Source organism: Streptomyces sp. NPDC021212, from assembly GCF_044332925.1.
GTDB lineage: Bacteria > Actinomycetota > Actinomycetes > Streptomycetales > Streptomycetaceae > Streptomyces.
The window spans coordinates 1-89,459 of sequence record NZ_JBIRPZ010000024.1; the positions used below are offsets into that span (position 1 = coordinate 1).

At 71.2% G+C, this 89,459-nt stretch carries 88 protein-coding genes, 1 rRNA gene and 2 pseudogenes; 55 read left to right on the forward strand and 36 right to left on the reverse strand.

Annotated elements, in window-relative coordinates; genetic code table 11:
* The first annotated feature begins 374 nt into the window (after positions 1–374).
* Positions 375–1,394 (forward strand): tryptophan--tRNA ligase, encoded by a 1,020-nt coding sequence (gene trpS / locus ACH4SI_RS40060; protein WP_398305270.1) that lies wholly within the window; start codon positions 375–377, stop codon positions 1,392–1,394.
* A 56-nt stretch (positions 1,395–1,450) separates the two neighbouring features.
* Here the strand turns inward: trpS and proC are convergent, their stop codons facing one another.
* Positions 1,451–2,260: a pyrroline-5-carboxylate reductase gene (gene proC, locus ACH4SI_RS40065; RefSeq protein WP_398305273.1), complete on the reverse strand. Its 810-nt coding sequence runs from the start codon at positions 2,258–2,260 to the stop codon at positions 1,451–1,453.
* Positions 2,261–2,601: 341 nt separating this feature from the next.
* On the opposite strand from proC, the gene ACH4SI_RS40070 reads away from it, so the two are divergent.
* Both ACH4SI_RS40070 and ACH4SI_RS40075 read left to right on the forward strand, forming a co-directional pair.
* A complete protein-coding gene (locus tag ACH4SI_RS40070; protein ID WP_398305276.1) occupies positions 2,602–2,946 on the forward strand; it encodes a hypothetical protein in 345 nt (114 codons plus the stop codon).
* A 201-nt stretch (positions 2,947–3,147) separates the two neighbouring features.
* Positions 3,148–4,686, forward strand: a complete 1,539-nt coding sequence (locus ACH4SI_RS40075) for a SulP family inorganic anion transporter (RefSeq protein ID WP_398305279.1) — start codon at positions 3,148–3,150, stop codon at positions 4,684–4,686.
* 94 nt (positions 4,687–4,780) lie between these two features.
* On the opposite strand, the gene ACH4SI_RS40080 is transcribed toward ACH4SI_RS40075, so the two are convergent.
* Positions 4,781–5,071: an SH3 domain-containing protein gene (locus tag ACH4SI_RS40080; RefSeq protein ID WP_398305282.1), complete on the reverse strand. Its 291-nt coding sequence runs from the start codon at positions 5,069–5,071 to the stop codon at positions 4,781–4,783.
* Positions 5,072–5,222: 151 nt separating this feature from the next.
* Here ACH4SI_RS40080 and ACH4SI_RS40085 point away from each other — a divergent pair, with 151 nt between their 5' ends.
* Positions 5,223–7,448, forward strand: coding sequence for a PQQ-binding-like beta-propeller repeat protein (locus tag ACH4SI_RS40085; RefSeq protein WP_398305285.1), 2,226 nt, complete (start codon positions 5,223–5,225; stop codon positions 7,446–7,448).
* 285 nt (positions 7,449–7,733) lie between these two features.
* On the opposite strand, the gene ilvD is transcribed toward ACH4SI_RS40085, so the two are convergent.
* The 4 genes from ilvD to ACH4SI_RS40105 all read right to left on the reverse strand — a co-directional run bounded on the left by ilvD (position 7,734) and on the right by ACH4SI_RS40105 (position 12,227).
* Positions 7,734–9,584 (reverse strand): dihydroxy-acid dehydratase, encoded by a 1,851-nt coding sequence (gene ilvD, locus ACH4SI_RS40090; protein WP_398305288.1) that lies wholly within the window; start codon positions 9,582–9,584, stop codon positions 7,734–7,736.
* A 143-nt stretch (positions 9,585–9,727) separates the two neighbouring features.
* Entirely contained in the window at positions 9,728–10,378 is a 651-nt protein-coding gene (locus ACH4SI_RS40095) for a TetR family transcriptional regulator (protein ID WP_398305290.1), read from the reverse strand.
* Positions 10,375–11,220 (reverse strand): sugar phosphate isomerase/epimerase family protein, encoded by an 846-nt coding sequence (locus tag ACH4SI_RS40100; RefSeq protein ID WP_398305293.1) that lies wholly within the window; start codon positions 11,218–11,220, stop codon positions 10,375–10,377. The genes ACH4SI_RS40095 and ACH4SI_RS40100 overlap by 4 nt, the downstream gene beginning before the upstream one ends.
* A 77-nt stretch (positions 11,221–11,297) precedes the next feature.
* Positions 11,298–12,227, reverse strand: a complete 930-nt coding sequence (locus ACH4SI_RS40105) for a Ppx/GppA family phosphatase (RefSeq protein ID WP_398305296.1) — start codon at positions 12,225–12,227, stop codon at positions 11,298–11,300.
* Between the two features lie 119 nt (positions 12,228–12,346).
* On the opposite strand from ACH4SI_RS40105, the gene ACH4SI_RS40110 reads away from it, so the two are divergent.
* Complete coding sequence (locus ACH4SI_RS40110; RefSeq protein ID WP_398305299.1) at positions 12,347–13,207, forward strand: hypothetical protein; 861 nt, start codon at positions 12,347–12,349, stop codon at positions 13,205–13,207.
* 544 nt (positions 13,208–13,751) lie between these two features.
* Here the strand turns inward: ACH4SI_RS40110 and ACH4SI_RS40115 are convergent.
* Positions 13,752–15,425 carry a sigma-70 family RNA polymerase sigma factor gene (locus tag ACH4SI_RS40115; RefSeq protein WP_398305302.1) on the reverse strand — a complete coding sequence of 558 codons (1,674 nt, stop codon included), beginning with the start codon at positions 15,423–15,425 and terminating at the stop codon, positions 13,752–13,754.
* 182 nt (positions 15,426–15,607) lie between these two features.
* Between ACH4SI_RS40115 and radA the strand changes: the two genes are divergently transcribed.
* Both radA and disA read left to right on the forward strand, forming a co-directional pair.
* Positions 15,608–17,029 (forward strand): DNA repair protein RadA, encoded by a 1,422-nt coding sequence (radA, locus tag ACH4SI_RS40120; RefSeq protein WP_398305305.1) that lies wholly within the window; start codon positions 15,608–15,610, stop codon positions 17,027–17,029.
* A 260-nt stretch (positions 17,030–17,289) separates the two neighbouring features.
* A complete protein-coding gene (disA, locus tag ACH4SI_RS40125; RefSeq protein ID WP_398305308.1) occupies positions 17,290–18,348 on the forward strand; it encodes a DNA integrity scanning diadenylate cyclase DisA in 1,059 nt (352 codons plus the stop codon).
* Between the two features lie 109 nt (positions 18,349–18,457).
* Here the strand turns inward: disA and ACH4SI_RS40130 are convergent, their stop codons facing one another.
* The gene (locus ACH4SI_RS40130; RefSeq protein WP_398305311.1) at positions 18,458–19,333 is read right to left on the reverse strand and encodes a hypothetical protein; all 876 of its coding nucleotides are present in this window, start codon (positions 19,331–19,333) and stop codon (positions 18,458–18,460) included.
* A gap of 239 nt (positions 19,334–19,572) precedes the next feature.
* On the opposite strand from ACH4SI_RS40130, the gene ACH4SI_RS40135 reads away from it, so the two are divergent.
* The 5 genes from ACH4SI_RS40135 to cseC all read left to right on the forward strand — a co-directional run bounded on the left by ACH4SI_RS40135 (position 19,573) and on the right by cseC (position 24,103).
* A complete protein-coding gene (locus ACH4SI_RS40135; RefSeq protein WP_398305314.1) occupies positions 19,573–20,493 on the forward strand; it encodes an A/G-specific adenine glycosylase in 921 nt (306 codons plus the stop codon).
* Between the two features lie 239 nt (positions 20,494–20,732).
* Positions 20,733–21,350: a SigE family RNA polymerase sigma factor gene (locus tag ACH4SI_RS40140; RefSeq protein ID WP_398305317.1), complete on the forward strand. Its 618-nt coding sequence runs from the start codon at positions 20,733–20,735 to the stop codon at positions 21,348–21,350.
* Between the two features lie 26 nt (positions 21,351–21,376).
* Positions 21,377–22,075, forward strand: coding sequence for a hypothetical protein (locus tag ACH4SI_RS40145; protein ID WP_398305320.1), 699 nt, complete (start codon positions 21,377–21,379; stop codon positions 22,073–22,075).
* 9 nt (positions 22,076–22,084) lie between these two features.
* Positions 22,085–22,795 (forward strand): two-component system response regulator CseB, encoded by a 711-nt coding sequence (gene cseB / locus ACH4SI_RS40150; protein WP_398305323.1) that lies wholly within the window; start codon positions 22,085–22,087, stop codon positions 22,793–22,795.
* A 9-nt stretch (positions 22,796–22,804) separates the two neighbouring features.
* Positions 22,805–24,103, forward strand: coding sequence for a two-component system sensor histidine kinase CseC (gene cseC, locus ACH4SI_RS40155; protein WP_398305325.1), 1,299 nt, complete (start codon positions 22,805–22,807; stop codon positions 24,101–24,103).
* A 2-nt stretch (positions 24,104–24,105) separates the two neighbouring features.
* Here cseC and ACH4SI_RS40160 read toward each other — a convergent pair.
* The 3 genes and pseudogenes from ACH4SI_RS40160 to ACH4SI_RS40170 all read right to left on the reverse strand — a co-directional run.
* Positions 24,106–24,210 (reverse strand): annotated as a pseudogene (locus ACH4SI_RS40160) (VOC family protein); the annotation flags it as partial.
* A pseudogene (locus ACH4SI_RS40165) lies at positions 24,209–24,343 on the reverse strand (helix-turn-helix domain-containing protein); the annotation flags it as partial. The pseudogenes ACH4SI_RS40165 and ACH4SI_RS40160, both read right to left, overlap by 2 nt.
* An 80-nt stretch (positions 24,344–24,423) precedes the next feature.
* The gene (locus ACH4SI_RS40170; RefSeq protein ID WP_398305328.1) at positions 24,424–26,052 is read right to left on the reverse strand and encodes an MDR family MFS transporter; all 1,629 of its coding nucleotides are present in this window, start codon (positions 26,050–26,052) and stop codon (positions 24,424–24,426) included.
* A 164-nt stretch (positions 26,053–26,216) separates the two neighbouring features.
* Here ACH4SI_RS40170 and ACH4SI_RS40175 point away from each other — a divergent pair, with 164 nt between their 5' ends.
* A complete protein-coding gene (locus ACH4SI_RS40175) occupies positions 26,217–26,804 on the forward strand; it encodes a TetR/AcrR family transcriptional regulator (protein WP_398305331.1) in 588 nt (195 codons plus the stop codon).
* A gap of 46 nt (positions 26,805–26,850) precedes the next feature.
* Here ACH4SI_RS40175 and ACH4SI_RS40180 read toward each other — a convergent pair whose 3' ends face one another.
* A complete protein-coding gene (locus ACH4SI_RS40180; protein ID WP_398305334.1) occupies positions 26,851–27,450 on the reverse strand; it encodes a M23 family metallopeptidase in 600 nt (199 codons plus the stop codon).
* Positions 27,451–27,778: 328 nt separating this feature from the next.
* On the opposite strand from ACH4SI_RS40180, the gene ACH4SI_RS40185 reads away from it, so the two are divergent.
* Entirely contained in the window at positions 27,779–30,811 is a 3,033-nt protein-coding gene (locus ACH4SI_RS40185; RefSeq protein WP_398305337.1) for an NACHT domain-containing protein, read from the forward strand.
* A 33-nt stretch (positions 30,812–30,844) separates the two neighbouring features.
* Here ACH4SI_RS40185 and ACH4SI_RS40190 read toward each other — a convergent pair whose 3' ends face one another.
* Complete coding sequence (locus ACH4SI_RS40190) at positions 30,845–31,423, reverse strand: TetR/AcrR family transcriptional regulator (RefSeq protein ID WP_398305340.1); 579 nt, start codon at positions 31,421–31,423, stop codon at positions 30,845–30,847.
* Between the two features lie 92 nt (positions 31,424–31,515).
* Here ACH4SI_RS40190 and ACH4SI_RS40195 point away from each other — a divergent pair, with 92 nt between their 5' ends.
* The 5 genes from ACH4SI_RS40195 (at position 31,516) to ACH4SI_RS40215 (ending at position 34,601) form a co-directional block, all read left to right on the forward strand.
* Complete coding sequence (locus tag ACH4SI_RS40195) at positions 31,516–31,962, forward strand: anthrone oxygenase family protein (RefSeq protein ID WP_398305343.1); 447 nt, start codon at positions 31,516–31,518, stop codon at positions 31,960–31,962.
* Between the two features lie 89 nt (positions 31,963–32,051).
* Positions 32,052–32,477: a DUF4267 domain-containing protein gene (locus ACH4SI_RS40200; RefSeq protein ID WP_398305346.1), complete on the forward strand. Its 426-nt coding sequence runs from the start codon at positions 32,052–32,054 to the stop codon at positions 32,475–32,477.
* Between the two features lie 89 nt (positions 32,478–32,566).
* Complete coding sequence (locus tag ACH4SI_RS40205) at positions 32,567–32,926, forward strand: hypothetical protein (protein WP_398305506.1); 360 nt, start codon at positions 32,567–32,569, stop codon at positions 32,924–32,926.
* 383 nt (positions 32,927–33,309) lie between these two features.
* A complete protein-coding gene (locus ACH4SI_RS40210) occupies positions 33,310–34,125 on the forward strand; it encodes a class I SAM-dependent methyltransferase (RefSeq protein ID WP_398305350.1) in 816 nt (271 codons plus the stop codon).
* Positions 34,119–34,601, forward strand: coding sequence for a GNAT family N-acetyltransferase (locus ACH4SI_RS40215; RefSeq protein ID WP_398305353.1), 483 nt, complete (start codon positions 34,119–34,121; stop codon positions 34,599–34,601). Before ACH4SI_RS40210 ends, ACH4SI_RS40215 begins: the two co-directional genes overlap by 7 nt.
* Here ACH4SI_RS40215 and ACH4SI_RS40220 read toward each other — a convergent pair.
* Positions 34,567–35,358 carry a thioesterase family protein gene (locus ACH4SI_RS40220; RefSeq protein WP_398305356.1) on the reverse strand — a complete coding sequence of 264 codons (792 nt, stop codon included), beginning with the start codon at positions 35,356–35,358 and terminating at the stop codon, positions 34,567–34,569. The two genes, ACH4SI_RS40215 and ACH4SI_RS40220, sit on opposite strands and share 35 nt — an antisense overlap.
* Positions 35,359–35,449: 91 nt before the next feature.
* Entirely contained in the window at positions 35,450–36,067 is a 618-nt protein-coding gene (locus ACH4SI_RS40225; RefSeq protein WP_398305359.1) for a LysE family translocator, read from the reverse strand.
* A gap of 111 nt (positions 36,068–36,178) precedes the next feature.
* Between ACH4SI_RS40225 and ACH4SI_RS40230 the strand changes: the two genes are divergently transcribed.
* A complete protein-coding gene (locus tag ACH4SI_RS40230) occupies positions 36,179–36,631 on the forward strand; it encodes an Lrp/AsnC family transcriptional regulator (RefSeq protein WP_398305362.1) in 453 nt (150 codons plus the stop codon).
* On the opposite strand, the gene ACH4SI_RS40235 is transcribed toward ACH4SI_RS40230, so the two are convergent.
* On the reverse strand, positions 36,626–36,988 hold the full coding sequence (locus ACH4SI_RS40235; RefSeq protein WP_398305365.1) for a MerR family transcriptional regulator: 363 nt from the start codon (positions 36,986–36,988) through the stop codon (positions 36,626–36,628). The two genes, ACH4SI_RS40230 and ACH4SI_RS40235, sit on opposite strands and share 6 nt — an antisense overlap.
* A gap of 92 nt (positions 36,989–37,080) precedes the next feature.
* On the opposite strand from ACH4SI_RS40235, the gene ACH4SI_RS40240 reads away from it, so the two are divergent.
* The 3 genes from ACH4SI_RS40240 (at position 37,081) to ACH4SI_RS40250 (ending at position 40,167) form a co-directional block, all read left to right on the forward strand.
* Positions 37,081–38,214, forward strand: a complete 1,134-nt coding sequence (locus tag ACH4SI_RS40240; protein ID WP_398305368.1) for an NADH:flavin oxidoreductase — start codon at positions 37,081–37,083, stop codon at positions 38,212–38,214.
* A gap of 183 nt (positions 38,215–38,397) precedes the next feature.
* On the forward strand, positions 38,398–38,658 hold the full coding sequence (locus ACH4SI_RS40245; RefSeq protein ID WP_398305371.1) for an RNA recognition motif domain-containing protein: 261 nt from the start codon (positions 38,398–38,400) through the stop codon (positions 38,656–38,658).
* A 117-nt stretch (positions 38,659–38,775) separates the two neighbouring features.
* Positions 38,776–40,167, forward strand: coding sequence for a DUF2993 domain-containing protein (locus tag ACH4SI_RS40250; protein WP_398305374.1), 1,392 nt, complete (start codon positions 38,776–38,778; stop codon positions 40,165–40,167).
* Positions 40,168–40,354: 187 nt separating this feature from the next.
* Here ACH4SI_RS40250 and ACH4SI_RS40255 read toward each other — a convergent pair whose 3' ends face one another.
* The 5 genes from ACH4SI_RS40255 to ACH4SI_RS40275 form a co-directional block, all read right to left on the reverse strand.
* Complete coding sequence (locus tag ACH4SI_RS40255; protein WP_398305377.1) at positions 40,355–41,773, reverse strand: sensor histidine kinase; 1,419 nt, start codon at positions 41,771–41,773, stop codon at positions 40,355–40,357.
* Entirely contained in the window at positions 41,770–42,510 is a 741-nt protein-coding gene (locus tag ACH4SI_RS40260) for a response regulator transcription factor (RefSeq protein ID WP_398305380.1), read from the reverse strand. The genes ACH4SI_RS40255 and ACH4SI_RS40260 overlap by 4 nt, the downstream gene beginning before the upstream one ends.
* Before the next feature lie 259 nt (positions 42,511–42,769).
* On the reverse strand, positions 42,770–43,780 hold the full coding sequence (locus ACH4SI_RS40265) for a S1C family serine protease (protein WP_398305383.1): 1,011 nt from the start codon (positions 43,778–43,780) through the stop codon (positions 42,770–42,772).
* 99 nt (positions 43,781–43,879) lie between these two features.
* Complete coding sequence (locus ACH4SI_RS40270; protein ID WP_398305386.1) at positions 43,880–44,905, reverse strand: LacI family DNA-binding transcriptional regulator; 1,026 nt, start codon at positions 44,903–44,905, stop codon at positions 43,880–43,882.
* 23 nt (positions 44,906–44,928) lie between these two features.
* The gene (locus tag ACH4SI_RS40275; RefSeq protein WP_398305389.1) at positions 44,929–45,732 is read right to left on the reverse strand and encodes a response regulator transcription factor; all 804 of its coding nucleotides are present in this window, start codon (positions 45,730–45,732) and stop codon (positions 44,929–44,931) included.
* A 267-nt stretch (positions 45,733–45,999) separates the two neighbouring features.
* Here ACH4SI_RS40275 and ACH4SI_RS40280 point away from each other — a divergent pair, with 267 nt between their 5' ends.
* Positions 46,000–46,881, forward strand: coding sequence for an alpha/beta hydrolase (locus tag ACH4SI_RS40280; RefSeq protein WP_398305392.1), 882 nt, complete (start codon positions 46,000–46,002; stop codon positions 46,879–46,881).
* A 28-nt stretch (positions 46,882–46,909) separates the two neighbouring features.
* Here ACH4SI_RS40280 and ACH4SI_RS40285 read toward each other — a convergent pair whose 3' ends face one another.
* Both ACH4SI_RS40285 and ACH4SI_RS40290 read right to left on the reverse strand, forming a co-directional pair.
* A complete protein-coding gene (locus ACH4SI_RS40285; protein WP_398305395.1) occupies positions 46,910–48,868 on the reverse strand; it encodes an ABC transporter ATP-binding protein in 1,959 nt (652 codons plus the stop codon).
* Between the two features lie 28 nt (positions 48,869–48,896).
* Positions 48,897–50,642, reverse strand: coding sequence for an ABC transporter ATP-binding protein (locus ACH4SI_RS40290; RefSeq protein ID WP_398305398.1), 1,746 nt, complete (start codon positions 50,640–50,642; stop codon positions 48,897–48,899).
* A 122-nt stretch (positions 50,643–50,764) separates the two neighbouring features.
* Here ACH4SI_RS40290 and ACH4SI_RS40295 point away from each other — a divergent pair, with 122 nt between their 5' ends.
* The 7 genes from ACH4SI_RS40295 to ACH4SI_RS40325 all read left to right on the forward strand — a co-directional run bounded on the left by ACH4SI_RS40295 (position 50,765) and on the right by ACH4SI_RS40325 (position 55,133).
* On the forward strand, positions 50,765–51,040 hold the full coding sequence (locus ACH4SI_RS40295; protein ID WP_398305401.1) for a MoaD/ThiS family protein: 276 nt from the start codon (positions 50,765–50,767) through the stop codon (positions 51,038–51,040).
* Between the two features lie 11 nt (positions 51,041–51,051).
* Positions 51,052–52,275 carry a hypothetical protein gene (locus tag ACH4SI_RS40300; RefSeq protein WP_398305404.1) on the forward strand — a complete coding sequence of 408 codons (1,224 nt, stop codon included), beginning with the start codon at positions 51,052–51,054 and terminating at the stop codon, positions 52,273–52,275.
* Positions 52,276–52,476: 201 nt separating this feature from the next.
* The gene (locus ACH4SI_RS40305; protein WP_398305407.1) at positions 52,477–53,163 is read left to right on the forward strand and encodes a DUF2993 domain-containing protein; all 687 of its coding nucleotides are present in this window, start codon (positions 52,477–52,479) and stop codon (positions 53,161–53,163) included.
* Positions 53,164–53,362: 199 nt separating this feature from the next.
* A complete protein-coding gene (locus ACH4SI_RS40310; RefSeq protein WP_350962106.1) occupies positions 53,363–53,443 on the forward strand; it encodes a putative leader peptide in 81 nt (26 codons plus the stop codon).
* Between the two features lie 157 nt (positions 53,444–53,600).
* Complete coding sequence (locus tag ACH4SI_RS40315; protein ID WP_398305409.1) at positions 53,601–54,440, forward strand: sulfurtransferase; 840 nt, start codon at positions 53,601–53,603, stop codon at positions 54,438–54,440.
* Between the two features lie 36 nt (positions 54,441–54,476).
* The gene (locus ACH4SI_RS40320; RefSeq protein ID WP_361490272.1) at positions 54,477–54,764 is read left to right on the forward strand and encodes a DUF1416 domain-containing protein; all 288 of its coding nucleotides are present in this window, start codon (positions 54,477–54,479) and stop codon (positions 54,762–54,764) included.
* 111 nt (positions 54,765–54,875) lie between these two features.
* The gene (locus tag ACH4SI_RS40325; protein WP_361490269.1) at positions 54,876–55,133 is read left to right on the forward strand and encodes a DUF3099 domain-containing protein; all 258 of its coding nucleotides are present in this window, start codon (positions 54,876–54,878) and stop codon (positions 55,131–55,133) included.
* Between the two features lie 42 nt (positions 55,134–55,175).
* Here ACH4SI_RS40325 and ACH4SI_RS40330 read toward each other — a convergent pair whose 3' ends face one another.
* Positions 55,176–55,538 carry a DsrE family protein gene (locus ACH4SI_RS40330; protein ID WP_398305413.1) on the reverse strand — a complete coding sequence of 121 codons (363 nt, stop codon included), beginning with the start codon at positions 55,536–55,538 and terminating at the stop codon, positions 55,176–55,178.
* Positions 55,539–55,767: 229 nt separating this feature from the next.
* Here ACH4SI_RS40330 and ACH4SI_RS40335 point away from each other — a divergent pair, with 229 nt between their 5' ends.
* The 3 genes from ACH4SI_RS40335 to ACH4SI_RS40345 all read left to right on the forward strand — a co-directional run bounded on the left by ACH4SI_RS40335 (position 55,768) and on the right by ACH4SI_RS40345 (position 57,851).
* Positions 55,768–56,331 carry an FABP family protein gene (locus tag ACH4SI_RS40335; protein ID WP_398305416.1) on the forward strand — a complete coding sequence of 188 codons (564 nt, stop codon included), beginning with the start codon at positions 55,768–55,770 and terminating at the stop codon, positions 56,329–56,331.
* Between the two features lie 82 nt (positions 56,332–56,413).
* A complete protein-coding gene (locus ACH4SI_RS40340; protein WP_398305510.1) occupies positions 56,414–56,875 on the forward strand; it encodes a Fur family transcriptional regulator in 462 nt (153 codons plus the stop codon).
* 10 nt (positions 56,876–56,885) lie between these two features.
* Positions 56,886–57,851 (forward strand): YgfZ/GcvT domain-containing protein, encoded by a 966-nt coding sequence (locus ACH4SI_RS40345; RefSeq protein WP_398305419.1) that lies wholly within the window; start codon positions 56,886–56,888, stop codon positions 57,849–57,851.
* Between the two features lie 17 nt (positions 57,852–57,868).
* On the opposite strand, the gene dtd is transcribed toward ACH4SI_RS40345, so the two are convergent.
* The gene (dtd, locus tag ACH4SI_RS40350) at positions 57,869–58,294 is read right to left on the reverse strand and encodes a D-aminoacyl-tRNA deacylase (RefSeq protein ID WP_398305422.1); all 426 of its coding nucleotides are present in this window, start codon (positions 58,292–58,294) and stop codon (positions 57,869–57,871) included.
* Positions 58,295–58,439: 145 nt separating this feature from the next.
* Here dtd and ACH4SI_RS40355 point away from each other — a divergent pair, with 145 nt between their 5' ends.
* Together ACH4SI_RS40355 and ACH4SI_RS40360 are read left to right on the forward strand one after the other, a co-directional pair.
* On the forward strand, positions 58,440–59,093 hold the full coding sequence (locus ACH4SI_RS40355; RefSeq protein ID WP_398305425.1) for an ABC transporter substrate-binding protein: 654 nt from the start codon (positions 58,440–58,442) through the stop codon (positions 59,091–59,093).
* A gap of 73 nt (positions 59,094–59,166) precedes the next feature.
* Positions 59,167–60,414, forward strand: coding sequence for a GNAT family N-acetyltransferase (locus tag ACH4SI_RS40360; RefSeq protein WP_398305428.1), 1,248 nt, complete (start codon positions 59,167–59,169; stop codon positions 60,412–60,414).
* A gap of 24 nt (positions 60,415–60,438) precedes the next feature.
* Here the strand turns inward: ACH4SI_RS40360 and soxR are convergent, their stop codons facing one another.
* Positions 60,439–60,900 carry a redox-sensitive transcriptional activator SoxR gene (gene soxR / locus ACH4SI_RS40365; RefSeq protein WP_398305431.1) on the reverse strand — a complete coding sequence of 154 codons (462 nt, stop codon included), beginning with the start codon at positions 60,898–60,900 and terminating at the stop codon, positions 60,439–60,441.
* Positions 60,901–60,952: 52 nt separating this feature from the next.
* Between soxR and ACH4SI_RS40370 the strand changes: the two genes are divergently transcribed.
* Together ACH4SI_RS40370 and ACH4SI_RS40375 are read left to right on the forward strand one after the other, a co-directional pair.
* Positions 60,953–61,558 carry an NADPH-dependent FMN reductase gene (locus tag ACH4SI_RS40370; protein WP_398305434.1) on the forward strand — a complete coding sequence of 202 codons (606 nt, stop codon included), beginning with the start codon at positions 60,953–60,955 and terminating at the stop codon, positions 61,556–61,558.
* A gap of 115 nt (positions 61,559–61,673) precedes the next feature.
* On the forward strand, positions 61,674–62,465 hold the full coding sequence (locus tag ACH4SI_RS40375) for an NAD(P)H-dependent oxidoreductase (protein WP_398305437.1): 792 nt from the start codon (positions 61,674–61,676) through the stop codon (positions 62,463–62,465).
* On the opposite strand, the gene ACH4SI_RS40380 is transcribed toward ACH4SI_RS40375, so the two are convergent.
* The gene (locus ACH4SI_RS40380) at positions 62,398–62,952 is read right to left on the reverse strand and encodes a GNAT family N-acetyltransferase (RefSeq protein WP_398305440.1); all 555 of its coding nucleotides are present in this window, start codon (positions 62,950–62,952) and stop codon (positions 62,398–62,400) included. The genes ACH4SI_RS40375 and ACH4SI_RS40380 overlap by 68 nt on opposite strands.
* 719 nt (positions 62,953–63,671) lie before the next feature.
* Here ACH4SI_RS40380 and ACH4SI_RS40385 point away from each other — a divergent pair.
* The 4 genes from ACH4SI_RS40385 (at position 63,672) to ACH4SI_RS40400 (ending at position 66,034) form a co-directional block, all read left to right on the forward strand.
* Positions 63,672–63,944 carry a hypothetical protein gene (locus ACH4SI_RS40385; protein ID WP_398305443.1) on the forward strand — a complete coding sequence of 91 codons (273 nt, stop codon included), beginning with the start codon at positions 63,672–63,674 and terminating at the stop codon, positions 63,942–63,944.
* A gap of 585 nt (positions 63,945–64,529) precedes the next feature.
* A complete protein-coding gene (locus tag ACH4SI_RS40390; protein WP_398305446.1) occupies positions 64,530–64,934 on the forward strand; it encodes a helix-turn-helix domain-containing protein in 405 nt (134 codons plus the stop codon).
* A 19-nt stretch (positions 64,935–64,953) separates the two neighbouring features.
* Positions 64,954–65,553: a hypothetical protein gene (locus ACH4SI_RS40395; protein WP_398305449.1), complete on the forward strand. Its 600-nt coding sequence runs from the start codon at positions 64,954–64,956 to the stop codon at positions 65,551–65,553.
* A 133-nt stretch (positions 65,554–65,686) separates the two neighbouring features.
* Positions 65,687–66,034, forward strand: coding sequence for a DUF2516 family protein (locus tag ACH4SI_RS40400; protein ID WP_398305513.1), 348 nt, complete (start codon positions 65,687–65,689; stop codon positions 66,032–66,034).
* A 20-nt stretch (positions 66,035–66,054) separates the two neighbouring features.
* Here the strand turns inward: ACH4SI_RS40400 and ACH4SI_RS40405 are convergent, their stop codons facing one another.
* Together ACH4SI_RS40405 and ACH4SI_RS40410 are read right to left on the reverse strand one after the other, a co-directional pair.
* Entirely contained in the window at positions 66,055–67,287 is a 1,233-nt protein-coding gene (locus ACH4SI_RS40405; RefSeq protein WP_398305452.1) for a PP2C family protein-serine/threonine phosphatase, read from the reverse strand.
* Positions 67,288–67,642: 355 nt separating this feature from the next.
* Positions 67,643–68,734, reverse strand: a complete 1,092-nt coding sequence (locus ACH4SI_RS40410) for an NlpC/P60 family protein (protein ID WP_398305455.1) — start codon at positions 68,732–68,734, stop codon at positions 67,643–67,645.
* 402 nt (positions 68,735–69,136) lie between these two features.
* Between ACH4SI_RS40410 and pstS the strand changes: the two genes are divergently transcribed.
* The 4 genes from pstS (at position 69,137) to pstB (ending at position 73,225) form a co-directional block, all read left to right on the forward strand.
* Positions 69,137–70,252 (forward strand): phosphate ABC transporter substrate-binding protein PstS, encoded by a 1,116-nt coding sequence (gene pstS, locus ACH4SI_RS40415; RefSeq protein ID WP_398305458.1) that lies wholly within the window; start codon positions 69,137–69,139, stop codon positions 70,250–70,252.
* A gap of 119 nt (positions 70,253–70,371) precedes the next feature.
* Entirely contained in the window at positions 70,372–71,361 is a 990-nt protein-coding gene (gene pstC, locus ACH4SI_RS40420; RefSeq protein WP_398305461.1) for a phosphate ABC transporter permease subunit PstC, read from the forward strand.
* The gene (gene pstA / locus ACH4SI_RS40425) at positions 71,358–72,422 is read left to right on the forward strand and encodes a phosphate ABC transporter permease PstA (RefSeq protein WP_398305464.1); all 1,065 of its coding nucleotides are present in this window, start codon (positions 71,358–71,360) and stop codon (positions 72,420–72,422) included. The genes pstC and pstA overlap by 4 nt, the downstream gene beginning before the upstream one ends.
* A 26-nt stretch (positions 72,423–72,448) precedes the next feature.
* On the forward strand, positions 72,449–73,225 hold the full coding sequence (pstB, locus tag ACH4SI_RS40430) for a phosphate ABC transporter ATP-binding protein PstB (protein WP_398305467.1): 777 nt from the start codon (positions 72,449–72,451) through the stop codon (positions 73,223–73,225).
* 124 nt (positions 73,226–73,349) lie between these two features.
* Here the strand turns inward: pstB and ACH4SI_RS40435 are convergent, their stop codons facing one another.
* Positions 73,350–74,348 carry an anion permease gene (locus ACH4SI_RS40435; protein ID WP_398305470.1) on the reverse strand — a complete coding sequence of 333 codons (999 nt, stop codon included), beginning with the start codon at positions 74,346–74,348 and terminating at the stop codon, positions 73,350–73,352.
* Between the two features lie 8 nt (positions 74,349–74,356).
* Positions 74,357–74,977 carry a DUF47 domain-containing protein gene (locus tag ACH4SI_RS40440; RefSeq protein WP_398305472.1) on the reverse strand — a complete coding sequence of 207 codons (621 nt, stop codon included), beginning with the start codon at positions 74,975–74,977 and terminating at the stop codon, positions 74,357–74,359.
* Positions 74,978–75,169: 192 nt separating this feature from the next.
* Here ACH4SI_RS40440 and ACH4SI_RS40445 point away from each other — a divergent pair, with 192 nt between their 5' ends.
* A complete protein-coding gene (locus tag ACH4SI_RS40445; RefSeq protein WP_398305475.1) occupies positions 75,170–75,562 on the forward strand; it encodes a metal-sensitive transcriptional regulator in 393 nt (130 codons plus the stop codon).
* A gap of 30 nt (positions 75,563–75,592) precedes the next feature.
* Here ACH4SI_RS40445 and ACH4SI_RS40450 read toward each other — a convergent pair whose 3' ends face one another.
* On the reverse strand, positions 75,593–75,844 hold the full coding sequence (locus tag ACH4SI_RS40450) for a hypothetical protein (protein WP_398305516.1): 252 nt from the start codon (positions 75,842–75,844) through the stop codon (positions 75,593–75,595).
* Between the two features lie 127 nt (positions 75,845–75,971).
* Positions 75,972–76,874 (reverse strand): hypothetical protein, encoded by a 903-nt coding sequence (locus tag ACH4SI_RS40455; RefSeq protein WP_398305477.1) that lies wholly within the window; start codon positions 76,872–76,874, stop codon positions 75,972–75,974.
* Between the two features lie 402 nt (positions 76,875–77,276).
* On the opposite strand from ACH4SI_RS40455, the gene ACH4SI_RS40460 reads away from it, so the two are divergent.
* The gene (locus tag ACH4SI_RS40460; protein WP_398305479.1) at positions 77,277–78,863 is read left to right on the forward strand and encodes an FAD-binding oxidoreductase; all 1,587 of its coding nucleotides are present in this window, start codon (positions 77,277–77,279) and stop codon (positions 78,861–78,863) included.
* Between the two features lie 130 nt (positions 78,864–78,993).
* Here the strand turns inward: ACH4SI_RS40460 and ACH4SI_RS40465 are convergent, their stop codons facing one another.
* Entirely contained in the window at positions 78,994–79,713 is a 720-nt protein-coding gene (locus ACH4SI_RS40465) for a phosphatase PAP2 family protein (protein WP_398305482.1), read from the reverse strand.
* Positions 79,714–79,927: 214 nt separating this feature from the next.
* Positions 79,928–80,935: an NlpC/P60 family protein gene (locus ACH4SI_RS40470; RefSeq protein ID WP_398305485.1), complete on the reverse strand. Its 1,008-nt coding sequence runs from the start codon at positions 80,933–80,935 to the stop codon at positions 79,928–79,930.
* Between the two features lie 195 nt (positions 80,936–81,130).
* On the opposite strand from ACH4SI_RS40470, the gene ACH4SI_RS40475 reads away from it, so the two are divergent.
* The 7 genes from ACH4SI_RS40475 (at position 81,131) to ACH4SI_RS40505 (ending at position 89,225) form a co-directional block, all read left to right on the forward strand.
* Positions 81,131–81,349, forward strand: coding sequence for a DUF397 domain-containing protein (locus tag ACH4SI_RS40475; protein WP_398305488.1), 219 nt, complete (start codon positions 81,131–81,133; stop codon positions 81,347–81,349).
* Positions 81,350–81,599: 250 nt separating this feature from the next.
* Entirely contained in the window at positions 81,600–81,908 is a 309-nt protein-coding gene (locus ACH4SI_RS40480; RefSeq protein WP_009716148.1) for a hypothetical protein, read from the forward strand.
* A gap of 301 nt (positions 81,909–82,209) precedes the next feature.
* The gene (locus tag ACH4SI_RS40485) at positions 82,210–83,106 is read left to right on the forward strand and encodes a hypothetical protein (RefSeq protein ID WP_398305491.1); all 897 of its coding nucleotides are present in this window, start codon (positions 82,210–82,212) and stop codon (positions 83,104–83,106) included.
* The gene (locus ACH4SI_RS40490) at positions 83,096–84,412 is read left to right on the forward strand and encodes a hypothetical protein (protein ID WP_398305494.1); all 1,317 of its coding nucleotides are present in this window, start codon (positions 83,096–83,098) and stop codon (positions 84,410–84,412) included. Before ACH4SI_RS40485 ends, ACH4SI_RS40490 begins: the two co-directional genes overlap by 11 nt.
* Positions 84,409–85,971: an SCO6880 family protein gene (locus ACH4SI_RS40495; protein WP_398305497.1), complete on the forward strand. Its 1,563-nt coding sequence runs from the start codon at positions 84,409–84,411 to the stop codon at positions 85,969–85,971. The genes ACH4SI_RS40490 and ACH4SI_RS40495 overlap by 4 nt, the downstream gene beginning before the upstream one ends.
* Positions 85,972–86,056: 85 nt before the next feature.
* Positions 86,057–87,475: an ATP-binding protein gene (locus ACH4SI_RS40500; protein WP_398305500.1), complete on the forward strand. Its 1,419-nt coding sequence runs from the start codon at positions 86,057–86,059 to the stop codon at positions 87,473–87,475.
* A 1-nt stretch (position 87,476) separates the two neighbouring features.
* Positions 87,477–89,225 (forward strand): type IV secretory system conjugative DNA transfer family protein, encoded by a 1,749-nt coding sequence (locus tag ACH4SI_RS40505; RefSeq protein WP_398305503.1) that lies wholly within the window; start codon positions 87,477–87,479, stop codon positions 89,223–89,225.
* A gap of 146 nt (positions 89,226–89,371) precedes the next feature.
* Here the strand turns inward: ACH4SI_RS40505 and rrf are convergent.
* A 5S ribosomal RNA gene (gene rrf, locus ACH4SI_RS40510) occupies positions 89,372–89,459 on the reverse strand; the annotation flags it as partial.

Below are 89,459 nucleotides of genomic sequence, written 5' to 3' on the forward strand. Positions count from 1 at the left end.
TCATAATCGAGCTTTTCGGTCCGGAATTCGGCATGCCGAAGTCGTTCCCGATGGGAGGCCGTGCAGAGTGGTTTGCCGCCGGTGCGGCTCGAGTGGCTGTCCCGTTTCCCTGTGCGGGCTCCGTGACAACTCGAAGAACACTACACGACGCCCCGGCGGCCTTCAAACCCGTGCCGGGGCGCTCCAGCGGGCGTACTCTCTGTGGCATGACGAAGCATGCGCACCTCGCACAGTGGTGGCCCGCCTGACGGCGGCCGCCCCCAGCGCATGCACTTCCACGGCCGCCGATCCGGCGGCCGTATTCGTATCTCCTGCCACTCGCGGAGCCGGCCGTCAGGCCCGGCGGTCCCGAGACAGCGGGAGAGAACACATCCATGGCACACACCACGACGGCACGGCCCAGGATCTTCAGCGGGGTCAAGCCGACCGGGCATCTGACCCTCGGCAACTACCTCGGCGCCCTGCGCCGGTGGGTCGAGGAGGACCAGTACCGTGCCGACGCGCTCTTCTGCGTCGTCGATCTGCACGCGCTGACCGTGGAGCACGATCCGGCCCGGGTGCGGCGGCTGACCCGGCAGGCGGCCACGCTGTTCCTGGCCTCCGGTCTTGATCCGGCGCACTGCACCCTGTTCGTCCAGAGCCATGTGGACGAACATGCGCGGCTCTCCTATCTGATGGAGTGCACGGCCGCCGACGGCGAGATGCGACGGATGATCCAGTACAAGGAGAAAGCCGCGCGGGAGTCGGCGCGGGACAGGAGCGTACGGCTGTCGCTGCTCACCTATCCGGCGCTGATGGCGGCCGACATCCTGGCGTACGGGACGGACGAGGTGCCGGTCGGCGACGACCAGAAGCAGCATGTGGAGCTGACCCGGGATCTGGCGCGGCGGTTCAACCAGCGGTACGGACCGGTCTTCACCGTGCCGCGGGCGACGGCCCCGCCGGTGGCGGCGCGGGTGATGGACCTCCAGGACCCGCTGTCGAAGATGGGGAAGTCGCACGCCGAGGGCAGGGGCATCGTCTATCTGCTGGACGAGACGGATGTCGTGCGCAAGAAGATCATGCGGGCGGTCACGGACAGCGGCAGCGATGTCCGGTACGACCGGGAGGAGCGGCCCGGGGTGGCGAATCTGCTGGATGTCCTCGCGGCGTGCACCGGGGGCAAGCCGGAGGTGCTGGCCGAGGAGTACACGTCGTACGGGGCGCTCAAGGGGGCGGTGGCCGAGGCGGTGGTGGAGCTGCTGCGGCCGATGCGGGCCCGGCACGCCGAGTTGAGCGCGGATCCGGGTTACGTGGACGGGGCGCTGCGGGCCGGGGCCGAGCGCGCCCGGGCGCTGGCCCGGCCGCGGGTCGACGCCGCCTATGCGGCGGTAGGGCTGCTGCCGCCGGCCTGAGCCGGGGAAGCCGGACCGGGGCCGGGGCTCTCGGGCCCCGGCTCGGGCGGACGGGGTCAGCCGTTGCCGGAGGCCAGCTCGCGGCTGCGGTCGCGGGCCGCCTCCAGGGCCGCGATCAGGGCGGCTCGTACGCCGTGGCTCTCCAGTTCGCGGATGGCGTTGATGGTGGTGCCCGCGGGGGAGGTCACGGCCTCGCGCAGCGAGACCGGGTGCTGGCCGCTGTCGCGCAGCATCGTCGCGGCGCCGACCGCGGCCTGGACGATCAGGTCGTGGGCCTTGTCGCGGGGCAGCCCGAGCAGGATTCCGGCGTCCGTCATGGCCTCGACGAGAAAGTAGAAGTACGCGGGACCGGAGCCGGAGAGGGCGGTCGCGGCGTCCTGCTGACTCTCCGGGACGCGGAGCGTCTTGCCGACGCCGCCGAAGATCGCCTCGGCGTGGGCGAGGTGCTCCTCCTTGGCGTGGCTGCCCGCCGAGATGACGGACATGGCCTCGTCGACGAGGGCGGGGGTGTTGGTCATGACCCGCACCACGGGGGTGCCGACGGCCAGGCGCGCCTCGAAGAAGGAGGTGGGGATGCCCGCGGCGCCGGAGATCACCAGCCGGTCGGCGGGCACGTGCGGGGCCAGCTCGTCCAGCAGCGCGCTCATGTCCTGCGGCTTGACGGTGAGGATGAGGGTGTCGGCTGCCTTGGCGGCCTCGGCGTTGGTGACCGCCTCGACGCCGTAGCGTGACCGCAGCTCCTGGGCGCGCTCCGGGCGGCGGGCGGTGACCAGCAGGTCGGTCGGTTTCCAGCCACCGCGGATCATCCCGCTGAGAAGGGCCTCGCCGATCTTTCCCGTGCCGAGTACGGCGACCGTCTCCGTCATAGTGCGGCTCACCTCGTGCGTTGCTGCGATGGATGGACGTCTCTCATCCTCGCACCGGGGGCCGGGCGACGCGCCGCGCGTTATTCATTGTTCGATGAATAATATTTTTGATCACCTCGCTCCACCCACCCGGCGTGACGCGATCGCTTGCGAGCGCTGGCGTCCGCCGGGGCGACCGGAAGGAATCCATCCTGTTCGACGCCTCTCTATTCACAAGTTGGTTACATATCGACTTGCAAATAGTCACGGTCGTCTGGACACAATGGAGTTGCGTGTCGATACGTATCAGGAGGGAGGCGATGGTGAGGACGGTCCGGCATACCGCTCGTGGGCTGCTAGCCGTGGTGTCCGTATTGCTCGCCCTCTTCATCGCCGCCGATACTGCGTCCGCGCAGGTCGCTCACCCTGAATCGATCGCTTCCACCGCGACCGCGGACCCCAAGCCGATCATCAAGGCACACTCCGCCCATCATGACGACGGGGTGGAGGACTGCAAGGGGCTCCGCGGCGGACGGGCTCCGCTGACCGCACCCACGCCGAGCGGCAAATACGGGTGCGTGTGCGGTTGCGACGCCGGTGTGCGAATGCCGCGCACCGCGATCAGTACATCTCTCACGGGCCGGCAGGCCGTGCCGGTCTCGAGATCGGGCGAGTTGCCCGTCACTCACCAGATCTTCCGCTGCTGAGGGCTTCGCCGTCGTGTGCCAACGGCTCATGACGGCTCATTCTGCGCGCCCTCGCGCGCCTCATTTCACGCTTTCTCACGCTTCTTGTGAGCAAGCGAGCTTCACCGCCAGCGACCGATTCCATCGATCCCACTGACGATGTGCTATGCCGTGCCCCCGCCTGCCCAGAGCCGGTGACGGGGCGCACTGGAGGCAACCCTCATGCGAAACTCTCTTCTCGACCGTTTCCGCGGTGCCGGTGGCACCGCAGGCTCTTCCCCCGGCGCCGGGACGCTCCGCGCCGACATCACCGCTTCTCTCGTCGTCTTCCTGGTGGCCGTGCCCCTGTGCGTCGGCGTGGCCGTCGCCTCCGGCGTCCCGGCCGAGCTGGGCCTGATCACCGGCATCGTCGGCGGTCTGGTCACCGGCTTCCTCCCGGGCAGCAGCCTGCAGGTCTCCGGCCCCGCCGCCGGTCTGACGGTGCTGGTCTACGAGGCGGTCCAGGAATACGGCGTCGCGGCGCTGGGCGTCCTCGTCCTGATCTCCGGACTGCTCCAGCTGGCCATGGGCGCCCTGGGCTTCGGCCGCTGGTTCCGGGCGATCTCGCTCGCCGTGGTGCAGGGCATGCTGGCCGGTATCGGCCTCGTACTGATCGCCGGGCAGCTCTACGCGCTCGGCGACATGAAGGCCCCGAGCAGCGGACTCGACAAGATCTTCGGTATCCCGGGGCTGATCGGCGATGTGGCCGGGTCGAGCGACTCGCTCACGGCCGTGGCCATCGGCGTCGGAACCATCCTGGTCCTGGTCTTCTGGCCGCGCTTCAAGCAGGGCGCCAAGATCCTTCCCGCGCCGCTGGCCGCGGTCATGCTCGCCACGATCGCGACGGTCAGCTTCGATCTGCCGGTCGCCCGCGTCGAGGTCAAGGGTCTGCTCGAGGCCATCCAGCCCCCCGGCCTCGGTGAGTTCACCCAGCTGGCCGAAGTGGGCATGATCGGAACTGTGCTCGCGTTCACGCTGATCGCGTCGGCGGAGAGCCTGTTCAGCGCGGCGGCCGTCGACCGGCTGCACGACGGGCCGCGCACCGAGTACGACAAGGAACTGATGGCGCAGGGCGCCGGTAACGCGGTGTGCGGTGTGCTCGGCGCGCTGCCGATGACCGCGGTGATCGTGCGCAGCTCGGCCAATGTGTTCGCCGGGGCCAAGACGAAGCTCTCGCGCATCCTGCACGGTGTGTGGCTGCTGGTCTTCGCGGTCCTCTTCCCCTCCGCGCTGGGCATCATCCCGATCGCGACGCTCGCCGGTGTGCTGGTGCACGCGGGCTGGAAGCTGATCCCGACCAAGGAGCTGCTGCCGCTGTGGCGGGAGCGCCGGGGCGAGGCGATCATCCTGATCGTGACCGCCGGGGCCATCGTCACCACCGACATGTTCGAGGGCGTCATCATCGGTCTGCTGCTGTCGGTCGTGAAGACCGCCTGGGAGACCTCGCACGTCCACATCGACGTCAAGGGTCTCGACAACGCCGACGAGGACGCGCCCGTCCAGGTGCGGGTGCTCGGCAACGCGACCTTCCTGCGGCTGCCCAAGCTGCTGGACGAGCTGGAGGCGCTGCCCCGTGAGCGGGTCGTGGAGCTGGACCTGAGGGGACTGCGCCATGTGGACCACGCCTGCGAGATGGCGCTGGCCACCTGGACCGAGCGGCACAACGCGGTGGTCCGCCATACGGAGACCACCGAGCACGAGGACACGAAAGTACCGGCCTAAGACCTGATCTGCACGGCCCAGCCCCGGGCCCTCGGCGCTTCGCGCGCCGGGGACCCGGGGCTTTTCGCGCGGCCGGCGCGGTCGGCCGCAGGAGTCAGCCGCAGGAGACGGTGACGAAGCCGTCGCTTCCCGTCCTCACGTACGCGTCGGAGACGTACTGCCCCGGCGCGATGTTGTCCCAGATGTCCGTCGTACCGTACGGACCGGACACCCGCTGACCGTGCGTCTGGCAGCGGATCTGCACGCGGCTGTTGACCGGCAGGTTCTTCACCAGCGAGTAGTTCGTGCCGGGACCGCTGCGGACGTTCACCTGATAGCCGGGCGCGGTCGGATAGCTGACGGCTTGGGCGACGGTTTCTTGCGTGACGGTGTCTTCAATGGCCATGTGGCCCTCCCCCGTTGAACTTCGTTCCGACGTTGTGCACATGTCGGATGTCGGATCAAGTGACACGACATGCGGAGGTTAGCAAGACTCGTACGCATCATCGACTAGGCTCGCCGAGTCGCTTAGCGGTCCGATTACACGGGGGTGGGGCATGCCGCCGGGGCGCGGAGCCAGGACGGGTCCAGAAGGGGAAGATCCGGAGTACGTCGGGCAGTACCGGCTGGAGGCACGCCTCGGCTCGGGCGGCATGGGCGTGGTCCACCTCGCCCGCTCGGCATCGGGGCGGCGGCTCGCGGTGAAGGTCGTACATGCCGAGTTCGCCGAAGACCCCGAGTTCAGGGCGCGGTTCCGGCAGGAGGTGGCGGCCGCGCGACGGGTCAGCGGGGCGTTCACGGCGCCCGTCGTGGACGCCGACCCGGAGGGCGTACGGCCCTGGATGGCCACCACCTACATCCCCGGCCCGACCCTTGCCGAACACGTCAAGCGGAACGGCTCGTTGAAGCCCGACGAGGTGGTGGCGCTGGCGGCCGGGCTCGCGGAGGCGCTGCGCGACATCCATCGGGTGGGGGTCGTGCACCGCGATCTGAAGCCGAGCAATGTGCTGCTCGCGGCGGACGGCCCGAAGGTCATCGACTTCGGGATCTCCCGGCCGTCGGACAGCGAACTGCACACCGAGACCGGCAAGTTGATCGGCACGCCGCCGTTCATGGCGCCCGAGCAGTTCCAGCGGCCGCGGGCGGTGGGTCCGGCGGCGGATGTGTTCGCGCTGGGGTCGCTGCTGGTGCACGCGGCGACGGGCCGGGGGCCGTTCGAGTCCGAGAGCCCGTACATCGTGGCGTACCAAGTGGTGCACGACGAGGCGGATCTGGCAGGAGTGCCGGACGAACTGCTGCCGCTGATCCAGCGCTGTCTGGCCAAGAACCCGGCGGAACGGCCCACCCCCGATGCGCTGATGACCGTGCTGCGGGCGGTCCGCGGGCCCCAGCCTCCGGAGCCGCACGGCCCCGCCCCCGTGGTTCTCCCGGCGCAGCGGGTCGCGGAGCCGCCGGTGTCTGAGCCCGGGGTGGCCTTCGAGTTTTCTGTGCCGTCCGAGCCTTCCGTGGCGCCTGAGCCCGAGGTGCCATCCGAGCCGGAGGCCGCCGAGGGTCCCGCGCCTCGGGGGCGGCGGGGTGTGCGGCGGTGGGTCCCGGCGGCGCTCGCCGCGCTCATCCTGCTGGGCGCGGGCACGGTCGTCGGGCTGCGTCAGCTCAACGAGCGGGAGTCCACGGCGGAGCGGCACCGGCAGAACAGCGCCGCGACCACCACCCCGTGGCGGCCGTGGGAGCGGGAGCTGCGCGGCGGCGCGGCCAAAGGGGCGCGGCCCGCGTCCTGTTCGTACGGGGACGGCGCGCTGTACTGCGCGGCGCGCGGCGTCCAGGCCGCCCGGATCGACCCCGCCGACGGCCGGGTGATGTGGTCGCGGCCGGCCACCACGAGCCGCCCCGGCGAAAGCACCCCCGCCGCCCCGGTCCCCGCGGGCGGTCTGGTGCGGGTGATGTCGCCGGACGGGACCCGGCTGGAGGCGCTGGATCCGGGCACCCACCGGGTTCGTTGGAGCCGCGAGGTGTCCGCGTACGGCGGCCGGGTCTACTCGGCGGGCGGCACGGTGCTGCTGGTCGCGGCGAACGGCACCATCACGGCGGTGAACGGGGCGACGAACCGGGAGCGTTGGAGCCATCCGCTGTCCGGGCACGCGGAGCCGAGCTTCTTCAGTTACGGCGACGGCCGCACCGCGTACGCCCTCACCACCGCCCCGGACGGTCGGCACACCCTGGTCACGGCGATCGACACGGTGCGCGGTACGACGCGCTGGCAGCGCTCGCTCTCCGGCACCCTCACCCCCGTCGGGGCGGGCCCGGACGGCGTCCTGCACCTGACGGAGACCGACAATCAGTCCCGTACCGTCGCGGTCGTCGGCTACGACCCGGCGCGGCGGGCGGAGCGGCGGGCCGAGCTGACCGCGCCGGTGTCCCTGAGCAGCGCCGTAGCCGGGAGCGACGACGGGGTGTATCTGCTGGGCGACGACGGCGGATTGGTGGCCGTCGACACCGCGCGCGGCGCCCAGCGGTGGCGGATCGAGACCTCGGTGGCCAACGCGTCGCCGCTGGTGGCGTCGGGCGAGCGGCTGTACTTCTCGTCGGCGGACGGCCGTCTGCTGGCCGTGGACACGCGGCGCGCCCGTCTGCTGGGCCAGACCCGCCCCCGCGCGGACCGCCCGGGCGGCCAGGGCTATCTGGCCCTGATGCCCGCGCCGGTGGTGGCGGCGGGCAAGGTCTTCGCGACGGCCCCGGACGGCACGGTGTTCGGCGTGGACGGAGCGGATCCGGCCCGCTGGTGAGCGGGCGCCCCTGGGCGCCTTCGGCGCTCGGGTGCCCCGCCCGACCGGCCCGGGGTACCTGCCCCACGGCGGCCGGGGCCGAGCGGAAGGAGCGCGCCGCCGTGGGCAGGGAGCATGCCCGACCCGCGGAGAGCTCGCATCGCTCTGCGGCTCCGCCGCGGGAGCGACCGGGCACGTCGGCTGCCGACGGACGGGGGCGGACCCACTGACGGACAGGGGCGGACCCAGCGGTGGCCGGGGCGGGTGAGGACCCCTTCGGCGAACCGGGCCCTCACACCGGGGGTGTCACCCGAGCCGGGTGACGTCCCGCACGGCGCCCTTGTCCGCGCTGAGGGCCATGGCCGCGTAGGCGCGCAGAGCGGTGGAGACCTTGCGCTCGCGGTTCTTCGGGGCGTAGACGCCGCCGAGGGCCTCGCGGCGGGCGGCCAGCTTCTCCTCGGGCACGAGGAGTTCCATCGTGCGGGCCGGGATGTCGATGCGGATCCGGTCGCCGTCCTCGACCAGGGCGATGGTGCCGCCGGAGGCCGCCTCGGGGGAGGCGTGGCCGATGGACAGGCCCGAGGTGCCGCCGGAGAAGCGGCCGTCGGTGATCAGCGCGCACGCCTTGCCCAGGCCCCGGCCCTTGAGGAAGGAGGTGGGGTAGAGCATTTCCTGCATGCCGGGGCCGCCCTTGGGGCCCTCGTAGCGGATGACGACGACGTCGCCCTCCTTGACCTGCTTGTTCAGGATCCGCTCGACGGCTTCCTCCTGCGACTCGCAGACGACGGCCGGGCCTTCGAAGGTCCAGATCGACTCGTCGACGCCCGCGGTCTTCACGACGCAGCCGTCCTCGGCGAGGTTGCCGTAGAGGACGGCCAGGCCGCCCTCGGTGGAGTAGGCGTGGGCGAGGTCGCGGATGCAGCCGCCCTCGGCGTCGGTGTCCAGGGTGTCCCAGCGCTCGGACTGGGAGAAGGCGGTCGCGGAGCGGACGCAGCCGGGCGCGGCGTGGAACAGTTCGACGGCCCCTGCGGCGGGTGAACCGCCGCGGATGTCCCACTGCTTGAGCCAGTCGGCGAGCGAGTCGGAGTGCACGGAGTGCACGTCCTCGTTGAGGAGGCCCGCGCGGTACAGCTCGCCGAGGATGGCGGGGATGCCGCCGGCCCGGTGGACGTCCTCCATGTAGTAGACGCCGCCGGGGGCGATGTTGGGCGCGACCTTGGACAGGCAGGGCACCCGACGGGAGATTTCGTCGATGGCCTGCATGTCGAAGTCGAGACCGGCCTCCTGGGCGGCGGCCAGCAGGTGGAGGATCGTGTTGGTGGAGCCGCCCATGGCGATGTCGAGGGCCATGGCGTTCTCGAAGGAAGCGCGGGAGCCGATGTTGCGCGGCAGGACGGTCTGGTCGTCCTGCTCGTAGTGGCGCTTGGTGATCTCCACGACCGTGCGCCCGGCCGTCTCGTACAGCTCCTTGCGGGCGGTGTGGGTGGCCAGCACCGAGCCGTTGCCCGGGAGGGCGAGGCCGATCGCCTCGGTGAGGCAGTTCATCGAGTTGGCGGTGAACATGCCGGAGCAGGAGCCGCAGGTCGGACAGGCGTTGTCCTCGATGAGGGCGATGTCCTCGTCCGAGACCTTGTCGTTGACGGCCTCGGAGATCGCGGTGATCAGGTCGAGCTTGCGGACCGTGCCGTCGACGAGGGTCGCGCGGCCGGACTCCATGGGGCCGCCGGAGACGAAGACGGTCGGGATGTTGAGCCGCATCGCGGCCATCAGCATCCCGGGCGTGATCTTGTCGCAGTTGGAGATGCAGATCAGCGCGTCCGCGCAGTGCGCCTCGACCATGTACTCGACCGAGTCGGCGATCAGGTCGCGGGAGGGGAGGCTGTAGAGCATCCCGCCGTGGCCCATCGCGATGCCGTCGTCGACGGCGATGGTGTTGAACTCGCGCGGGATGCCGCCCGCCGCGTGGATCGCCTCGCTGACGATCCGGCCGACCGGCTGGAGGTGGGTGTGGCCGGGCACGAACTCGGTGAAGCTGTTGGCCACGGCGACGATCGGCTTGCCGAAGTCCTCACGCGCTACGCCGGACGCCTGCATAAGGGCGCGGGCGCCCGCCATGTTGCGGCCGTGGGTGACGGTGCGAGACCTCAGCTCGGGCACGGTGCTCGGCTCCCTCGTAAGTGCGTCCGGTGAAGCGGACCTGCGAATCGGTTCGGAGTCTTCTGACTCTACGCCTGTGGGCCGCGATTCCCGATGCGGTGTCCGGATCCAGAGACGGGCGGCTCACAGTACGGAATCAGGGATCACTTCTCGGTGAGGTACCGCTGGAGCGTCGGGCCCACCATCGCGACGATCTCGTCCACGGTCGCGGAGGCCACCGGCTCCATCTTGATCACGTACCGCAGCATCGCGACCCCGATGATCTGGGCGGCCGCGAGCTGGGCCCGGAACTTCGGGTCCGGCACGTCCAGGTCGCGCGCCATCCGCATCAGCAACCGCCGCTCGATCAGCCCGCGCAGTACGGCGGCGGCCGCCTCGTTCGTGAGCGCGGAGCGCATCACCGCCAGCAGGGGCAGCCGGCTGACCGGGTTCTCCCAGGTGGCGAAGAAGTAGCGGGCGAACCGCTCGCCCGCGCCCTCCCGGCCGCCGCCGAGCACCGCTTCCGGGGCGCCCATGGCGGGCGCCAGGATCAGCTCGATCGCCGCGCCGAAGACCTGCTCCTTGGTCCCGAAGTAGTGGTGGACCAGCGCCGGGTCCACCTCGGCGGCCTTGGCGATGCCGCGGATGGAGGCCTTGTCGTAGCCGCGCTCGGCGAACTCGTTGCGCGCCGCGCTCAGGATCCGGTCGCGGGCCCCTGGGCCGTCGGCCGCGCTTCCGCGGGCCGGGCGGCCGCGGCCGCGGCGGGGGCCGGCGGGCTGGTCGGCGGCGGGCGGCGGGGGTGTGGCGGGGGTCACTTCCGGCGCACCGCCCTGCCCGTCCGGGAGGCCGGTTTCGGGGAGGCCAGATGGAGCCGGGTGAAGGCCAGGGCCTCCGCGAGGTCGGCCTCGCGCTCGGCCTGGGACATGGCCCGCCGGGTGTTCACCTCGACCACCACATGGCCGTCGAAGCCGGTCCTGGCGAGACGTTCCAGCAGTTCGGCGCAGGGCTGGCTGCCGCGCCCCGGCACCAGGTGCTCGTCCTTGTTGGAGCCGTGGCCGTCGGCGAGGTGGAGATGGGCGAGCCGGTCGCCCATCCGGTCCACCATGTCCAGGGCGTCCGTGCGGGAGGTCGCGGTGTGCGAGAGGTCGATCGTGAAGTGCCGGTAGTCGTCCTTGGTGACGTCCCAGTCCGGCGCGTACGCGAGCATCTCCCGGTCGCGGTAGCGCCACGGGAACATGTTCTCCACCGCGAACCGCACATCGGTCTCGTCCGCCATCCGCCAGATTCCGCGTACGAACTCGCGGGCGTAATTGCGCTGCCATCGGAACGGCGGGTGGACGACGACGGTGGACGCGTCCAGCCGCTCGGCCGCCGCCTTGGCCCGCTGCAGCTTGACCCACGGGTCGGTGGACCACACCCGCTGAGTGATCAGCAGACATGGCGCGTGCACGGCAAGGATCGGCACCCCGTGATAATCCGAGAGGCGGCGCAGCGACTCGATGTCCTGGCTGACCGGATCGGTCCACACCATGACCTCGACACCGTCGTAGCCCAGCCGCGCGGCGATCTCGAAAGCCGTCGCCGTCGACTCCGGATAGACCGAGGCGGTGGACAGGGCGACCTTCGCATCCGGGATGCGCACCACTGGCTCTGTCACGAGGGACAGCGTACGGCCGCTGCTCTGTGCGACTAAACCGCGACTGCCGATCACGTCATCCGGGCGTCATGTGGGCTTCATGTCGGCAGGTGGTCCAGGCGGCGCAGAATGACCCCCTCGCGCAGCGCCCACGGGCAGATCTCCAGCACGTCGACCTCGAACAGATCCATAGCCGCCTCGGCCACCAGCGCCCCGGCGAGCAGCTGTGGGGCCCGGCCCTCGGACACCCCGGGCAGCTCGGCGCGCTCCTCGACGGGCATGGCGGCCAGCCGGGGCACCCACTCCTCCAGCGCCTCGCGGGTGAGCTTGCGCTCCACGTACGGGCCCTCGGCGGAGCGCGCCGCGCCCGCGATCCTGGCCAGTTGCTTGAAGGTCTTGGAGGTGGCGGCCACCTGGTCCGGGGTGCTGTGGCGGCTGAAGTCGCCGACGATGCGGGCGATCTCGGTGCGCACGTGCCGACGCAGGGCGCGGACGTCCGCCGGATCGGGCGGGTCGCCGGGCAGCCAGGCGGCGGTCAGCCGGCCCGCGCCCAGCGGCAGCGAGACGGCCGCGTCGGGCTCCTCGTCGAGTCCGTACGCGATCTCCAGCGAGCCGCCGCCGATGTCCAGGAGCAGCAGCCGCCCCGATGACCAGCCGCACCAGCGGCGGGCGGCCAGGAAGGTGAGCCGCGCCTCGTCCTCGCCGCTGAGCACGCGCAGCCGTACGCCGGTCTCCTCGGCGACCCGGGCGAGGACGGCGTCGGCGTTGGCTGCCTCCCGGACCGCGGAGGTCGCGAACGGCAGCACCTCCTCGACGCCCTTGTCCTCGGCCGCCTCCAGCGCCTCCTTGACCACCGCGATCAGCCGGTCGACGCCTTCGGTGCCGATGGCTCCGTCGCCATCGAGGAGTTCGGCCAGCCGCAGTTCCGCCTTGTGGGAGTGGGCGGGCAGCGGGCGGGCACCCTGGTGTGCGTCCACCACCAGAAGGTGAACCGTATTCGAACCCACGTCGAGGACACCGAGTCTCATGGCCAGAACGCTACTGTGCGCCTGGCGTGGTCATGCACGGGATCCCTCCCTGGATCCTTCCGGTCCGGCGTGCGGTCCCCGTCCCCGGTGGTTTCACCGCCGGGGCATACCCTTGCACCGTGGCAAAGACGAACAAGGCGAAGCAGGACAAAGGCCGAGAGAGCGCCCCGGAGCCGGAGCAGGGCCCGCGGGCCGAGGAGCCGATCGCGTCCCCGGCGGCCCCGCCCGCGGACGAGGTCGGCCTGGACTTCGCCCGCGCCTGGGCCGAATTCCCCGACCCCGCCGATGAGGAGCAGGTCTTCCGCTGCGACCTGACCTGGCTGACCTCGCGCTGGAGCTGCATTTTCGGCCAGGGCTGCCAGGGCATCGAGGCCGGGCGCGCGAGCGACGGCTGCTGCACCCTGGGCGCGCACTTCTCCGACGAGGAGGACGAGGAGCGCGTCGCCCGCCATATGGCCCGGCTGACCCCGGAGATCTGGCAGTTCCACGACGAGGGACACGCGCGGGGCTGGGTGCAGGAGGACGAGGACGACGGCGATCGCCAGACGCGCCGCTACGAGGGCTCGTGCATCTTCCAGAACCGCCCCGGCTTCTCCGGTGGCGCGGGCTGTGCGCTGCACATCCTGGCGCTGCGGGAGGGGCGCGAGCCACTGGAGACCAAGCCGGACGTCTGCTGGCAGCTGCCGGTGCGGCGGTCGTACGAGTGGATCGACCGCCCGGACGACACGCAGGTGCTGCAGATCACGATCGGCGAGTACGACCGCCGGGGGTGGGGCCCGGGCGGGCACGATCTGCACTGGTGGTGCACGTCGGCGGTGTCGGCGCACGGCGCCGGGGATCCGGTGTACGTGTCGTACCGGCCGGAGCTGACGGAGCTGATGGGCAAGGCGGGGTACGACCGGCTGGCGGAGCTGTGCGAGGCGCGGCTGGCAGCCTCGCTGCCGCTGGTGGCGCCGCACCCGGCGGACCCGGCGGGCTGAATCAGGGGGCTGCGCCCCCTGGACCCCCGCTCCTTCCGGGGCGCCGCCCCGGGCCCGCGGCTGTGGTGGCCGAGGGCGGATCTTTCCCCTACCCGCCCCTTCCCGAAACCGGGGGTCGCGCCCCCGGACCCCCGACCCATTCGGCGCACCGCCCCGGGCCCCGGCGCCCCGGCTTGGAGTGCGGCGGACCTGCGCCCCTGGTGAGCGCCGGGGGCTCCTCCCCCGGCCCCTTCCCGAAACCGGGGGTCGCGCCCCCGGACCCCCGACCCATTCGGGGCACTGCCCCGGGCCCCGGCGCCCCGGCTTGGAGTGCGGCGGCCCTGCGGCCCTGGTGAGCGCCGGGGGCTCCTCCCCCGGCCCCTTCCCGAAACCGGGGGTCGCGCCCCCGGACCCCCGACCCATTCGGGGCACCGCCCCGGGCCCCGGCGCCCCGGCTTGGAGTGCGGCGGACCTGCGCCCCTGGTGAGCCGGGGGCTCCCTCCCCCCGCCCCTTCCCGAGCGCGCGGCGCCTGCGGCTTCGGTCAGCGTTGGGCCGGGATGGGCGCTACTCCTTGGGCGCCGGTGGGTCCGAGGGGGGTGGGGTGGACGGGGGCGATGTGGTGCCGGGGGGCTGGGTGGTGGGGGTCGGGGTGGGGGGTGTGCCTCGGCCCTCGATCACGACCACCGCGCCCGACGGCGCGACCGTCACCCGCGCCCGCCAGTGGCCCGGTGGCTCTCGGTCGCGGTCGACGGACACCGTGATCGTCGCCGTCTGGCCGGGGCGCAGCTCACCGGCGGTGCGGCTCAGCTGGAGCCAGGACGCGCCGGCCGACGCCGAGGCCGACCAGCGCACCGGGGCGCCCCCCGAGGCGGCCAGGGTGATGACCGTCACATCGCCGCTCGGCTGGGCCTCCACGGTGAGCCGCCCGGGGCCGGGGGCGGGGCGGGACGGGGCGGGTCCGCCGGTGGGGCGGGCGCCGCCCGGGGATCGCCCGGCGCTCTTGCCGGGGCGCCGCTCGCCGTCCGCGGCGATGACCTCGACCGTCACCTCGGCCCCCGGCGCACCGGCCCGGCTCCGCAGGCGGGCCGCGCCGGAACGGTCCTGCGCGCTGCCCGCCCGTTCGTACGCCCGCCCGGCGGAGCGATCCTGCTCACCGGCCGGGACCTGGTCCGCGCCGTCCGCGTTGGCGGCGGCCACCGAGTCCGTGTCGTGCTCGTCACCGGCGAGCGGCGCACCCCGGTAGGCGGCCCACAGGGCGAGCACCGGGGCGGCAATCACCGTGGCGACCACGGTCGTGGTCAGGGCACGGCTGCGCAGCCTGCTGCGGCGGGCGGCCCGGTCCTGGGGGTCCAGCGGGAAGCCGCGCCGGTCGAAGCGCGGACCGGCCGCGGCGCGCACGGGGCGGGTGCTCAGGGCGCACAGCATCGCGGCGTGCACGGCGGAGCGGGGCGCCTCCACCACCGGCAGGGCGGCGGGCGCGGCGGCCGTACCGGGCCAGGGGCCGTCCGCCGTGGCCCGCTCCGCCATCCGGCGGCATTCGCGGCAGTCGTCGACATGGCGCACCAGCTCACGGCGGAGCGCGGCGGAGAGCAGCACCTGGGTGTCGCCCGCGAGCCGGGCGACGACGGGGCAGTGGCCCAGCTCCACGACGGCGAGCGCGGCGCGGGTCCGCTCCACCTCGCAGGCGGCGCTGGAGAGCAGGGCGCGGGTGTCGTCGGGCTCCTTGCCGAGGGCGGCGGCGACCTCGGCCGGGGTGAGCTGGTGGCGGACGTGGAGTTCGAGCGCCTCGCGCTGGGCGGCGGTGGTCCCGGCGGCCTCGGGCCAGGCGAGCGTGGCGAGTTCGAGGCGGCGGCGGTCGGCGACGGGCTCGGGCAGCGCGGTGTCCGGATCGCCCCGCCCGGCCCTCGGGTCCCGCTGCTCCCGCAGCTCGGCGAGCTTGCGCAGACAGGCCCAGCGGGCGACCGCGTAGAGCCACGGCCGGCTCGGCTCCTCCTCGGCCTCCGCGCGCCCGCGCCCCCGCCCGAGCCGCCGCTCGGCGACGGCCAGCACATCGCCGAGGGTGACGGCCGCGGCGTCGTGCTCGCAGAGGACCGACAGGCAGTAGGTGAACAGACCGTCCAGATACGGCTCGTAGCGCGCCGGGGGCCGCTGGGGGCGCGTGGTGGTGACGCGGGGCGCGCGGCGCTGCGCCCGGTGTGCGCCGGTGGCGTGTGTCGCGTGCTCGGACCTGCTGCTCATCACCCGGCGACCGTAGGCGGACTATGCAGACCCACTCGCCCTACTCGGGCAGTTTTAACCCTTACGGGTGACCATCTCCCTCATAAGGGGACAGGCGTCCCTCTTCCGTGCCGCGGAACTGCTATGAGCCCACAAGCAGCCTGGGCGCCCCGCTGTCGGTGGGCGACGCTAGCGTTGAGCCCATGGCTGCCCGTAGCTCCTCCCGTTCATCCGCCAAGGACCGGCCCTCCTACCGCTGCACCGAGTGCGGCTGGACCACGGCCAAGTGGCTCGGCCGCTGCCCGGAGTGCCAGGCGTGGGGCACGGTCGAGGAGTTCGGCGCGCCCGCCGTGCGGACCACCGCGCCGGGCAGGGTCACCTCGGCCGCCCTGCCCATCGGCCAGGTCGACGGCCGCCAGGCCACCGCCCGTTCCACCGGTGTGGACGAGCTGGACCGGGTGCTCGGCGGCGGTCTGGTCCCCGGCGCGGTGGCGCTGCTGGCCGGGGAGCCGGGGGTCGGCAAGTCGACGCTGCTGCTGGACGTCGCGGCCAAGGCGGCCACCGACGACCACCGGACGCTGTACGTCACCGGGGAGGAGTCGGCGAGCCAGGTCCGGCTGCGCGCCGACCGCATCGGGGCGCTGAGCGAGCATCTCTACCTCGCGGCCGAGACCGATCTGTCCGCCGTGCTCGGCCATCTCGACTCGGTCAAGCCGTCGCTGCTGATCCTGGACTCCGTGCAGACCGTCGCCTCACCGGAGATCGACGGCGCGCCCGGCGGCATGGCCCAGGTGCGCGAGGTGGCCGGGGCACTGATCCGGGCGTCGAAGGAGCGCGGCATGTCCACGCTGCTGGTCGGCCATGTGACCAAGGACGGGGCGATCGCGGGCCCCCGGCTGCTGGAGCACCTGGTCGACGTGGTGCTGCACTTCGAGGGCGACCGCCACGCCCGGCTGCGGCTGGTCCGCGGCGTCAAGAACCGTTACGGGGCGACGGACGAGGTGGGCTGCTTCGAGCTGCACGACGAGGGCATCACCGGCCTCGCCGACCCGTCCGGGCTGTTCCTCACCCGGCGTGCCGAGCCGGTGCCCGGCACCTGCCTGACCGTCACCCTGGAGGGCCGCCGGCCGCTGGTGGCCGAGGTGCAGGCGCTCACCGTCGACTCGCAGATCCCCTCCCCCCGCCGCACCACCTCCGGCCTGGAGACCTCCCGCGTCTCGATGATGCTGGCCGTCCTGGAGCAGCGCGGCCGGATCACCGCGCTCGGCAAGCGCGACATCTACAGCGCCACGGTGGGCGGCGTGAAGCTGTCGGAGCCCGCGGCGGACCTCGCGGTGGCGCTCGCGCTGGCGAGCGCCGCGAGCGACACCCCGCTGCCGAAGAACCTGGTGGCGATCGGCGAGGTGGGTCTCGCGGGCGAGGTCCGGCGGGTCACGGGGGTGCAGCGGCGGCTGTCCGAGGCCGCCCGGCTGGGCTTCACCCACGCCCTGGTGCCGACCGACCCGGGCCGGATCCCCGACGGCATGCGGGTGCTGGAGGTGGCGGACATAGGGGACGCACTGCGCGTTCTGCCCCGGCGCGAGCGCGCGGACCGCGCCCGCAAGGACGCCCCCGAGGAGGGGTGAGCGAGGGGGCGAACGCGGTGGTGAGCGGGGCGGTCCGGACCGCGGGAGGAGCGGCGCTCCGGCCCCCGCCCGGGGGCGTACGCCGGGAGACCCCACGGGAGGCCGGGGACCGCCGGTAGACTTTGCCCTGGTCTCGCCCCTACGTGGCCTCGTACACCGGCGCGGAGGGGCGACTCGCGGCACCGATTCAGACCTTGTGACGGAGGAGTGCAGTGGCAGCAGGCGACCGGGCATCGAATCCCGGCAAAGCCGACGGTCTGATGCGTGCCACTCTGAGCGCGGTCGCGCCGGGCACGGCGCTGCGCGACGGCCTTGAGCGCATCCTCCGTGGAAACACGGGCGGGCTCATCGTGCTCGGCACCGACAAGACCGTGGAGTCGCTGTGTACCGGCGGCTTCGTGATCGACGTCGAGTTCACCGCCACCCGGCTGCGCGAGCTGTGCAAGCTGGACGGGGCGCTGGTGCTCGACAAGGACATCAACAAGATCGTGCGGGCGGGGGTGCAGCTCGTCCCGGACGCGGCGATCGCCACCGAGGAGACCGGCACCCGGCACCGCACCGCGCAGCGCGTCTCCATCCAGACCGGGTTCCCGGTCGTGTCCGTCAGCCAGTCCATGCGGCTGATCGCGCTGTACGTGGGCGGGCAGCGGCGGGTCCTGGAGGATTCGGCGGCCATCCTGTCCCGCGCCAACCAGGCGCTGGCCACCCTGGAGCGGTACAAGCTGCGGCTGGACGAGGTCGCGGGCACGCTCTCCGCGCTGGAGATCGAGGACCTGGTCACCGTCCGGGACGTCAGCGCGGTCGCGCAGCGCCTGGAGATGGTGCGGCGCATCGCCACCGAGATCGCCGAGTACGTGGTGGAGCTGGGCACGGACGGCCGGCTGCTGTCGCTCCAGTTGGACGAGCTGATCGCGGGCGTCGAGCCGGAGCGGGAGCTGGTCGCACGGGACTATGTGCCCGAGCCGACCGCCAAGCGCACCCGCACCGTCGCCGACGCGCTCGCCGAGCTGGACCGGCTCACCCACACCGAGCTGCTGGAACTGCCCATCGTGGCCCGCGCCCTGGGGTACACCGGCTCCCCCGAGACCCTGGACTCGGCGGTCTCCCCGCGCGGCTTCCGGCTGCTGGCCAAGGTGCCGAGGCTGCCGGGGGCGATCATCGAGCGGCTGGTGGAGCACTTCGGCGGGCTGCAGAAGCTGCTGGCCGCGAGCGTGGACGATCTGCAGATGGTCGACGGCGTGGGCGAGGCCCGGGCCCGCTCGGTCCGCGAGGGCCTGTCGCGGCTGGCGGAGTCCTCGATCCTGGAGCGGTACGTATAGCGGCTACGTGGAGCGACACGGCGAAGGGGCCGGATCCGCGTCGGCGGATCCGGCCCCTTCGCGCTGCGATGGGCGTCCAGGGCCCCCGCGGAGATCCGTCAGACGGGCCCTAGTCCTTGGCGAGGACGAACGACACCTTGGCCGCGCCCAGGCCGTCCAGCTTCGCCTCGACCAGATAGGTGCCCGCGGCGGCCCTCTTGGCGCCCTTCGGCGTCGCGCAGTGGGCGGCGGTGCGCTCGCGGTCCCATTCCACGGTGCGCTTGGTCTCGCCGGAGGCGGGCACCTCGATCAGGGCGGTGGCGCTGCCCTCGGGGCAGTCGTCCGAGGCCCAGACGTGCTCGTTGTCCGCGTCCGTGATGGTGAGTGAGGCGGCGGCCCGGCCGAAGTCCACCGCGCAGGAGCTGTTCGAGGAGTTCTTCACGGTGATTTCGAACCTCGGCTTCTCATCCGGCCCGTAGGTGTTCTTCACCTTCGCGTCCTTGACGCTGCGCACCGTCAGCTCGACGTCGCCGCGCTTGCACTCCGGCAGGCTCGACCCGACGGGCAGCGCCCGGCCGTCCCCGTCGCCGAGCCCGTCGCCGGTGCCACCGCCGGCCCCCGTGCCGCCAGGGCCGCCCGGGGCGCCGCCGTCCGCCGCGCCGCCGGACCCGGTGCCCGTGCCGCCGTCGCCGCCCGAGTCACCGGAGCCGGAGCCGGAGCCCGAACCCGAACCCGAGCCCGTGCCGCCGGCGTCCGACTCGTCGCGCCCGCCCGGCCGTTCGCTGTTCACCGGCCCGGAGGTGGTCGGCCCGGGGGTGATCGTGCTCGCGGGTCCGCCGCCGCCCGGCCCCTTGCCCTCGTCGCTTCCGCCGCCGCCCGAACCACCCCAGCCGAAGGCCCAGATGACGAGCAGCACGATGACGGCGAGCAGGGCCAGCGCAACAGCCCTCCGCCGCCAGTAGATGGAGGAGGGAAGCGGCCCGATCGGATTGCGCAGAGATCCCACGCGGAAACTCTATGGGAGATCGACGCCCGCACCCGCCAATAACCGCCGCCGGTCTCCCTACTTTTCTCATCATCCGACCGGATCGGCCACCTGGGCGACAGCAGGCCGGGCGGTTCCCGGCCACTCACCGCGCAACCTCACCCGAATTGCACCGTTTCCCGAATATCTGCCCCGGCTCGACCCGAACGCCCGCGCCCTCGACCCCCATCGGACGTTCCGTCGTGTCAGGATCGGATGTGATGACTGCCATTTCCGCCGCCCCGGCCGCCGCAACCCCGACCCCCGACGGTGCCGAGCTCCACCGGCCCGTCATCGACTGGTTCGACGCCCACGCCCGCGACCTCCCCTGGCGCCGCCCGGAGGCCGGAGCGTGGGGTGTGATGGTGAGCGAGTTCATGCTCCAGCAGACGCCGGTGGCCCGTGTGCTGCCGGTGTACGAGCAGTGGCTCGCCCGCTGGCCGCGCCCCGCCGACCTGGCCGCCGAGCCGCCCGGTGAGGCGGTCCGCGCCTGGGGCCGGCTCGGCTATCCGCGCCGCGCGCTGCGGCTGCACGGCGCCGCGGCGGCCATAAGGGAGCGGCACGGCGGTGACGTACCGGGCGACCACGCGCAGCTGCTCGCGCTGCCGGGGGTCGGCGAGTACACGGCGGCGGCCGTGGCCTCGTTCGCGTACGGACAGCGCCACCCGGTGCTGGACACCAACGTCCGCCGGGTGTTCGCGCGGGCGATCGGCGGCGTCCAGTACCCGCCGAACGCCACCACCGCCGCCGAGCGCAAGCTCGCCCGCGCCCTGCTGCCGGACGACGAGCGGACGGCGGCGCGCTGGGCGGCGGCCACGATGGAGTTGGGCGCGCTGGTCTGCACTGCCCGCACCCCCGACTGCGCCCGCTGCCCCATCGCGGCGTCCTGCGCCTGGCGCGGGGCCGGTTCGCCGGAGCACGACGGCCCGCCGCGGCGCGCCCAGACGTACGCCGGGACGGACCGTCAGGTGCGCGGCAAGCTGCTGGCGGTGCTGCGGGAGGCGGTCGCGCCCGTGCCGCAGGCGACACTGGACCGGGTGTGGAACGAGCCGGTGCAGCGGGCCCGGGCGCTCGACGGGCTGGTCTCCGACGGTCTCGTCGAACCGCTCGCGGGCGGCCTCTACCGGCTGCCGCTGACCTGACCCACAGCCTCTTTTTCACGGCCCCACCAGCCATCCTGTGACAGGGCTGTGACACTTCCAGGACCCGGTTCTGACACTCCGTCGAACCGGGTTCCGCTGTTACACAACCTATGGACAGCTGTGCGTTTGCCGAGGTGCTGACGCACATGGCACCGCAACAGCGCCTCCATAGCGTTCTTCCCGTGCCGACGACACGTCGGCAGTCAACGTGGGGAAGACAGCGGACGGAGGGCTGCACGATGACCGGCAGCAGCGGCAAGGTTCTGGACTTCGAGGAGTACGTGCGCAACCGGCAGGACGCGCTGCTGCGCAGCGCCCGCCGGCTGATTCCGGACCCGATCGAGGCACAGGACCTTCTCCAGACCGCGCTCGTGCGCACCTACGGCCGCTGGGACGGGATAGCCGACAAGTCCCTCGCCGACGCCTACCTCCGCCGCGTCATGATCAACACCCGTACCGAGTGGTGGCGCGCCCGCAAGCTGGACGAGGTGCCCACCGAGCAGCTGCCGGAGGCCAGCGTCGACGACGGCACCGAGCAGCACGCCGACCGGGCCCTGCTGATGGACATCCTCGGAGTGCTGGCTCCCAAGCAGCGCAGTGTCGTGGTGCTGCGACACTGGGAGCAGATGACGACGGAGGAGACGGCGGAGGCGCTCGGTATGTCGACCGGCACGGTCAAGAGCACACTGCACCGGGCGCTCGCGCGGCTGCGGCAGGAGCTGGAGAGCCGCGAGCTGGATGCCCGCGCGCTCGGCCGCGAGCCGGCGGGCACGACCGCCGCCACGAAGCCGCTCCCGGCGGGGAACCACGTCCGGCGTGACCGCCAGGAGCGGGGGCAGGAACGGTGCGCGGCCTGATCAAGGCCTCTCCTGGCAGGAATGCCATGATCACCGGCGGCGCGGTCGTGGGCCTCGCGGCTGCCGGGGGCTGGATGCTGGCCGGATGCGGCAGCGGCAGCGACGGCGTGCGCACGGAGGGACCGGCGCGCACCCAGTGGACGGCGCCCCCGGCGCAGGACAAGGGCTCATACGCGGGCGGCTCGACGACCAAGCCGCCGACCGTGCAGAAGGCCGACGCGGTGCGGCTGATCAAGGAGGACCCGAAGGTCGGCCAGGACCTGAAGTCGCACCTCCGGCCGTGCGCGGCGGCGGCCAAGCAACAGAGGGCACAGCCGGCCAAGGACTACCCGGTGGAGGTGTCCCGGGGGAAGCTGACCGGACCCACCGCGTCCGATCTCGTCATCAACGTCACGACCTGCGACGACGGCTTCGGCATCGGCTCGTATGTGTACCGCAAGGTGGGGCAGCGGTACGAGAACGTCTTCAGCGACGAGCAGCCGCCGGTCTACGCTGACGTCGTCAAGGGCGATCTGAGCGTCACCAAGCTCTCGTACGGCTCGGGGGACACCGTCTGCTGTCCCTCGCGCGCGGATGTGATCACCTACCGTTGGGTGGCGGTCAAGCGGGCATTCGCCGTGATCCGGCACCAGCACACCGACTACAGCAAAGGCAGCCCCACGGACGAGCCCGCCCCCAGCGCCTCCACGAGGGACGGCGGCGAGGACGACGGAACGGAAGGCTGAACCGAGGCTGTGGCCGAAACCCATGTGCTCTTCGTCGAGGACGACGACGTCATCCGCGAAGCCACCCAGCTCGCGCTGGAGCGCGACGGCTTCCTGGTGACCGCCGCGCCCGACGGTCTGACCGGGCTGGAGAGGTTCCGCGCCGACCGGCCCGACATCGCCCTGCTGGACGTGATGGTGCCGGGCCTGGACGGGGTCAGCCTGTGCCGCCGGATCCGCGACGAGTCCACCGTGCCCGTGATCATGCTGTCGGCCCGCGCCGACTCGATCGACGTGGTGCTGGGCCTGGAGGCCGGGGCCGACGACTACGTCACCAAGCCCTTCGACGGCGCCGTGCTGGTCGCCCGCATCCGGGCCGTGCTGCGCCGCTTCGGCCACGCCAGCGGCCCCGGCGGCCGCGGCGGCGAGCGGCCGGGACCCGAGGAGCCCGAGGGCGGGGTGCTGCGCTTCGGCGACCTGGAGGTGGACCCGGAGGGCATGGAGGTCCGCAAGGGCGGTGAGCCGGTCGCGCTGACGCCGACCGAGATGCGGCTGCTGCTGGAGTTCTCGTCCGCGCCCGGCACCGTGCTCTCCCGCGACCGGCTGCTGGAGCGGGTGTGGGAGTACGGCTGGGGCGGGGACACCCGGGTCGTGGACGTCCACGTCCAGCGGCTGCGCGGCAAGATAGGCCAGGACCGCATCGAGACGGTCCGCGGCTTCGGCTACAAGCTCAGGGGCTGAAGCAGGACCATGGTGAGACTCGCGCTCCGCTCCGGGCTGCGCTGGAAGGTCAGCCTGGCGATCGCCGCGGTGAGCGCGCTGGTCGCGGTCGCGCTGAGCCTCGTCGTCCACAACGCGGCCCGGGTCTCGATGCTCGACAACAGCCGCACGGTGATGGACGAGCGGGTGAAGGTCGCCCAGAAGTGGTACGAGGAGTCCCGGGTGCTGGGCTTCGGCGCCAAGCTGGACGACCCGCGGCTGCCCGAGGACCTGCGGAAGTTCGCGGCGCGCGGGCAGCGCGCCACCTTCCTGGAGGACTCCGGCACCGGCAGCCCCGAGGTGTGGGCTTCGGTGCCGCTGCGCGACGGCAAGGTGCTCTCCGTCCACACCCGCTTCCAGGACCGCTTCGCCGTCCTGGACGACCTGGACCGGGTGCTGATTCTCGGCTCGGTCTCCGTGGTGCTGGGCGGGATCGCGCTCGGCGTGCTCATAGGCGACCAGCTCTCGCGGCGGCTGCGCAAGGCCGCCACCGCCGCCCGCAAACTCGCCGAGGGCGACTCCGAGGTGCGGGTACGGGACGCCATCGGCGGCCGGGTGCGCGACGAGACCGACGACCTGGCGCGCGCCGTCGACGGCATGGCCGAGGCCCTCCAGGAACGGCTGGAGGCGGAGCGCCGGGTCACCGCCGACATCGCGCACGAGCTGCGCACCCCGGTCACCGGCCTGCTCACCGCCGCCGAGCTGCTGCCCCCGGGCCGCCCCACCGAGCTGGTGCGGGACCGGGCGCAGGCGATGCGCACGCTGGTGGAGGACGTACTGGAGGTGGCCCGGCTGGACGGCTTCGCCGAGCGGGCCGAGCTCCAGGAGATCGACCTCGCCGAGTTCATCGCCCGCCGGGTGCGCGTGGTGGCCCCGGACGCCGTGGTCACGGTGGCCCGGGACGCCCACGTCTCCACCGATCCGCGTCGGCTGGAACGCATCCTGGGCAATCTGCTGGCCAACGCCGCCCGGCACGGCAAGCCGCCGTTCGAGATCACCGTGGAGGGCCGGGTACTGCGGGTCCGCGACCACGGGCCCGGCTTCCCGGAGTCGCTGCTGAAGGACGGGCCGAGCCGGTTCCGCACCGGCAGCAAGGACCGGGCGGGCAAGGGCCACGGCCTGGGCCTGACCATCGCCGCGGGCCAGGCCCGGGTCCTGGGCGCGCGGCTGACGTTCCGTAACGCGGACCCGGCGGTGGAGGGCGAGGACGGCGCGGTGGCGGTGCTCTGGCTGCCGGAGTCGGCGCCCACCAACACCGGCAGCTTCCCCATCATCGAGGTCCCGGACTGACTGGCCCACGACTGGTCGAGGTCCAGCGCGCCGCGGCGCCGGGTGAACCAGAACCAGTTGCCGGAGTCGTCGCGGAACAGCGCCTCCGTGCCGTACGGACGCTCCCGCCGCGCCACGGCCGACGCGCCGGTCCCGGTAGGCGCTGGGGGTGAGCCCGGTCTGCTTCTCGAAGCTGGTCGAGAAGGTGCCGAGGCTGCCGAATCCGACCAGCGTGCAGATCTCGGTGACCGACAGATCGGCCCCCGCATGCCGGACGGCCCCGGCGGGGTGCCGGGGCCGTCCAGGGGGCGTCAGTCGGAGCGTTGTGGTCCAGCGGTGGTTCAGACGGGTTCGGCGACCGGCTTCGCGTCGGCGGGGGCCTCCCCGTCGGCGGACTTGGCGCTGGTGCGCAGCGGGACCTCCTTGATGAACCAGGCCGCGAGGAAGCCGACGATGCTGATCACCGCGCCCCACAGGAACACCTGGTGCGCGCCGCTGGCCACGGCGTGGGTGTAGGCGTCCTTGATGGGCGGGGGCAGCTGCTTGATGTGGGCCGGGTCGAGCTGGGCACTGCCGGAGGTGACGGCCGCCGCCTTGCCGCCGGCCCGCTCGGCCATGGTGTCCCGCACCTGGCTGGTGAAGAGGGCACCGAGGATCGCGACGCCGAAGGAACCGCCCAGGGTGCGGAAGAGCGTGGCGGAGGAGCTGCCGACGCCCATGTCCTTCATCTCGACGCTGTTCTGCGCGATCAGCATGGTCGTCTGCATGAGGAAGCCCATGCCCGCGCCGAGCACCGTCATGTAGATGCCGGAGGTGAGGCGGGTGGTCTCGGTGTCCATCTGCGCCAGCAGGAACATGCCCGTGGTGATCAGGACGCCGCCCAGGATCGGGAAGATCTTGTACTTGCCGGTCTGGGTGGTGACCCGGCCCGCGATCAGCGAGACGACCATCATGCCCAGCAGCATCGGGAGCAGCAGCAGCCCGGAGTTGGTGGCGCTGGCGCCCTGGACGGTCTGCTGGAAGAGCGGCAGGAAGGTCATCGAGCCGAACATCACGAAGCCGGTGAGGAAGCCGATGACCGTGACCAGCGAGAAGTTGCCGATCCGGAAGATGTGCAGCGGCAGTACGGGTTCGGCGACCCGCTTCTCGACGTACAGGAACGCGGCGAGCGCCACGACGCCGAGCGCCCCCAGGCCGAAGATCTGGACCGAGTCCCAGGCGTACTCGTTGCCACCCCAGGTGGTGAGCAGCACGAGCGCGGTGATGCCCACGGTCAGCAGGGCCGCGCCGGTGTAGTCGATCCGTCCCTCGAAACGCTTCTTGGGCAGGTGGAGCACCGCGCTGATCGCGAACAGGGCGATCGCGCCGAGCGGGATGTTGATGTAGAAGATCCAGCGCCAGCCGAGGTGGTCGGTGAGGGTGCCGCCGACCAGCGGGCCACCGATCATGGCCACGGCCATCACACCGGCCATCATGCCCTGGTAGCGGCCACGCTCCCGCGGCGGCACCAGATCACCGATGATCGCCATCACGCCGACCATCAGACCGCCCGCGCCCAGACCCTGGAGGGCCCGGAAGCCGATCAGCTGGCCCATCGTCTGGGCCATGCCGGACAGGGCCGAACCGACGAGGAAGAGGCCGATGGAGGAGAGGAAGATGCCCTTGCGGCCGTACATGTCGCCGAGCTTGCCCCAGATGGGGGTCGAGGCGGCGGTCGCCAGGGTGTACGCGGTCACCACCCACGACAGGTGCTCGAGCCCGCCCAGCTCGCCGACGATGGTCGGCATCGCGGTGCCGACGATCATGTTGTCGAGCATCGCGAGCAGCATCGCGATCATGAGGGCCAGGATCACCACGCCGGTGCTGTGGGTCTTCGGCTCCTTGCCCTGCTTGCCAGGCGTGGCCTGGGTGGTGCCCTGTGCGGGCAGGGAAGCGGGTGGCGCTTCACCTTCTGATTTCTTCTGGGACATGATCTCCACTCCCCCTGGTTACGACGAGCTCCGGTGACGCGCCACTTACTTGCCGCCCGGCTAGTTGAGTACAGTGGGAACAGTAAGACGTCTACTAGCCGGGCGTCAAGTAAGTTATGTTCGGCCTGCTCAGAGGGCTGGACCAACCTCCACAGGAGAGCATCTTGGGCAGCACACCGCGCCGGGGCGACACCCGTCAGCGCATCCAGGACGTGGCCCTGGATCTCTTCGCCGAGCGCGGATACGAGAAGACCTCGCTGCGCGAGATCGCCGAACAGCTCGACGTCACCAAGGCCGCGCTCTACTACCACTTCAAGACCAAAGAGGACATCGTCCGCAGCCTCTTCCAGGACCTGAGCAGGCCCCTCGACGAGCTGATCGCCTGGGGTGAGCAGCAGCCCCGCACCCTGGAGACCAAACAGGAGCTGCTGCGCCGCTACAGCGCCGCTCTCGCCGACGTCGAACCGCTGCTGCGCTTCATGCAGGAGAACCAGGCGACCGTGCGCGACCTGAGCATCGGCCAGGTCTTCAAGGACCGGATGATCGCGATGTCCGGCCTGCTCCGCTATCCGGACGCGACCCTGACCGATCAGGTCCGCTGCATGACCGCGCTGGTCAGCATGCATGCGGGGCTCTTCGCCATGCAGACGATCGAGGGCGACCGCGAGGAGAAACGGCAAGCCGTCCTCGAAGTCGCCCTCGATCTCCTGACCCAGGCGCACGCGCCAGCGGAACGCCTGGGCGGCCAGTGACCCCGGGGCGGGTCGGACCTTGAGGTCGATCAGACCCTGAGGCCGATCAGACCTTGACGCCGTGGGCCCGCAGGAAGGTCAGCGGCCCGACGGCCGAGCCGTAGTTCGGCGTCGTACGGATCTCGAAGTGCAGGTGAGGACCGGTCGTGTTACCGGTGTTGCCGGACAGCGCGATGTGCTGGCCGGTGGTCACGCTCTGGCCTATGCGTACGTCGATCCGCGACAGGTGCGCGTACTGCGAGTACGTGTTGTCGTCGTGCTTGATCACGATGGCGTTGCCGTACGCCGGACCGTCGCCCGCGCCGTACGGGCCCGCCTTGACGACGACACCGGTGTGCACGGCGCGCACCGAGGTGCCCGAGGGCACCACGAAGTCCTGGCCACTGTGGTTGTGCGCCCACAGGTTGCCCGCCAGACCGAAGGAGGCTCCCAGGACGTACTCGGCGACCGGGGTCACCCACGTGTCGGCCTTCTTGGCCTCGACGGCCTTCGCCGGGCCGGCGGCAGTCGGCGCACCTACGGCGAACGTCACCCCGGCGCCGAGCACGAGCGAGGCACCCACGCCCACGGCGATCACGGCGGCGCGGGCGCGCGCGAGGGAGGAATGCGAACGCGGATAACGACGGGTTGTGGCGCGCGGGGCCATAGGGGAGTACCTCCGGGGAATGCGTGAAGTCGACGCCCCTTGTTATCCCGTTCGCGCGATATGACCAAGGCGCGCTTCTACTAAGTGGATGCGTAGTTCGCACGGACTCGACGCCCTTTTCCGTGGAGAATTCCACACCCCCTGACCTGCCCCTACGCACGATATCCGCGTGATTCCTAATTCCCGTAGTAGACCGCGAATCCCCTGTGCCGGATATCACCCCGCCCCCGTTTCGCTGGGACTTTCGGGTGTCCGTTTCGGGACCAAAGTCCCCGCCCCGCCGCTATGCTGTCCGGCCAGGAGCCACCACTACCGGGGGGAATGGGACGTGGATCCCGCAGTCATCGGCGCGCGCCTCGCGTCCAGCGCCGTCGCACCGCTCGTCAAGAAGCTGTTCGTGCAGGAGGGTCGGGGCGCCGGGCTGGTGGACCAGCCGGTCCGTATCTCGTCCCTCGTCTCCTTCCGGGGCGAGAAGCGCACGCTGGAACTGAACGACCTGCACAAACTCGCCGCCGAGCTTGTCGCCCGGGCCACCCAGCACGCCGGTCCCGGCGAGAGGCCGTGCCCCGCAGACGAGGACGAACTGGTCGCCATGCGCCTGGCGACGACCCTGCACGCCCTGGGCGACCTCGACATAGATGACGTCCAGGCGGTCGGTCTCGGCCACCGCGCCCTCGCCACCCAGCTCGTCGACACTGCACCGGGCCTGGGCGACCCGATCGGCCTCAGCCAGGCCGGAACCATCCTCTACCAGCGCCTCCTGGACACCGCCTGCCTGCACATCCTGCACTTCTTCACCCAGCGCTCGACGTTCGTCGCCCGCACCCTGGTCGAGCAGAGCGGTCAGCTCACGGAACTCATCACCAAGATCGACATCCTGATCGAGCGGCTTCCGTCGCAGTCCGCGCAGGACGCCAAGTTCGAGCGCCGGTACGCCGACTACATGGTCAAGAAACACGGCACGCTGACCATCGTCGGCATCGACCTCAGCCACTCCGAGGCCACCTGGCCGCTGGACGCCGCGTACCTCAGCCTGGAGGCCGTCTCCCAGGACGAGCCACCCCTCGGCCTCGAAGGCGGCGCCCAGCTCACCACTCTCCCCGCCGACCGGGCCCTCTCCGGCCACGAGCGCGTCCTGCTGCGCGGGGTCGCGGGCTCCGGCAAGACCACCCTCGTCCAGTGGCTCGCCGTCTCCGCCGCCCGGCAGGAACCGCCGCGCGGGCTGGAGCAGTTGATCGGGCGCGTCCCCTTCGTCCTCCCCCTGCGCACCATCGCCCGCCAGGACGCCCTGCCCTCCCCGGCCCGCTTCCTGGCCTCCGTCCACAGCCCCCTGGACGGCGCCCAGCCGGCCGGCTGGGCCGACCGCGTCCTCACCGCCGGGCGCGGACTGCTGCTGATCGACGGCATCGACGAGATCCCCGAACGCGACCGGGAGCGCACCCGCTCCTGGCTGGCCGACCTGCTGATCGCCTACCCCGGCAACCTGTGGCTCGTCACCTCCCGCCCCTCCGCCGTCGCCGACGACTGGCTGGCCGCCCAGGACTTCAGCGAATTCGCGCTGTCGCCGATGAGCCGCGACGACATGGCCGCCTTCATCGACCGCTGGCACGACGCGGCGCGGGTGGGGTGCCGCACGGACGACGAGCGCGCCGCCCTCGCTACGTACCAATCCGCGCTCCATACGGCCGTCCGCACCAAGCAGGACCTCACCCGGCTCGCCACCAACCCCCTGATGTGCGGCCTCATCTGCGCCCTCCACCGCGCCCGCCGCGGCTACCTCCCACCCGGCCGCAAGGCTCTGTACGACGCGGCGCTCTCCATGCTCCTCACCCGCCGCGACACCGAACGCCACGTCTACGCGCCCGGGGACGTCCATCTGGACGAGGAGCCGCAGATCCAGCTCCTTCAGCGGCTGGCGTACTACCTGATCCGCAACGGCGAGGCCGAACTCGACCTCGAGCGCGCCGAGCGCATCGTCGCCGAGGCCCTGCCGTCCGTCCCCGCCGCCCAGCCCCTGGGCGACGCGTCGGCGATCCTGCGGCATCTGCTGCTGCGCAGCGGGCTCTTGCGCGAGCCTTCGGTGGGCACGGTGGAGTTCGTCCACCGCACCTTCCAGGACTACCTGGGCGCGAAGGCGGCGGTGGAGGCGTGGGACGTGGGCCTGCTGGTCAGCCATGCCGACGACACCCAGTGGGAAGACGTGTTCCGCATGTCGGTCGCCCATGCCCGCCCGCGCGAGCGCGTCGAACTGCTCACCAAACTGCTGGAGCGCGGCAGCACCGAGGAGACGGTACGGACCCGCCTCCACCTCCTCACCATGGCCTGTCTGGAGCACGCCGCCGACCTCGACCCCCAGGTGCGGGACCAGGTGAAGCGATGCGGCGACGAACTCATCCCACCCCGAAGCTCAAGCGCCGCCCGCGACCTCGCCAACGTGGGGCCGCTGGTCCTCCCCCTGCTCCCGGGGCCGGAAGGACTCTCGGACACCGAAGCGGAAGCCTGCGTGATCACGGCGTCGGTCGTCGGCACGGATGCCGCCATCCCCTACCTGCGCCAGTTCTGCACCCATCCGTCCCTCCCCGTGCGCGCTCAACTCGCCGCGAGCTGGCAGCGCTTCGACACCGAGCGCTACTTCACCGAGGTGATCTCCCGACTCGCCCCGGACGACCTGTACTTCGTCGCCGAATCGGTCGAGCACCTGCGCATGCTCCAGGACACCGGGCCCCGCCCGATGCTGCTCCTGCGCGGCGACTTCACGGAGGACGACCTGCGCACCGCCCTCGACTCCGGCCCTCTCACCCACTTGCGGCTGGACAACAACCTCTCCCTGTCCGACCTCCGTTGCCTTCGACACCTCACCCGGCTGCGCGTGCTCACCCTGACCAGGTGCCCCCATGTCGAAAACCTGGCCCCGCTGGCGGACCTGCCGCTGACCACGCTGGATCTCGCCTCGCACCTCAACCGTTCGTTCGGCGACAGCCTGGAGCGGCTCACCACCCTGGACCACCTCAGGATCAATGCCGCCTGCCGACAGGTCCCGCCACCGGGCTGTCTCCTGCCCCAGCTCTCCCGGCTCACCCTCGTTTCCCTCACCCGAGCCATGAGCCTGGACTGGGCGGTCGCGTCCTTCCCCGGCCTCCGCCACCTCCGCATCGAGACCCAGAGGCCCGACGCCCACCCCGTCGACCTCGCCCCGCTGCGTGCCCTGGGCCGTCTGGAGACGGTCACGCTGCGCGGCCCGCGCACCGTGGACGACGACGCGCTGCCGGGCGTCACCGTCCAGGCACCACTCCCCCAGCGCGGCGTCGGCGTCCCCGCCGAGCCCACCTGCCCCACCCCGGAGAGCGGACCTGAACACTAGTGGCCCCGGTTGCGGGCCCGCCGGGATGGTGTGTCAGAGCACGGCGAGGCGGTCCACCAGCAGCTCCACCCTCTGCTCGGCGTCCTCCGGCAGCAGCCGTCCAGCCCGGGTCAGGGTCGCGATCCCGTGCAGGGACGCCCAGAACACCTCGGTGAACAGCCCCGGTTGGATGCCCTCCCCGGCGACCTCGCCGAGGCACTCCAGCAGCGCGGCGAAGGCGTCCTTCAGCGGCTCCGGGGTGTCCTCCTGCGCGTACGCCAGGCCGCCGTCGAGCTGGAACAGGGCGTCGTAGACCGCCGGGTTGCGCTCGGCGAAGTCGAGGTAGCCGCGGGCGAGGGCGGCGACCCGGGCACGCGGACCGTCCGCGGCGGCGGTCGCGGCCCGCACCACCGCGGCCAGCTCGACGGCGCCCTCCAGGGCGACGGCGCCGATGATCTCGCGCTTGCCGCGGAAGTGGCTGTAAAGGACGGGCTGGCTGTATTCGATGCGCTCGGCGAGCCGGCGCGTGGTGACCGCGTCCCAGCCCTGCTGCTCGGCGATTTCGCGGGCCGTCGCCACGATGAGGCGCTCGCGGCCCGCCCGCTCGCGCTCCTTGCGTTCCTTTACCGACATGATGCAAATCCTAACACTGCTAGACAAGAGAGCGGCAGTAGTACTAGCGTTGCCTCATCGGATAGCATCGCTAGATCCCCAGAGAGGTCGCCATGCTCAGCGCACTTGAGGTGTTCACCATCGTGGTCGTCGGCGTGATGGTGGGGGTGGAGTTCTCCGTCGCCTTCGTCATGAACCGGATCCTCAACGCACTCCCCGACGACGCCGGCCAGCTCGGCCACGCCCACGGGGGCCGGATGCTCGGCGCCGTCATGCCGGTCTGGTACATCGGCTCGCTCGTCCTCGTCGCGATCTGGGCCGTCGCCGGATGGCACCACCAAGGCACCGGCCTCGTCGTCACCGCCGCCGCGCTGCTGATCCTCAGCGTGGTCATGTCCCTCCTGCTGCTCGTCCCGATCAACAACCGGAACAAGACGTGGACCCTCGAGAACCGGCCCGCGGACTGGAAAGAGCAGCTGAACCGCTGGGAGCGCTGGCACTACGTCCGCGTCGCCGTCATCATCGGCGCCTTCACCCTGCTGGTCGCCGCCCTCACCTGATACCGAAGTCGCCCGGACAGACACCGGTTCGCCCCTGTATGTCGACAGCTTTCGCCCCATCGGGGTGAGCCCGAACAAGGAGAAGAACAATGTCACTGAAGAAGATCAACACCATCCTGGCCGCCGCTTTCGTCCTCTTCATCCTCTGGTTCGGGACGGAGTTCATCCTGAGCCCGGAGACGACGGCGCCGAACTTCGGCCTGCCGAGCTGGCCGTCCGGCGACGGCGGCGGCTTCCTGATCATCAAGGGAATCCGCGACGTCGTCTTAGCCCTGGTCCTGGGCATCCTGCTGGTGACGGGACACCGCCGGGCGCTGGGCTGGGCGCTGCTGGTGGAGGCCCTCGCCGCGTACGGCGACATGGCCACCGTGCTGGCCCACCACGGCTCCGTGGCCACCGCGCTCGGCATCCACGGCCTGACCGCGACCCTGATGGTGGTCAACGGCCTGCTGATAATGCGCGAGACCCGCAAGGTCACGGCCGCTCCGGCAACGCCCGCCCCGCAGCCCGCCTGACGCCACCTTGGCGCGTGTCGGTCAGCGGGAGGCGGCCTGGCGACGATCGCCGGGTGCGCCAGCGCGCCATACTTATCCGTATGTCCGCCATGCCCTCCGACGAGTCGTCGCCATCCGCCGCTGAGCTGCTGCGGGAGCGGTACGCACGCCGGCTGCCCAGCTCGCTCGGCGAACTGATCGGGCCGTCACACGGCACCGTGCAACTGCCCCTGCATGTGGCCTGGTCCGGGCTGACGCGGTTCGATCTCGACCGGCCGCGGTTGCGGATGAGCATGTACCGCACGGTGCTGGCCGAAGGGCAGCGTGATGATCTCGTCACGCTGCTGAACCGAGACCTGCTGGTCTCGCAGTGGCCCGTGCTGCGCACGCTGATCAGCCGCGCCATCCGTGACGTCTGGGAGTCCGCGTTCCCCGAGCTGACAGCCGCGCACTCGGCAACTGCGGCGTGAACCTCAGCGACCTGCATCGTCGGCTGCTCTCCGACGTCTTGTCCATCGGCAGCCCCTACCCGCTGGTCATCACAGGCGGGTACGCCGTGCAGGGTGACCGGATGGTGACATTCCAGCGGGGCCTCGACCGTGCCACCGGGCGATAGCCGCCGTACGGCGGGAGGGGGCGGGGTCGCAGGGGTGGGGTCCTGGACGCTGACGTGTATTTGTGGCGTCGCCTATCGCCCGACGTTCACCTCACGCTTCCGAGCAACGGCGCCGTAAATATGCGGTCCAGGGCCCTGCCCCGGAGGCCCCGCCCCCGCACCACCCACCGGACCCATCGCGCACCCCGCAGAAAAACCGGGTGAGGGCCGGGTGGCGTACGCACTAGCGTCCCCGCCATGACGGACGACTGGCTACGGCGCAACCGCGCGAACTGGGACGACCGGGTCCGGGTCCACGCCGACAGCGACTTCTACGATCTGCCCGGGTTCCGCGCCGGCGCCTGCACCCTGCGCGGCTTCGAGCTGGACGAACTCGGGGACGTCGGCGGCAAGCGGCTCGTGCACCTCCAGTGCCACATGGGGCAGGACACGCTGTCCTGGGCGCGTCGCGGGGCGGCGCACGTCACCGGGGTGGACTTCTCCGAGGCGGCCATCCGCACCGCGCGCGGGCTGGCCGCGGACATCGGGCTGGGTGAGGAAACGCGATTCGTCACCGCGGATGTGTACGACGCCGCGGAAGCCCTGGGCGGCGAGCGGTTCGACGTCGTCTACACCGGGCTCGGCGCGCTGTGCTGGCTGCCCGATCTCCCGCGCTGGGCGCGCGTCGTGGCGGAGCTGCTGAACGACGGCGGGGTGCTGTACCTCGCGGAGTTCCATCCGTTCACCGAGGTGCTGGGGGACGACGGGAAGAGCGTCGAGGTGGACTACTTCGACGAGCGGGGCACGACGTGGGACGAGCCGCGCACGTACACCGACGGGCCGCCGCTCGCCCACACCGTCTCCGTGCAGTGGCAGCATCCGCTGGGCGCCGTGGTGACCGCCCTCGCCGGGGCCGGGTTGCGGATCGAGTTTCTGCACGAGCACGACACCACGCTCTTCCAGCGCTATCCGGTGCTGGAGCGGACCGGGCCCGCAGAGAACCCCACCTTCCGCTTCCCCCCAGGGCATCCCCGGCTGCCGCTGATGTACTCGATCCGGGCGATCAAATGGTGAGGCTTCAGGTGCTCACGGCGGACGACTGGCCGCTGTGGCGGGAGGTGCGGCTCGCCGCGCTGACCGACGCGCCACACGCGTTCAAGGCCACGCTCGCGGACTGGCACCGGGGTGGCGAGGAGCGATGGCGGGCCCGCTTGACGATGCCGGGCGCCTTTCACGTCGTCGCCCTCCAGGACGGCCGGGCCGTCGGCGTGGCGGGCGGAGTGCCCGGGGCGGACGGCGTCCGGGAGCTGCGGTCGGTGTGGGTCGGGCCCGAGGCGCGCGGCCTCGGGGTCGGGGACCTGCTGCTCGCGGCGGTCGAGGGCTGGGCGCGGCGGTCGGGCGGTACGACGCTGAAGCTCGCCGTGTTCCCGGGGAACGACGCCGCCATCGCCCTCTACCGGCGACATGGTTTCGCGGATCAGTCGGTCGACGGCGTGACCGGGGAGCAGGTGATGGTCAAGGCGCTTCACCGGGCTGCGGGCGGACCGTGAGGATCTGCTGGGCGTGTCCCACGGGGCCGTTGAGGTCGTGCAGGACGGTGCTGGTGATGCCCTGGCCGGTCGGGCCGAACGCGACGCTGGTGTCCAGGCCGGTCCAGCGGCCTTCGGGCTGCCGGTGGAGGTGGATGGTCAGGTCGACGTTGGGGAACATCCAGGCGGTGGGCGGCTGGCGGACGGCGATGCCGTTGGCGGTGTCCACGAGGGCGACGTAGGACGCCAGCGGGCTCGCCGTCTCTCCGGCGACGAGATCCACCTCGGTGGAGACCCAGACGGTCGCGCGGCCGGGCTGCGGCGGGGTGAGCGGCCGGGTGTCCAGGGAGGCGATGTACCCGCCGGGCCAGACGGTGGACATGGCCCAGGGCGCGAGCGCGTCGGGCGGGGTGAGGCGGTCGGCGCCGCCGCCCGCGACGGCGCCGGTGTCCAGGGCGGTCAGGAGCCAGGCGCGGGCGCGGACCGTCGCGCGGCCCCCTATGAGCGCGGTGGCTTCGATGAGTTCGATGGTGCGGCCGGGCCGGATGGTCTCCACCCGGATCTCGGTTTCGTCCAGAGCGAGACGCCCGAGGATGTCGAAGCTGATGCGGCTCATGACCATGCCGGTGTCGGGGCGGGCGGCCAGGTGGCGGTCGATGGCGTGGACGATCAGGCCGCCGAGCGGGCTGAAGTGCTGTTCGTCGGAGGCCCACGCGCCGCCGACGTGGCCGGTGGGCTTGTAGCGGTGTTCGTCGGTGCGCTCGAAATAGCTGTCCAACGGGGTCCTCCTGGAGGGGGCTTGGCGCTCGTTGACGAGAGCAACGTAGGACGACAACGTACGGCGACAACGTAAGTAGTCCCCGTCGGCCCTACCCCGCCACCTGCTCCACCAGCAGCGTCACGCCGATCGCCACCATCGCCGCACCGGAGACCCTCGTCACCGCCCGCGCCGCCGTGGGCCGGGCCCGCAGCACCAGCCGCGCCCCCGTGCCCACGCCCGTGTAGACAGCGGCGCAGCTGACGGTGTGGACGAGCCCGAGCAGCGCTATCTGCACCGCGAGCGGCCACCGCGCGTGCGGGTCGGTGAACTGCGGCAGCAGCGCCAGGAACAGCAGCAGCGCCTTCGGGTTGAGGCCGCTGATGCCCGCGCCCTTGGCCGCCCGCCGCACCCATGAGTGGCCCGTTCGCTCCTCCCCGGCCTGCGGGACGGAGGGGCGGGCGAGCGTGGTGGCACCCAGCCAGACCAGATACGCCGCGCCCGCCACCGTCAGCGTGCTCATCACCAGGGGCGAGCCGGCCACCAGCGCCGCCACTCCGGCCGCCACCACGGCGGTCAGCACCACGTATCCGGCCAGCAGTCCGCCCACCGCGGGCAGGACCGTCCGGTCGCGCAGCCCGGCCGCTATCGCGTATGCCCAGTCCGCTCCCGGGACCAGCACCAGCAGGAAAGACACCGCCCAGAACGCGGCGACGGTACCGATCGCCATGACCTCACTTCTCCCTCGTACGTCACTCCGGAGGGAAGATTAGGCGCGAAAGTGCGAAATGTGTTTCCAACTTTTGTCGCGACCGGCCGACTCCGAGGGAGAATATTCCGCATGGACGACGTGGACCGGAAGATCCTTGCCGAGCTGCAGAAGGACGGGCGCCTCACCGTCACCGAACTCGCCGAGCGCGTGCGCCTCAGCCTCTCGCCCTGCCACCGGCGGCTGCGCGCCCTGGAGCGGTCCGGTGCGATCAGCGGCTACCGCGCGCACCTCGACCCGCACGCCCTCGGGCTGACCTTCGACGCGCTCGTCTTCATCACGATGCACGACGCGTCCCGTGACACCGTCGCCGCCTTCGAAGAGGCCGTCGCCGCCATCCCCAACGTCCTCCAGGCGCAGCGGCTCTTCGGCGATCCCGACTACCTCCTGCGCGTCGTCACCCGCGACCTGCCCGCCTTCCAGAAGCTCTACGACGACCGCCTCGCCACGCTCCCCGGCGTTCAGCGCCTCAGCTCCACCCTCGTCATGAAGGCGGTCGTCGAGGACCGGCCGCTGCCCCTATGAGCCTCCGGACACACAGGCGTTGGCCTCCGTGCCGGCGATGACCACGTCGAGCCGGTCGCGGGCGTCGGTCAGCTCGCCGATCTGACGCTCGATCCGGTCGCGCTCGGACAGCAGCAGTTCCCTCATCGCCGGGGTCGCCGTGCCCGTGTCGACGCACGGCATGAGCTGTACGATCGTCCGGCTCGGCAGCCCCGCCGCGTACAGCTGCTGGATCAGGCGGACCCGGCCGACCGCGCCGTCGGCGTAGTGGCGCTGGCCGCTGGCGCTGCGCGCCGGGGTGAGCAGCCGCTGTTCCTCGTAGTAGCGCAGCGCCCGTACGCTCACGCCTGCCCTGGCGGCGAGTTCACCGATGCGCATCCGCGACCCTCCCTGCGGTATTTGCCCCTGACGTCGACGTCAGGTTTTAGCTTAGCTCCACGACCCAACGTCCTGCTTCGAGGAGCATTCACGTGCCTGCCAGCAGCGCCGCCGCCGACCGCGCGGCTCAGATCCTGTCCCGCCCGTTCACCCTGGGCGGGCTCACCGTGCCGAACCGGATCGCGATGGCGCCGATGACGCGTCAGTTCTCGCCGGACGGCGTGCCCGGTGCCGATGTGGCGCAGTACTACGCGCGCCGGGCGGCCGGCGGGGTCGGGCTGATCATCACCGAGGGTACGTACGTCGGTCACGACGCGGCGGGGGACAGCGTCCGGGTGCCGCGATTCCACGGCGAGGACGCCCTGACGGGCTGGAAGAACGTGGTGGCGGAGGTGCACCGCGCGGGCGGCCGGATCATGCCGCAGCTGTGGCACGTCGGGGTGACGCGCGCCGAAGGCTCGGGCCCGGTCCCCGACGCCCCGACCGTCAGCCCGTCGGGCCTCGGGCTGGACGGCGCCCCGGCAGGCAAGGCCATGACCCAGGACGACCTGGACGCGGTGGTCGCCGCCTTCGCCGAGGCCGCGGCGGCCGCGGAGCGCACCGGCTTCGACGGCATCGAACTGCACGGCGCCCACGGCTATCTGATCGACCAGTTCCTGTGGGAGCGCACCAACCGCCGCACCGACGGCTACGGCGGCGACCCGGTCGCCCGCACCCGCTTCGCCGCCGAGATCGTGGCCGCGTGCCGGAAGGCCGTCTCCGCCGACTTCCCGATCGTCCTCCGCACCTCCCAGTGGAAGGCGTTCCACTACGACGCGAAGCTCGCCGCGACCCCGCAGGAGCTGGAGGCGGTCCTCACCCCGCTCGCGGAAGCCGGGGTGGACGCCTTCCACTCCTCCACCCGCCGGTACTGGGTGCCGGAGTTCGAGGGTTCGGACCTGAACCTCGCGGGCTGGACCAAGAAGCTCACCGGCAAGGCCACCATCAGCGTCGGCTCCGTCGGCCTGGACAAGCAGTTCGACCCCGCGATGTTCCAGGCCGGGGCCCGTACCGGGGTGGCGAGCGACATCGAGAACCTGCTGGACCGGCTGGACCGCGACGAGTTCGACCTCATCGCGATCGGCCGCGCCCTGATCGCCGACCCGGAGTGGGCCCGGAAGGTGCTCACCGGCGACACCGACGCCCTCATCCCGTTCTCCACCGACCAGCTCCAGACCCTGCACTGAGACCGGACGGGGTCCGGCCGGGGCCCGGCCGGGGCCCGGACAGAACCCGGCCGGATCCGGCCCGGATCCGGCCGGATAACCGGTTCGGCCCAATCGCGATGGCCCGCTTTCTCCCTCACTGCGACGATTGACCCGATTGGCGCCACCTTGACGGCGTCCCGGAGCAGGCAGGGAGAGCGGGTCATGTCGAAACGGCTGCATGTGGGCAATCTGAGCTACCAGACCACGAAGGAGGACCTGGAGAAGCTGTTCGGACAGTTCGGCGAGGTGATGGACGCGACCGTCATCACCGACCGGGACACCGGGCGCTCGCGCGGGTTCGGGTTCGTGGAGATGGCGGACATGGACGCCGAGAAGGCCATGGCCCAGCTGGATGGACAGGAGATGAACGGGCGGTGCGTCACCGTCACCGAAGCGCGGGCGGTTTCGCGCGGCGGGCGGTGAGGGGGTGCGGGGACGGTGGGCTGACGGCACGGCACCGACCGCCGCGTAGCGTGCGGTTCGCCACGTATCACCGCTAGGACTTGCGGGCGGAGCAGTGTGACGTGATGGGATTGTCTGATGCGATCCCCCACACGCATATCTTCACCACGTCCCCACAACTCCCACAGCGCCCCGCACCCCGAAGGCACGCCCAGCGCCGCGCACGGCGCCTCACCCGGCGACTCGCGCGACGCCGTCCACCGTGACGCGCGGAGCGAGCCGGAGAGCCCCACGTACAGCAACCCGTACGAGGAACTCGCCGAGCTGGCCGATCCGTACGACCCGGACGACCCGCTCGGCCTCGGGCTGAAGTCGGATGACGACGACACCTCCGACCTCGGCGCCGCGGGCGGCGGCACCGGCAAGGACGGCCCGAGCGATCAGGACGGCGAGCCGTGGTCGCCACCCGACCACGGCCGCTCCAAGCGCGGCCGGCGGCGTGGCCGTGGGCGCTTCAAGGCGGTGCCGCTCACCGCGAAGCTGGTCATCGGCGTGCTGGTGCTCGCGGTGATCGCGGTGCTGGCCGACCGGGTCGCCGTGATGTACGTGGAGCGCAAGGCGGAGGCCGCGCTGCAGAAGAAGCTCAAGCTGGCCACCGCGCCCAACGTGACCATCCACGGCTTCCCGTTCCTCACCCAGGTGATGGACAAGAAGCTGCAGCAGGTCGACGTGGCGGTGCCCGATGTGGCGGCCGACCGCGTCTCGCTCGCCAAGGTGAACGTCCAGGCCCAGGACATCCGGCTGAACGCCGACCTGCCCACGTCCATCAAGGGCGCGGTGGTGGAGCGCATGAAGGGCAACGTCCTGCTGGCCTTCGAGGACCTCGACCGGGAACTGGGCGCCTCCCAGGTGCGGTTCCGGGCATTCGGCCCCAACTCGGTGCGCGCGGACGGCAAGCTGCCGGTCGCCGGGCAGAACGTGTCGCTGCACGCGATGGCCCACATACAGCGCCAGGGAGACCGGGGGATCTCCACCGAGGTGACCGACATGCGGCTGGATATCCCCGGGATCGCCACCTACCGGCCGGGCAAGAACGCCGGGCTGCGGCTGCACCCGAAGGCGGCCAAGCAGATCAGCGACGACACCGCGAAGGCGAGGGCGCTGCTGGAGGTGCCGTCGGTGGCGAAGCGCCTGGGGATCGCTCCCGAACCGGCCGGCCGGGCGCGGAACGACGACCGGCAGCTGGACAAGATCACCGGGTCGCCGGAGTTCGTGCCCTCGCTGACGAAGGTCAACCTCGTCGACGTGACGAACGAGAACCCTGAGCTGATCAAGAAGCTCGGCATCGACCCGACGGTGGCCGCCGCGCTGACCAAATACAAGCTGCCGGAGCTGTCGGAGAAGCTGGCGCTCTCCTTCCAGCTGCCGGAGAAGGCCAAGGACATCAAGATCCAGAACATCGGTGTGGAACCGGACGGGATCGTGGCCGACCTCACCGGGACCCGGATGGGCTTCGGAAAGCGACCGTAATTCCCCCATAGCGTTCTCACATAGCGAGGTCCGTCGAAGGGGCCGGTGGCGATATGCCACCGGCCCCTTCGTCCAGGCGGGCGGCGCGGCGGGGGCGGTCCGGCCGCGGCGCAGCAGCGCGCGGACGCGGGCGAGCAGCGTCCGCTGAGTCCGGCGTGTCCGGGGGCTGAGAAGGTCGGCGGAAGGGTCAGGGGTCGAGATCGGGCGGGGCGGTGGGGGCGCCGGGGAGGCGGAGCCAGGCGACGGTGCCGCCGCCGGGGGCTGCCCGCAGCCCGACCTGGCCGCCGGACGCCTGGACGGTACGGGCCACGATGGACAGCCCGAGCCCGGAGCCGGGCAGGCTGCGGGCGGACGGGGAACGCCAGAACCGCTCGAAGACGTGCGGGAGTTCATCGTCGGGAATGCCGGGGCCACGGTCCCGCACCGTCAGCTCCCCCCTTCTGAGCGCGACGTCGATGACACCGCCCGAAGGGCTGAACTTCACGGCGTTGTCGAGCAGGTTGACCAGCGCCCGTTCCAGGTCCGCCGCCTCGCCGCGTACGTACCACGGCTCGATCGAGGCGTCGAGGGTGAGCCCGGTGCCGCGCAGCCGGGCCCGTTTCAGGGCGGTGTCCACGGTCTCGTGCAGGGCGACCACCTGGAGCGGCCCGCTGCCGGGCAGCGCGTCCGGCCGGGACAGCTCCTGGAGGTCGCCGATGAGCGCCGCCAGTTCGGTCATCTGCGCCTTGACGCTGCTCATGAGCGCCTTGCGGTCCTCCGGAGGCAGCGCGCGACCGGTCTCTTCGCTGCGGGCGAGGAGTTCGATGTTGGTGCGCAGCGAGGTGAGCGGGGTGCGCAGCTCGTGCCCCGCGTCGGCGATCAGCTGCTGCTGGCGGTCGCGGGAGGAGGCGAGGGCGGCGGTCATGGCGTTGAACGACCGGGACAGGCGGGCGATCTCGTCGTCGCCCTCGGCGGGGATGCGGACGGCCAGGTCCTCGGTGCGGGCCACGTGCTCGACGGCGTGGGTCAGCCGGTCCATGGGCTTCAGCCCGGTCCGGGCGATCCACAGCCCGGCCGCCCCGGCGCCGACGACGCCGATCCCGGCGACGAGGGCGAGGACGAGCGCGAGCGTGTTCAGCGGGTCCTGGACCTCGCTGAGCGGGCGGGCCATGGAGACGGCGATGCCGCTCGGCAGCGGGCTGTCGGGGCCGCCGGCCGGCCGGTAGGTGAAGACCCGCATGTCGCGGCCGTCGTCGGCGGTCGCGTCGTGCAGCGCGGTGTGCCGCTGCCCGGTGGCGACCGCCACGTCGTCGGCGCTCACCGGCAGCTCCGTCGCCCCGGGCTGGGTGCAGCGGTTGCCGTCGGGCAGCACGATCTGCACGGAGTACGAGCCGAGGGCGCGCGGGGTGTGGCCGTCGTCGCCGTCGGGGTTCTGGCAGGCGTCCAGGATGCTCACCACATTGCGCTCGTCGACCTTGACGTTGCGCAGCGACGAGTCGAGCTGTGCGCTGAGCTGTTCGCGCACGATCAGCCAGCACGCGAACGCCGACGCCGCGACCGCGACCGCCACCGCCACCGCGGTCAGCAGGGCCAGCCGCGAGCGCAGCGGGAGTCCGCGGAACCTCACGACGGTTCGCCCTCGGCCGACCGCAGGACGTATCCCACGCCGCGCACGGTGTGGACGAGCCGCGGCTCACCGGCCGCCTCGGTCTTGCGGCGCAGATACATCACGTACACGTCCAGCGAGTTGGACGACGGCTCGAAATCGAAGCCCCAGACGGCCTTCAGGATCTGCTCGCGGGTGAGGACCTGGCGCGGGTGCGCGAGGAACATCTCCAGCAGGGTGAACTCGGTCCGGGTCAGCTCCACGCGCCGCCCGCCCCGGGTGACCTCGCGGGTCACCAGGTCCATCCGCAGGTCGCCGAAGGACATCGTGTCGTCGTCGGCGACCGGCGCGCCCGCCGCGGCCGCGTACGAGCTGCGGCGCAGCAGGGCGCGGATGCGGGCCAGCAGCTCGTCCAGCTCGAAGGGTTTGACGAGGTAGTCGTCCGCGCCCGCGTCGAGGCCGGTGACCCGGTCGCCGACCGTGTCGCGCGCGGTGAGCATCAGGACGGGCACGGTCACCCCGGTGGCGCGCAGCCGCCGGGCGGCGGTGAGCCCGTCCATGCGGGGCATCAGCACGTCGAGCACGATCAGCTCCGGGTCGTAGGTACCGGCCTTCTCCAGGGCGTCCAGTCCGTCGACGGCGGTCTCGGTCGCGTAGCCCTCGAAGGCGAGGCTGCGCCGCAGCGCCTCGCGGACGGCCGGCTCGTCGTCGACGATCAGGATGCGGGCGGGCTGATCGCCGTGGTCGGCGGGGCTCATGGATCGGTTTCCTTAACAGTGGGGGCTGGGCCGGGGGGTGGACGTTGCCAGCCTTGCACGTCGGCCAAAGGGGCGCGCCGCTGTCGAAAGGGACAGCGCGCGGAGGCCCTGAGGGCTCGTGCCGATATGCGGCTACCGCCGCGTGGAGGGCCGAGCACGGTCGACCGTCGACCGGGGGCACCTCCCAGCGGTAGCCGGGGGCGGGCTTGAAGCGCCCCGGAGGCCCAGCCCATCGAGGACGCCTCCGCCGGGGGGCGGCTCAGCTGTTGCCGCTGCCGCCGCTGCCGCCGTCGCGCAGGGCGGAGAGGTCGGACTTGACGGTGTCGACCGGGATCGAGAAGCCCAGGCCGATGCTGCCCGCGCTGCTGCTCTGGCCGGAGGCCGGGGCGTACATCGCGGAGTTGATCCCGATGACCTGGCCCCGCATGTTGATGAGCGCGCCGCCGGAGTTGCCGGGGTTGAGCGAGGCATCGGTCTGGATGGCCTTGTACGTGGTCGTCGACTGGCCGACGTCGCCGTTGTAGCGGCCGCCGCCGAACTCGAACGGCCACTGGCCGCCGCCGTCCTGCTGCTGCCCCTGGCCCTCGTCCGTGGAGACGGTGACATCGCGGGCGAGCGCGGAGACGATGCCGCTGGTCACGGTGCCGGTCAGCCCCTCGGGCGAGCCGATGGCCACGACCTGGTCGCCGACCTTGACCTGGCTGGAGTCGCCGAGGGACGCGGCCTTGAGGCCGCTCGCGCCCCGCACCTTGATCAGGGCCAGGTCCTTGGAGCTGTCGGTGCCGACGACCGACGCGCTCTTGGTGCTGCCGTTGCTGAACGTCACCTTGATCGAATCGGCGTCGGCGATGACGTGGTTGTTGGTGATGATCTCGCCGCCGCTGGTGACGATCACGCCGGAGCCGGTGGACTCGCCCTGGCTGGACGTCGCTCTGATCTCCACGATGCTGGGGCTCACGGCCGCCGCCACGGCGGACACCCCGCTGCCGCTGCTGGCGGAGTTGGCGTTGACGACCGGCGTCGAGACGGCCGCTTCGCTCTTGTCCTCGGCCTGACCGACCAGGGTCGCCGTACCGCCGCCCACCAGCGCCGAGACCACCGCCACCGCGGCGATCAGCCCGGCCGACCGGGAGGCCCGCCGCTTGCGGCGGCCACCGGCGGGGGCCGGTATCTGCGGCTCATGGGTGGGCGGGGGCGGGTAGGCCGCCGCGTCACCGTACGCGTAGGGATAGGACTCGTGGTCGCCGCTACGGCGTGGGCTCTCGGTCATGTCTATGACTGTGCGGCGCAAGTATGAGAACCGGCTGAGGACCTGCTGAGAAGCGGGATAGAAGTCGGTATGCCCGGTATAAGGAACGGCCGGTGGCACCTAGGCGGAGCAGCCGCAGGAGCGACGCACCACCAGCGCGGACGGGAACTGCCGCACCCGCTCCCGGCGCGAGAGCGCCGGCCGTGGCCCGTCGTCCAGCACCAGATCGACCGCGGCGCGCGCCATCGCGGGCCGGTCGGAGCCGACCGTGGTCAGCGGCGGATCGGTCAGACCCGCCTCCTTGACGTCGTCGAAGCCCGCGACCGCCAGCTCTCCGGGGACGTCGATGCGCAGCTCGCGCGCCGCCCGCAGCACCCCGAACGCCTGGTCGTCGGTGGCGCAGAAGATCGCCGGGGGCCGGTCCGGGCCTGCCAGCAGGCCGAGGGCGACCTGGTAGGCGTCGTACCGGTTGTACGGGGCCTGGAACAGCCGACCCTCCGTGGACCGCCCGGCCTCCTGCATCGCCCGGCGCCACCCCTCGACGTGGTCGGTCACCGGGTCGCCGACGGTCGGGGTTATCTCGGTGCCGCCGAGGCAGGCCACATAGGCGTGGCCGTGCTCCAGCAGATGACGCACCGCCAGCTGGGCGCCGCCGACGTCGTCCAGCACCACGGCCACGTCGTCGATCGCCTCGGGCCGCTCGTGCAGCAGCACCACCCGGGCGTCCCACGCCTCGATCTCGGCCGCGGCGTTCTCGCTGGGGCCCTGGCTGATGAGGATCAGCCCGGACACCCGCATCCCGAGGAACGCGCGCAGATAGTGCACCTCGCGCTCGTCCAGGTAGTCGGAGTTGCCGACGAGCACCATCTTGCCGCGCTCGGCGGCGGCCTGTTCGACGGCGTGCGCCATCTCGGCGAAGAACGGCTGGCGGGCGTCCGGCACGATCAGCCCTATGAGGTCGGTCCGCCGGCTCGCCATCGCCTGGGCGACCCGGTCGGGCCGGTAGCCCAGCTCCTTGATCGCGGCGAGCACCCGCTCGCGCGTGGCCGGGGCGACCGGCCGGGGTCCGTTATTGATGACGTAACTGACGACCGCGGTCGAGGTTCCTGCCAGCCTTGCCACATCATCACGCGTCACCTTGGCCACGCGCGAAGTCTACGCGGGTCCAGCTAGCCCTTGACCGGTCGTGCGGGCGCAGCTTCGCCCTCGGGCCGCGCACCGTCGCCGGACGGACCGGGGCCAAGGTCCCGGGCCGCCTGCCGGGCGCGGTCCTCCGCGGCGGCCCGCTCGGCCCGCTCGACCTTCTCCGGGGTGACGAAGCGGTAGCCCACGTTACGGACGGTCCCGATCAGCGACTCGTGCTCCGGGCCCAGCTTGGCCCGCAGCCGCCGCACATGGACGTCGACCGTGCGGGTGCCGCCGAAGTAGTCGTAGCCCCAGACCTCCTGGAGCAGCTGCGCCCGGGTGAAGACCCGGCCGGGGTGCTGGGCGAGGTACTTCAGCAGCTCGAACTCCTTGAAGGTGAGGTCGAGCACCCGCCCCTTGAGCTTGGCGCTGTAGGTCGCCTCGTCCACCGACAGATCGCCGTTGCGGATCTCCATCGGGCTGTCGTCGGTGGTGATCTGCTGGCGGCCCATGGCCAGCCGCAGCCGGGCCTCGACCTCGGCCGGGCCCGCCGTGTCCAGCAGCACGTCGTCGATGCCCCAGTCGGCGGTGATGGCGGCGAGCCCGCCCTCGGTCACCACCAGGACCAGCGGACAGCCGGGGCCGGTCGACCGCAGCAGCTGACACAGGCTGCGCACCTGCGGCAGATCGCGGCGCCCGTCGATCAGGATGACGTCGGCACCGGGGGTGTCCACCAGAGCCGGGCCCTCCGCCGGGGCGACCCGCACGCTGTGCAGCAGCAGGCCGAGGGCGGGGAGCACCTCCGTCGAGGGCTGGAGGGCGTTGGTCAGCAGCAGGAGGGAACTCATCGTCCACCACCCGCCCCGGCCGTGATCTTGATGTTGTGCACGCTTCGCTCGCCCATTGCCTCGGTTTCCTCCTCGGTCCCTTGCGAGAGGGGGGCACCTCCCAGGCTGCTCCGCCCGGGGGAGTCTGCGGCTACTACTTCGTACGGTTCTGCTCGCACCCCCTGAGGCAAACGCGCGTGTAAGCGCTCATACGCGCGCGGTGCCTCTGAAAGCACAAAAGGACCCGGGGGCGACATTGCCCGGATCCTTCACAGCAGAATAACCCACATGACACCCGGTGGAGAGGCTGAATCTGCTCGACGTTCCCTGCCCCCGGCCGCCGCGGGCTCTCGGAGAGCCACGCTGCTCACCGAGGACGGGGTCCCGATCGAGACCCGTTACGAGCCTTCCCGGGCAGACGGCGGGCTATCCACGCAGGCCCCTGTGATCGTCGTCGCGCACGGTTTCACCGGCGCCCTGGAGCGGCCCGCGCTGCGCCGGGTGGCGACGGCGTTCACGCAGCATACGGCCGTGATCACGTTCTCGTTCCGGGGCCACGGCCGGTCCGGCGGGCGGTCCACGGTCGGGGACCGGGAGGTCCTGGACCTCGCGGCCGCGGTGCGCTGGGCGCGGTCCCTCGGCCACCGGCGGGTGATCACGGTCGGCTTCTCGATGGGCGGCTCGGTGGTGCTCCGCCATGCGGCGCTGTACGGACAGAACAAGCCGGGCCAGAACGAGAAAGACGAGGAGCGCGAGGGGCGCACAGGGGCGCACACGGCGAGGGCGGACGCGGTCGTCGCGGTGAGCGCGCCCGCCCGCTGGTACTACCGGGGGACGGCCCCGATGCGCCGCGTCCACTGGGCGATCACCCGGCCGACGGGCCGGCTGGTCTCCCGCTACGGGCTGCGGACCCGCATCGACGCCCGCGGCTGGAACCCGGAGCCGCTGCCGCCGGTGGCGGCGGTCCCCCTGATCGCGCCGACGCCGCTGCTGATCGTGCACGGCGACCGGGACCCGTACTTCCCGCTGGACCATCCGCGGATGCTGATGGCGGCGGCGGACCGGGCGTCCACGGACCTGTGGATCGAGCCGGGCTTCGGCCACGCGGAAACGGCGGCCCCGGCGGAGCTGCTGGACCGGGTCGCGGGCTGGGCCCTGGACCGCGCCTGACCCGATCCAGGCCCGGTCCACAGGGGTGTCACTCCGGCTCGGCCACCGGCTCCGCGAACTGGGCCGCGTACAGCCGGGCGTACGCACCCCCGGCCGCCACCAGGGAGTCGTGGCTGCCCTGCTCCACGATGCGGCCCGACTCCATGACCAGGATCACGTCCGCGTCGCGGATCGTGGAGAGCCGGTGGGCGATCACGAAGCTGGTGCGGCCGGTGCGCAGCGAGGCCATCGCGTGCTGGATGAGGACCTCGGTGCGGGTGTCGACGGAGCTGGTCGCCTCGTCCAGGACCAGGATGGACGGCCCGGAGAGGAAGGCGCGGGCGATGGTGATCAGCTGCTTCTCGCCGACGCTGACGTTCGCGCCCTCCTCGTCGATCACCGTGTCGTAGCCGTCCGGCAGGGTGCGCACGAAGCGGTCCACGTGGGTGGCCTTCGCCGCCTCCACGATCGCCTCGTGGGAGGCGCCCTCCGAGCCGTACGCGATGTTCTCCGCGATGGTGCCGCCGAACAGCCAGGTGTCCTGGAGGACCATGCCGATGTGGGCGCGCAGCTCCTCGCGCGGCATGGTGGCGATGTCGACCCCGTCGAGCGTGATGCGTCCGCCGCTGACCTCGTAGAACCGCATCAGCAGATTCACCAGGGTGGTCTTCCCCGCGCCGGTCGGGCCGACGATGGCCACGGTCTGGCCGGGGCTCACCGACAGCGAGAGCCCCTCGATGAGGGGCACCTCGGGCTGGTAGCGGAAGGAGACGTCCTCGAAATCGACCTGGCCGAGCACGGTCCGCGGCCCCACCGGGCCCTCCGGGTCCGGGGTCTGCTCCTCCGCGTCCAGCAGCTCGAAGACCCGCTCGGCGGAGGCGACGCCCGACTGGACCATGTTGGCCATCGACGCCACCTGGGTGAGCGGCTGGCTGAACTGCCGGGAGTACTGGACGAACGCCTGGACGTCGCCGATCGACAGCGCCCCGCTCGCCACCCGCAGCCCGCCGACCACGGCGATCAGCACGTAGTTGAGGTTCCCGATGAACGTCATCGCGGGCTGGATGAGCCCGGAGATGAACTGGGCGCGGAAGCCCGCCTCGTACAGCTTCTCGTTCTGCGCCCGGAAGGTCTCGGCGGATTCCTTCTCCCGCCCGAAGACCTTCACCAGGGCGTGGCCGGTGTACATCTCCTCGATGTGGGCGTTGAGCCGGCCCGTGGTCTTCCACTGCTGGACGAACTGGGGCTGGGCGCGCTTGCCGACGCGCGTCGCGACCAGCACCGACACCGGGACGGTGACCAGCGCCACCAGCGCCAGCAGCGGCGAGATCCAGAACATCATGGCCAGCACGCCGACGAGGGTCAGCAGCGAGGCCATGATCTGGCTGAGGGTCTGCTGGAGCGTCTGCTGGATGTTGTCGATGTCGTTGGTGGCCCGCGACAGCACCTCGCCGCGCGGCTGCCTGTCGAAGTACGACAGCGGCAGCCGGGCCAGCTTGTGTTCGACGTCCTCGCGCAGCCGGAAGACGGCGCGCTGGACGACGGTCGTGGCCACCCGCGCCTGGATCAGGTTCAGGAGCGAGGCCGCGACGTACAGGCCCAGCGCCCAGAGCAGGACGGTGCCGACGGCCCCGAAGTCGATGCCCTGGCCGGGCGTCACGTTCATCGAGGCGACCATGTCGGCCACGGTGCCCTGGCCGCCGTCGCGCAGGTGCTGGACCGCCTCGGCCTTGGTGACGCCCTCGGGGAGCTGCCGTCCGATGATGCCCGCGAAGATCAGGTCGGTGGCGTGGCCGAGCACCTTGGGGCCCAGCACCGACAGCGTGATGCTGACCGTGCACAGGGCGAGCACGGCGAGCACGATGCCGCGCTCGGGGCGCAGGCTGGCCAGCAGACGGCGGCCGGAGCCGCGGAAGTCCATGGACCGCTCGATGGGCGGGCCGCTCATGAAGCGGCCGGGCCCGGGCCCGGCGGCGGGCGCGGGGCCACTGCGGGGTGCCGAACTCATACGCTGCCCTTCGATGGGGATGGACGGCTCATGCGGCTTCCTGTTCGGTGAGCTGGGAGAGCACGATCTCCCGGTAGGTCTGGTTGCCGGCCATCAGCTCGCCGTGGGTGCCGCTGCCGACGACGCGCCCCTCGTCCAGGACCACGATCCGGTCGGCGCCACGGATGGTGGACACCCGCTGGGCGACGATGACGACGGTCGCGTTCCCGGTCTCGTCCGCGAGCGCCGCCCGCAGCCGGGCGTCGGTGGCGTAGTCGAGCGCCGAGAAGGAGTCGTCGAAGAGGTACACGGACGGCTTGAGGACCAGGGCGCGGGCGATCGCCAGCCGCTGCCGCTGCCCGCCGGAGACATTGGAGCCGCCCTGGGCGATGGGCGCTTCCAGTCCGCCCTCCATGGCCTCCACGAAGTCCCGGGCCTGTGCGGTCTCCAGGGCCTGCCACAGCTCCTCGTCGCTCGCGTCCGGGTTTCCGTACCGCAGGTTGGAGGCGACGGTGCCGGAGAAGAGGTACGGCTTCTGCGGTACGAGGCCGATGGACCGGGTCATCACCGCCGGGTCGAGGTCGCGTACGTCCACGCCGTCGAGGTGGACGCTGCCGTCGGTCGTGTCGAACAGCCGGGGCACAAGACCGAGGAGGGTGGACTTGCCGCTGCCGGTGGAGCCGATGACGGCGGTGGTCCGGCCGGGGCGGGCGGTCAGCGAGATGTCGCGCAGCACGGGCTCCTCGGCGCCCGGGTAGCGGAACTCCACGCCCCGCAGCTCCAGCAGCCCGCGGCCGCCGTCGGGGGCCGCGCCGGGGGCGACGGGGACGAGCGGCGGGACGACGCTGGTCCCGGTGTCCAGTACCTCCTGGACGCGCTCCGCGCACACCTCGGCGCGCGGCACCATCATGAACATGAAGGTCGCCATCATCACCGACGTCAGGATCTGCATGAGATAGCTGATGAAGGCGGTCAGCGCGCCGATCTGCATCCCGCCGCTGTCGATGCGGTGGCCGCCCGCCCACACCACGGCGACGCTGGAGACGTTCAACACCAGCATCACGGTGGGGAACATCAGCGCCATCAGCCGCCCGGCCCGCAGCGACACGTCCATCAGCGCGGTGTTGGCGCCGGTGAACCGGGTCCGTTCATGGCCGTCGCGGACGAAGGCCCGGATCACCCGGATGCCGGTGATCTGCTCGCGCAGCACCCGGTTGACGGTGTCGATGCGCTCCTGGACGTGCCGGAACAGCGGGCGCATCCTGCGGACGATGAGGGTGACGGCGATGCCCAGCACCGGCATGATCAGCAGCAGCAGCCCGGAGAGCGGCACGTCCTGATTGAGCGCCATGGCGATCCCGCCGACGCACATGATGGGCGCCGACACCATCAGCGTGAAGGACATCAGGCACAGCATCTGCACCTGCTGCACGTCGTTGGTGGTGCGGGTGATCAGCGAGGGCGCCCCGAAATGGCCCATCTCGCGGGCGGAGAAGGACTGCACCCGGTCGAAGACATCGGCCCGGATGTCCCGGCCGAGCGCCATGGCGGTGCGGGCGCCGAAGTAGACGGCGCCGATGGCGCACACGATCTGCACCAGCGTGACGGCGATCATCAGACCGCCGAGGGTGAGGATGTAGCCGGTGTCGCCCTTGACCACGCCGTCGTCGATGATGTCGGCGTTGAGGCTGGGCAGATAGAGGGTCGCCAGTGTCTGTACGAGCTGCAATAGCACGACCACGTTGATCGTTCGGGTATAGGGCCTCAGGTACGCCCGTATAAGTCGGAACAGCACACCGAAACCCTAAGCGAGCAGGTCGGGATATGCCCTGGACTTTCCGTGGGCGTACTGCGTCCGCGGGGCCCTCCCGCACCCGTCATCATGGAGGGCGGCAGAAGACGGGAGAGGGACACGCGATGGCGCTCAAGAACACGCCCGCCGGAATCATCCGGTACTGGGCCGCGGCCCGGGCGGCGGCCGGCACCCCCGAGGAGCCGTACGCCGCGGCGACGCTGGCGGACGCGCTCGACGCGGCCCGCGAGCGGCACGCCCTGCGACCGGAGTTCGCCCGGGTGCTGCTGCGGTGTTCGTTCCTGGTCGACGGCGCGCCCGTCGGCACCCGTGATCACAAGACGGTCCAACTGGCCGAGGGCGGCACGGTCGAGGTGCTTCCGCCGTTCGCAGGAGGGTGACGTACGACGTCATGAGCAACCAGCCGCATCAGCCGCACGATCCGCAAGCGCCGTACCCGTACGGGGCGTACCCGCCGCAGTACGAGGGACAGCAGCAGCCCGCCGATCCCTACAACCCGTACCACCAGGACCAGTCCGGGTACGGCTACCCGCAGCAGCAGGCGTACGGACAGCAGCAACAGCAGCCGCCCCAGCACCAGCCGCAGCCGCAGTACCAGCAGCCGTACGCGGATCCGTACGCCGCCGCGCAGCAGGGGTATCAGGGCCACCAACAGCAGCAGTACGCGGCGGGCTGGGACCAGCAGCAGCACTACGCGCAGCAGCAGCACCAGTACCAGCAGGCCGCCGCGCAGGCCGCGCGCGCCGCGCAGGCGCAGCGGTCGGCGCAGCCCGGCCCGCAGGCGCAGCGCCCCGCCCCGCCCGAGCCCGTCCGGCCCGAGCCCGCCGCGCCGGAGCCCGAGCGGCCGATGACCGCCGCCGAGAAGGCCCGCGCCGAGGGCCGCCCCCAGATCGTCGACCCCGGGCTCCAGCCGGCCGCACTCACGGCCGTGCTGGCCGCCCTGCTCGCGGCCACCGCGCCGCTCGGTCAGCCCGCGGTCGCCGTCGTCGTGGCGCTGCTCCAGGCGGTCACGGCGGCCGGCTGGTTCCGGCTGAACGGCATGTGGCCCGCCCGGCAGGGCATCGCGCTCGCCTTCGCGGGCGGTCTGGCCGCCGACGTCGGGCTGCTCGCCACCGAGCGCGTCCACGCCCCCACGGTGCTCCTCGGCACGGTCGGCGTCTGGCTGCTGCTGGTGATCGTGCTCCAGCTGCGCAGCCACGCCTCGGCGGACGAGCGGCTGTACGGGCTGACCGCCGCGGTCGCCTCGACCGCCATCACCGTGATCGCGGCCGGGCATCTGGCCGCGGCCGCCGAGTCCTCGGACGCCGTGGTGGTGGGCGCGGCCGCGGTCGCCGTGGGCGCGCTGGCCCGCGCGCTGCCGCTGCCGACGCCCGCCGCCGTCGTCCTCGGGCTGCTCGCGGCGACCGGTGCGGGCGTCGGGGCCGGGCACCTCACCGGCACCGGGACCGCCACCGCCGCCGTGCTGGGGCTCGCGGCCGGGGCGTGCGCGCTGGTGGGGCTGCGGGTCGCGGCGTACGACCACCCGTCCCACTTCGTCCACATGACGGCCGGGGTGGCACTGCCGCTCGCGGCCGCCGCCCCGGCCGTCTATGTGCTCGGCCGCGCGCTGGTCTGAGGCGCCAGGGCGCGTCCGCACAGCCGCGTCGGGTCAGCCCGCAGCGTCAGGGGCACCTCCCAGCGGTAGCTGGGGGAGCGTGCCAGGCGTCGCGGGCCCGGCGGGACTGTCCGGACACGCCCTAAGCCCCCAGGTGCCCGTTCGGGCTAGGCTCGCTGCATCAGGCGAGGGCCTGAACGAGAGCCTGGGGGATCTACGTACATGCGCGCACTACGCATCACACTGATCATCGCCGTGATACTCGGTGGTCTCTTCGTCGGCGCCGACCGGCTGGCGGTGTCCATGGCGGAGGACAAGGCCGCCGACAAGATCAAGAGTTCCGAGGGGCTGACCAGCACCCCCAGCGTCTCCATCAAGGGCTTCCCGTTCCTGACCCAGGTCGTGGGCAAGGAGCTGGACGAGGTCGACGTCGGCGTGGACGGGCTGACGACGGACGCGGGCGGCGGGACCACCGTCCGCGTCTCGGAGCTGGACGCACAGCTGCACGACGTCCGCATCGGGGGGAACTTCTCGACGGCCATCGCGAACCGGGCCACCGGTTCGGCCCACATCTCCTACGCGGACCTCTCGAAGGCCGCGGGCCCCGGGGTCACGGTGGGCTACGACCCGGCGGGGGCCAACCAGGTCAAGATCACCGGGAATCTGCTGGGCTTCAGCCTCAGCGCCCGCTCGAAGGTGACGATCGTGGGCGGCGACACGATCCGGCTGCACGCCGAGCGCATCCCGGGCGGCTCCATCCCGCAGTGGGAGGACAAGGTCCGCGAGCGCACCGACATGGAGCGGAAGATCGACGGCATGCCGAAGGGCATGCGGCTGGAGACCGTGAAGACCGACCAGGACGGCATAGACGTCTCGGTCACGGGTAATAACGTCGCGTTGACGGGCTGACCCGTCCGGTACGGAACCCCTCGCGTCCACCCAGCGAGACGATCATGTCCGCGATGACAGACGCCGACGGCCGCCGGACACCCCGGCGGCCGTTGTCGGTACCTCTCCACACCCCTCGGCGTCCACATCGCGGACATTGACGTCTCACCATACGACACACCGGTGACACGCCCGCCTGTCCGTCCTTACGATCGGACCCATGAAGCGACAGGCGGATCTCACGAAGCGGCGGGCAGTCGACCTGTGCCGCGTCGCCGCCATGCTCTGTCGCGCCGTCTGAAACCGAGGGCGCGCACGGCCACCGCAGCTTCGGCCCCGCCCCCTCCGGCCCGTCAGCCGGGCCGTCCCGCACTCCGCTCGTACGCTCGCGACCAGGCTCCGCGCAGCGCCGCGCGTCGAGCGCCCGTACCGCCGCAACTGCCCCGGAGGAGAGATACATGAGCCGCAGTGACGTCCTGGTGGACGCCGACTGGGTACAGGCCCGCATCGATGACCCCAAGACGGTCATCGTGGAGGTCGACGAGGACACGTCCGCCTACGACACGAACCACATCAAGAACGCCATCCGGATCGACTGGAAGCAGGACCTCCAGGACCCGGTGCGCCGTGACTTCGTGGACCAGGCGGGCTTCGAGAAGCTGCTGTCCGAGAAGGGCATCGCCAACGACGACACCGTCGTCCTCTACGGCGGCAACAACAACTGGTTCGCGGCCTACGCCTACTGGTACTTCAAGCTCTACGGCCACCAGGACGTGAAGCTCCTCGACGGCGGCCGCAAGAAGTGGGAGCTGGACTCGCGCGAGCTGGTCTCCGAGGTCCCGTCCCGCGAGAAGACCGAGTACAAGGCCAAGGAGCAGGACGCCTCGATCCGCGCCTTCCGCGACGACGTCGTGGCGGCCATCGGCAGCCTGAATCTCGTCGACGTCCGGTCGCCCGACGAGTTCTCCGGCAAGCTGCTCGCCCCGGCCCACCTCCCGCAGGAGCAGTCGCAGCGCGCGGGCCACGTCCCGAGCGCCCGCAACATCCCGTGGTCGAAGTCGGCCAACGACGACGGCACCTTCAAGTCCGACGAGCAGCTCAAGGAGCTGTACGAGGGCGAGGGCGTCGACCTGTCGAAGGACACCATCGCCTACTGCCGCATCGGTGAGCGCTCCGCGCACACCTGGTTCGTGCTGCACGAGCTGCTCGGCCAGACCAACGTCAAGAACTACGACGGTTCCTGGACCGAGTACGGCTCGCTGGTGGGCGTGCCGATCGAGCTCGGCTCCGGCAGCTGACCCCCTCTCCTCCCCGAAGAACGTAAGGACAGACACATGTGTGGAGCGCAGACAGGCGGCCCCGACGCCTCGACCATCAAGCCCGGTGAGACCACGATCCAGGGCCAGGTGACCCGCGACGGCGAGCCCGTCACCGGCTACGTGCGCCTCCTGGACAGCACGGGCGAGTTCACCGCCGAGGTTCCCACCTCCGCGACCGGACAGTTCCGCTTCTACGCGGCCGAGGGCACCTGGACGCTGCGCGCCCTGGTCCCGGGCGGCACCGCCGACCGCACGGTCGTCGCGCAGAAGGGCGGTCTGGCGGAGGTCGCCATCACCGTCTGACGCCACACCACGCGTCGTACGACGTGAGGGCCGCACCCCGGGGTTGGACGCCTCGGCGGGGTGCGGCCCTCACGTCTGTCGGCGCGGTGCTCCCGGACGTATCCTGGCCTTATGTACGCGCGACGCCGCCACGCATACTTCTTCCTGATGGGCGCGTGTCTGACGCTCTTCATCTCGGCTTGGGCCTTTGTGCGTCTGTGGTCCGTCCCCGCCGCCGTCGCGATGTGCGTCGTCGCGATGGTCATCCCGCCGCTCGCGGCCATCGTCGCCAACCGCCGGGGTCCGCAGGACCGCTGGTGGGACGAGTCGGGGGACCCGGAGTCGGACCGGTGGTGGCGGGAGCTGGACGAGCACCACCACCGGCACTGAGCCCCGGTACGGACGACCGGCGTCAGTGGACCAGCGCGCCCGTCAGTAGACCAGCGCCTGGACGCCGTCCGGCATGATCTCGCTCACGAAGACCTGCGCCCCCGCGATCCGCGCGCCCTCGATCAGATCCGCCTCGTCGATCTCCCGCCGCGCCGCGCACTGGCTGCACACCGTGATCGTCCCGCCCGCCAGAATGCCGCCGATCAGCTCCGGCAGCGGTGCCGCGTGCGGCAGCGAGAAGTCCGCCGCCCGGCCCGGCAGCGCGAACCACGTCGACTCGCCGGTCAGCCACAGCGAGACCTCGACCCCGCTCGCCACGGCCACCGCCGCCACCGTGAACGCCTGCGAGCACCGCTCGGGCGCGTCCGCGCCCGCCGTCACCTTGATCACGAGCTTGTTCGCCATGCCCCACAGCCTAGGCTTGCCGGTCCGGCGACTAGACTCGGTCCCGGTCCGTCATCCGTTACGAGGAGCAGCTCGTGCTTGAGGCAGTCTTCACCACCCTGTTGATCCTGGTCATCGTGGCCAGCCTCGGTTTCGTCGGGCTGACCTGGAAGAAGCTCTACCAAGGCCAGCGCTGAGCGCTCCCGCCCCTGACGCCCCCGCCCCCTTAGCGACGGATCGCCTGAAACCCATGATCGAGATTCCCTCCGACCTCCACCCGGACCTGGTGCCGCTGGCCTTCCTGCTCGGCAACTGGGAAGGCGCCGGCGTATCGGACTTCCCCGGCGCCGAGAAGTGCAACTTCGGGCAGGAAGCGACCTTCACCCACGACGGCCGCGACTTCATCGAGTACATCTCGCACACCTGGGTGCTGGACTCCGAGGGCAAGAAGGTCCGCCCGCTGGAGACCGAGTCCGGATACTGGCGGATCGACAGGGAGCGCAAGGTCGAGGTCGTGATGATCCGCGACCAGGGCGTCGTCGAGGTCTGGTACGGCGAGCTGGCGGACGGCAAGCCGCAGATCGACCTGGTGACCGACGCCGTGGCGCGCACCTCCGCCTCCGGCCCGTACTCGGGCGGCAAGCGGCTGTACGGCTACGTCAACAGCGACCTGATGTGGGTCGGCGAGAAGGCCACCCCCGAGGTCGAGCTGCGCCCGTACATGTCCGCGCACCTGAAGAAGGTCGTCGACCCGCGCGAGTGGGCCAAGGACCTCAAGGACCTGCCGGACGACGGGATCGCCTTCTTCCGCTGAGCCGCCGCTGCCGCCGCCCCGACCCGGTCCGCTCCAGCCGAGCGCGACCGCGGCCCGGTGCCGCGCCGCCTACACTGGCATGGTGGCGACCACCGACTGGAAGACCGATCTGCGGGAGCGCGGCTACCGGCTGACCCCGCAACGCCAGCTCGTGCTCGAAGCCGTCGACACCCTGGAGCACGCCACTCCGGACGACATCCTCACCGAGGTGCGCCGTACCGCGAGCGGCGTGAACATCTCCACGGTCTACCGCACGCTGGAGCTGCTGGAGGAGCTGGGCCTGGTCAGCCATGCCCATCTCGGGCATGGCGCCCCCACCTACCACCTCGCCGACCGGCACCACCACCTCCACCTGGTGTGCCGGGACTGCACGGAGGTCATCGAGGCCGACGTCTCGGTCGCCGAGTCCTTCACCCGGCAGCTGCGGGCTTCCTTCGGCTTCGACACCGACATGAAGCACTTCGCCATCTTCGGCCGCTGCGCCGGGTGTTCCGCCGCACACCATGCGACGGACGCCGGCAAGGGCCGGGCGGCCACGTCGTAGGGTGAAAGGCATGAAGAGCCCTTTGCTGTCGCTGCCCGGCGCCGTCCCCGGCGAGGGCCCCGACGAAGGCGTCGCCGCCCACTACGGCGACCTGTTCCGCGAGCAGCGCGCGCTCGCCGACGGCACCGGCTTCGTGGACCTCTCGCACCGCGGAGTGGTCACGGTCACCGGTGCCGACCGGCTGAGCTGGCTGCATCTGCTACTCACCCAGCACGTCAGCGACCTCCCCGCCGGTGAGGCCACCGAGGCGCTGATCCTGTCCGCGCACGGCCACATCGAGCACGCCCTCTACCTCGTCGACGACGGCGAGACCACCTGGGCCCATGTGGAGCCCGGCAGCCAGGGCGAGCTGATCGCGTACCTGGAGAGCATGAAGTTCTTCTACCGGGTCGAGATCGCGGACCGCACCGAGGACTACGCGGTCGTCCACCTCCCGGCGGGCAGCATCGCCGAGACCCCCGAGGGCACCGTCGCTCGCGAGACCGCGCACGGCCGCGACCTGTTCCTGCCGCGCGCCTCCCTGGAGTCCTTCGCGGCGGCGAGCGGCCCCCCGGCCGGCGTCCTGGCGTACGAGGCGCTGCGCGTCGAGGCGCACCGGCCGCGGGTCGGCCTGGAGACCGACCACCGGACGATCCCGCACGAGCTGGGCTGGATCGGCACCGCCGTCCATCTGCAGAAGGGCTGCTACCGCGGCCAGGAGACCGTCGCCCGGGTGCACAACCTGGGCAAGCCGCCGCGTCGGCTGGTCTTCCTGCACCTCGACGGCAGCGAGGTGAAGCTGCCGGGCCACGGCGCGCCCATACGGCTCGCGGCGGACGGCGAGGAGGGCCGCCAGCTCGGCTTCATCACCTCCTCGGCCCGCCACCACGAGCTGGGCCCGATCGCGCTCGCACTGGTCAAGCGCAACGTCCCGGTGGACGCGGCGCTGATCGCGGACTCCACGGCGGCCTCGCAGGAGACGGTCGTCGAGCCCTAGGTGTGCTGTCCGGGCGTTCAGACCTCGACGATCACCGTGAACGGGCCGTCGTTCGTGAGCGACACCCTCATCGCCGCTCCGAACCGGCCCGTCTCCACCTTGGCGCCCAGCTCCCGCAGCCGCGCCACCACCTCGTCCACCAGCGGTTCGGCGACCGCGCCGGGCGCCGCCGCGTTCCAGGTGGGCCGACGGCCCTTGCGGGCGTCCCCGTACAGCGTGAACTGGCTGATGACCAGCAGCGGAGCGCCCACGTCGGAGCAGGACTTCTCGTCCTGGAGGATGCGTACGGACCACAGCTTGCGGGCCAGCTGGGCCGCCTTCTCCGGGGTGTCGTCGTGCGTCACCCCGACCAGGACGCACAGCCCAGGCCCGACGATTTCCCCGGTCGTCTCGCCGTCCACGACGACGCTCGCCCCGTCCACTCTCTGTACCACAGCACGCATACGGACCATCATGCCCCGCGCCCATCGGGGCCGATCGGGTGGACCGCCGCTGCACAGGGGCCATTCGGAGTGGCACGATGCGTGCAGGCGGTGCAGGTGGGCAGGAACTGCGGGAATGACGCATCGCTGGAGGGGACGGACAAGGATGATCACACCGGGCACCGAGCGGCCCACAGCGGGCGGCGAACTGGCCACGGAGAGCCCGCTGCCGGCGCGGCCGCCGATCCAGCGCGGCGGCCGGCTGGCCGACGCGGAGGCCGTGCCGTCGGCGGGTGCGGGGGCGGCTCCGGGCACGATGGGCGGTCTGCGGCTGACGGAGCTGCGCGCGCTGCGCCGCTCCGCGCAGCGCGAGGAGGCGGACCTGAGCTATGTGCGCAGACTGCTGCACGGCCGGATCGACATCCTCCGCGCCGAGCTGGCCCGCCGCCGCGAACCGGGGGCACCGGTGACGGCGGACGGGCCGTCGGCGGAGCACGCGGAGCTGGTGGAGCTGCTGCCGAAGATCCTGGCGGACGTGCCGTCCCGGCACCGCACCTCCGCCCGGCATGTGACGCTCGGCACCCCGCACAGCGCGGAGTGCGAGCGGCTGGCCGAGGAGATGCTGGCCGAGATCGGCCTGTCGGACCTCCCGGCCCGCACGGACGAGGAACTGCGCGGCGCGATGGGCCGCCTCGAGGGGTACGAGCAGCAGATCTCCCGGCGGCGGCAGGGGCTCCAGCGCACCGCCGACCAGTGCAGCGCCGAGATCGCCCGCCGGTACCGCGAGGGCGAGGCCCGGGTCGACGACCTGCTCTCATAGCCCCCGGGATATCCACAGGCTGGGGAAAGATATTCGCGTGCGACCGGTGCGCGCGGCCGCCTAGCGTGGCCGCATGGCCGCCCGCATACGTACCTCCCTCGACGCGTCCGATCTCCCCAACTACCTCCGCGCGTTGCACACCGGTTTTCTGCAGTCGCCGGACGTCTCCAAGGAGGAGCTGGAGGTGCGGGGCGCGAACATCGTTCTGGACCGCACCCAGGGGGCGTTCGAGGGAGACCGCTGCGTCGCGACCTTCCGCAGCTTCGCGCAGCGGCTGACGGCGGTCGGCGGGGCCGACGTAGCGGCCGACGCGATCAGCAATGTCACCGTCTCGCCCACCCACCGCCGCCGGGGCCTGCTCAGCCGGATGATGGCGCACGACCTGCGGGCCGCCAAGGAGCGGGGGGAAGCGGTCGCCTCGCTGATCGCCGCCGAGTACCCGATCTACGGGCGCTACGGCTTCGGCCCGGCCACCTGGGTCACCGAGTGGTCGGTGGACGTCGCCCGCGCCGGTCTCGACCCGCGCTACGCCGGGCCCGGGTGCGGCGGCCGGGTCGACTACGCCGACGCCGACGAGGTACGGGAGCTGGGCCCCGCCCTGCACGAGCGGCTGCGCGCCCGCCGGCACGGCTTCATCGACCGCTCCGAGCGCTGGTGGCAGCTCAACACGGGCATGCTCCGGTTCCCGGGCGACGGCTGGCCCGCCGAACCGTTCTACGTCCTCTACCGCTCCCCCGAGGGCTCGGTCGACGGCCTTCTCGCCTTCACCGCCGACGACCGCTGGGAGAGCAAGCGGCCGCACGACACCGCCACGGTCCTCAGTCTGATCGGCGCGAGCCCTGCCGCCGAGCGCGCGCTGTGGCACTTCCTGTGCTCCATCGACTGGGTCGTGCACATCGCCACCGGCCGACGCGCCCCGGACGATCTGCTGCCGCTGCTCCTCGGCGACCCGCGGGCGGCCCGCCCCACCACGCACGCCGACTTCCTGTGGCTGCGCCCGCTGGACGTCCCCGCGCTGATGGAGACCCGTACGTACCCGACGTCCGGCTCGCTGGTCCTCGACCTGCGCGACCCGGCCGGACTGGCGGGCGGCCGCTTCCTGCTGGACGCGAGCCCGGACGGCGCCACCTGCTCCCCCACCGCCCGCCCGGCCGATCTGACCATGGGCATCGGCGAGTTGGGCACCGTATGGCTGGGCGACGAGTCCATGGTCCGGCTCACCGCCCTGGGCCGGGCCGAGGAGGAGCGCCCCGGCGCCGCGGCCCTGGCCGACACGCTGCTGCGCACGCCGCGCAGGCCGTGGTGCCCGGACATGTTCTGAGAGGCCATGTTCCGAGACGCCCGCTCAGCAGGAGGACTTGAGCAGCCGCCGGGCGCCCGCGCCCTGTTCGCCGAGCCTGTCGTACGGGTTGGCCAGGGCACACTTGTCGATCGACAGACAGCCGCAGCCGATGCAGTCGGTCAGCCGGTCGCGGAGGTTCTCCAGCTGCTCGATGCGCTCATTGAGGTCCGAGCGCCAGCACTCCGAGATCCGGGCCCAGTCCTCCTTGGTCAGGACGTGGTCCTCGGGGAAGAGCGACAGCACGTCCCGGATGCGCGAGAGCGGGATGCCGACCCGCTGCGAGGAGCGCACGAAGGCCACCCGGCGGAGCGTGTCGCGGGTGTAGCGGCGCTGGTTGCCGGAGGTGCGGCGGCTGTGGATCAGCCCCTCGCGCTCGTAGAACCGCAGCGCGGAGGCAGGGACTCCGCTGCGCTGGGACAGCTCGCCGACCGTCAGCTCATGGGTTTTCCAGGTGAGGTGCGTCATGCTGCCGAGGGTAGCTTGACTTCAACATTACTTTAAGTCCGAGTCTCTTCTCATGACTACCGCAACCGCAGTTTCCACCCGCACCCCCATCCGTCTCGCCGTCATCGTCGGCAGCACCCGCGAGGGCCGCTTCGGGCCCAAGGTCGCGAACTGGTTCACCGGCCGCGCCGCGCTGCGCGACGACCTGAGCGTGGACGTCATCGACCTGGCCGACACCCCGCTCCCGCCGTCGCTCACCCACCGCCCCGGCCCCGAGGAGGCCAAGGCCCTGGAGGCCGTGACCCCGCGCCTGGACGCGGCGGACGCGTTCGCCGTCATCACGCCCGAGTACAACCACAGCTACCCCGCCCCGCTGAAGAACGCGATCGACTGGCACCACAGCCAGTGGCAGGCGAAGCCGGTCGGCTTCGTCGCCTACGGCGGCCTCTCGGGCGGCCTGCGCGCGGTCGAGCATCTGCGGCCGATCTTCGCCGAGGTGCACGCGGTGACCGTGCGCGAGACGGTCAGCTTCCACGGCGCCTGGGACGCCTTCGGCCCGGACGGGCGGCTGACCGACCCCCAGGGCCCCGACACCGCCGCCACGGCCCTGCTCGACCAGCTCGTCTGGTGGGCCGACGCCCTCCGCACCGCCCGCGCGGCCCGCCCGTACGGGGGCTGAGCGCGCCCGCGTGCCGGATGGCCAGACCACCAGGCCCCTCGGTGGCCAGATCCTCACACATCCTGGCCATCCGGCCACTCGTCGCCCCGGCGGCCGCGTTGCGACGCTGGCGGACATGAACGTGCTGTGGATATTCGCCCACCCCGAACCGCGCTCACTGAGCGGCTCCCTGCGCGACGAGGGCCTGCGGGCCCTGCGGGATCTTGGCCATGAGTGCCGGGTGTCCGACCTGTACGCGATGCGCTGGAACCCGGTCGTGGACGGCGCCGACTTCCGGCACGACGGCGAGGAGCGCCTGATCGTCGGCGCCTCCTCGCACGACGCCTACGCCGCCGGGACGCTGAGCGAGGACATCCGCGCCGAGCAGGAGAAGATCGCCTGGGCCGATGCGCTGATCGTCCAGTTCCCGCTGTGGTGGTACGGGATGCCCGCCATCCTCAAGGGCTGGTTCGACCGCGTCTTCGTGAAGGGCTTCGCCTTCGGCGTCACCGGCCCCGACGGCCGCACCCTGCGCTACGGGGACGGCAAGCTGGCCGGAAAGCGCGCCCTGGTCCTGCTCACCGCCGGCACCCCCGAGGCCGCGGCCGGCCCGCGCGGCGTCAACGGCGACATCGAGCACCTGCTGTTCCCGCTCCAGCACGGCACGCTCTGGTACAGCGGCATGTCCGTCCTCCCGCCGCACGTCGTCTACGGCGCGGACCGGCTCTCCGCCGAGGCGTACCAGGGCCACGCCGCCGCCCTGCGGCAACGGCTCGCCACCCTGCCGACCGCCGACCCGATCCCCTTCCGCCGCCAGAACGGCGGGGACTACGACGACAATCTGGTGCTGCGGCCCGACCTCATGCCGGGACACTCCGGCCTGGCGGTGCACTACGCAACTCCAGCCGCCAGTCGTTGCACCGTATGAAAGACCCGGGCGGGTACTCGACGTCGCACTCGCCGAGCAGCGTGAACCCGGCCCTGCGGCACACCCCGTTGGACGCGGGGTGACCGATGGACGGGTAGGCGTGCAGATGGCGGTGGACGCCCTCCGCGGCCGCGGCACGCGCGACCTCCCGGGCGGCCGCGGCCGCGATCCCGCGACCCTGATACGGCACCAGCACGCCCCACCCCGTCTCGTAGACGCTCTCCCCGCGCCACTCCCGCTCCCAGAAGCCGATCACCCCCACCACCTCGGCCTCCCGCTCCAGCACGATCCGGTACATCCGGCCCCCGCCCCGCACGGGCAGCTCCGCATAGCGCCGGTGCCGCGCCAGCACCTGCTCCTCGGTCTCCGGCCCGCCCAGGTGCTCCATCATCTCCGGGCTGTTGTTGCGCCGCAGCAGCTCCAGATGGGACGGAGTGTCCGCCCACGGCTCCAGCCGCACCAGCGCCGCACCGCTCCCCTGGGACATCCGCCGCCTCCCACCGTCGCGTCCTGTCTTGTATCAATCGACCCGAGGCAGTACTTCTGCGTCGACCTGCGATGCCTCAACTTGAGTGAGACGCCACCGACCGGACCGTCTCACTCAAGTTGAGGCCTCTCGACGAGATTGACGGCCCCGGGACTGGTGGGCTCGCATGTTGAAAAGTCGCATATCCCTTACCGCGGACGGCTCGATCTTATCCTGGGTGGCATGAGCCGGATTGTCAGACCCTGGCTCTACGATCAGGCGATCGACCAACGAAGACTGTGAACTGGCAGCAGCGGGCCAGGACCGGTAGGCAGACAACCGGTGTGTCAGCGGCGCCATCACAGGGTGCAGCAATCCCGAAGACCAGCGTTCCTTCGGCAGCGTCGGTACAAGCACATCCAGCACGGTCATCCGCAGCCCGATACATCCCTGTACGACTGGATAGATGAGACCCTTGACAATGGGACGCCCAAGCCTGACCACAATGACCCGACCAAGCGCGTTGTCAGATGGCGATTGGCTAAGGGTGTGATGTTCAGGATGGTCTTCTCCGAAAGGGTGTACGGTAATTCTCACAACGGTCGCCCCAGGGGCATAATAACAGCGTTCAAGGAATGAGCGGATCACGTAGTAGGGGTTTGCCAGTGGAACTTGCGGTACACGGTGAGCTAAGCCAAGAAGAGTGGCTGGAGCGTTTTCGGCGAGCTACAGAAGCCAGCATGCACAGCCAGTTCGCCACGGAAGAAGATCGTGGCACCTTGCGAGAACTGGCCTTCGACAGCCGCGAGGACGGTGTATGGGCAACCGTGTCCTTTTCCATGGCCCGCCACCCCGGAATCACCTTCGTCCGTAGTCAGAGGGTTATGCCTGACCTGAGTGCGGAGGAGGATCCGGACTTCGCAGCGATGCTACTCGGAACCCATCTGATCGAGTGGTTCTACACAGAGGCCAGGAAGAAGACTCCTGACGCCGATGGCATCATTCGGAATTGACCTACGGGCCGACCCTCCATTCCCCCGCCCCATGACGCTCGACTGGTGCCACCTGCTGCCCGGCAAGCACATCCGTCGGCCAGGTCCCGGTCATGTATTTCGCGAACCACGCCCTGCGCCACCTGTCCATCCTGGACATCGCCTGGTTTAGATAGCCACCTGGTGGAAACGCCTCGCCCCCGGCATTCCATGCCGGGGGCGAGGCGTTTCCAGTGTCGCAGGGTCAGTGAGAGCAGTGCGCACGGGTGGTCCCGGCAAACGCATGGCCCGCCGCGGCGACATCGCGGCCGGTGAGATGCGCGAACTGGCCGAAGTCGGCCGCGCGGCTACGCAAGACCGGCAGACTCCAGAACTTGCCTACAGATGATCGGGACGACACGGCACATGCCCACAGAAGTCCGGGACTGCCTACACATCACCGGAACAGAACACGTCCTCGTCCGACTGACATTCGACCACGGGGGTACGACAACACCCGGCACACCACCCGGCCGATCCGGCCGGAGGGCCCCGCCGGGTGGCGCGCGCCACTATTGCAAGCATCTTGCTTGCAATAGTTAGCACTCTTGGTGCAGCATCGAAGGCATGGCATCACTCAACGTCGGCAACCTCGGCGACTTCCTGCGGGAGCAGCGGCGCACCGCCCAGCTCTCGCTGCGGCAGCTGGCCGACGCCGCCGGGGTGTCCAACCCGTACCTCAGCCAGATCGAGCGCGGACTGCGCAAGCCGAGCGCCGAGATCCTGCAGCAGCTCGCGAAGGCGCTGCGGATATCCGCCGAGACCCTGTACGTACAGGCGGGGATCCTCGATGAGCGCGATCGGGAGGATACCGAGGTGCGCAGCGTGATACTCGGGGATCCCACGATCAACGAGCGGCAGAAGCAGGTGCTGCTCCAGATCTACGAGTCCTTCCGCAAGGAGAACGGACACGGGACCGCCTCGGGGGACGCCCCCCTCGCCGACGCCGACGTCGCCACACCCTCGAACTGATCCGGGAGGACCAGCAACCATGGCCATCACCGACGACGTACGCAAGACCCTCACCGACCCGACCCCGCTCTACTTCGTGGCGGGCACGGCCGACCTCGCCGCCCAGAAGCTCAAGGAGGTGCCGACGCTGGTCGAGAAGATCGTCGCGGAGGCCCCCGAGCGCTTCAACGCGGTGCGCAACACCGACCCGAAGGCCGTCCAGGACCGGGTCACCCGACAGGCGAAGGGCGCCCAGGGCAAGCTCAACGAGGTGCTGGGCTCCCTGGACACCGACCTCAAGAAGCTCCGGGACTCGGCGCAGGACCTCGCCCTCCAGGGCGTCGGCCGCGCCGCCGAGCTGGCCGTCAAGGCGCGGGAGCGGTACGACGAGGTCGCCGAGCACGGCCAGGAGGTCGTGAAGACCTGGCGCGGCGAGGCGGCCGACGAGGTCGTCGACATCGCCTCCGCGATCGAGCCCCACGAGGAGAAGAGCGCGCCCAAGGCTCCGTCGCAGCCGGTCGCGGTGAACTCCGCCAAGGAGACGCCGAAGGCCACGGCCAAGCCGGCCACCCCGGCCAAGAAGGCCCCGGCCCGCAAGCCCACCACCGCCAAGAGGCCGGACTCCAAGCCGTCCCACTGACGAAGCGGAATTGTCGGGGGCGCACAAGAGGGCCGGGTACGCAGCCTGCGTGCCCGGCCCCGGCAGCGGGTACGGTGGCCCGTAATGCTCATCCCTCTTTTCTCCTGAGCGTCTCTTCCGGGCGGTGGACAACGTGCTGGTGCAAGGTTTCGGTGAGGTGCTGAACTGGGTCTCCTTGGGGTTGCTCGTGTTCAGCCTGTTCGCCTTCGTCGACTCAGCGATCCGCCGCGAGGACGCCTACCGGGCCGCGGACAAGCAGAACAAGTGGTTCTGGATGATCATCCTGGGGCTCGCGGCCGTGGTGAACTTCTTCATGGGCATCATGAGCTTCCTGCCGATCATCGGGCTGATCGCGACGATCGTGTACATGGTCGACGTACGCCCGGCGCTGCGGCAGATCTCCGGCGGTGGCCGCGGCTGGCCGCGCGGGCGCGGCTCCAGCTCCGACGGTCCGTACGGGCCCTACAACGGCGGCCGGTAGGCAGCACACCGGGAAGCGGCTCAGCCGCGGTCCAGCAGGAGCACCGCCAGGTCGTCCGTCAGCTCGCCGCCGTTCAGCGCGCGCACCTCGGTGACCGTGGCGTCCAGCAGCTCCTCGCCGCGCAGCCCGGTCGCCATCTGACGGGCGACGATCTCGACCATCCCCTCCTGGCCGAGCCGCTGCACCCCGGCCCCGACGCGTCCCTCGATCAGCCCGTCGGTGTACATCATCAGGCTCCAGGCGCCGCCCAGATCGACCTGGCGGCGCGGCCAGCGGGCGTTCGGCAGCAGGCCGAGCGCGGGGCCGTTCTCGTCCGTGGGCAGCAGCCGGGGCGCCCTGCCGGGCCGTAGGGCCAGCGGTGAGGGGTGTCCGGCGAGGCAGACCCCGGCCCGGCGGCCGTCCGGGGCGATGTCGACGGTGCACAGGGTCGCGAAGATCTCGTCGTCCGGGCGCTCGTTCTCCAGCACCTGCTGGAGGGTGCCGAGCAGCTGGTCGCCGCAGAGCCCGGCGAAGGTCAGGGCGCGCCAGGCGATCCGCAGCTCCACGCCGAGGGCGGCCTCGTCGGGGCCGTGGCCGCAGACGTCGCCGATCATCGCGTGCACCGTGCCGTCCGGGGTGCGGACCGTGTCGTAGAAGTCGCCGCCGAGCAGGGCCCGGCTGCGGCCGGGCCGGTAGCGGGCGGCGAAGCGGAGTTCGGAGCCCTGGAGCAGCGGGGTGGGCAGCAGTCCGCGCTCCAGCCGGGCGTTCTCCTGGGCGCGCAGCCGGGACTCGGTGAGCTGGCGCTGGGCGAGGTCGGAGCGTTTTCGCTCGACCGCGTACCGGATGGCGCGGCTGAGGATGCGGCCGTCCAGCTCGTCGCGGAAGAGGAAGTCCTGCGCCCCGACCCGGACCGCCTCGGCGGCGCGCTCGGCGTCGTCCTCGGCGGTGAGGACCAGGACGGCCTGGGTGGGCGCGAGCTTCAGTACGGAGCGCAGCGTGTCGAGCGTGTCCTCGGCCTGGTGCCCGGAGCCGGGCAGGGCCAGGTCGAGCAGGATGCACTGCACCCCGTCGGTGAGCAGCCGGGAGGCCTCGGTGAGGTTACGGGCCGTACGGATACGGACCCGGTTGCCCTCGGTGTCCAGCATCTCGGGGACGTTGAAGGAACCGGCCGGATCGTCCTCGATCACCAGCAGGGTGAGCCCGCTGTCGGGCAGGGCGGTCGGCCGGGCCTCGGTGGCCAGCGCCTCCCGCTGCCTCGGCACGGGTACGGACATCGCTCGATTCCTTCCCTCCCCCCGAGGGCGTGGCGCCCGCCGCCGACCGGCGGACCGCACGAACCGGCCCGCACACCGACTGGTCGGTGTCAGGGCATGCAAGCCGGATACTGCCAGCCGACCTTAGCGCCCGGTCCGGACCCCGGGGAATGACCTTCCCGAAGCCACTTTTGTCATATGCCCCACGGCCCGGGCGACTTGGGGGAATCCGGACAGGGCCGGAATGACGAAGGTCACGCCAACTCGTCGCCGTTTTGTGGAACCGAACACGGATGACGCGGTTCGCGCCCCAAACACACCGGGGCGAGGCCGACATACCATCCGAATCACACCTGCGGCGAGAAATCGGCCCGAATCAGGAACCGTCCGGGCGCACGACGCCCAGGATCGGCATCGACCCCGCCCCCGCCAGGGTGATCGGGCGCCCCGGGCGCGGGGCGTGGACGATCGCCCCGTCGCCCACGTACATCCCCACATGGCTGGCGTCCTTGAAGTAGATGACCAGGTCGCCGGGGCGCATCCGCGCGGTGTCCACCTTCGGCAGCAGCCGCCACTGCTCCTGCGAGGTCCGCGGGATGGCCCGGCCGGCCGAGGCCCAGGCCCGCTGGGTCAGCCCCGAGCAGTCGTAGGCGTCCGGACCCACGGCGCCCCAGACGTAGGACTTGCCGATCTGGGCCGTCGCGAAGTCGATCGCGCGCCGCCCCACGGAGCTGGAGCGTCCACCGACGTCCCGCAGTATGCCGGTCTTGAGCCATTTCGCCTGAGACGCCCGGTCCCGCTCCTCCTGGAGCTGCCGCATCCGGTCCCGCTCCTTGGCCTCGAGCCGCGACTCCAGCCGCCGGGCCCGGGCGAGCTTTTCGGTGATCTCCGCCCTTGCCGCCGCCTTCTTCGCCCGGCTCCGGTCGAGCCGCTCCCACTCCTCGGAGGCGGACTCGGCGTACCGGTCGAGCGCCGCCTGCGTGCGCTCCAGCCGGTTCATCAGCCCGCGGGCCGCCTTCTCGCCCTTGCGCGCGAGGGTGAAGCCGTCGAGGACGTCGCCGGGGTCGTCCCCCAGCAGCACCCGCGCCTCGGGCGGCAGCCCGCCGCCGCGGTACTGGGCCCGCGCCAGCGCCCCGGCGCGCTCCCGCAGCCCGGCCATCTCCTGCTGTGCCTTCACCACGGCCCGCGCGATCCGCACGATCGACTTCTCCTGGCGCGTCTGTTTCTCCCGCGCGAGGTTGTACGCGTCGGTGGCTGATTCCGCTTGCCGGTAGAGGCCGTCCACTTCCGAGCGGACCTTCTCCAGTCGTCCACCGCCGGACGCGCCGCCACCAGTGCCGCCCGGCGTCGGCTCCGGTTCGCCGGGCGCCGCGTACGCGGGGCCCGGCACGGCCGGCACTCCCAGCGCACAGACGAACGCGACGGCCGCGGCGGCGCCCGCGCCCCTCCCTCTCCCGTCCCGCCTCACCCGCCGACCTCCTCTGCTCCAAGTAGGGACGGATAGTGACATGCCGTACCGCAATCCGACAGAGCCACGCGCCGGTCGGCCGCACACCCGACGCGATCCGGCGTCTTGAGAGGACGAAAGTAGACGGAGACGGCCGTAAGCGGAGAGAAGCGACAGAGCGTCAGGAAGCCGGACCGCGACCACGCCGTGACCCAGCCGTTATCCGGCCACCACACTGACGGCCGAGGTTCACCGTTCGTTAACTCTTCCCCTTCGGCCGCTTCACCTGATCTGCCTAATTTCAGCCCTACTGAGGCGCAGACCGAGTCGCGTGCCCGGCCTCGCGCCCAGCGCACACCCGTCCCTGCGGACCACACTGTCGCGCCGTCCCCCACCGGCGGCTTCTGGAAGGAATCCCCGAAAGTGAAGCTTCAGCGCAACAACCGGCTTCGCGCCGTCGTCGCCGGTGCCCTCGCTCTGTCCGGCGCCATCGTTCTCACCGCGTGCGGTTCGGACAACAACACCGGCGGTGGTGGCGCCCAGTCCACCGGCAACATCAAGTGCGATGGCAAGGGCCAGCTGCTGGCCTCCGGCTCGTCCGCGCAGAAGAACGCCATGGACCTGTGGACGAAGAACTACGGTGCGGCCTGCAAGGACGTCAAGCTCAACTACAAGGCCACCGGCTCGGGTGCGGGCATCCAGGAGTGGCTGCAGGGCAAGACCGCGTTCGCGGGCTCCGACTCGGCGCTCAAGCCCGAGGAGGTCGCGTCCTCGAAGAAGATGTGCAAGGGCGGCCAGGGCGTCAACCTGCCCATGGTCGGCGGCCCGATCGCGATCGGCTTCAACGTCCCCGGCGTGGACAAGCTGACGCTCGACGCCGAGACCCTCGGCAAGATCTTCAACTCGGACATCAAGACGTGGGACGACCCCGCGATCAAGAAGCTCAACCCGGGCGTGAAGCTCCCGAGCCTCAAGATCCAGGCCTTCCACCGCTCCGACGAGTCGGGCACCACCGACAACTTCACCAAGTACCTCAAGGCCGCCGCCCCCAAGGCGTGGCCGCACGAGCCGGGCAAGGCGTGGGAGGGCAAGGGCGGCCAGTCCGCTGACGGTTCCTCCGGTGTCTCCTCGCAGGTCAAGCAGGTCTCCGGCTCGATCTCGTACTTCGAGCTGTCGTACGCGACCGCCAACAGCATCAAGACCGTCGACCTGAACACCGGCGCCGCGAAGCCCGTCCAGGCCACCGTCGAGAACGCCTCCAAGGCCATCGCCGAGGCCAAGCCCAAGGGCACCGGCAAGGACCAGGCCCTCGACCTGGCGTACGACACCAAGGCGGAGGGCGCCTACCCGATCACGCTGGTCACCTACGAGATCGCCTGTGACAAGGGCAACAAGGCCGACACGCTCAAGGCGACCAAGTCCTTCCTGAACTACGCCGCGAGCAAGGACGGTCAGTCCGCCCTGAAGGAGCTGGGCTACGCCCCGCTGCCCGACGCGATCGCCAGCAAGGTCCGCGAGAGCATTTCCAGCCTCTCCTGACCTGAAGGTGCGGCCTGTTCCGCTCCGGCCCACAGGCCGGAGCGGGGCAGGCCGCACCGTCCGGTGCACCGCCGCACCAGGAGCCTCACCCCCATCCGGCTCCGCAGACCGGAGAACCCATGAAAACGGATATAGAACCCACATCCTCATCCGCCGGGTCACCCCCCAAGGTCGCGACCCGCTCCACCGGCCGCGCCGGTGACAAGATCTTCCTCGGCCTCTCCCGGGGCTCCGGGATCGCCCTCCTTGTGATCATGGCGGCCATCGCGGTCTTCCTCGCGTACCGCGCCGCCATCGCGATCTCCAAGGACGAGGCCAACTTCCTCACCGCCTTCGAGTGGAACACCGGCTCGACCCCGATGCGCTTCGGCATCGCGGTCCTCGCCTACGGCACGGTCGTCAGCTCGATCATCGCGATGGTCATCGCGGTCCCGATCGCCGTCGGCATCGCGCTGTTCATCTCGCACTACGCACCGCGCCGGCTCGCCACCCCGGTCGCGTACGTGATCGACCTGCTCGCCGCGGTCCCCAGCATCGTCTACGGCCTGTGGGGCGCGCTCTTCCTGGTGCCGCACCTGACCGGGCTCTACACCTGGATGGACGAGTACCTGGGCTGGACCAAGATCCTCTCGTACCAGGGCGGTGCCGCTCGGTCGCTGTTCACCGTGGGCATCCTCCTGGCGATCATGATCCTGCCGATCGTCACCAGCGTGAGCCGCGAGGTGTTCCGACAGGTCCCGAAGATGCACGAGGAGGCGGCGCTGGCGCTCGGCGCGACCCGCTGGGAGGTCGTCCGCATGGCGGTCCTCCCCTTCGGCCGCTCCGGCATCATCAGCGCCTCGATGCTGGGCCTCGGCCGCGCGCTCGGCGAGACCATGGCGGTCGCCACCGTGCTGTCCCCCAGCTACCTGATCAACGTCAGCCTGCTGGACCCGGGCGGCGGCACCTTCGCGCAGAACATCGCCAGCCACTTCAAGGAGGCGAACGACAACGGGCGTGACGCCCTCATCGCCTCCGGTCTGGTCCTGTTCGTCATCACCCTGCTGGTGAACGGCGCCGCGCGAATGATCATCGCCCGCCGCAAGGAGTACTCGGGGACCGCAGCATGAGCGACACGACCACCGACACCACCACGCCGCGCGCGCCCGCCTTCGCCAAGGCGCGACTGCCCCGCTGGGCCCCGCTGGGTCTTGCCGCGGTCTCGATCGCCGCGGGCGTCGGCATCGGCAGCGCCGCGGGGCTCGGCAACCCCTTCCAGCTGGGCCTGATCGCCGCGCTGCTCTTCGTCGTCCTCTCCTACGGCGTCACGGCCGCGGTCGAGAGCAACCGGCAGGCCAAGAACCAGCTGGCCACCAGCCTGGTGTGGCTCTGCTTCGTGATCGCGGTCGTCCCGCTGCTCTCGCTGATCTGGGAGACCATCAACCGCGGCAAGACCGTGCTCGACGGCTACTTCCTCAGCCACTCCATGGAGGGCGTCCAGACGATCCTGCCCGGCGGAGGCGCGTACCACGCGATCCTCGGCACCCTGGAGCAGGTCGGCATCGCCACCCTCATCGCGGCCCCCATCGGCCTGCTGACGGCCGTTTACCTGGTCGAGTACGGCCGCGGGCGGCTCGCGAAGACCGTGACCTTCTTCGTCGACGTCATGACCGGCATCCCGTCGATCGTGGCCGGCCTGTTCATCCTCAGCTTCTGGATCATCATCCTGGGCTTCGGCTACTCCGGCATCGCCGGCGCCATGGCGCTGGCCATCCTGATGATGCCGATCGTGGTCCGCTCCACCGAGGAGATGCTCAAGCTCGTCCCGGACGAGCTGCGCGAGGCGTCCCTCGCGCTGGGTGTGCCCAAGTGGCGCACCATCCTCAAGGTGGTGCTGCCCACCTCGATCGGCGGGATCACCACGGGTGTGATGCTCGCGGTCGCCCGTATCGCCGGTGAGTCCGCCCCCATCGTGCTGCTGGTCTTCGGCTCCCAGGCGATCAACCCCAACCCGTTCGACGGCGCCCAGTCGTCGCTGCCGTACTACATCTACGAGCAGTGGCAGCTGGGTAACGAGGCCTCGTTCAACCGTGCCTGGGCCGCGGCGCTCGTACTCATCGCCTTCGTCATGATCCTGAACCTGGTGGCCCGCGGCATCGCCCGCTGGAAGGCCCCGAAGACCGGCCGCTGAGGCCAAGAAGAAGAGAAGTGATTCACATGGCCAAGCGCATCGACGTCAGCGGTCTTACGGCCTACTACGGCAGCCACAAGGCCATCGAGGACATCTCGATGACCGTCGAACCCCGCTCGGTGACCGCCTTCATCGGCCCGTCCGGCTGTGGCAAGTCGACCTTCCTGCGCACTCTCAACCGGATGCACGAGGTCACCCCCGGCGGCCGGGTCGAGGGCAAGGTGATGCTCGACGACGAGAACCTGTACGCCTCCGGCGTCGACCCCGTCTCCGTGCGGCGCACGGTCGGCATGGTCTTCCAGCGCCCCAACCCGTTCCCGACGATGTCCATCTTCGAGAACGTCGCGGCCGGACTGAAGCTGAACGGCTCGTACAAGAAGAGCGAGCTGCAGGACGTCGTCGAGAAGTCCCTCAAGGGCGCCAACCTGTGGAACGAGGTCAAGGACCGGCTGAACAAGCCGGGCGCCGGGCTCTCCGGCGGTCAGCAGCAGCGGCTGTGCATCGCCCGCGCCATCGCGGTCGCGCCCGACGTGCTGCTGATGGACGAGCCCTGCTCGGCGCTGGACCCGATCTCGACCCTCGCCATCGAGGACCTGATCGGTGAGCTGAAGGAGCAGTTCACGATCGTCATCGTGACGCACAACATGCAGCAGGCGGCGCGCGTCTCGGACCGTACGGCCTTCTTCAACCTGGCCGGCGTCGGCCAGCCCGGCAAGCTCATCGAGATCGACGAGACCGAGCGGATCTTCTCCAACCCGTCCGTCCAGGCGACCGAGGACTACATCTCGGGCCGCTTCGGCTGACGGACAAGCCCCTCGCCCCCGGGCGAGGAACGGCGTCCTGCGGTGCTGCATGGCGGTGCCACCGCACGACGAAAGGGCCCGCCCCTGGCTCCCGGGGGCGGGCCCACTGACGTGTACGCGGCGGTCAGCCGAAGGCCAGGTCGACGATCCAGTAGCTGAGGGCGGCGACTCCGGCCGCCGCGGGCATGGTGATGAACCAGCCGAGGATGATGTTCTTCGCGACCCCCCAGCGCACCGCGTTCACGCGCTTGGTCGCCCCCACACCCATGATCGCCGAGGTGATGACGTGCGTCGTCGAGATCGGCGCCTGGAACATGAACGACGCGGTGTACATGACCGAGGCCGCCGTCGTCTCGGCGGCGAAGCCCTGCGGCGGGTCCAGCTCGATGATCCGGCGGCCCAGGGTGCGCATGATGCGCCAGCCACCCGCGTACGTGCCGAGCGAGAGCATCGCGGCGCAGGCGATCTTCACCCACACCGGGATCGCGTCCCCCTGATCCTCGACACCGCCGATGACCAGGGCCATCACCACCACACCCATGGTCTTCTGAGCGTCCTGGAGACCGTGCCCGAGCGCCATGGCGGCGGCCGACACGGTCTGCGCTATCCGGAAGCCGCGCTTGGCCTTGTGCGGATTGGACTTCCGGAACATCCAGAGGATGGCCACCATGACGAAGTAGCCCAGCACCAGGCCGATGACGGGCGAGATGACCATCGGGAGAACGATCTTCTCCACCACCCCGCTCCAGTGAACGGTGCTGGCACCGGCGAGCGCCGCGCCCACCAGGCCGCCGAACAGGGCGTGCGAGGAGGAGGACGGCAGTCCGTAGTACCAGGTGATCATGTTCCAGAAGATCGCCCCGATCAGTGCGGAAAACAGGATGATCATGCCCTGTTTTCCGGTCGGGGTGGCGATCAGGCCCTCACTGACGGTCTTGGCGACCCCGCTGCCCAGGAAGGCACCGGCGAGGTTCATCACCGCGGCCATCGCGAGCGCGGCCCGCGGGGTCAGGGCCCGGGTGGAGACCGAGGTGGCGATGGCGTTCGCCGAGTCGTGGAAGCCGTTGGTGTAGGTGAAGAAGAGCGCGACCGCGATGGTCACGACGAGCGCGAAGGTGTCCATGCCGGGACTCAGGACTCCTTGACGGCGATCGTCTCGACCGTGTTGGCCACGTGCTCGAAGGCGTCGGCCGCCTCTTCCAGCACATCCACGATCTGCTTGAGCTTGAGCACCTCTATCGCGTCGTACTTGCCGTTGAAGAGGTGGGCCAGCAGCTTGCGGTGGATCTGGTCGGCCTGGTTCTCCAGCCGGTTGACCTCGATCCAGTACTCCGTGAGGTTCGTCATGGTGCGCAGGTTCGGCATGGCCTCGGCGGTCAGCTCGGCCGCCCGCGCCAGGACCTCGATCTGCTGCTCGACGCCCTTGGGCAGCTCCTCGACCTGATAGAGGACGACCAGGTCGACGGCCTCCTCCATGAAGTCCATGATGTCGTCGAGGGACGAGGCGAGGGAGTAGATGTCCTCGCGGTCGAACGGCGTGATGAAGGAGACGTTCAGCTGATGGAAGATCGCGTGCGTGGCGTCGTCCCCCGCATGCTCCGCGGCCCTCATCCGCTCGGAGATCTCGGCACGAGCGGCGGAGTCCGCCCCGAGCAGTTCCATCAGGAGCTTGGAGCCGGTCACGATGTTGTCCGCGGAGGCGGCGAACATGTCGTAGAAGCTCGTCTCCCTGGGGGTCAGACGAAAGCGCACTGGGGATCCTCGGAATGCAGCGGATGGGGACTGAACGATGCTAGGCGCATCTTCCGGCCACGGTAACCGGCGTCCCCAGTGTCGCCCATCGGGCTGCGTGCTCTTCACAGGGGCCCGGTTCGGCCGGAAAAGCCGTTACCATATACCCACTAGGGGTATGTGTGCACCGATAGTGAACAACGGGAGGACGTCATGACCACCACGGCAGCCGACACCACCGCGCCCACCGGCGGCGATGAGCGGGGCCAGGCGTCCGGCCACGCTTCCCCTACCCACGGCGGCCACGGGTACGCCCACCAGAAGGACCAGCACCTGAAGCGGCTGCGCCGGATCGAGGGCCAGATCCGGGGCCTCCAGCGGATGATCGAAGAGGATGTCTACTGCATCGACATACTCACCCAGGTCTCCGCCGGCACCAAAGCCCTGCAGTCCTTCGCCCTCCAGCTGCTCGAAGAGCATCTGCGGCACTGCGTCGCCAGCGCGGCCGTCGAGAGCGCCGCCAAGGAGGGCGACGAGGGAGAGGACGAGGTGGACGCCAAGGTCGCCGAGGCGACGGCGGCCATCGCACGGCTGCTGCGGACCTGAGGACGCGCCCCGGGCGGTTGACCCCTCTTCCTACCGGGCGTCCGGACCGTCGATTTCCGGCCGCTCCGGACGCTCGGACCGCTCCGGCCGATCGGCCTTCCGCCTCTGCGAGCGCTTGGCCGAATCCGATCGGTCGGCCTCCACCCGGAGCACCTCGTCGATGCGGTCCGGACTGAGCCTCTCCTCGTCCGCGCTCGCTGCAGCGATCATCAATTCACCGTAGAGATCGATCTCGACGAGGGCCACGGGGTCCGGACCCGGTGAGCCGCGACGCGCAACCACGTGTTTCACCTCCTCCTGCGAGCACCTTCGAGCACTTTCCAGCAGCAGCTTCCCAGCGTAGGGATCGGTACACACTCCGCGCATGGCACGGATGGGCCATTTCGAAGGACAGCGGCGCCCCCGCGGACTACTTCTGAGGCGATCCGACCTTTCCTGCGTAGATATCCGCGGGCTTGGGCAGCTCGACGGCGGTCTCCACCCCGAAGTCGTACAGCTCCGTCGTCGAGGCGACCCCCACCGCCCGCCGCCCGTCCGGGCTCTCGGCGGACCGCGCACCGCTCGCCCGGCTGGTCACGGTGAAGCGATGCCGCACCTCACGCAGCCGGCCCAGCCCGTCCAGATACGCGTCGAAGGGCACCAGGGGGTCGGTGAACCCCTTCGCCGCGGCGCGCAGCGGCCCCCGTACGCCGTGCGAGGCCACCTCGGCCGCCCGGCCGATGTCCGTGGTGCCGCGGTAGTGCCGCACCAGGGCGCCGTCCCGCCCCTCCTCCCCGACCAGGCTCGCCCGCCGTACCCCGCGCAGCAGTTCGGCGGCGGTCAGCGGATCGGTCGCCCCGCCGGTGACCAGGTTGCCGTCCGGAATGCCCGCCGTGTCCACCCGTACCCATTTGTCCCTGGGGATGCCCGCGCCGCGGTTGCGCATGAAGAGCGCACCGGGCGCCAGCAGTTCGGTGATCGGCCCGTGCTCGGCCGCACCCGTCGCGTCCCTCGGCAGCGCCAGCCGCAGCCGCCCCCGCCGCCGCTCGTAGTCGTACGCCCCGCTGCCCTCGATCGACACCCGGGTGCCGCCGGTCGCCGTCTCCAGGGTCGTCCGCACCCGTGAACTTCCGGAACTCACCAGCACATCCGCGGCCTGATGCAGCACGGCGACCGCGGCCGCCGCCCCGGGGGCGCCGCCCGGGCGCTCGTCCGCCACCATCCGGTACGAGCAGCCGCTGACGGTCGCCAGCAGCCCGGCCAGCAGGCCACCCGCCACGCACCCGGCGACCGCCCTCGCCCGTCTCCTTCCACCGCGCCGCTGAACCACCATCGACCGTCGACCCCCTGGCCACGCTCGTCCACGCCTTGATACTTGTTCGTTTAACGAACCGTTCCGTCCGCCCGTCACGGCCCGGTAGCGTGGTCATGTGCTCGACTCAGGTGACACAGGCCCCGGCCAAACCCTCACCAGCACCGTGGAGAAGGGGTCCTTCTGCCGCGCCAGATGCACCTGCGGCTGGACCGGCCCGGCCCGCCGCGCCCGGTCCATGGCCCGCGACGACGCGAGCGCCCACACGACGGACCGTCATTCTTCCGCCACAAACGGAACCCCGCCGCCCGACTCGCCCTCTGTCCAGGAGACCGGGCGGCATACGCGGGAGCGGCCTACGCAGTAACGGCGGTGGCCCGGTCGACCGGTGGGACGCAAGGTCGACAGGGAGGGGACCCCGCCATGAACCGGCGGACACTGCTGGCTGCGAGCGCGGGACTGGCATCCACGGGCACGTGGGCCGCGGCGTGCAGCAGCAACACCACGGGACACGCCGGCGGCGGCGTGAAGTCCTTCGGCACCGTCTCGAACAGCCGGCCCGCGGCGAGCGACGGCAAGGCGAAGGCCGCGGACTGGACCGCGCTCGGCAGGGCGCTGCACGGCGACCTGGTGCGCCCCGGCGACGCCGACTACACCTCCGCCAGCCATCTCTACAACACCCGCTTCGACCATCTGCGGCCCGCCGGTGTCGCCTATATAGGCAATACGTCCGACATCGCCGCCTGTCTGGACTTCGCCCGGCGCCACGGCACCCCCGTCGCCATCCGCAACGGCGGCCACAGCTACGCGGGTTATTCCAGCGGTGACGGCCGCCTGGTCATCGACGTCTCCGCGCTCGGCTCCATCCGCACCACCACGGGCGAAGCCCGCATCGGCGGCGGCGCCAAGCTCATCGACGTCTACACCCGGCTCGGCGCCCACGGCGTCACCGTCCCGGGCGGCTCCTGCCCGAGCGTCGGCATCTCCGGGCTCACCCTCGGCGGCGGCCACGGTGTGGTCTCCCGGGCGTACGGACTCACCTCCGACCACCTCACCGGCGCGACCCTCATCACCGCCGACGGCAAGACCCTCCAGGTCTCCAAGGACCGCGAACCCGACCTCTTCTGGGCGCTGCGCGGCGCCGGCGGCGGCAACTTCGGCGTCGTCACCGAGCTGCGCTTCCGCACCCGCAAGCCCGGCGACGGCGTCACGGCCTACATGTCCTGGCCCTGGTCGAAGGCGGCCAAGGTGCTCAAGTCCTGGCAGAAGTGGGGCCCCGACCAGCCCGACGAGATCTGGTCGGCGCTGCACCTGTCGGCCGCCCCCGGCCACACCCCGACCGTCTCCATCAGCTGCTTCTCCCTGGGCACCTACGGCGACCTGCAGAACGCGGTGGACCGGCTCGCCGACGGCCCGGGCGGCCCCGGCCCCGCCTCCCGGGTGACCCTGCGCCGCCGGGGGTACGTCGACGCGATGCGCATGTACGCGGGATGCGGCGACACCTCGACCACCCGCTGCCATCTGCCCGGCGACAAGCCCGGCCGCGGCGCCGACGGGGCGCTGAAGCGGGAGACGTACGCGGCGCGGTCCGACTTCTTCGACCGCTCGCTGAGCGAGGCGGGGGTGCGCGCGATGCTCGGCCAGGTCGAGCGCTTCGGGCGGCGCACCAGCGGCGGCGGCGCCGTCAGCATCGCGCTCACCGCGCTCGGCGGCGCCGTGAACCGCGTCGACCCGCAGGCCACCGCCTTCGTCCACCGCCGCTCGCGGTTCCTCGCGCAGTACACCGCGTCCTGGGCGGCGGGCGGCGCGGGCGCCCCGCAGAACGCCTGGCTGGACGAGGCGCACACGGCGATGCGGCGCTACGCCTCCGGGGCGGCGTACCAGAACTACACCGACGCCACGCTCAAGAACTGGCGCTCGGCGTACTACGGATCCGGCGCGGACCGGCTGGCGCGGCTGAAGAAGCGTTACGACCCGAAGCGGCTCTTCGACTTCCCGCAGGCGCTGTGACCCCGCGGGGGCGGTAGCGGCCTGTCGTCATGTTCTGTACGTAAGAAGGTTCTGTACGTACGAATGTTGTTCTGTACGTACGACGGACGGCCCGGCCCGATGCCGTGCCGCCCGTCGTCGCTCATGTGGTTCAGGCCGCGAGGTCCTTGCTGCCACGCTCCGTGCCCGGCGACCGGGTCTCGGCCTCGGGGAACTCCGGGAAGCCCTCGCCCGCCGCGCCGGCCGACGCTGGCTGCCCGGCCCGTATCAGCCAGCCGGCACGCGACCCCGCGATCGTGGTGGTGAGCGGCGTCAGCAGCATCATCGCGAGCGGCGCCAGCAGCAGCGCGACCGCGGTGCCCAGCGCGAACCCGCCGATGACATCCGTCGGATAGTGCACGCCCATGTAGACGCGGCAGAAGCCCTCGAGCAGCCCGAGCCCGATCGCGGCCACCCCGTACCGCCGGTGGGCCATGAAGATCCCGACGGCGAGCCCCATGGTGAGCGTCGCGTGATCGCTGACGAAGGAGAAGTCGGTCTTGCCCGCCACCAGGACGTCGAGCCCCTGATGGTCCCGGAACGGCCGCGGGCGCTGGACGAAGCCGCGGATCGGGATGTTGGCGATCAGCGCGAGCCCGGCGGCCAGCGGCGCCCACATCAGCCCGGCGACAGCGGACGGCGCGTCCTGCGGCCGCTTCCGCACGCTCCACCAGGCTCCGAGGCCCACCAGGGCGAGCCCGATGATGATCCCGAACTCGCCGACGAACTCCATCACACGGTCGAACCAGTGCGGGGCGTCCTTGGCGAGCCCGTTGATGTCGTAGAGAAGGCTGACATCGGGGTTCGACCCGTCCAGCGCGAGTCCAGCCATGTGCCGCGGCCCCTTATCTCTCACCTGTCGCTACGTACAGCTGCCGACCCCCGTGATCCCCCACGACCGGCGACCCCGGCGAGCGATGCCGAAGGATGTGCCGCCGATCCACTTCCAGGAAACGCCCTCCTTCCGCAAGGCGTTCCGTTCGCTACCCAACGATCACCGGGACGTTATCGAAGGGTGACCCATCGTCGCTGCTCAGGCGGAATCCTTACGCCGCGCTGGGCTTGGGCAGCGCTTTTGCGCCATCCTTCGTCACCCGCGTCGCCCCGATGTAGTCCGGGGAATCGATGGGGTCGAAGCGGATCACCGCACCAGTGTAGGGCGCGTTGATCATCTTCCCGCCGCCCACGTAGATGCCCACGTGGTGAATGGATCTCGGGTCGTCGAGGTCGTACGCGAAGAAGACCAGATCACCGGGGAGCAGCTCATCGCGCTTGGGATGCGGTCCGGCGTTCCACTGGTCGTTGGCGACACGCGGCAGCTCGATCCCCACCGTCGCGTACGCCGCCTTCGTCAGCCCCGAGCAGTCGAACCGCCCGCCCTGCTCCGGGGTGCCGTTGCCGCCCCAGAGATACGGCTTCCCGAGCTGCTTCTGCGCGAAGTAGATCGCCGCGGCCGACTGCCGCGACGGCTGCACGGTCCGCGTGGGCGCCGCGAAGCTCTTGGCCAGGTTGGTGATCGTCTTCACGTAGTTCTGGGTCTCGCGGTACGGCGGCACGCCCTTGTACTTGAGCACGGCATACGCGCCCGCGTTGTACGACGCCAGCATGTTGTGCATCTGATTGCCCGGCACGTCCTTCACGTACTTCGCCAGGGAGCAGTCGTAGGCGGCCGCGGACGGAATCGCGTCGTTCGGATTCCAGATGTCCCGCTTGCCGTCCTTGTCGCCGTCCACCCCGTGCGACGCCCAGGTGGCCGGAATGAACTGCGCCAGCCCCTTGGCGTTGGCCGGGCTCTGCGCCTTCGCGTTCCAGCCGCTCTCCTGGTAGAGCTGCGCGGCGAGCAGGGCCGGGTTGAGGGCGGGGCAGGAGTTCCCGTACCGCTGGATCAGCGGCGCGTACGACGCCGGGACGGAGCCCTGCGCCAGCCCGACGCTGGTGCCACCACCACCGCCCGCGAGGTTCGCGGCGACCATGTAGGTGCCGAGAACGAGCAGGGCGATGAAGGAAAGACAGACTCCGATACCGACACTGACACCCAGCCAGACCTTACGCACCCGGCCATCCTCCCCCATCAGCCCGCGGTACGAACGCGTTTCCGTACGCACGGCGAAAATCAGCCGCTCGCCAGCCGAAACCCTACGGGCGGCCGGTGTCCCACACCCCCTGTACCCCCTCCGCGCACCCCGCCGAACGCGTAAAGTCCGGCCCGTCCGAGCACCTCACACCCCCATGAACCCCAAGGAACACGGATGACGCAGCTGGACTGGCAGCGGGCCTCGACCGACGAGGACGAGGGGGCGGGCGCCTACCTGGAGGTGGCCGCGGGCCCCGACGGCCGGATCTACATGCGCGAGAGCAACGACCCGAAGACCGTCGTCGTCACCACCCAGGCCAAGTGGGACGCGTTCCTCAAGGGGGTCAAGGCAGGCGAGTTCGACGACTTCGCGGAGGACCTCGCCGAGGAGTAAAGGGCTCCGCTACCGATCGTTGCCCGGGGCCCACCCGCGTGATACACAGAGTGACCAAAGGGCACCTGACGGACCCTGATGGACATGGCTCGTACTCCCGCCAGGCCACCGTGGTCCACAACACGTACGAGATCCGCCAAGAAATGCCGCCCAGTCGACATGCGGAAGCGGAATCGTCAGCGAAGATAGAGACTGACCCACGCCGGCCCGGCGGGGCACACAACTACCCAGAAGGGGCGGTGAGTTCATAATGTTCCTAGCGGCCGAAAAGGGCGACATCAACACCATCATCGGCGGAATCGCCCCAGATTGGGGTCCCTTCGGGAGCCTGGGCAGCGAGGCCCGCGTGATGATCGAGGTCGTCATGGCCGTCGCGCTGCTGCTCTGCTTCGGCATCGCGATCTGGGGCGCGGCCAAGCAGCGCATCGGCGCGACCGCGCTGCGCGACACCTTCAGCGCGGAGCAGGGCAAGGGACTGATCGTCGCAGGGCTGACCGGCGTGTTCATCATCGGCTCGCTGGGCACGCTCTTCACGATCGTGTACGGCATGGCCATTTAGCCACGCCCCCGCCCCGCCCGGTTCGCGCCCCCCGCGCGCCGGAGCCGACCCCCGTGCGCGGCGCACGCCCCCGCCGCCGAGCCTCCGCCCCCGATCCCCCCTACCGGCCCCACCCTCCGTACCCGAGGCTGCTTCCTGATGCCCGCACCCGCCGCTCCCGTCGCCGAGGTCGTGTCAGTCTGATGTCCACTCACACCACCACGCCCACACGTCGGTCCACGCCGCTACCGTCGTACCAGCGTGGCGGAAGAGCAGCCACGGACGGCGGCAGGGTCGGCACGGTTGAAGGGGCGGGCACGCGATGAGTCTCGGCGGTGACGGCGGCTACGGCGGTGACTACGACTACGACGGCCAGGACGTCGGCCGCACCCGCGGCACGGCCTCCGGCGGCCATCTGACGCGCACCCGCCTGCCCGAAGGCGACGAAGACCCGTACGGCCCGCCCCGCCGCGGCCCCGGCCGGGCCGCCAAGCCGAGCCGCAACCTGATCACGGTCGTCGGGGTCGTCGTCCTGCTCCTCGCCGCCATCGCCTTCGTCAATCGCGGCGGCCAGAGCGACGGCGGCTCGTCCGACGCGGGCTCCGGCGGCTCCAACGCCGACGCCCAGCCCACCGCCCCCACCGGCACCCGCCCGGTCACCGGCGAGAACGGCACGACGGGCATCGCGAAGGGCTTCGCGAAGTCCCGGCAGGGGGCGCAGAGCGCGGCGGCGAACTACGCGGTGGCGCTGAGCTCCGCCGGTATGTTCAACCGCGAGCAGCGCCACGATCTCCTGCCCCAGATCTTCACCAGCGCGGCAGCGGCCCCGCTCCAGGCCAAACTCGACAAGGCATACTCCGCCGACTCCCTGGAGAAGATCGGCCTGGACGCGAACGGCAAGGCCCCCGAGGGCATGACCTACATCTCGCGCACGGCCCCCATGGGAACCAAGGTCTCAAAGTTCACGAACACCACGGCGACGGTGGCGGTGTGGTGCACAGGGGTGTTCGGCACGGCGGGCGAGGGATCGAAGAATCCGGTCACCAACGACTGGTTCACCCTTACGCTCAAGCTGCGCTGGGTGAACAACGACTGGAAGGCCGAGGCCTACTCTCAGAAGGACGGCCCGGCACCGGTCAACAGTGACCGCACCGCGTCCACAGCCGACGAGATCGCCAAGGCAGTCGAGCAGTACGGAGGGTTCACCTATGCCCGCTAGCGTCCGCCGTTGCGCTCTCGTGCTGGCCGGTGCCGTCGCGTCCGTACAAACGGCGACCGTTCTACTGGCCAGTCGTGCTTTCGCCGCACCGTCGCCCACTCCCACCCCGTCAAAAGACGGTCACTGTGACGACATCATCGGCCCCGCCCCCTGCGGCGGCGGAGGCGGCTCGGGCGCCCCCTCCGACCCCACCTCCCCCCTCGACCCCGCCGCCTCCCTGGCCCACGGCTGCGCCGACGCCGCCGCCTGGCTCGTCGGCAAGCTCTCGAAGCTCGTCAAGGAGACGGCGAACGTCGACTTCACGAACGCGGCCTTCCTCCGCCAGTACGCCGTCGTCTTCGCCGCCTCGACCGTCCTCACCCTCATCCTCTGGCTCCTCGCCGTCGCCAAGCGCGCCATCCGCGGCGTCCCGCTCGGCGAGGCGCTCTCCGAGGCCATAGGCTTCCTGTGGCTCACGGTCCTGGCCTCCGCCTTCACCCCGCTCATCCTCTATACGGTCGTCACCGCCACCGACGCCGTCACGGACGCCATCGCCTCCGGCACCGGTGCCGACAACGACGCCTTCTTCGGATCGTTCTCCCAGGCCCTCAAGCGGGACGAGGACATCGGCGGCGGCCCCATCATGCTCATCGTCGTGTCGCTCGTGACGATCCTCGCGGCCGGTGTGCTCTGCCTGGAGCTGGTCATCCGCGCGGCCCTGCTCTACGTCGGCGCCCTGCTCGGCACGGCCGTCTACGCGGGCCTCGTCGACAAGAACATGTGGGGGCACGTCCGCCGCTGGGCCGGGATCATGATCGCGGTGATCCTCGTCAAACCGGTCATCGTGATAGTCCTCGCCCTGGCCGGCGCGCTCTCCACCTCCGGCAACGAGCCCAACGCCTTCTCGGCCGTCGTCTCCGGCCTCTCCATCATCATCCTCGCCATCTTCGCCAGCGCGATGATCTACCGCTTCGTGCCCGGCTTCGGCGACGAGATCGTCAAGGCCCGCAGCGCCAGCGCCGACCCCGCGTCCCGCCAGGCCGCCGCCGTCATCAGCTCGCCCGCTGCCCTGGTGAAGCAGGGCATCAACACCCACAGCGCCCGCGGCGGGGGCGACGGCGGCGGAGGCGGGGCCCGGCCGGCCCAGACCAAGCCCGCCAACCCCGTGTCCGGCGGCGTCGCCGCGCACAGCTCCCGCGGCGGCGGGGGCGGCAGCGGCGGGGGCGCCTCCGGCGCCGGCCGCACCGGGAACTCCGGGGGCGGCGCTCCCGCCCCCCGCTCGCAGAACAACAGCTCAGGCAACAACCCGGGAGGTGACCGGCGGTGACGGTCGATGCCCAGTCCCACGCCATCGCACCGCGCCGCACGTATCTCATCGGCCGTGCCCGCCCCAACGCGATCGTCGGCAAGAACCGCGAGACCGGTGAGATCGCGCTGATCATCGCGGGCGCGTTCATCGGGATGATGTGCGGGCTGCTGGTGCCGATGCTGTCGCTGCGCATCGTCGCCCTGGTCGGCTTCCCGACCATCGCGCTGGCCGCCGTGTACGTGCCGTACAACGGGCGTACGTTCTACCGCTGGTTCGAGATCAACCGCTCGTACCGGCGCAGCGTCCGCAAGGGCACCACCGGCTACCGCTCCGCTGCCGCCGAGGCCGGCACCCGGATCGACGGCCGCGAGGTGGAGGTCGGCCCGCCCCCCGGCATCGGCCGGATCAACTGGCTGGCCGCGCCGTTCGGCCCGGACGAGATCGCCGTCCTGCTGCACGCCGACCGCCGCACCGTCACCGCCGCGATCGAGATCGAGGGCCCGGGCGTGGGCCTGCGGGACAGCGAGGACCAGGAGGCGCTGGTCGACCGGTTCGGCACGCTGCTCAAGCATGTGGCCAACGGCGACGGCTTCGTGACCCGGCTGCAGATGCTGGCCCGCACCCTCCCCGCCGACCCGGACGCGCACGCCAAGGACGTCGAGCGGCGCGGCGACAACGCCTCCCCGGACTGGCTCAAGGACTCGTACGACCAGCTGCAGTCGATGGTGTCCACCTCCTCCGAGCAGCACCGCGCGTACCTCGTTGCCTGCATGCACTACACCCGCGACCTGGCCGCAGAGGCGCAGACCATCGCGCGCGCCACCCGCCGCAGCGGCGGTGGCGGCAGGATGGACAAGGACGCGGGCCTGGCCGTGATCATGGCGCGCGAGCTGACCGACATCTGCGCGCGGCTCGCCGAGGCCGACATCCGGGTGCGCCAGCCCCTCGGGCAGGGCCGGCTGGCCTCGCTCATCCACTCCATGTACGACCCGGACCACCCCATCGACCACATCCAGGCGATGACCAAGCGCAACGCCTGGCCCGCCGAGCTGGACGCGATGGAGCCCACCTACCTCCAGGCGAAGACCCGCGAGTCCAGCACCCGCGAGCCCTGGTGCCACGCCACCGCATGGGTGAAGGAGTGGCCCATGACGCCGGTCGGGGTGAACTTCCTCGCCCCGCTGCTCGTCCACACCCCCGATGTCATTCGTACGGTCGCCGTCTGCATGGATCTGGAGCCCACGGAGATCGCTATCGAGCGCATGCTGACCGAAAAGGTCAACGACGAGGCCGAGGCCAGCCGCGCCGCGAAGATGAACCGTACGGTGGACCCCCGCGACATCGCCGCGCACGGCAGGCTCGACCAGCGGGGCGAGGACCTGGCCAGCGGCGCCGCGGGCGTCAACCTGGTCGGCTACATCACCGTCTCCTCCCGCTCGCCGGAGGGGCTCGCCCGTGACAAGCGGACCATCCGGGCCTCGGCGGGGAAGAGCTATCTCAAGCTGGAGTGGTGCGACCGTGAGCACCACCGGGCGTTTGTGAACACGTTGCCGTTCGCGACCGGTATCCGCCGTTAGCCGACCGCAGCTGATCAGCTGATCGACAGACAGCCGTGAGAGACGGCGTAGAGACGACTGGGACTGGGACGATAGGGGCTCCGCCGTGGCCGATCCGATGACCGCCGTCACCGACGCGTTCACCAGCTTTCTGTTCGGGAAGGTGGAGACGACCCGACTGCCGGTCCGTACGTCCACGGGGCAGGCGCAGGCCGTCTACCTCCCGACCGCGGCTCCGGGCCTCGGCGACTCGGGCGTCATCATCGGGCGCGAGGTGTACTCCGGGAAGGGCTACATCTACGACCCGTTCCAGCTGTACGGCCAGCAGCTGCCCGCCCCGCACTGGCTGGTGCTCGGTGAGTCCGGCAACGGCAAGTCGGCCCTGGAGAAGACGTACGTGCTGCGTCAGCTCCGGTTCCGCGACCGCCAGGTGGTGGTGCTGGACGCCCAGGGCGAGGACGGGGTGGGCGAGTGGAACCTGATCGCCCAGGAGCTGGGGATAACGCCCATCCGGCTCGACCCGATGGCGGCCCTCGACGGCGGCATCCGGCTCAACCCCCTGGACCCTTCGATCACGACGACCGGTCAGCTCGCCCTGCTCCGCACGATCATCGAGGTCGCGATGGGGCACGGGCTCGACGAGCGCTCCGGCTTCGCCCTCAAGGTCGCGCACGCCTACGTCAACGAGACCATCACCGACCGCCAGCCGGTGCTGACCGACATCGTCGAGCAGCTGCGCCACCCCGAGCCGGAGTCGGCGGAGGCGATGAACGTCGACCTGGACGACGTACGGGCCTGGGGCCTGGACGTCGCCCTGGTGCTGGACCGGCTGGTCGACGGTGACTTGCGCGGCATGTTCGACGGTCCGACCACGGCGGGAATCGATCTCGACGCGCCGCTCATCGTCTTCGACCTGTCCCATATCGACCGCAACTCGATCGCGATGCCCATCCTCATGGCGATCGTGGGCGTCTGGCTGGAGCACACCTGGATCCGGCCGGACCGCAAGAAGCGCATCTTCCTGGTCGAAGAGGCCTGGCACATCATCAACTCGCCCTTCGTGGCCCAGCTCTTCCAGCGGCTGCTGAAGTTCGGCCGGCGGCTCGGCCTGTCCTTCGTCGCCGTCGTCCACCATCTGTCCGACGTGGTCGACGGCGCGGCGGCGCGCGAGGCCGCGGCGATCCTCAAGATGGCCTCGACCCGGACGATCTACGCCCAGAAGGCGGACGAGGCCCGGGCCACCGGGCGGGTGCTGGGCCTGCCACGCTGGGCGGTGGAGATCATTCCGACGCTCTCGCCCGGCATCGCGGTCTGGGACGTCAACGGCAACGTACAGGTCGTCAAACACCTGATCACCGAGGCCGAGCGCCCCCTCGTCTACACCGACCGGGCGATGACCGAGGACGGCATGGCCGTTCAGCTGGCCGCCGAGGCGGAGGCCGAGGAGCGAGCGGCAGCGGCGGTCGAGGCCGCGGCGGAGGCCGACCCCTACGGCGGTCCGTCGTACGGCTCCACGGTGGCCTGACATGGCGTCGGGGCAGTACCGCGGCGGGTCCGCGGAGCACGGCGGTCGCGGAGGACAGCCGTCCCCCCAGGGGGGCATTCCGGACGGGCTGCTGGTCGGACTCTTCGCCTTACTGCTGGGGCTGACCGGGATCATCTGGTCGGCGACCGGCCTTTCCGCGCTCTTCGCGCACGGCGCCTGGCCGGACGGCCTGACCTTCCTGCACACTCCCCTGGCGCTGCGCCATCTGGTGGAGGAGCCGCACAACCTGGCGGCGGCCTGGCCCACCACCCCGAAGCACCAGCTGTCCGGGTACGGGCTGTTCTGGGGCATCCTCATCAGCGAGCTGATGGTGCTGATCGTGCTCGTCGTCTTCGCGATCGGCACGCTGGCCCGCTACCGGCTGGTCCGCGCCAAGCGCCGCGCCGCCCTGGCGGAGGCGGCCGCCGAGGGCATGGGTACGGAGTGGGCGCCTGGCCCCGCGGGCTCCCCGGCGGCCCTGGCGGCTCCAGCCGCCTCGGCGGCAGGGGACAGGGGAAGGCCCGCGGAAGCACCCGAACCACCCGCGTACGGGACGGTCACGGGCCCCGGCAGACCAGGCGAGGAACACATCCCGGCCGCCCGGCCCGAGGCCACCACACCCGGCGCCCCCGGCGCCGACGGACCGGTCGGCCCACCGGCCATCGCATACGAGACGGCAAACGGCCCCGTCGCCACGGAACGCACCGAACCGTCTCCCCAGACCTTGCACGGCCCGGGCAGCCCCCAGGGACCGGCCGCGGCGCCACAGCCGCTGCCCGCCCTCGGCGCCGACCTCGCCGCCGGACTGTTCCGCCCCGGCGGCGAACCGGCCGGCTCCCGCGTCCTCTTCGGCGCCGAGCGCCGCGAAGCCGCCGCCCAGGCCATCCTGGAGGCGGTCGGCCCGGTCCTCGCCGTCACCAGCAATCCCGACCTGTGGGCCGCGACCAAGGACGCCCGCGCCAAGTTCGGGCCCACCCACGTCTTCGACCCGTCCCATCTCCTCGACACTCCGGCCAGGCTGCGCTGGAACCCGGCGGACGGGTGCGGCTCCCGCGAGGTCGCGGCGACCCGCTCCGCCGCCCTGCTGGCCCCCGTACGCCCCGCGCACGCCATGGATCAGCCGATGGCGGAGGCCGCGGAGACCATGCTGCGCTGCTGGCTGCACGCCGCCGCGGTGGACGGCCGGCCGTTCCGCCACGTACACCGCTGGGCGCAGGGCAGTTCGGCGCATGAGCCGGTACGCATCCTCCGTACGCACCCCAAGGCGGCGGGGGGCACGGCCGGCGAGCTGGAAGCCACCCTCACCGCGCATCCCGAACGCCGCGACATGGCCCAGGAGCTGACGGCGCGTGCGCTGGGCGCACTCTCCTCGATCCACATTCGGGACGCGTGCAATCCGGCGCGGCCCGATGCGCTCGCCCTGGAGTCATTCATCGGGGAAGGGGGAACCCTCTACCTGATGGGGGAATCCATTGAGGACCCCCGGACCCAGCCGAGTGCGATGCCCTTGTTGACCGCACTCGCCTCACACGTGGTCGAGCACGGCCGGCGCATGGCCGAACGGTCATCCTCCGGTCGGCTCGACCCACCACTCACCCTTGTGCTGGACGACGTGGCCGCCGTGGCGCCGCTTCCGGCGCTGCCGGACCTGCTGGCCCAGGGCGCCGCGCAGGGCCTGCCCACGCTGGCGCTGATGCGCTCGCAGGAACAGGCACGAGCCCGCTGGCCGCACCGCACACTGGTCGGGTAGTCGGGTAGTCGGGTAGGTCGAGTCGAGTCGGGTAGCGGGTAGCGGGTCGCCGGCAGGACGAAGACGTCACCAGACAGCCCGTCCCGTACAAACGCAAAAATGCCTCGGTCCCGAGCATGAAATGCTCGGGACCGAGGCTAAAGATTGTTCGGCGGCGTCCTACTCTCCCACAGGGTCCCCCCTGCAGTACCATCGGCGCTGAAAGGCTTAGCTTCCGGGTTCGGAATGTAACCG

Excerpts from the sequence above, each read along its gene's own strand:
- ACH4SI_RS40260 (WP_398305380.1), bottom strand. The coding sequence starts at position 42,510 with ATGAGCCCCGCCGACCACGGCGATCAGCCCGCCCGCATCCTGATCGTC.
- ACH4SI_RS40385 (WP_398305443.1), top strand. The coding sequence starts at position 63,672 with ATGCACAGCCAGTTCGCCACGGAAGAAGATCGTGGCACCTTGCGAGAA.
- ACH4SI_RS40225 (WP_398305359.1), bottom strand. The coding sequence starts at position 36,067 with ATGGCGATCGGTACCGTCGCCGCGTTCTGGGCGGTGTCTTTCCTGCTG.
- ACH4SI_RS40300 (WP_398305404.1), top strand. The coding sequence starts at position 51,052 with ATGAGCAACCAGCCGCATCAGCCGCACGATCCGCAAGCGCCGTACCCG.
- cseC (WP_398305325.1), top strand. The coding sequence starts at position 22,805 with ATGGTGAGACTCGCGCTCCGCTCCGGGCTGCGCTGGAAGGTCAGCCTG.
- pstB (WP_398305467.1), top strand. The coding sequence starts at position 72,449 with ATGGCCAAGCGCATCGACGTCAGCGGTCTTACGGCCTACTACGGCAGC.
- ACH4SI_RS40395 (WP_398305449.1), top strand. The coding sequence starts at position 64,954 with ATGGCCATCACCGACGACGTACGCAAGACCCTCACCGACCCGACCCCG.
- ACH4SI_RS40230 (WP_398305362.1), top strand. The coding sequence starts at position 36,179 with ATGGACGACGTGGACCGGAAGATCCTTGCCGAGCTGCAGAAGGACGGG.
- proC (WP_398305273.1), bottom strand. The coding sequence starts at position 2,260 with ATGACGGAGACGGTCGCCGTACTCGGCACGGGAAAGATCGGCGAGGCC.
- ACH4SI_RS40355 (WP_398305425.1), top strand. The coding sequence starts at position 58,440 with ATGATCACACCGGGCACCGAGCGGCCCACAGCGGGCGGCGAACTGGCC.
- ACH4SI_RS40330 (WP_398305413.1), bottom strand. The coding sequence starts at position 55,538 with ATGGCGAACAAGCTCGTGATCAAGGTGACGGCGGGCGCGGACGCGCCC.
- ACH4SI_RS40190 (WP_398305340.1), bottom strand. The coding sequence starts at position 31,423 with ATGTCGGTAAAGGAACGCAAGGAGCGCGAGCGGGCGGGCCGCGAGCGC.
- ACH4SI_RS40485 (WP_398305491.1), top strand. The coding sequence starts at position 82,210 with ATGAGTCTCGGCGGTGACGGCGGCTACGGCGGTGACTACGACTACGAC.
- ACH4SI_RS40280 (WP_398305392.1), top strand. The coding sequence starts at position 46,000 with ATGACACCCGGTGGAGAGGCTGAATCTGCTCGACGTTCCCTGCCCCCG.
- ACH4SI_RS40475 (WP_398305488.1), top strand. The coding sequence starts at position 81,131 with ATGACGCAGCTGGACTGGCAGCGGGCCTCGACCGACGAGGACGAGGGG.
- ACH4SI_RS40170 (WP_398305328.1), bottom strand. The coding sequence starts at position 26,052 with ATGTCCCAGAAGAAATCAGAAGGTGAAGCGCCACCCGCTTCCCTGCCC.
- ACH4SI_RS40345 (WP_398305419.1), top strand. The coding sequence starts at position 56,886 with ATGAAGAGCCCTTTGCTGTCGCTGCCCGGCGCCGTCCCCGGCGAGGGC.
- ACH4SI_RS40390 (WP_398305446.1), top strand. The coding sequence starts at position 64,530 with ATGGCATCACTCAACGTCGGCAACCTCGGCGACTTCCTGCGGGAGCAG.
- ACH4SI_RS40305 (WP_398305407.1), top strand. The coding sequence starts at position 52,477 with ATGCGCGCACTACGCATCACACTGATCATCGCCGTGATACTCGGTGGT.
- ACH4SI_RS40295 (WP_398305401.1), top strand. The coding sequence starts at position 50,765 with ATGGCGCTCAAGAACACGCCCGCCGGAATCATCCGGTACTGGGCCGCG.
- ACH4SI_RS40210 (WP_398305350.1), top strand. The coding sequence starts at position 33,310 with ATGACGGACGACTGGCTACGGCGCAACCGCGCGAACTGGGACGACCGG.
- ACH4SI_RS40455 (WP_398305477.1), bottom strand. The coding sequence starts at position 76,874 with ATGGTGGTTCAGCGGCGCGGTGGAAGGAGACGGGCGAGGGCGGTCGCC.
- pstA (WP_398305464.1), top strand. The coding sequence starts at position 71,358 with ATGAGCGACACGACCACCGACACCACCACGCCGCGCGCGCCCGCCTTC.
- ACH4SI_RS40320 (WP_361490272.1), top strand. The coding sequence starts at position 54,477 with ATGTGTGGAGCGCAGACAGGCGGCCCCGACGCCTCGACCATCAAGCCC.
- ACH4SI_RS40075 (WP_398305279.1), top strand. The coding sequence starts at position 3,148 with ATGCGAAACTCTCTTCTCGACCGTTTCCGCGGTGCCGGTGGCACCGCA.
- ACH4SI_RS40490 (WP_398305494.1), top strand. The coding sequence starts at position 83,096 with ATGCCCGCTAGCGTCCGCCGTTGCGCTCTCGTGCTGGCCGGTGCCGTC.
- pstC (WP_398305461.1), top strand. The coding sequence starts at position 70,372 with ATGAAAACGGATATAGAACCCACATCCTCATCCGCCGGGTCACCCCCC.
- ACH4SI_RS40370 (WP_398305434.1), top strand. The coding sequence starts at position 60,953 with ATGACTACCGCAACCGCAGTTTCCACCCGCACCCCCATCCGTCTCGCC.
- radA (WP_398305305.1), top strand. The coding sequence starts at position 15,608 with ATGGCTGCCCGTAGCTCCTCCCGTTCATCCGCCAAGGACCGGCCCTCC.
- ACH4SI_RS40360 (WP_398305428.1), top strand. The coding sequence starts at position 59,167 with ATGGCCGCCCGCATACGTACCTCCCTCGACGCGTCCGATCTCCCCAAC.
- ACH4SI_RS40085 (WP_398305285.1), top strand. The coding sequence starts at position 5,223 with ATGCCGCCGGGGCGCGGAGCCAGGACGGGTCCAGAAGGGGAAGATCCG.
- ACH4SI_RS40205 (WP_398305506.1), top strand. The coding sequence starts at position 32,567 with ATGCCCTCCGACGAGTCGTCGCCATCCGCCGCTGAGCTGCTGCGGGAG.
- ACH4SI_RS40405 (WP_398305452.1), bottom strand. The coding sequence starts at position 67,287 with ATGTCCGTACCCGTGCCGAGGCAGCGGGAGGCGCTGGCCACCGAGGCC.
- ACH4SI_RS40080 (WP_398305282.1), bottom strand. The coding sequence starts at position 5,071 with ATGGCCATTGAAGACACCGTCACGCAAGAAACCGTCGCCCAAGCCGTC.
- ACH4SI_RS40250 (WP_398305374.1), top strand. The coding sequence starts at position 38,776 with ATGCGATCCCCCACACGCATATCTTCACCACGTCCCCACAACTCCCAC.
- trpS (WP_398305270.1), top strand. The coding sequence starts at position 375 with ATGGCACACACCACGACGGCACGGCCCAGGATCTTCAGCGGGGTCAAG.
- ACH4SI_RS40285 (WP_398305395.1), bottom strand. The coding sequence starts at position 48,868 with ATGAGTTCGGCACCCCGCAGTGGCCCCGCGCCCGCCGCCGGGCCCGGG.
- ACH4SI_RS40115 (WP_398305302.1), bottom strand. The coding sequence starts at position 15,425 with ATGAGCAGCAGGTCCGAGCACGCGACACACGCCACCGGCGCACACCGG.
- ACH4SI_RS40195 (WP_398305343.1), top strand. The coding sequence starts at position 31,516 with ATGCTCAGCGCACTTGAGGTGTTCACCATCGTGGTCGTCGGCGTGATG.
- ACH4SI_RS40380 (WP_398305440.1), bottom strand. The coding sequence starts at position 62,952 with ATGTCCCAGGGGAGCGGTGCGGCGCTGGTGCGGCTGGAGCCGTGGGCG.
- ACH4SI_RS40315 (WP_398305409.1), top strand. The coding sequence starts at position 53,601 with ATGAGCCGCAGTGACGTCCTGGTGGACGCCGACTGGGTACAGGCCCGC.
- ACH4SI_RS40310 (WP_350962106.1), top strand. The coding sequence starts at position 53,363 with ATGAAGCGACAGGCGGATCTCACGAAGCGGCGGGCAGTCGACCTGTGC.
- ACH4SI_RS40445 (WP_398305475.1), top strand. The coding sequence starts at position 75,170 with ATGACCACCACGGCAGCCGACACCACCGCGCCCACCGGCGGCGATGAG.
- ACH4SI_RS40435 (WP_398305470.1), bottom strand. The coding sequence starts at position 74,348 with ATGGACACCTTCGCGCTCGTCGTGACCATCGCGGTCGCGCTCTTCTTC.
- ACH4SI_RS40265 (WP_398305383.1), bottom strand. The coding sequence starts at position 43,780 with ATGACCGAGAGCCCACGCCGTAGCGGCGACCACGAGTCCTATCCCTAC.
- dtd (WP_398305422.1), bottom strand. The coding sequence starts at position 58,294 with ATGCGTGCTGTGGTACAGAGAGTGGACGGGGCGAGCGTCGTCGTGGAC.
- ACH4SI_RS40145 (WP_398305320.1), top strand. The coding sequence starts at position 21,377 with ATGATCACCGGCGGCGCGGTCGTGGGCCTCGCGGCTGCCGGGGGCTGG.
- ACH4SI_RS40335 (WP_398305416.1), top strand. The coding sequence starts at position 55,768 with ATGATCGAGATTCCCTCCGACCTCCACCCGGACCTGGTGCCGCTGGCC.
- ACH4SI_RS40140 (WP_398305317.1), top strand. The coding sequence starts at position 20,733 with ATGACCGGCAGCAGCGGCAAGGTTCTGGACTTCGAGGAGTACGTGCGC.
- ACH4SI_RS40460 (WP_398305479.1), top strand. The coding sequence starts at position 77,277 with ATGAACCGGCGGACACTGCTGGCTGCGAGCGCGGGACTGGCATCCACG.
- ACH4SI_RS40135 (WP_398305314.1), top strand. The coding sequence starts at position 19,573 with ATGACTGCCATTTCCGCCGCCCCGGCCGCCGCAACCCCGACCCCCGAC.
- ACH4SI_RS40480 (WP_009716148.1), top strand. The coding sequence starts at position 81,600 with ATGTTCCTAGCGGCCGAAAAGGGCGACATCAACACCATCATCGGCGGA.
- ACH4SI_RS40105 (WP_398305296.1), bottom strand. The coding sequence starts at position 12,227 with ATGAGACTCGGTGTCCTCGACGTGGGTTCGAATACGGTTCACCTTCTG.
- ACH4SI_RS40180 (WP_398305334.1), bottom strand. The coding sequence starts at position 27,450 with ATGGCCCCGCGCGCCACAACCCGTCGTTATCCGCGTTCGCATTCCTCC.
- soxR (WP_398305431.1), bottom strand. The coding sequence starts at position 60,900 with ATGACGCACCTCACCTGGAAAACCCATGAGCTGACGGTCGGCGAGCTG.
- ACH4SI_RS40275 (WP_398305389.1), bottom strand. The coding sequence starts at position 45,732 with ATGAGTTCCCTCCTGCTGCTGACCAACGCCCTCCAGCCCTCGACGGAG.
- ACH4SI_RS40465 (WP_398305482.1), bottom strand. The coding sequence starts at position 79,713 with ATGGCTGGACTCGCGCTGGACGGGTCGAACCCCGATGTCAGCCTTCTC.
- ACH4SI_RS40325 (WP_361490269.1), top strand. The coding sequence starts at position 54,876 with ATGTACGCGCGACGCCGCCACGCATACTTCTTCCTGATGGGCGCGTGT.
- ACH4SI_RS40375 (WP_398305437.1), top strand. The coding sequence starts at position 61,674 with ATGAACGTGCTGTGGATATTCGCCCACCCCGAACCGCGCTCACTGAGC.
- ACH4SI_RS40215 (WP_398305353.1), top strand. The coding sequence starts at position 34,119 with ATGGTGAGGCTTCAGGTGCTCACGGCGGACGACTGGCCGCTGTGGCGG.
- disA (WP_398305308.1), top strand. The coding sequence starts at position 17,290 with ATGCGTGCCACTCTGAGCGCGGTCGCGCCGGGCACGGCGCTGCGCGAC.
- ACH4SI_RS40200 (WP_398305346.1), top strand. The coding sequence starts at position 32,052 with ATGTCACTGAAGAAGATCAACACCATCCTGGCCGCCGCTTTCGTCCTC.
- ACH4SI_RS40505 (WP_398305503.1), top strand. The coding sequence starts at position 87,477 with ATGGCGTCGGGGCAGTACCGCGGCGGGTCCGCGGAGCACGGCGGTCGC.
- ACH4SI_RS40235 (WP_398305365.1), bottom strand. The coding sequence starts at position 36,988 with ATGCGCATCGGTGAACTCGCCGCCAGGGCAGGCGTGAGCGTACGGGCG.
- ACH4SI_RS40245 (WP_398305371.1), top strand. The coding sequence starts at position 38,398 with ATGTCGAAACGGCTGCATGTGGGCAATCTGAGCTACCAGACCACGAAG.